Origin of the sequence: Leucobacter manosquensis (genome assembly GCF_018304845.1) — a bacterium.
Classification (GTDB): Bacteria; Actinomycetota; Actinomycetes; order Actinomycetales; family Microbacteriaceae; genus Leucobacter; species Leucobacter alluvii.
The window spans coordinates 1937866-2051424 of sequence record NZ_JAFEVO010000001.1 but is presented as its reverse complement, the minus strand read 5'-3'; the positions used below and the strand labels follow the sequence as shown (position 1 = coordinate 2051424).

At 62.0% G+C, this 113559-nt stretch carries 116 protein-coding genes (2 of these 116 cut by a window edge); 52 read left to right on the top strand and 64 right to left on the bottom strand.

The annotated features are described in order from the left end of the window. From JSQ98_RS09550 to nrdI, 5 genes are all read right to left on the bottom strand, one after another. On the bottom strand, positions 1–531 hold the 5' portion of the coding sequence (locus JSQ98_RS09550) for an ABC transporter ATP-binding protein (protein WP_211649460.1). 1110 nt of this gene lie to the left of the window's left edge; the window shows 531 of its 1641 coding nt (coding positions 1–531); the start codon lies at positions 529–531; the stop codon falls past the left edge of the window. 63 nt (positions 532–594) lie between these two features. Continuing rightward, a complete protein-coding gene (locus JSQ98_RS09545; RefSeq protein WP_211649459.1) occupies positions 595–2364 on the bottom strand; it encodes an ABC transporter substrate-binding protein in 1770 nt (589 codons plus the stop codon). 691 nt (positions 2365–3055) lie between these two features. Continuing rightward, the gene (gene nrdF, locus JSQ98_RS09540) at positions 3056–4081 is read right to left on the bottom strand and encodes a class 1b ribonucleoside-diphosphate reductase subunit beta (protein WP_211649458.1); all 1026 of its coding nucleotides are present in this window, start codon (positions 4079–4081) and stop codon (positions 3056–3058) included. Positions 4082–4115: 34 nt separating this feature from the next. Beyond that, a complete protein-coding gene (gene nrdE, locus JSQ98_RS09535) occupies positions 4116–6305 on the bottom strand; it encodes a class 1b ribonucleoside-diphosphate reductase subunit alpha (protein WP_211649457.1) in 2190 nt (729 codons plus the stop codon). Beyond that, positions 6302–6802 carry a class Ib ribonucleoside-diphosphate reductase assembly flavoprotein NrdI gene (nrdI, locus tag JSQ98_RS09530; RefSeq protein WP_211649456.1) on the bottom strand — a complete coding sequence of 167 codons (501 nt, stop codon included), beginning with the start codon at positions 6800–6802 and terminating at the stop codon, positions 6302–6304. Before nrdI ends, nrdE begins: the two co-directional genes overlap by 4 nt. A gap of 237 nt (positions 6803–7039) precedes the next feature. Here nrdI and JSQ98_RS09525 point away from each other — a divergent pair, with 237 nt between their 5' ends. Genes JSQ98_RS09525 through JSQ98_RS09500 form a run of 6 tightly spaced genes read left to right on the top strand, consistent with a single transcriptional unit; the run spans position 7040 to position 13339 of the window. After that, positions 7040–8938, top strand: a complete 1899-nt coding sequence (locus JSQ98_RS09525) for a phosphoenolpyruvate carboxykinase (GTP) (protein ID WP_211649455.1) — start codon at positions 7040–7042, stop codon at positions 8936–8938. Positions 8939–8957: 19 nt separating this feature from the next. After that, positions 8958–9917, top strand: coding sequence for a metal ABC transporter substrate-binding protein (locus JSQ98_RS09520; protein WP_211650569.1), 960 nt, complete (start codon positions 8958–8960; stop codon positions 9915–9917). Positions 9918–9929: 12 nt separating this feature from the next. After that, positions 9930–10727 (top strand): metal ABC transporter ATP-binding protein, encoded by a 798-nt coding sequence (locus JSQ98_RS09515; RefSeq protein ID WP_430413603.1) that lies wholly within the window; start codon positions 9930–9932, stop codon positions 10725–10727. Beyond that, entirely contained in the window at positions 10724–11659 is a 936-nt protein-coding gene (locus JSQ98_RS09510; protein WP_211649454.1) for a metal ABC transporter permease, read from the top strand. The genes JSQ98_RS09515 and JSQ98_RS09510 overlap by 4 nt, the downstream gene beginning before the upstream one ends. Further along, a complete protein-coding gene (locus JSQ98_RS09505) occupies positions 11656–12534 on the top strand; it encodes a metal ABC transporter permease (RefSeq protein WP_211649450.1) in 879 nt (292 codons plus the stop codon). The genes JSQ98_RS09510 and JSQ98_RS09505 overlap by 4 nt, the downstream gene beginning before the upstream one ends. Positions 12535–12550: 16 nt before the next feature. Continuing rightward, positions 12551–13339: a metal-dependent transcriptional regulator gene (locus JSQ98_RS09500; protein WP_211649449.1), complete on the top strand. Its 789-nt coding sequence runs from the start codon at positions 12551–12553 to the stop codon at positions 13337–13339. Here JSQ98_RS09500 and JSQ98_RS09495 read toward each other — a convergent pair. The 5 genes from JSQ98_RS09495 to JSQ98_RS09475 form a co-directional block, all read right to left on the bottom strand. After that, positions 13240–13917 carry a metal-dependent transcriptional regulator gene (locus JSQ98_RS09495; protein ID WP_211649448.1) on the bottom strand — a complete coding sequence of 226 codons (678 nt, stop codon included), beginning with the start codon at positions 13915–13917 and terminating at the stop codon, positions 13240–13242. The genes JSQ98_RS09500 and JSQ98_RS09495 overlap by 100 nt on opposite strands. 1095 nt (positions 13918–15012) lie before the next feature. Then, entirely contained in the window at positions 15013–15438 is a 426-nt protein-coding gene (locus JSQ98_RS15270) for a peptidase dimerization domain-containing protein (protein ID WP_211649447.1), read from the bottom strand. Then, positions 15387–15752, bottom strand: coding sequence for a M20/M25/M40 family metallo-hydrolase (locus JSQ98_RS15520; protein ID WP_430413602.1), 366 nt, complete (start codon positions 15750–15752; stop codon positions 15387–15389). The genes JSQ98_RS15270 and JSQ98_RS15520 overlap by 52 nt, the downstream gene beginning before the upstream one ends. Positions 15753–15933: 181 nt before the next feature. Beyond that, the gene (locus JSQ98_RS09480; protein WP_211649445.1) at positions 15934–16095 is read right to left on the bottom strand and encodes a hypothetical protein; all 162 of its coding nucleotides are present in this window, start codon (positions 16093–16095) and stop codon (positions 15934–15936) included. Positions 16096–16279: 184 nt separating this feature from the next. After that, positions 16280–17572, bottom strand: a complete 1293-nt coding sequence (locus JSQ98_RS09475; protein ID WP_211649444.1) for a type III PLP-dependent enzyme domain-containing protein — start codon at positions 17570–17572, stop codon at positions 16280–16282. Positions 17573–17860: 288 nt separating this feature from the next. Here JSQ98_RS09475 and JSQ98_RS09470 point away from each other — a divergent pair, with 288 nt between their 5' ends. From JSQ98_RS09470 to JSQ98_RS09460, 3 genes are read left to right on the top strand one after another with little or no spacing between them, the layout of a single operon-like run. Continuing rightward, positions 17861–19105: an aromatic amino acid transport family protein gene (locus tag JSQ98_RS09470; RefSeq protein WP_211649442.1), complete on the top strand. Its 1245-nt coding sequence runs from the start codon at positions 17861–17863 to the stop codon at positions 19103–19105. Further along, positions 18997–20007 (top strand): acetamidase/formamidase family protein, encoded by a 1011-nt coding sequence (locus JSQ98_RS09465; RefSeq protein ID WP_346728766.1) that lies wholly within the window; start codon positions 18997–18999, stop codon positions 20005–20007. Before JSQ98_RS09470 ends, JSQ98_RS09465 begins: the two co-directional genes overlap by 109 nt. Then, positions 20004–20615 carry a response regulator gene (locus JSQ98_RS09460; RefSeq protein WP_211649438.1) on the top strand — a complete coding sequence of 204 codons (612 nt, stop codon included), beginning with the start codon at positions 20004–20006 and terminating at the stop codon, positions 20613–20615. The genes JSQ98_RS09465 and JSQ98_RS09460 overlap by 4 nt, the downstream gene beginning before the upstream one ends. A gap of 145 nt (positions 20616–20760) precedes the next feature. Here the strand turns inward: JSQ98_RS09460 and JSQ98_RS09455 are convergent, their stop codons facing one another. The 4 genes from JSQ98_RS09455 to JSQ98_RS09440 all read right to left on the bottom strand — a co-directional run bounded on the left by JSQ98_RS09455 (position 20761) and on the right by JSQ98_RS09440 (position 22882). Beyond that, entirely contained in the window at positions 20761–21516 is a 756-nt protein-coding gene (locus JSQ98_RS09455) for a formylglycine-generating enzyme family protein (protein ID WP_211649437.1), read from the bottom strand. Positions 21517–21739: 223 nt separating this feature from the next. Next, on the bottom strand, positions 21740–22069 hold the full coding sequence (locus JSQ98_RS09450) for a DUF7882 family protein (RefSeq protein WP_211649436.1): 330 nt from the start codon (positions 22067–22069) through the stop codon (positions 21740–21742). Positions 22070–22166: 97 nt separating this feature from the next. Beyond that, positions 22167–22685, bottom strand: a complete 519-nt coding sequence (locus tag JSQ98_RS09445) for a TetR/AcrR family transcriptional regulator (protein WP_211649435.1) — start codon at positions 22683–22685, stop codon at positions 22167–22169. Next, positions 22685–22882, bottom strand: a complete 198-nt coding sequence (locus JSQ98_RS09440; RefSeq protein WP_211649434.1) for a DUF5708 family protein — start codon at positions 22880–22882, stop codon at positions 22685–22687. The genes JSQ98_RS09445 and JSQ98_RS09440 overlap by 1 nt, the downstream gene beginning before the upstream one ends. 433 nt (positions 22883–23315) lie before the next feature. Between JSQ98_RS09440 and JSQ98_RS09435 the strand changes: the two genes are divergently transcribed. From JSQ98_RS09435 to JSQ98_RS09415, 5 genes are all read left to right on the top strand, one after another. After that, positions 23316–25415 carry an MMPL family transporter gene (locus JSQ98_RS09435; protein ID WP_211649432.1) on the top strand — a complete coding sequence of 700 codons (2100 nt, stop codon included), beginning with the start codon at positions 23316–23318 and terminating at the stop codon, positions 25413–25415. Further along, entirely contained in the window at positions 25381–26673 is a 1293-nt protein-coding gene (locus JSQ98_RS09430) for a sensor histidine kinase (protein ID WP_211649430.1), read from the top strand. The genes JSQ98_RS09435 and JSQ98_RS09430 overlap by 35 nt, the downstream gene beginning before the upstream one ends. Then, the gene (locus tag JSQ98_RS09425; RefSeq protein ID WP_211649428.1) at positions 26670–27287 is read left to right on the top strand and encodes a response regulator; all 618 of its coding nucleotides are present in this window, start codon (positions 26670–26672) and stop codon (positions 27285–27287) included. The genes JSQ98_RS09430 and JSQ98_RS09425 overlap by 4 nt, the downstream gene beginning before the upstream one ends. 28 nt (positions 27288–27315) lie before the next feature. Further along, complete coding sequence (locus JSQ98_RS09420; RefSeq protein WP_211649427.1) at positions 27316–27477, top strand: DUF2871 family protein; 162 nt, start codon at positions 27316–27318, stop codon at positions 27475–27477. A 264-nt stretch (positions 27478–27741) separates the two neighbouring features. Next, a complete protein-coding gene (locus JSQ98_RS09415; RefSeq protein WP_211649426.1) occupies positions 27742–28689 on the top strand; it encodes a GGDEF domain-containing protein in 948 nt (315 codons plus the stop codon). A gap of 172 nt (positions 28690–28861) precedes the next feature. Here JSQ98_RS09415 and JSQ98_RS09410 read toward each other — a convergent pair whose 3' ends face one another. Further along, positions 28862–29464, bottom strand: a complete 603-nt coding sequence (locus tag JSQ98_RS09410) for a DUF488 domain-containing protein (RefSeq protein WP_346728765.1) — start codon at positions 29462–29464, stop codon at positions 28862–28864. A 239-nt stretch (positions 29465–29703) separates the two neighbouring features. Then, on the bottom strand, positions 29704–30138 hold the full coding sequence (locus JSQ98_RS09405; protein ID WP_211649425.1) for a hypothetical protein: 435 nt from the start codon (positions 30136–30138) through the stop codon (positions 29704–29706). A gap of 268 nt (positions 30139–30406) precedes the next feature. Between JSQ98_RS09405 and JSQ98_RS15560 the strand changes: the two genes are divergently transcribed. Together JSQ98_RS15560 and JSQ98_RS09400 are read left to right on the top strand one after the other, a co-directional pair. Next, entirely contained in the window at positions 30407–30760 is a 354-nt protein-coding gene (locus JSQ98_RS15560; RefSeq protein ID WP_488153838.1) for a DUF7882 family protein, read from the top strand. A gap of 444 nt (positions 30761–31204) precedes the next feature. After that, positions 31205–32281 carry a fatty acid desaturase family protein gene (locus JSQ98_RS09400; protein ID WP_211650490.1) on the top strand — a complete coding sequence of 359 codons (1077 nt, stop codon included), beginning with the start codon at positions 31205–31207 and terminating at the stop codon, positions 32279–32281. A 583-nt stretch (positions 32282–32864) separates the two neighbouring features. Here JSQ98_RS09400 and JSQ98_RS09395 read toward each other — a convergent pair. Next, positions 32865–33233, bottom strand: a complete 369-nt coding sequence (locus JSQ98_RS09395) for a VOC family protein (protein WP_211649424.1) — start codon at positions 33231–33233, stop codon at positions 32865–32867. A gap of 58 nt (positions 33234–33291) precedes the next feature. Here JSQ98_RS09395 and JSQ98_RS09390 point away from each other — a divergent pair, with 58 nt between their 5' ends. Then, the gene (locus JSQ98_RS09390; protein WP_211649423.1) at positions 33292–33771 is read left to right on the top strand and encodes a MarR family winged helix-turn-helix transcriptional regulator; all 480 of its coding nucleotides are present in this window, start codon (positions 33292–33294) and stop codon (positions 33769–33771) included. A 501-nt stretch (positions 33772–34272) separates the two neighbouring features. On the opposite strand, the gene JSQ98_RS09385 is transcribed toward JSQ98_RS09390, so the two are convergent. The 3 genes from JSQ98_RS09385 to JSQ98_RS09375 form a co-directional block, all read right to left on the bottom strand. Then, complete coding sequence (locus JSQ98_RS09385) at positions 34273–34731, bottom strand: prevent-host-death protein (protein ID WP_211649422.1); 459 nt, start codon at positions 34729–34731, stop codon at positions 34273–34275. Between the two features lie 78 nt (positions 34732–34809). Then, a complete protein-coding gene (locus tag JSQ98_RS09380) occupies positions 34810–35034 on the bottom strand; it encodes a DUF2188 domain-containing protein (RefSeq protein WP_211649421.1) in 225 nt (74 codons plus the stop codon). 745 nt (positions 35035–35779) lie between these two features. Continuing rightward, on the bottom strand, positions 35780–37486 hold the full coding sequence (locus JSQ98_RS09375) for an amidase (RefSeq protein ID WP_211649420.1): 1707 nt from the start codon (positions 37484–37486) through the stop codon (positions 35780–35782). Between the two features lie 182 nt (positions 37487–37668). Here JSQ98_RS09375 and JSQ98_RS09370 point away from each other — a divergent pair, with 182 nt between their 5' ends. Together JSQ98_RS09370 and JSQ98_RS09365 are read left to right on the top strand one after the other, a co-directional pair. Further along, the gene (locus tag JSQ98_RS09370; protein WP_211649419.1) at positions 37669–38835 is read left to right on the top strand and encodes a helix-turn-helix domain-containing protein; all 1167 of its coding nucleotides are present in this window, start codon (positions 37669–37671) and stop codon (positions 38833–38835) included. Positions 38836–39278: 443 nt separating this feature from the next. Then, positions 39279–39857 carry a recombinase family protein gene (locus JSQ98_RS09365; RefSeq protein WP_211649418.1) on the top strand — a complete coding sequence of 193 codons (579 nt, stop codon included), beginning with the start codon at positions 39279–39281 and terminating at the stop codon, positions 39855–39857. Between the two features lie 30 nt (positions 39858–39887). Here JSQ98_RS09365 and JSQ98_RS09360 read toward each other — a convergent pair whose 3' ends face one another. Then, entirely contained in the window at positions 39888–40598 is a 711-nt protein-coding gene (locus JSQ98_RS09360) for a hypothetical protein (RefSeq protein WP_211649417.1), read from the bottom strand. A 365-nt stretch (positions 40599–40963) separates the two neighbouring features. Here JSQ98_RS09360 and JSQ98_RS09355 point away from each other — a divergent pair, with 365 nt between their 5' ends. Then, positions 40964–41824, top strand: coding sequence for a hypothetical protein (locus JSQ98_RS09355; protein ID WP_211649416.1), 861 nt, complete (start codon positions 40964–40966; stop codon positions 41822–41824). A gap of 64 nt (positions 41825–41888) precedes the next feature. Here JSQ98_RS09355 and JSQ98_RS09350 read toward each other — a convergent pair whose 3' ends face one another. After that, positions 41889–42032, bottom strand: coding sequence for a hypothetical protein (locus JSQ98_RS09350; protein WP_211649414.1), 144 nt, complete (start codon positions 42030–42032; stop codon positions 41889–41891). A gap of 326 nt (positions 42033–42358) precedes the next feature. On the opposite strand from JSQ98_RS09350, the gene JSQ98_RS09345 reads away from it, so the two are divergent. Together JSQ98_RS09345 and JSQ98_RS09340 are read left to right on the top strand one after the other, a co-directional pair. Then, positions 42359–42592, top strand: coding sequence for a glutaredoxin family protein (locus JSQ98_RS09345; RefSeq protein ID WP_211649412.1), 234 nt, complete (start codon positions 42359–42361; stop codon positions 42590–42592). A 60-nt stretch (positions 42593–42652) separates the two neighbouring features. Next, entirely contained in the window at positions 42653–42844 is a 192-nt protein-coding gene (locus tag JSQ98_RS09340) for a hypothetical protein (RefSeq protein ID WP_211649411.1), read from the top strand. A gap of 135 nt (positions 42845–42979) precedes the next feature. Here JSQ98_RS09340 and JSQ98_RS09335 read toward each other — a convergent pair whose 3' ends face one another. Further along, entirely contained in the window at positions 42980–43651 is a 672-nt protein-coding gene (locus JSQ98_RS09335; RefSeq protein ID WP_211649409.1) for a hypothetical protein, read from the bottom strand. Between the two features lie 74 nt (positions 43652–43725). Here JSQ98_RS09335 and JSQ98_RS09330 point away from each other — a divergent pair, with 74 nt between their 5' ends. The 6 genes from JSQ98_RS09330 (at position 43726) to JSQ98_RS15410 (ending at position 46369) form a co-directional block, all read left to right on the top strand. Then, positions 43726–43920: a hypothetical protein gene (locus JSQ98_RS09330; protein ID WP_211649407.1), complete on the top strand. Its 195-nt coding sequence runs from the start codon at positions 43726–43728 to the stop codon at positions 43918–43920. A 15-nt stretch (positions 43921–43935) separates the two neighbouring features. Beyond that, entirely contained in the window at positions 43936–44484 is a 549-nt protein-coding gene (locus tag JSQ98_RS15415) for a thermonuclease family protein (protein ID WP_211649405.1), read from the top strand. A gap of 168 nt (positions 44485–44652) precedes the next feature. Continuing rightward, the gene (locus JSQ98_RS09320; protein WP_211649403.1) at positions 44653–45312 is read left to right on the top strand and encodes a hypothetical protein; all 660 of its coding nucleotides are present in this window, start codon (positions 44653–44655) and stop codon (positions 45310–45312) included. Between the two features lie 92 nt (positions 45313–45404). Then, positions 45405–45593, top strand: coding sequence for a hypothetical protein (locus tag JSQ98_RS09315; protein WP_211649401.1), 189 nt, complete (start codon positions 45405–45407; stop codon positions 45591–45593). 17 nt (positions 45594–45610) lie between these two features. Next, positions 45611–45817 carry a hypothetical protein gene (locus JSQ98_RS09310; protein ID WP_211649399.1) on the top strand — a complete coding sequence of 69 codons (207 nt, stop codon included), beginning with the start codon at positions 45611–45613 and terminating at the stop codon, positions 45815–45817. A 27-nt stretch (positions 45818–45844) separates the two neighbouring features. Continuing rightward, complete coding sequence (locus JSQ98_RS15410) at positions 45845–46369, top strand: putative immunity protein (RefSeq protein ID WP_346728764.1); 525 nt, start codon at positions 45845–45847, stop codon at positions 46367–46369. A 112-nt stretch (positions 46370–46481) separates the two neighbouring features. Here JSQ98_RS15410 and JSQ98_RS09305 read toward each other — a convergent pair whose 3' ends face one another. From JSQ98_RS09305 to JSQ98_RS09290, 4 genes are all read right to left on the bottom strand, one after another. Continuing rightward, positions 46482–47021, bottom strand: a complete 540-nt coding sequence (locus JSQ98_RS09305) for a ClbS/DfsB family four-helix bundle protein (protein ID WP_249291108.1) — start codon at positions 47019–47021, stop codon at positions 46482–46484. Between the two features lie 185 nt (positions 47022–47206). Continuing rightward, positions 47207–47719, bottom strand: coding sequence for a hypothetical protein (locus JSQ98_RS09300; protein ID WP_211649397.1), 513 nt, complete (start codon positions 47717–47719; stop codon positions 47207–47209). Between the two features lie 2 nt (positions 47720–47721). Further along, positions 47722–48420: an LPXTG cell wall anchor domain-containing protein gene (locus tag JSQ98_RS15405; protein WP_211649395.1), complete on the bottom strand. Its 699-nt coding sequence runs from the start codon at positions 48418–48420 to the stop codon at positions 47722–47724. Positions 48421–48507: 87 nt separating this feature from the next. Further along, positions 48508–49986: a hypothetical protein gene (locus JSQ98_RS09290; RefSeq protein ID WP_211649393.1), complete on the bottom strand. Its 1479-nt coding sequence runs from the start codon at positions 49984–49986 to the stop codon at positions 48508–48510. A 377-nt stretch (positions 49987–50363) separates the two neighbouring features. Here JSQ98_RS09290 and JSQ98_RS15515 point away from each other — a divergent pair, with 377 nt between their 5' ends. The 3 genes from JSQ98_RS15515 to JSQ98_RS09275 are packed head-to-tail and all read left to right on the top strand — an operon-like array spanning position 50364 to position 55212. Next, on the top strand, positions 50364–50840 hold the full coding sequence (locus JSQ98_RS15515) for a CGNR zinc finger domain-containing protein (protein ID WP_211649391.1): 477 nt from the start codon (positions 50364–50366) through the stop codon (positions 50838–50840). A gap of 6 nt (positions 50841–50846) precedes the next feature. Beyond that, a complete protein-coding gene (gene mobF / locus JSQ98_RS09280) occupies positions 50847–54806 on the top strand; it encodes a MobF family relaxase (protein WP_211649389.1) in 3960 nt (1319 codons plus the stop codon). A 1-nt stretch (position 54807) separates the two neighbouring features. Continuing rightward, positions 54808–55212 carry a hypothetical protein gene (locus JSQ98_RS09275; RefSeq protein WP_211649387.1) on the top strand — a complete coding sequence of 135 codons (405 nt, stop codon included), beginning with the start codon at positions 54808–54810 and terminating at the stop codon, positions 55210–55212. Positions 55213–55270: 58 nt separating this feature from the next. Here the strand turns inward: JSQ98_RS09275 and JSQ98_RS09270 are convergent, their stop codons facing one another. The 5 genes from JSQ98_RS09270 to JSQ98_RS09250 all read right to left on the bottom strand — a co-directional run bounded on the left by JSQ98_RS09270 (position 55271) and on the right by JSQ98_RS09250 (position 60336). Beyond that, positions 55271–56161: a hypothetical protein gene (locus tag JSQ98_RS09270; RefSeq protein ID WP_211649385.1), complete on the bottom strand. Its 891-nt coding sequence runs from the start codon at positions 56159–56161 to the stop codon at positions 55271–55273. Next, a complete protein-coding gene (locus JSQ98_RS09265) occupies positions 56155–56802 on the bottom strand; it encodes a hypothetical protein (RefSeq protein WP_211649383.1) in 648 nt (215 codons plus the stop codon). Before JSQ98_RS09265 ends, JSQ98_RS09270 begins: the two co-directional genes overlap by 7 nt. Before the next feature lie 151 nt (positions 56803–56953). After that, positions 56954–59188: a glycoside hydrolase domain-containing protein gene (locus JSQ98_RS09260; RefSeq protein ID WP_211649381.1), complete on the bottom strand. Its 2235-nt coding sequence runs from the start codon at positions 59186–59188 to the stop codon at positions 56954–56956. A 99-nt stretch (positions 59189–59287) separates the two neighbouring features. Next, positions 59288–59752 carry a hypothetical protein gene (locus tag JSQ98_RS09255; RefSeq protein ID WP_211649379.1) on the bottom strand — a complete coding sequence of 155 codons (465 nt, stop codon included), beginning with the start codon at positions 59750–59752 and terminating at the stop codon, positions 59288–59290. Next, a complete protein-coding gene (locus tag JSQ98_RS09250; protein WP_211649377.1) occupies positions 59749–60336 on the bottom strand; it encodes a hypothetical protein in 588 nt (195 codons plus the stop codon). The genes JSQ98_RS09255 and JSQ98_RS09250 overlap by 4 nt, the downstream gene beginning before the upstream one ends. A 154-nt stretch (positions 60337–60490) precedes the next feature. Here JSQ98_RS09250 and JSQ98_RS09245 point away from each other — a divergent pair, with 154 nt between their 5' ends. From JSQ98_RS09245 to JSQ98_RS09230, 4 genes are all read left to right on the top strand, one after another. Further along, a complete protein-coding gene (locus JSQ98_RS09245) occupies positions 60491–61360 on the top strand; it encodes a hypothetical protein (protein ID WP_211649375.1) in 870 nt (289 codons plus the stop codon). 59 nt (positions 61361–61419) lie between these two features. Beyond that, on the top strand, positions 61420–61863 hold the full coding sequence (locus JSQ98_RS15510) for an RNA polymerase sigma factor (RefSeq protein ID WP_211649373.1): 444 nt from the start codon (positions 61420–61422) through the stop codon (positions 61861–61863). A gap of 100 nt (positions 61864–61963) precedes the next feature. After that, complete coding sequence (locus JSQ98_RS09235; RefSeq protein WP_211649371.1) at positions 61964–62386, top strand: hypothetical protein; 423 nt, start codon at positions 61964–61966, stop codon at positions 62384–62386. A gap of 107 nt (positions 62387–62493) precedes the next feature. Continuing rightward, positions 62494–63777 carry a hypothetical protein gene (locus JSQ98_RS09230; RefSeq protein WP_211649369.1) on the top strand — a complete coding sequence of 428 codons (1284 nt, stop codon included), beginning with the start codon at positions 62494–62496 and terminating at the stop codon, positions 63775–63777. 583 nt (positions 63778–64360) lie between these two features. Here the strand turns inward: JSQ98_RS09230 and JSQ98_RS09225 are convergent. From JSQ98_RS09225 to JSQ98_RS09210, 4 genes are all read right to left on the bottom strand, one after another. Next, positions 64361–65143, bottom strand: a complete 783-nt coding sequence (locus JSQ98_RS09225) for a cysteine hydrolase family protein (protein ID WP_211649367.1) — start codon at positions 65141–65143, stop codon at positions 64361–64363. A 153-nt stretch (positions 65144–65296) separates the two neighbouring features. Continuing rightward, positions 65297–70099, bottom strand: a complete 4803-nt coding sequence (locus JSQ98_RS09220) for a helicase (protein ID WP_211649365.1) — start codon at positions 70097–70099, stop codon at positions 65297–65299. A gap of 47 nt (positions 70100–70146) precedes the next feature. Continuing rightward, positions 70147–70764, bottom strand: coding sequence for a hypothetical protein (locus JSQ98_RS09215; protein ID WP_211649363.1), 618 nt, complete (start codon positions 70762–70764; stop codon positions 70147–70149). Between the two features lie 214 nt (positions 70765–70978). Then, positions 70979–71356 (bottom strand): hypothetical protein, encoded by a 378-nt coding sequence (locus JSQ98_RS09210; RefSeq protein ID WP_211649361.1) that lies wholly within the window; start codon positions 71354–71356, stop codon positions 70979–70981. 148 nt (positions 71357–71504) lie between these two features. On the opposite strand from JSQ98_RS09210, the gene JSQ98_RS09205 reads away from it, so the two are divergent. Beyond that, a complete protein-coding gene (locus JSQ98_RS09205) occupies positions 71505–72128 on the top strand; it encodes a hypothetical protein (RefSeq protein WP_211649359.1) in 624 nt (207 codons plus the stop codon). Positions 72129–72194: 66 nt separating this feature from the next. On the opposite strand, the gene JSQ98_RS09200 is transcribed toward JSQ98_RS09205, so the two are convergent. Continuing rightward, positions 72195–72992 (bottom strand): hypothetical protein, encoded by a 798-nt coding sequence (locus tag JSQ98_RS09200; RefSeq protein ID WP_211649357.1) that lies wholly within the window; start codon positions 72990–72992, stop codon positions 72195–72197. Positions 72993–73326: 334 nt separating this feature from the next. Between JSQ98_RS09200 and JSQ98_RS09195 the strand changes: the two genes are divergently transcribed. Then, complete coding sequence (locus tag JSQ98_RS09195) at positions 73327–73695, top strand: hypothetical protein (protein WP_211649355.1); 369 nt, start codon at positions 73327–73329, stop codon at positions 73693–73695. A 481-nt stretch (positions 73696–74176) separates the two neighbouring features. Here JSQ98_RS09195 and JSQ98_RS09190 read toward each other — a convergent pair whose 3' ends face one another. The 10 genes from JSQ98_RS09190 to JSQ98_RS09145 form a co-directional block, all read right to left on the bottom strand. After that, a complete protein-coding gene (locus JSQ98_RS09190; protein WP_211649352.1) occupies positions 74177–76009 on the bottom strand; it encodes a TraM recognition domain-containing protein in 1833 nt (610 codons plus the stop codon). 27 nt (positions 76010–76036) lie between these two features. Further along, positions 76037–76525, bottom strand: coding sequence for a hypothetical protein (locus JSQ98_RS09185; protein ID WP_010155279.1), 489 nt, complete (start codon positions 76523–76525; stop codon positions 76037–76039). Further along, entirely contained in the window at positions 76522–78015 is a 1494-nt protein-coding gene (locus JSQ98_RS09180; RefSeq protein ID WP_249290791.1) for an ATP-binding protein, read from the bottom strand. The genes JSQ98_RS09185 and JSQ98_RS09180 overlap by 4 nt, the downstream gene beginning before the upstream one ends. Continuing rightward, positions 78015–79502, bottom strand: a complete 1488-nt coding sequence (locus JSQ98_RS09175; RefSeq protein ID WP_211649350.1) for a PrgI family protein — start codon at positions 79500–79502, stop codon at positions 78015–78017. The genes JSQ98_RS09180 and JSQ98_RS09175 overlap by 1 nt, the downstream gene beginning before the upstream one ends. A 6-nt stretch (positions 79503–79508) precedes the next feature. Further along, positions 79509–80840 carry a hypothetical protein gene (locus JSQ98_RS09170; protein WP_211649349.1) on the bottom strand — a complete coding sequence of 444 codons (1332 nt, stop codon included), beginning with the start codon at positions 80838–80840 and terminating at the stop codon, positions 79509–79511. Positions 80841–80854: 14 nt separating this feature from the next. Next, positions 80855–81169, bottom strand: a complete 315-nt coding sequence (locus JSQ98_RS09165; protein ID WP_211649347.1) for a hypothetical protein — start codon at positions 81167–81169, stop codon at positions 80855–80857. 117 nt (positions 81170–81286) lie between these two features. Next, complete coding sequence (locus tag JSQ98_RS09160) at positions 81287–82414, bottom strand: M23 family metallopeptidase (protein WP_211649346.1); 1128 nt, start codon at positions 82412–82414, stop codon at positions 81287–81289. After that, positions 82414–83286, bottom strand: coding sequence for a hypothetical protein (locus JSQ98_RS09155; protein ID WP_211649345.1), 873 nt, complete (start codon positions 83284–83286; stop codon positions 82414–82416). The genes JSQ98_RS09160 and JSQ98_RS09155 overlap by 1 nt, the downstream gene beginning before the upstream one ends. Continuing rightward, complete coding sequence (locus JSQ98_RS09150) at positions 83283–83732, bottom strand: hypothetical protein (protein WP_211649344.1); 450 nt, start codon at positions 83730–83732, stop codon at positions 83283–83285. The genes JSQ98_RS09155 and JSQ98_RS09150 overlap by 4 nt, the downstream gene beginning before the upstream one ends. Positions 83733–83814: 82 nt before the next feature. Next, the gene (locus JSQ98_RS09145) at positions 83815–84489 is read right to left on the bottom strand and encodes a hypothetical protein (protein WP_211649343.1); all 675 of its coding nucleotides are present in this window, start codon (positions 84487–84489) and stop codon (positions 83815–83817) included. 323 nt (positions 84490–84812) lie between these two features. On the opposite strand from JSQ98_RS09145, the gene JSQ98_RS09140 reads away from it, so the two are divergent. Further along, positions 84813–85463: a DUF6349 family protein gene (locus tag JSQ98_RS09140; protein WP_211649340.1), complete on the top strand. Its 651-nt coding sequence runs from the start codon at positions 84813–84815 to the stop codon at positions 85461–85463. 84 nt (positions 85464–85547) lie between these two features. Beyond that, the gene (locus JSQ98_RS09135; RefSeq protein ID WP_211649337.1) at positions 85548–85733 is read left to right on the top strand and encodes a hypothetical protein; all 186 of its coding nucleotides are present in this window, start codon (positions 85548–85550) and stop codon (positions 85731–85733) included. An 83-nt stretch (positions 85734–85816) separates the two neighbouring features. On the opposite strand, the gene JSQ98_RS09130 is transcribed toward JSQ98_RS09135, so the two are convergent. The 8 genes from JSQ98_RS09130 to JSQ98_RS09095 all read right to left on the bottom strand — a co-directional run bounded on the left by JSQ98_RS09130 (position 85817) and on the right by JSQ98_RS09095 (position 95526). Then, positions 85817–89152, bottom strand: coding sequence for a hypothetical protein (locus tag JSQ98_RS09130; protein WP_211649335.1), 3336 nt, complete (start codon positions 89150–89152; stop codon positions 85817–85819). Positions 89153–89281: 129 nt separating this feature from the next. Further along, on the bottom strand, positions 89282–90670 hold the full coding sequence (locus tag JSQ98_RS09125) for a hypothetical protein (RefSeq protein WP_211650566.1): 1389 nt from the start codon (positions 90668–90670) through the stop codon (positions 89282–89284). Between the two features lie 114 nt (positions 90671–90784). Further along, on the bottom strand, positions 90785–91600 hold the full coding sequence (locus JSQ98_RS09120; protein ID WP_211649334.1) for a hypothetical protein: 816 nt from the start codon (positions 91598–91600) through the stop codon (positions 90785–90787). Continuing rightward, on the bottom strand, positions 91600–91749 hold the full coding sequence (locus JSQ98_RS09115) for a hypothetical protein (RefSeq protein ID WP_211649333.1): 150 nt from the start codon (positions 91747–91749) through the stop codon (positions 91600–91602). Before JSQ98_RS09115 ends, JSQ98_RS09120 begins: the two co-directional genes overlap by 1 nt. A gap of 2 nt (positions 91750–91751) precedes the next feature. Next, the gene (locus JSQ98_RS09110) at positions 91752–92537 is read right to left on the bottom strand and encodes a hypothetical protein (RefSeq protein WP_211649332.1); all 786 of its coding nucleotides are present in this window, start codon (positions 92535–92537) and stop codon (positions 91752–91754) included. Beyond that, positions 92530–93570, bottom strand: a complete 1041-nt coding sequence (locus JSQ98_RS09105; protein ID WP_211649331.1) for a ParB N-terminal domain-containing protein — start codon at positions 93568–93570, stop codon at positions 92530–92532. The genes JSQ98_RS09110 and JSQ98_RS09105 overlap by 8 nt, the downstream gene beginning before the upstream one ends. 337 nt (positions 93571–93907) lie before the next feature. Continuing rightward, positions 93908–95065 carry a hypothetical protein gene (locus tag JSQ98_RS09100; protein WP_211649330.1) on the bottom strand — a complete coding sequence of 386 codons (1158 nt, stop codon included), beginning with the start codon at positions 95063–95065 and terminating at the stop codon, positions 93908–93910. Between the two features lie 191 nt (positions 95066–95256). Further along, complete coding sequence (locus tag JSQ98_RS09095) at positions 95257–95526, bottom strand: hypothetical protein (protein WP_211649329.1); 270 nt, start codon at positions 95524–95526, stop codon at positions 95257–95259. 84 nt (positions 95527–95610) lie between these two features. On the opposite strand from JSQ98_RS09095, the gene JSQ98_RS09090 reads away from it, so the two are divergent. Beyond that, positions 95611–96612, top strand: coding sequence for a hypothetical protein (locus JSQ98_RS09090; protein ID WP_211649328.1), 1002 nt, complete (start codon positions 95611–95613; stop codon positions 96610–96612). A 43-nt stretch (positions 96613–96655) separates the two neighbouring features. Next, on the top strand, positions 96656–97117 hold the full coding sequence (locus JSQ98_RS09085) for a zinc-binding metallopeptidase (RefSeq protein ID WP_211649326.1): 462 nt from the start codon (positions 96656–96658) through the stop codon (positions 97115–97117). Between the two features lie 31 nt (positions 97118–97148). On the opposite strand, the gene JSQ98_RS09080 is transcribed toward JSQ98_RS09085, so the two are convergent. After that, positions 97149–98171: a hypothetical protein gene (locus JSQ98_RS09080; RefSeq protein ID WP_211649325.1), complete on the bottom strand. Its 1023-nt coding sequence runs from the start codon at positions 98169–98171 to the stop codon at positions 97149–97151. An 821-nt stretch (positions 98172–98992) separates the two neighbouring features. On the opposite strand from JSQ98_RS09080, the gene JSQ98_RS09075 reads away from it, so the two are divergent. The 4 genes from JSQ98_RS09075 to JSQ98_RS09060 all read left to right on the top strand — a co-directional run bounded on the left by JSQ98_RS09075 (position 98993) and on the right by JSQ98_RS09060 (position 100878). After that, positions 98993–99337 carry a DUF7882 family protein gene (locus JSQ98_RS09075; RefSeq protein ID WP_211649324.1) on the top strand — a complete coding sequence of 115 codons (345 nt, stop codon included), beginning with the start codon at positions 98993–98995 and terminating at the stop codon, positions 99335–99337. Between the two features lie 96 nt (positions 99338–99433). Further along, the gene (locus JSQ98_RS09070; protein ID WP_211649323.1) at positions 99434–99763 is read left to right on the top strand and encodes a DUF7882 family protein; all 330 of its coding nucleotides are present in this window, start codon (positions 99434–99436) and stop codon (positions 99761–99763) included. A 44-nt stretch (positions 99764–99807) separates the two neighbouring features. Next, positions 99808–99987 carry a hypothetical protein gene (locus JSQ98_RS09065; protein ID WP_200332027.1) on the top strand — a complete coding sequence of 60 codons (180 nt, stop codon included), beginning with the start codon at positions 99808–99810 and terminating at the stop codon, positions 99985–99987. A gap of 192 nt (positions 99988–100179) precedes the next feature. Next, entirely contained in the window at positions 100180–100878 is a 699-nt protein-coding gene (locus JSQ98_RS09060; RefSeq protein ID WP_249290790.1) for a hypothetical protein, read from the top strand. A gap of 37 nt (positions 100879–100915) precedes the next feature. Here JSQ98_RS09060 and JSQ98_RS09055 read toward each other — a convergent pair whose 3' ends face one another. Continuing rightward, the gene (locus tag JSQ98_RS09055) at positions 100916–101623 is read right to left on the bottom strand and encodes an NADPH-dependent F420 reductase (RefSeq protein ID WP_211649322.1); all 708 of its coding nucleotides are present in this window, start codon (positions 101621–101623) and stop codon (positions 100916–100918) included. A gap of 207 nt (positions 101624–101830) precedes the next feature. On the opposite strand from JSQ98_RS09055, the gene JSQ98_RS09050 reads away from it, so the two are divergent. Then, positions 101831–102466, top strand: coding sequence for a hypothetical protein (locus JSQ98_RS09050; protein ID WP_249290789.1), 636 nt, complete (start codon positions 101831–101833; stop codon positions 102464–102466). Positions 102467–102511: 45 nt separating this feature from the next. Further along, positions 102512–103165 (top strand): DUF2382 domain-containing protein, encoded by a 654-nt coding sequence (locus JSQ98_RS09045; protein WP_211649321.1) that lies wholly within the window; start codon positions 102512–102514, stop codon positions 103163–103165. 24 nt (positions 103166–103189) lie between these two features. On the opposite strand, the gene JSQ98_RS09040 is transcribed toward JSQ98_RS09045, so the two are convergent. Next, positions 103190–103549, bottom strand: a complete 360-nt coding sequence (locus JSQ98_RS09040; protein ID WP_211649320.1) for a DUF7882 family protein — start codon at positions 103547–103549, stop codon at positions 103190–103192. Positions 103550–103815: 266 nt separating this feature from the next. On the opposite strand from JSQ98_RS09040, the gene JSQ98_RS09035 reads away from it, so the two are divergent. The 4 genes from JSQ98_RS09035 to JSQ98_RS09020 all read left to right on the top strand — a co-directional run bounded on the left by JSQ98_RS09035 (position 103816) and on the right by JSQ98_RS09020 (position 108213). Then, positions 103816–105786, top strand: a complete 1971-nt coding sequence (locus tag JSQ98_RS09035; RefSeq protein ID WP_211649318.1) for a serine hydrolase domain-containing protein — start codon at positions 103816–103818, stop codon at positions 105784–105786. Between the two features lie 129 nt (positions 105787–105915). Continuing rightward, complete coding sequence (locus JSQ98_RS09030) at positions 105916–106896, top strand: diacylglycerol/lipid kinase family protein (protein ID WP_211649316.1); 981 nt, start codon at positions 105916–105918, stop codon at positions 106894–106896. Continuing rightward, positions 106893–107657, top strand: coding sequence for an alpha/beta fold hydrolase (locus tag JSQ98_RS09025; protein ID WP_211649314.1), 765 nt, complete (start codon positions 106893–106895; stop codon positions 107655–107657). The genes JSQ98_RS09030 and JSQ98_RS09025 overlap by 4 nt, the downstream gene beginning before the upstream one ends. A 46-nt stretch (positions 107658–107703) precedes the next feature. Beyond that, positions 107704–108213, top strand: a complete 510-nt coding sequence (locus JSQ98_RS09020) for a DUF6328 family protein (RefSeq protein ID WP_090152760.1) — start codon at positions 107704–107706, stop codon at positions 108211–108213. On the opposite strand, the gene JSQ98_RS09015 is transcribed toward JSQ98_RS09020, so the two are convergent. Both JSQ98_RS09015 and JSQ98_RS09010 read right to left on the bottom strand, forming a co-directional pair. Further along, the gene (locus JSQ98_RS09015; protein ID WP_211649312.1) at positions 108214–108549 is read right to left on the bottom strand and encodes a hypothetical protein; all 336 of its coding nucleotides are present in this window, start codon (positions 108547–108549) and stop codon (positions 108214–108216) included. A gap of 138 nt (positions 108550–108687) precedes the next feature. Next, positions 108688–109926 (bottom strand): MFS transporter, encoded by a 1239-nt coding sequence (locus tag JSQ98_RS09010; protein WP_211649310.1) that lies wholly within the window; start codon positions 109924–109926, stop codon positions 108688–108690. Positions 109927–109983: 57 nt separating this feature from the next. Between JSQ98_RS09010 and JSQ98_RS09005 the strand changes: the two genes are divergently transcribed. Continuing rightward, positions 109984–110655 (top strand): GntR family transcriptional regulator, encoded by a 672-nt coding sequence (locus tag JSQ98_RS09005; RefSeq protein WP_200332066.1) that lies wholly within the window; start codon positions 109984–109986, stop codon positions 110653–110655. On the opposite strand, the gene JSQ98_RS09000 is transcribed toward JSQ98_RS09005, so the two are convergent. From JSQ98_RS09000 to JSQ98_RS08985, 4 genes are all read right to left on the bottom strand, one after another. Then, on the bottom strand, positions 110620–110970 hold the full coding sequence (locus JSQ98_RS09000) for a hypothetical protein (RefSeq protein WP_211649308.1): 351 nt from the start codon (positions 110968–110970) through the stop codon (positions 110620–110622). The two genes, JSQ98_RS09005 and JSQ98_RS09000, sit on opposite strands and share 36 nt — an antisense overlap. Positions 110971–111054: 84 nt before the next feature. Then, positions 111055–112248, bottom strand: a complete 1194-nt coding sequence (locus JSQ98_RS08995) for a carboxylate-amine ligase (protein ID WP_211649307.1) — start codon at positions 112246–112248, stop codon at positions 111055–111057. Positions 112249–112405: 157 nt separating this feature from the next. Then, positions 112406–113302, bottom strand: a complete 897-nt coding sequence (locus tag JSQ98_RS08990; RefSeq protein WP_211649306.1) for a prenyltransferase — start codon at positions 113300–113302, stop codon at positions 112406–112408. Continuing rightward, on the bottom strand, positions 113289–113559 hold the 3' portion of the coding sequence (locus JSQ98_RS08985) for a lycopene cyclase domain-containing protein (protein WP_211649305.1). The gene runs 74 nt beyond the window's last position; 271 of the gene's 345 nt are visible here — the last part of the coding sequence; its start codon lies beyond the right edge, outside the window — the gene reads right to left on this strand; its stop codon occupies positions 113289–113291. The genes JSQ98_RS08990 and JSQ98_RS08985 overlap by 14 nt, the downstream gene beginning before the upstream one ends.

The window sequence follows — 113559 nt, the reverse complement described above, 5'->3', positions numbered from 1 at the left end:
CTCGTCGGCGATGATCAACGCGGGGTCGAGTGAGAGGCTCATAGCGATCATCACGCGCTGGCGCATGCCTCCGGAGAACTGATGAGGGTAGGCGTCGAAGCGGGATTGGGCATCGGCGATGTGTACCTTCTCCAGCAGCTGGATCGCGCGGGCCTTCGCAGCCTGCTTCGAGACTTTGTCGTGCGCGCGGATTTGCTCGACGAGCTGCCAGCCGATTGTGTACTGCGGGTGCAGGCTCGACAGGGGATCCTGGAAGATCATGCTGATCTCCCTACCGCGTTTACGGCGCAGCTGTTCCGCGTTGAGCGAGAGCAGATCTTCGCCACGGAAGCGAACCTCGCCGGTGGTCCGGGCATTGGGGATCAGTCCCATGACTGACTGTACGAGAACAGATTTGCCCGATCCGGACTCTCCGACGATGCCAAAGAACTCGCCTTCGTTGACATCGAAGGACACATCCTTCACGGCGTGCACAGTACCGTTCTCGGTCGGGATATCAACGTGCAGCCGGGATACTTCGAGAATCGACATGCGATCCCTCCTCAAGTGATGCTGCTGTGGCGCCGGCGCCACAGCAGCATCGTCAGCAAGTGGTCACTTGTCTAGCCAGATATTGGCCCAGTCACCGTTCTGCGAGAGGGCGTAGATCGCGAAGTTCTGCACGCGGCCGGAGTGGTAGTTCGCCTTTTTCTTGGCGGCGATGCTGACAATGGGGGAGTCCTTCATCACCGTCTCATCTACCTGATGCCAGAGCTTGCCGGCTTCTTCCGGCGAGCTCGCCTCCAGCGCCCTAGCGGCGAGAGCGTTCGCCTCGTCATTGTTGTAGTCAACGTAGTTGTACGCCTGGGGAGTGCCAGTGAAGGTGAACTGCGGTTGGAAAACGCTGCGTGCCGCCCCGCCGACCCAGTCCGGCGACCAACCGACCAGCGCAATATCCCATTCGCCGCCGGCGGTGTTAGACGGGTTAGTCATGAAGTTCGCGTAGTAGTCGGTGGGTGGGACGGGGAACAGCTCGACTGTGACTCCGGCGGCCTCCAGGCTCGCCTGCACGGTTTGGGCGATATCGGGCTGCGAGCCCAGGTTGCGGTAGGGGAGCTTCAGGGTGAGATTCTCGGCGCCTGCCGCTGCAAGCAGCTCCTTTGCCTTCTCCGGGTCGGCTTTGCCGCTGCCGTCGCCGTAGTGGGAGTACTCCTCATAGCCGTTGATGCCGGGACCAAACAGACCGTTCGTCACCGTGGCGATCTCAGAGCCGCCCATGACCTGCACGACCGCGGTCTTATCGATCGCGTACTGCAGCGCCTGCCGCACCTCGGGCTTCTGCAGGGCGCTGCCGTTGTTATCGGTCTTGGTGTTGAACCACATGAACTGATCGATGCCGCCGTTCTCGAGCGTAGAGAACTTTTTGTCTCCGGTGCTCGTAAGCTGCTGAATGTTCGCGGGGCTGGGTTGAATGTCAAACAACATGTCCGCCGATCCCGCCTGCACCTGCTGCATCGCGGCATCCACCTCGATGCCCATCGTCATCTCGATGGTGTCGACATAGGCCTTGCGTAGTGGGTCGCTGTCGGCCATCCATGACGGGTTGCGCTCGAGTGTCATCTTCACGTCGGGCTTGTGCTCGGCGACGGTGTAAGGTCCGGAGGCGACGAAGTTGTTGCGGTACTCGGGGGAGTCGGGGAGATAATCCAACACCTCGACCGGAGCGGGATTCGCGGTGGCGAGGCTGAGCATACTGGTGAAGTCGGATGCTGGCTCCACCAAATGGAACACCACAGTCTTCTCATCCGGAGTCTCAACGCCCGAGATGTCGTTAGATTCAACGTACTCCTTCATTGCCGCAGCCTCCGGGGCGACCGAGGCGAAGCCGTCGCAGAATTGCGACATGCCGTCGATGAGTTCGATGAAGTAGCTCCCCAGCGCCGCGCCGACGTAAGGGTTGCAGATGCGCTTCAGGCCGCGCTCGACGTCAGCGGAGACCAAATCGCGAGCCCCGCCCGGAGCATTCCACGAGGAGCCGTCGCGCAGAGTGATGGTGTAGCTGAGTCCGTCGTCAGCTGCTGTCGGCACCTCGGTAGCGAGATCGCCCACGAGTTTCGAACGCTCATCTGGATCATTGGAGGATTCATAGCTGAGGATAGAACGGGAGATCGTACGTGTGACGCTATTCGAAGGAACGTACGCGATTAGCTGCGGGTCGAGGTGGTCGACATCCCCGTCGGCCAGCACCTTAAGAGTTCCGCCGGTTTGGCCCTCACCCTCACCTCCGGCGGAGCTCCCATTAGAGGAAGCACACCCGCTGAGCACCAGGGCCAGCGCGGACGCAGTCACTAGGGGAATGGACAGGGCTTTCGTCTTGCGAGTCATAGATTCGTCCTTGAGTCCTTGAGTCCTTGATTCGGGGGCTTGACACCTTCGATGGTGCGCAAGCCGAGGGGTACGACGCTGCGACATATAAAATAGCACATGTCAGATTTCACCCGTTCTCCATCCCGACAACCTCGTTTAGCGGGAGTGGCAGCAGAGGTACTGACCAACTAACGTGTGTTCTCGTCTTCGTGCCGTATTCACATCTGTCTGAAAACAAGAGTCGGGGATGCCCCGGTCGTCAGTTTGATCTTGTGCCCGAACTTCGTCCCACCGTTCCTGAGGTCTGACAAGGTGGCTAAAGTCAGGCAGGCATCGATTGCAATTCGTCGGACCGAACTGAGTTTCCGGCGCGTCTTGCCGTACCTAGCCGGTACGCTGGAGCGTATCCGCGCGGCTCTCGGGTGTGGAGGGGTCTCTTCGGCGCTGCTAGACAATCGGGTTTAGCACCAACCGCACCGCCCAGGGTTGTCAGCACGTGCGGTCGAACAAGGCTGGCACCGAAGTGTCCACCCCAAGGACAAGTGCGCCCTTACGCGAACGCGAGCGACCTTAAGAATTGGGAACATACGATCGTCTACGACCCCGAATTCAATATCTGGAATTGTTGTTCACATTTGAGTACCTCGTGCGCGCCTATTTGCACATACAGGTGTGGACACGAACTCGCCGAAGATGCAGGAAAAGATCTTTAGAAGTCCCAGTCCTCGTCTTCGGTCACAACGGCCTTGCCGATAACGTAGCTAGAGCCGGAACCGCTGAAGAAATCATGATTCTCATCACTACCGGGGGAGAGCGCAGCTAGAATCTCGGGGTTCACCTCGGTCTCCTGGGGAGCGAAGCGCGCGGGGTAGCCGAGGTTCATGAGCGCCTTGTTCGCGTTGTACCGTACGAAGACGGCGACGTCGTCCGTGAGTCCGAGTGGCTCGTACAGTTCACACGAATACTGGAGCTCCAGTTCGTACAGTTCATCGAGCAGGTCGTAGGTGAAGTCGCGCATTTTCTGCTGCTCGGCCTGCGAATGCGTTTCGAGGCCGCGCTGGTATTTGTAGCCGGAGTAGTAGCCGTGCACGGCCTTGTCGCGCAGGATCAACCGGATCATGTCGGCCGTGTTGGTGAGTGTGGCGTGCACCGAGAAATGCAGTGGCAGATAGAAGCCCGCATACAGCAGCAGTGAGGAGAGCAGCGTCGATGAGACCTTGCGCTTGAGCGGGTCTTGCCCGAAGTAGTGCTGCAGCACTTTCTTGCAGCGTTCCTGCAGCAGGTCGTTGCCTACGGCCCACCGGTATGCGTCATCGATCTCAGGGGTGCTGGTGAGGGTCGAGAACACCGACGAGTACGAGCGTGCGTGCACTGACTGCATGAAGGCGATGTTCGTGTAGACGGCCTCCTCGTGCTCGGTGCGGGCGTCCTGGATCTGGCAGATCTCGCCGACCGTCGCCTGCACGGTGTCGAGCATCGTGAGGCCGGTGAACACGCGCATCGTGAGCGTGCGCTCTTCCTGGCTCATCTTCTGCCAGGCGGGAATGTCGTTCGAGAGTGGCACTTTCTCGGGGAGCCAGAAGTTTGCGGTGAGCCTATTCCAGACCTCGAGGTCTTTGTCGTCGGTGACGCGGTTCCAGTTGATCGGACGCAGGCGCGCGGCAGGGTCGTGGCGGTAGGCGGGCGGAGTGACGGACAGTTCGGTGAGCGGGCGGTCGAACGCGATACTGGTCATGATGGAGTCTTTCTGGTCGGGGGGATTGGAGAGGCTAGAGGGCGCAGGATACGCAGCCCTCGATCTCGGTACCTTCGAGGGCGAGCTGCCGCAGACGGATGTAGTAGAGCGTCTTGATTCCCTTGCGCCATGCGTAGATCTGCGCCTTGTTGATATCGCGCGTCGTGGCGGTGTCCTTGAAGAACAGCGTCAGCGAGAGCCCCTGGTCGACGTGCTGGGTGGCGGCGGCGTAGGTGTCGATGATCTTCTCGGGACCGATCTCGTAGGCGTCCTCGAAGAACTCGCGGTTGTCGTCGGTCATGTGCGGGGCCGGGTAGTAGACGCGGCCGAGCTTGCCCTCTTTGCGGATCTCGATCTTCGCCGCGATCGGATGGATCGATGCCGTGGCGTGGTTGACGTAGCTAATCGACCCTGTCGGTGGCACCGCCTGCAGGTAGGCGTTGTAGGTGCCGTGCTCCCGGATCGAGTCTCGCAACTGCTCCCAGTCGGCCACGGTGGGGAGGTCGATGCCAGCCTCTGCGAACAGCTCTCGCACCCGGGCAGTAGCGGGATGCCACGCGGCCGCCGTGTATCGATCGAAGTAAGAGCCGTCGGCATAGGCCGACTGCTTGAACCCGGTAAAGGTCTCACCGCGTTCGATCGCGAGCCGGTTCGAGGCGCGCAGTGCATGGTAGGCGATGGTGCGGAAGTAGGCGTCCGTGAAGTCAATGCCTTCCTTGCTGCCGTAGTGGATGTGCTGGGAGGCGAGGTAGCCGTGCAGGTTCATCTGCCCGAGCCCGATCGCATGCGAACCCGCGTTCCCGGTCGCAACCGACGGAACGGCGTCGACATCGGTATGATCCGACACACTCGTGAGCGCCCGCACCGCCATCTCCACTGTCGCCCCGAAATCGGGCGACGCCATCGCCTGCGCGATGTTCAGCGAGCCGAGGTTGCAGGAGATATCCCGCCCGACCTGCTCGTACCCGATCGCGGGGTCGTAGGTGGAGGGGGTGTTGACCTGCAGGATCTCCGAGCACAGGTTCGACATGTTCACCCGCCCCTGGATGGCGTTCGCCCGGTTCACGGTGTCCTCGAACAGCACGTAGGGGTAGCCCGACTCGAACTGCAGTTCCGCGAGGGTCTTGAAGAACTCGCGGGCGCTGATCGTGGTCTTACGAATTCGCGGGTTCGCGACGAACTCCTCGTAGCGATTGGTTACCGACTGATCCGACAGCGGGATTCCGGTCTCGCGCAGCACATCGTACGGGCTGAAGAGATGCATCTCGCGATTCTGCTTCGCGAGTTCGAAGGTGATGTCTGGGATCACGACTCCGAGGGAGAGGGTCTTGATGCGGATCTTCTCGTCGGCATTCTCCCGCTTCGTATCGAGAAACCGCATGATGTCCGGATGGTGCGCATGCAGGTACGCAGCACCCGCACCCTGGCGGGCGCCGAGCTGGTTCGCATAGGAGAAGCTGTCCTCGAGGATCTTCATCACCGGGACGACGCCGGAGGCCTGGTTCTCGATCTGCTTGATCGGGGCGCCGGTTTCGCGCAGGTTGGTGAGCAGCAGGGCGACGCCGCCGCCGCGCTTGGAAAGCTGCAGGGCGGAGTTCACACTGCGGCCGATCGATTCGAGGTTATCCTCGAGGCGCAGCAGGAAGCAGGACACGAGCTCGCCGCGCTGCGCCTTGCCCGCATTCAAGAACGTCGGGGTCGCCGGCTGGAATCGACCCGACAACATTTCGTTGACGAAGCGCGTGGCGAGATCCCCATCGCCCTGCCCGAGGAACAGCGCGGTCGCGACGACGCGCTCCTCGAAGCCCTCAAGGTAGGTGGTGCCGTCGAAGGTCTTCAGTGCGTAGGAGGTGAAGAATTTGAACGCGCCGAGGAAGGTTTGGAAACGGTGCCCGACACCCACCGCCCGCTCGTGCAGCAGTTCCACGAAGTCCCGGTCGTAGGCGCGCAGGTATGACTCTTCGTAGTAGTCGTTCGCGATGAGCCATTCCAAGCGCTCCCACACGGATCCGAACTGCCGGGTGTTCGGTGCGACGTGCTGGGCGAGGTAGGCATCGGCGGCCTCGCGATCCTTGTCGAACTGGATCGACCCGTTCGGTGCGAAGAGGTTCAACTGTGCGTTCAGGGCGTGATAGTCCTTGCGCTCTCCAATCCCGCCACGCACCGGAGGAGCAACGGGTTCGGCGCCGGCAGTACGGGGGGTGGGTGGTGCGGTGATGGTCATGCGATTTCCTTCTCGTTCAGTGGGGAGGTCTGGCGTGCCCAGAACTCGGGGATCCCCTCGTTCACGCGAGCGATGTCGCGGCCGGTGCCGAGGAGCTCGAAGCGATACAACTCGGGAACCCGGCACTTGGCGGAGATGATGGGCCCGGCGAGGCAATAGTGCTCGCCGAAGTTTGTGTTCCCCGCGGTAATGACACCGCGGATCAAGGCCCGGTTGGCGGGGTCGTTCAAGAACTGGATCACCTGCTTCGGCACCGCTCCCGACCGCTCGCCCCCGCCGTACGTCGGGAGGACGAGCACGAACGGGCGGGTTACCCGGATCATGCCGTCGAGTCGGGGCCGTAGCGGGATCCGTGCTGCGTCACGATCAAGTCGCTCAACAAATCGCCTGGTGTTCTCCGACACGCTCGAGAAGAACAGCAGGTCGGGCGACTCCTGGCCTTCCAGCACCCGAACTTCCCGGTCGGCACGCCCCGGAAATCGGCGCTTCACACTCATACGCGAATCACTCTCCTCTCAGTCAAGAACCCAATATGTAGTAGGCGTTGGCCCGCATTTCACTAGATATAGTGTTAGCACGATCTTCGAGTGCGGGACTACGACACGCCCATGTTTGCAACTACGGGTAGCCGAACATTAGAGTTAGACGCGCTGATCATGGTGGAGTGCGGGCAGGGCGCCTCACCAGTCCACGCGGGCCGAGACCGGCCCATCGAGAATGAGTGAGGTTGTGCCATGAGCGATCCGACCAGGATCCAGATTCCTGCCGAGATTCAGAACGAGAGCATCCGTGCATTCGTGGAGGAGTGGGCCGGAGTTACCGAGCCCGACAGAATCGAGCTCGTCTCGGCTATCGATGACCCTCGGCTTCTCGGCGAAGCCCTCACCTCCGGTGAACTCCTGCCCGCAGGTGAGGGCCGCTACTACGCGAGATCCCACCCGAAGGACACCGCCCGCTCCGAGGAGCGCACGGTCGTCGCGACCTCGGATCCTGCCGATCGCGGCCGCTACAACAACTGGCGGCCAGCGAGCGAGGTGAAGCCGCTCATCGTCGAGCGGATGCGTGGCGCATCTCGCGGGAAGACGATGTACGTCGTCCCCTACCTGATGGCACCGCCCGGCACCCCGCTCTCAGCTTACGCAGCTGGCGTGGAGCTGACCGACGACCGCACGGTCGTGCTGCAGATGATCCGCATGGCCCGCGTCGGCCTCGAGCACTTCGACGGGCTCACCGACGCGGACTTCTTCGTCCGCGGCGTACAGGTCACCGGCGATCCCGATACGCTCGGGCACGGCACGCCTGAGGATGCGCGCTTGTTTGCGACCATCGCCGACGAGCGCACGATCCTCCACTACGGCTCCGCTTACGGTGGGAACGCACTGTTAGGGAAGATCGCCCACGGCCTGCGCCAGGCCTCCTACGACGGCTACACCTCCGGGAAGTTTCTCGCGGAGCAGTTCCTGCTGCTTGGCATCCGCGATCGGAAGACCGGGGAGACGACCCATGTATGTGGCGGGTTCCCGAGCGCGTCGGGCAAGACCAATCTCGCGATGTCCCTGCCACCGGACGCGCTCGGCGACCGGTACCGCGTCGATTTCTTCGGTGACGATATCGCCTGGATGTGGATCGACGACGAGGGTCGCTTGCGGGCGATCAACCCCGAGAACGGCGCATTCGGAGTCGCGAAAGACACGAACGAGCACACAAACCCGACCGCGATGGCCGCGATCGCGGAGGGCTCCGGCACGATCTTCACCAACACCGCCTACAACCACCTCACCGGCGACGTGTGGTGGGAAGGCCTCACCCTGCAACCGCCCGCGGAACTCGACGGCTGGCTCGACTGGACCGGCGCCCCGATCGCCGACCGCGGCCCCGACCAGCAGGATGCTCCGTGGGCGCACCCGAACAGCCGGTTCACGATCCCGCTCGCACAGATCCCGAATCTCGCCGCCGATGCAGCAGACCCCGCAGGTGTTGTGGTCGACGCGATCATCTTCGGGGGACGCACCCGCGACCGCGAACCCCTGATCCGCGCCATCGATGACCCCGCAGTCGGCGTCTACGATGGCCTCACCCTGGGAGCGGAGGCGACGTTCGCTGCGGAAGGTATCGACGGACAGCTCAGATACGACCCGATGTCGATGCGGCCGTTCTTCTCCTACTCCGAGGGACGCTACGCCCAGCACTGGTTGAGTCTTCTCCGGCAGGTGAGGGAACTGCCGGTGTTCGCGCACGTCAACTGGTTCCAACGGGACCCCGAGGACGGCCATTACCTCTGGCCCGGCTACCGCGAGAACCTCCGCGCCCTGAACTGGCTCATGCGCTACCGAGCAGGGGACGCCCACGGGCGGCCCACGCCGGTAGGTGTCATTCCTACGGCGGAGGAGCTCGATCTCACCGGCCTCGATATTCCCGCTGAGGATCTCGACCGGCTGCTGCGAATCGACACGAAGCGCTGGATGGAGGAAGTGCAGCATCGGCAGGGGCACCTCGCGAGCCTGCCCGATGTTCCACGTGAGATCTTGGACGTCCACGAGGCCCTCAGTACGGCACTCACCAGGCAGGCCGCCTCGGCAGGTCACGAGCACCCCAGATCCCGCCCTGGTTGCACTCACCCCGACATTCACTGATACTGGAAGGCTGCCTCTCTTGAAGATCACCAGGAAGTTCCGCGCCGGAGTCGCGATCATTGCGATTGCCGCACTCAGTCTCACTGCCTGTGCGAACACCGGAAATACTGAGCCCGGCGGGGATGGTCATCCGCTCAAGGTCTACGCGACCACCGGATACCTCGCCGACGCGGTGGCGAACATCGCGCCCGATGCGGAGGTCACAACCATGGTCGGCCCCGGTGGGGACCCGCACACCTACCAGCCGTCGACGAAGGACATCGAGACAATCCAGAACTCGGATCTGGTGTTTTGGAACGGTTTGCATCTTGAAGCGCAGATGACGGACATGCTCACCAGTCTCGGCGACCGGCAGCTCGCCGTCGGTGACCAGCTCCCGGAGAACCTCCTCCTTGACTGGCCCGAAACCGACGACCAGGGAAACCCGCTCCATGATCCGCACGTCTGGAACAGCCCCGAGGCATGGTCACTCGTGGTGGAGTACGTCGCCGACAAATTCGGGGAGATCGACCCCGAGAACGCGGACAAGTACCAAGCAAACGCTAACGCCTACCTCGACGAGATCGATGCGGCCGTCACTGAAGCGCACGAACTGCTTGGCGACGGGAAGATCGAGCCGCGCATCCTCATCACCGGGCATGACGCATTCAACTACTTCGGGCAGACCTTCGACCTCGAGGTGTATGCCACCGACTTCGTCTCGACCGAGGCGAAGCTCAGCGCGGGTGAGCTGTCGGAGCTTGCGCAGCTCATTGCCGACAACGCGGTGCCGGTGATTTTCCAGGACAACCAGGCCAATCCCCAGGCCATCACGAGCCTGAAAGAGGCCGTCCGGTCACTCGGGTGGCAGGTCGAGGTGTCCAGTGAGGAACTGTTTGCGGACTCTCTGGGTGCGGAGGCTTCTGTGAACACCTATGTCGGTGCGTTCTTGCACAACGCGCACGCTGTTGCGGAAGCGCTGAAAGCATCTGGAGAGTAGAAAGTGACACGCCTGAACAGCACACACGAACCCCACTCCGGAACGGATTCGCTCCGAGAACACACGACTCTTCTTGCCTGCCGTACCCGTTACCTCTCCGTCGCTTATCATGCGGAGCCGGTACTGCGCAGCGTGGACTTCACGGTGCCCCAGGGGGTGGTGATGGGGATCGTCGGGCCGAACGGGGCAGGGAAGTCGACGCTCATCAAGGCCATGCTCGGTCTCGTGAAGCCGCTGACCGGCACTTCCGAGTTCTTCGGGCAGCCCCTCGCACGCACGCGGAAACGGGTCGGCTACATGCCGCAATCGACCAGCGTCGACTGGGACTTCCCGACTACCGTGCTCGATGTGGTCACGATGGGCACCTACGGCTCCCTCGGCTGGATCCGTCGCCCCGGGAAGCGCGAGCGTGAGCGTGCGGTCGCGGCTCTTGAGCAGACCGGGATCCCGGATCTCGCGTCCCGGCAGATCGGGGAGCTCTCCGGCGGGCAGCGGCAGCGCGTGTTCCTCGCCCGTACGCTGGTGCAGGCCCCGGATCTGTACTTCATGGACGAGCCGTTCCAAGGCATCGACGCGAAGAGTCAGCAGGCCATCGTCTCCGTGCTGCACACGCTCAGGGAGCAGGGCAAGACGGTGGTGATCGTGCACCATGACCTCGCCACCGTGCGTGACTACTGCGACCATGTCACCCTGCTGAACCGCCGCGTCGTGGCCTCGGGTCCGGCCGAGGAATCGTTCACGCGGGAGAACATCCGCACCGCGTACGAGGTCACGGCAGGAGACGACGCGTTCCTGGAGTTCGCGTCGTGAGCCTGATCGAATTCCTCAGCAACCACACCTACCGGATGGTGCTCTTCGGCACCATGACCATCGGGCTCGTCGCCGGCGCGCTCGGGTCCTTTGCCTATCTGCGCAAGCAGTCGCTCATCAGCGATGTGATCTCCCATGCGGCGCTGCCCGGCACGCTGCTCGCGTTCCTCACCGCGGTCGTCGTACTGGGCGCGGACGGCCGCAACATGATCGCACTGATCATCGGCGCGGTCATCGTCGGAACGCTCGCGGTGCTCTTCGCCAACGGCGTGACCCGGGTCTCGAAGATCCGCATCGACACCGCGATGGCCGTGTCCCTCACGGTCTTCTTCGGCGGCGGCATGCTGCTCATGCGGATCATCGCGAACGGAGCCTTCCCGGGCAAGGGCGGCATCCAGGACTACCTCTTCGGCAACGCCTCCGTGATCACGATCGCCGACCTGACCACGAGCATCACCGTGGGCGCCCTCGCCCTCGCCCTGATGCTGGTGTTCTGGAAGGAATTCGCGCTGCGCACCTTCGACCCGGATCACTCCACGGTGCTCGGGTTCAGGGCGCGCACGATCGACACGCTCATGTTCACGACGATCGTCATCGCGACCGTAATCGGCGTGAAGGCCGTCGGCCTCGTGCTCATGGTCGCGTTCGTTGTCACCCCGCCCGCTGCAGCCAGGCAATGGACGCGCACCCTGCAGGGCATGGTCGCCTTGTCCGCCGCGTTCGGCGCGGTCGGCAGCGGCGCCGGAGCCTACCTGTCGATCGTGCTCGGCAAGGTGCCGACCGGCCCGCTCATCGTGATCACGCTGTTCGCGATCTTCCTCCTCTCGCTGCTGTTCTCCCCCCGGCGCAGCATCATCACCCGCGCCGTCTCACGCGCGCGTGCACGCACAACCCTGAAACGCGAACTCCTCATGGAAGGAGGACACCCATGAGCTTCGTTCTCGGAACTATGCTCCTCGCGGTGATCACCGCCTTGGCTTGCGCGCTCCCCGGCGTATTCGTGGTGCTCCGACGCAACTCGATGCTGGTCGACGCGATCAGCCATTCAATCCTGCCGGGGATCATCTTCGGCTACTTCTTCACCCACAACTTCAACTCTCCCTTCATGATCACCGCCGCCGCCCTCGCCGGCCTTGCCGTCGTGCTCGGCAGCGAATGGCTCACCCGCACAGGCTTGCTCACCGGCGACGCCCCGCAAGGCCTCATCTTCCCCGCCCTGTTCAGCGCCGGAGTGATCCTCGTCACACTCGAGTTCGCGAACATTCACCTCGACACGCACATGGTGCTCGCCGGAGATCTCAATATCGCGGCCTGGGAACCGCTCATCATCGCAGGAACACGAGTCGGGCCCGCCTACCTGTATGTGATGTTCGGCGTACTTCTCATCAACGCCATATTCCTCGCACTGTTCTACTCGAAGCTGAAAGTCACCACCTTCGACCCTCAGTTCGCGACCAGCCTCGGCATCCAATCCGGACTAATGAACACAGCATTCATGTTCCTCGTCTCCGTCACCGTCACCGCCGCATTCAACGCCGCAGGCGCGATCCTCGTGATCGCACTCGTCGTCGTACCGGCAGCGACCGCGTACCTGCTCGCCACCCGCCTTCCGGTGATGATCGCACTCACCGCGCTCATCGCCGTCGCCGGAGCGCTCGCCGGGTTCTGGGTCGCCTACGTTTTGAACGCCGCTACAAGTGCAGGCATGTCAGTGTTCTATGGTCTCGTATTTGCCGCGGTACTCATCGTCACGAAATCGCGCCAAGGTCGGATCCAGCGCCGGCACCAACCTGCCGTGTTGTCGTGAGCGCGCAGGCACGTGCATGTCGACTCCGAGAAATGCCACGATCATCCCGTACCTCAAAACGATTTGGATCCTGCAGAATGAAGAAATGGCCCGCGTCGGCGTCACGATCCTCAGCGAACGGCTCTCGAAAGCTACTGCCACCGTGTCTCAGACCGTTCGCACGCTCGCAGACGCGCGGCTCATCCACCACGAACCGTACGGGCCGATCGAGCTCACCCTCAAGGGTGAGCAACTCGCTCTCAAAGTAATACGCAACGACCGGGTCGCCCGCGCCTTCCTCTATCGGGTCCTCGACTACCCGTGGCCGGACGTCGCGAGAGAAGCCAACACACTCATGCTCGTGCTCCACGATGACCTCGCAAATCGCCTACATCAGGTGTCAGGCTCGCCGCTCACCGATCCCTACGGCAACCCCATCCCTGGAACCAAAGGAGAACCGAACGCGCGGAAAGGTCGTCCGTTGGGTGATCAGCCCAGAGGCGTCGAGCTCGAGATCCTGCGTGTCTCCGATACGGATCAAGCGCTACTCGACCGCTTTGATGTCCTCGGCCTCACTCCAGGCCAACTTGTTCGCATCGAGCATATGGATCACACGACCGGGGTGATCTATGGAACCTGCAACAACACGGCGCTCACGATCGGAGTCCAGGCTGCCTCCCGGGTCCTTACCGCAAGGTCGGATGGGAAGGAGCACCCGAAGCCGACTCAGTCCAGTAGCTCCACCCAGACCGCATCGGTGGCCGCGCGCCCCAGCGTGAGCCGTCCGGACCGACCATCGACGAGAACCTCAGTCACGTCCGAATAGGGCGCACTCGGATACGCCTCGAGGGCCGTGCCGAAGCGAATGCCGTTCTCCGCGAAGAACTGCAGCAGCTGCGGATCATCGTCAGAGATGCGCTCCACCCGCGCCCGCTGCCCAGGCGCCAGCGCAGTCAGTAAGATGGCGTCGGGGCGGCCCACGGTCCCGTCCGCAGACGGGATCGGATCACCGTGCGGGTCTCGATCAGGATGCCCGAGGAGCTCGGCAAGACGCTCGATCAGGAAATCGGATACCGCGTGCTCGAGTACCTCGGCCTCGTCATGCACCTGATCCCACCGATACCCGAGCGTCTCCACGAGGAACGTCTCGATCAGACGATGCCGACGCACCATCGTCACCGCAGGCTCCTGCCCCTCCGGCGTCAGAGTCACTGCACCATACGGGGCGTGCTCGAGAAGCCCCTGCTCAGTGAGCTTCCGAACCGCGTCTGAGACGGAGGAGAGCTTTAACCCCATCCGATCCGATATCAGCTTCGGCGTCACCGGGCTCTCCGACCACTCCGCTAACGTCCACACCGCCTTCAGATAATCTTGACTACTCGCAGACAAATTAGAGACGGACACCACGACAGGATAACGCGCCAGGATCAGACGATGGTGCATCGTAGTCAGAACCTTGGATTCGTGGATTGAGAGACACTAGAGGCGCACGATCGCGACGGGGTGGAAGTAGGTATCGATTCGTGTGGCTACCTGGATCTGTCATTCGCCAGCGACCGACATCGTCAGCAGTGCTTCCTCCTCACCGGTATCTGGATGGATCCGTGGGGCCACAGTGAAGGGGCCGTGTTGCTGTTCCGGGAGTAGCGCCTCGAGGGTAACCTCTTCGACCATGACGGGTTCGTCGTGGTCTTCGAATCGGAATGAGAGCGTGTTCTCGCCTCTGACCACGGGAGCGATAGCGCCGTCGACGGTGAGCCCTAGAGACCTTGTATAGAGGGGTGCCCCCTCGACCGTAACCGCGGGGATTCGCCGGCGTCGTGGTGTTCGTCTGGGGTGTTCGGGCTGATGCTGCTGAGAAACTCGGTGACCGCGATGAGGAGCAGGGCTTTGGCGGTAAGAGTATGGCGCAGGCTCCCCATTGCCGGCGTTCGCTGAACTGCCTAGTGATGCAGAGCGACAGGTGAAGTCGGTACCGTGCGGCGAGCAGGATCACGGCTACGACGACGCCGAGCTTGATGCGCAAAATACGTCCTTAGTCGCTGCCGAAGAGCGTATCCAAGGCACTGCCGACGAAGATGGCGATGAAGGTGCCGCTGATCGCGAGCATACAGATTTAGTTTAGCGTGGATCAGGAGGGCCTTTTTGGGTGTGAAGCGGTTTTCTAGACAGCTCCACTTCACAACAGAAAGCCATCTCGCCCTGAACTCACCCGTGGTTCACGAAACAACGTCCCCAAAACATCACGCCTAGCCCACCATCCTGCTAAAACTTCGTTGCTTACGCGATATATCCGAGATAAACCGCGCGGGTAGCGAAGTTTCAGCAGGACGGGCTCAGCGTGCAGCGAGGCAGGTCTGGACCATGACGGTGGCGGCGGGGCCGAGCCGGGACACGTCGTAGCGCATCGCTGAGTCATGCAGGCCGGGTGTCACGTCCGCGCCAACCGCCAGCATCGCGGCCTGCAACTCCGGCCGCCGCAGCGTATAACAGTGGAAGTCATCCGAGCCGGAGGTCACGGCACGGGGGGGAACCGTCGGCAGTGCGCTCGATCGAGGCGGCGAGCAGGGCCTCAGTCTCCTCACCACCGAATGCGGCTGGTACGAAGTTCTCCGCCTCCAGCACGATCTCACTGCCGTATAGCTCAGCGTGGCAGCTCCCGATCCGGCGCACGCCCTTGCGCAACTGGGCCATCGCATCGTTCGTCTGCGCTCGTAAGTCGATCCCGAACGACACCGATCTGGGGATCCCATTGAGATTACCACTGCCTGAGGGTAGCTTCGTGAACTTCGCGGAGTGCGAAACCTGCGGGTCAGCGCGCGATTCGGCGACCTGCGACGCGAAGGTGGCCGCCACCTCGATCGCGTTGACCCCTAGATTGGGGCGCGCGCCATAGTGGTCGCTCCCGAGGATCTTTCCGCGCACGAAACAGCACGAGCCATGCGAGATCGAAGGCGCGAAGAGGGGGCTGGAAGCTCGTTTCCCGGCCGCAGATGCACCCCGAAGAGGTAGCTCAGCTCGTCGGTCACCCCGAGCTCGGCGACTGAAGCCGCACCGTTCCCCTGTTCCTCAGCGGGCTGAAACACCGCGCGCACGGCGTGCGACAACTCATTCGACCGCTCCGCCAGCCGTAGCATCGTCTCCGCGACGATCGCGAGGTTCGCGTCGTGACCGCACGAGTGCGCGATCATGGTTCCCTCGGGGGTCTCGTGCGCAAGCGCGTCGAGGTCCCCACGCATTCCCACGAGAGGCGTCCCGGGTCCGACATCTAGGATGAAGTCGGGAAAGTCCCCGAAATGCTGGGGCTTGAGCCCTGCGTCGTTCAGCAATCGGGCAAGGTAGTCGGAGGTGCAGGTCTCCCGCCAGATCGTCTCCGCATGCGCGGCCAGGTGAGACCGGATCCCGACGACACGTGAGTCGTCAGTTGTCACCGGGATCGCGTCGCCAACCATCAGGCTGGCACTCCCAGATGGCGCCAACGACGAGGACGAGTGCCGCGATCACGAGCCACGCCGCGATGAGCTTCCAGACGAACTTGACCCACAGCTCGTAGGGGATCCGAGCGACGGCGAGATACCCCATGAGCGCGCCGGGGGTTGGAATGATGGAGTGAACGAGGAGCTCGCGGAGCATCTCGGGCACCTGATCCGCATCAAGTTCCGGTTGGCGTCGACCGGTGGTGCGCTGCGCGGGGATGGCGGGCGTCCCGATTCCGTCGCCACGTGAGAACGCATCGCGGTCCTCGTTGACGAACCCTTCTCAGTGACTATTCGGCGGTGGCCTCGAGATAGGGTTCGAGCTGCGCCTCGCGCATCACCGAGAATTCAGGAGCGGCGTTGGCGGTCATCGATACGCCGTACACCCCAGGCACGGGCAGCGAGTTGTACGCGAACGGGTTGCTGGCGTAATAAGCACCGGTGTCGAGGAGTGCCACGATGTCTCCCGGGACCAGTGCAGGCAACTCGCGACCGCGCGCGACGAGGTCACCCGCAAAGCAGCACGGGCCGGCGACGTCTTGGACAACGGTGTGCTCCAAGCTCTTCGCATCACCGCTCTGCGAGAAAGCCTCGATACGCAGAGGCCACGCCACAGGCATGAAGATCGTGCGCGTGGCGATCTGCGCGCCGGCGTGGGTGATTGCAATATCGCGCCCGCCGACCTGCTTCGTGTACTCGACGTATGCGGCGATGAAGCCTTGCTTCGCCAGAATACTCCGGCCGAATTCGGTCACGATGGCGTAGTCGCCGGAGAACAGGCGGGGAGCGCCCTCGCCGAGCACGGCAACGTACTCGTCGAACGCCGAGAGGGGAGCATCGGTCTTGAAATCGACGGGAAGTCCGCCGCCGATATCGAGGGTTTGGATCTGCGCGAACCCGGCCCGCGTGTTCACCTCGTCGGCGAACCGCACGAGCTCGTTCACGCCCTGCCCGATGAGCGGCAAGGGGCAGCCTTGCGAACCGACATGCGTATGTGCCCTGCGCAACCATGGATGCGCGAGATACGCCTCGATGAGTCGCTCGCGCATGCCCGGGTCCTCGAGCGGTATGCCGAATTTCGAGTGCACGCCCGCGGTGCTCATTGCGGCGATGTCACCGGTACCCACCTGAGGGTTCAGCCGGATCCCGATCTCCGAGGTAGAGGGCCTCTCCTTCACGATCTGTCGCACTCGCTCCAGCTCTTGGAAGTTGTCGATATTCAACGAGACGCCAAGCTCGAGCGCGCGGCGAAGCTCCTGCCACGACTTCGCTGGCGAATCGAACACGATGCGTTCGGGGGTGAACCCCGCCTGCAGCGCCGCCGTCAGTTCGCCGTCGCTCGCGACTTCAGCACCCATTCCGAGCTCCCGCAGCCGTGCGAGTACAGGCACCAACGAGTTGGCTTTCACCGCGAATGCATGCAACGTCGAAAGGTCAGCAGGAAACGCGTGCATGAGGTGCTCGACATTCAACGTCACCCGCTCCCAATCCACGAAAGCGGCGAGCGGCGCGCGCTCGGGGTGCAAGATCCCCCTGTCGGTAGCTGCTTGCAGAATGCGTGACCGTCTCCCGGTATCGCTCATGTTCGTCACTCGTGCACTTCCGTCTCCGCTTGAGGGCGTGGCGTCGCCATTGCCCGGCTCTGCTGCAAGACTAGGATTCTTTGGAGTTCGGCGGATCAGTCCACCGGGATGACTTCTGACCTCGAATTCATACCGACAGGATGAGATTCGGCCACGCACGAGACCATATGGTGAATCGTGTCCTCGCGGAGCGGCATCGGACAGGTCCCCTCAAGTGCTGCGACAGGACGACGGCAACAGTGAGCAGCTCCGTGTGCGGGTTCGATCAATGATGAAGAAAGATATGACATGACAAACGCTTCCGTTCCGGGCACCGCCGCACAGACAGCGAAAACAAGGCCGCACGGCACCACCATCACCTTCTTGCAGGGCGTGGCAATCATCTTCGGCGCGAACATCGGCGCCGGCATTCTCGCGCTGCCCTACGGTGCGAGGACGGGCGGAATCCCCGCCCTACTAATCGCACTTGCCATCGCCGGCGTGCTCACTACGGCGTCCATGCTGTACATCGCCGAGGTCGCGCTGCGCACGAAAGAGCCGCTGCAACTGGCCGGATTGGCGAAGAAGTACCTCGGAAACACCGGATCATGGCTCGTTTTCGCCGGCGTCGTCGTGAACGGGCTCGGAGCGCTCATCGCGTATGCGTCGGGCAGCGGGGGTATTCTCTCGGCGATGCTCGGAATCCCCGAGGCGCTCGGAAGCCTCCTATTCTTCATCCCAGGAGTGGTCGTGGTCTGGTTCGGACTCAAAGCGACTGGTCGCTCTGAGCAGGCAATCACGACCGCGATGCTCGTGCTCATCCTCGTGCTTTGCGCCTGGACGTTCGTTGGACCCGGCATACAGCTCAGCAACATTTCATACGTGCAACCGTACTTCATCATCCCGATCGTGAACCTCGCGGTGTTCGCGTTCATCGCGCAGTACACAGTCCCCGAATTGGCGCGCGGTCTCGCCGAACACAACCCGAGAGCGCTCCCCCGTGCCATCGTGGTCGGCATGTGCGCGACAGGCTTCCTACTCGCACTCGTCCCGCTCGCGGCGCTCGGCATGATGGGCCCGGATGGCATTACCGAAGTGGTCACCGTCGCATGGGGCCGTGAACTCGGCGAGCTCGCGTACTACCTGGCGAACATCTTCGCAGTGCTCGCGATGATGACCTCGTTCTGGGCGATCGCACTCACCCTTATGACGAACGTGTTCGACCGCTTCAACTGGCCGTCAGAGAACGCGCCCGGGTACCGGGTTGCCGCGATTCTGCTCGTCACGGTCCCGCCGCTGCTGATCGGCGTGTTCAAGCTCGCCGGATTCGTATCCGCGCTCGGGTACGCGGGCGGCTTCGCCGGCGCGATCATGTCGGTGATCCCGGTGCTCATGCTGCACAAGGCGCGCAAGTTCGGCGATCAAGAGCCCGCATGGAAAGCGGGATGGATCTCGCATCCGATCATCCAAGCGGTCCTCATCATCGTCTTCGGCCTCGCCTTCATCTATTCGCTCGTCTCCGCGTTCGGGCTCGTGCCCGACGGCTGGGCGTGATGATCTGCGTCCCGGCAACCTCCGCGATCACCGCGTTCTCGATCGAGAATGTTCCGGTCGCGGAAGTCGCACTCGGCGAGGTGTTCGAGTGCGAGACCGCGGACTGCTACGGCGGACAAATGGGTTCAGAAACAGTGCTTCGCCCGGAGATTGACATGGCGCAGTTCAACCGCGCGACGGGTCCGGTGCGTATCGCGGGGGTGGAAGTCGGAGACGCGATCCGCATCGACGTGCATGCGATCGATATCGCCGACCACGGTGTTATGGCGCTTTCCCCGGGACTCGGCGTGCTGGGCGACCGCGTTCACCAGGCGGACACGCGCATCGTGCCGTTCACTGACGGAAACGCCTGGATCACGCCGGACACCCCGGTGCGCATCGCTCCCATGATCGGTGTTCTGGGCGTGGCGCCCGCGGGCGAGGCGATCGGGTCTTCGTGGCCCGGCGCGCACGGGGGCAACCTTGACACGCGCGTGCTGCAAGCCGGCTCGTCGCTGCTGCTTCGCGCCGCCCACCCCGGTGCACTGCTCGCGGTGGGCGACCTGCACGCGGTGCAGGGCGATGGCGAGCTCGGCGGAACCGGCGTCGAGGTTGCCGGGCGTGTTCGCTTGAGCGTCGAGCGGGTGGCGTATGCGGGTCGGTTGCCCGCCGTTCGGCACGCAGAGGGGCTGAGCATCCTCGCGAGCGCAGGGACGCTTGACGAAGCTGTTCGGCTCGGGTTCTCCGAGGTCGTGTCGCTCATCGAAGCCTGGCGCGGCCTGAGCTGGGCTGACGCCTACCGCACGTCGAGTGTGATCGTGCGTGCCGAAGTGAGCCAGATGGTGAACCCGCTCGCGACGGTCCGTGTAACCATCCCGCGCGAATGGTGCCCCGAAGACCTCTACGCGGCGTCACTGCTGTGAGCGACACGCACACCATTCTGCTGGTCGAGGATCATCCCATCGTGCGCCTCGGGCTCGCGACAGTGCTCGGCGCCCAAGACGACCTCGAGATCGTCGCAGACGCGGCGTCAGCCGCGGAGGCGTTGACGGCCACCGCCCGGTACCACCCCGACCTCGTCATTCTGCCGCTCCGACTCGGGGGCGTTCGGGACGGTCTCGAACTGTGCCGCGAGATTAAGTCGATGGAAGACGGGTTGAAAGTGATGATGTACACGTCTTACACGGGCAAGACGGACGCATCGCTCGCGTTCCTCTCGGGCGCCGACAGTTTTCTCACCAAAGATCATCCCGAGGGGCGCCTCCTGGAAACCGTTCGGGCCACGGCGCAGGGGCACCGTGTGTGGGATCTCAGCGCCGATACGGGAGAAAGCGCTCGGAAACTCGAAGCGCGCGTGCAGGAGTCGTCACTCACGCTGCGCGAGCAGGAGGTGCTCGGATTCATGCTGCAGCGATACTCGAACTCCGAGATCGCGCGAGAGCTGTTCGTGAGCATTCCGACCGTGAAGACCCATGTCTCGAATGTGATCCAAAAGCTCGGCATTGAGAGCCGGAAGGACCTTTTCGAGTAAGCGCGGGTGGCAGACCTCCCGGTCATCGTTCCTCTTTAGCAGGGCGTCCCTCGATGAAGGCGGAAGCGCCCGCGCTAGATCTCTAAAGGGTCGTTTCCCGCCCGCCCTTGCTGCTCAGTGGGTCGACCCTTACTGCTGAGTTTGATCAATCACTTTTCAACGGCGTCCATCCCAGCGAAAGAAGGCGAGCGACGTCGGCGCGATTCCGATCTGAGGCTTCAGACCACCCCTGCCCACCATTGATGTCTGCCCCCTGGGCCACGCGTCCCCGGGCCACGCGAAAGCCGACATCCTCCACAATGGCGTCAGGAGCATTGCCGCGTCGCACGCCGACCCGGCAACTCCATTCGGGATCGGCCCAGCCTCCGCCTTGGAGTAGCCGATAGTCGGCATACCGTGCCGGGTCGACGCGGTCCCAGCACCATTCCCAAACGTTTCCGATGGTGTCGAACAATCCGAACCCGTTTGCAGTCTTATCGCCCACTGGCTGAGGACCATCCACGCCATCGAGCGCAGTCCATCCGATGTGAATGAGCTCACCGTATCGTGGCCTCGTCTGGCCTCCCATGCTGGCGTAAACCCATTCGGCTTCTGTGGGCAACCGGTATCCGTCCGCCGTGGCATTCCGGCGAACAGCACCCTCGTTGGTCGTATAGGCCATCTCAAGTCCTTCCGCATTGGAAGCCGAGTTGCACCAGGCAATGGCGTCCAGCCAGCGAACACCGGATGCAGGGGAATCGGGCCCAGCCGATCGCGAGGTGTCAGGCGAATCCGGGTCGAACTCTCTCGCTCGCACTGGGACCGCACTGATCATGAATGGCAGAAGCGCGACGGAGCGTTCGGTCGATCGGCGAGCGTCCTTCAAAGTCACCGTTCCGCCGGGAATCGAGACCACGTCCATGTATGAATCTTAAGCGCCATGCTGAAGATGCATGATTGCCGGATGTAGGTGTCGATGAACCGCCGTTTGCGAGACGCATTCAGACTTCCCAAGGTCTCGGCGCGTTCCAATATTTGTTCCAGAACTCTGGTGTCGTCCCGGTCCACCGTGTACCCCATACATAAGCCTGGGAACGACGAAGCCGCCCCTCCCAGAGCTTCGGGAGGGGCGGCTTTCTTGCCGTTCAAATCAGGTCGGGGTTATTCTTTGCGAACCGCTCCGCCTCCTCCTCGCTGATCGCGATCAGTCCGCGCGGAGTGTGCGCCAGGGCGTTGAGCGCGCGGACCCACACTTTGCTGAGCTCAGGCTCCTTACTCCCAGAGAAATGGAACGCCGTCGTCGTGTACGGCGAGATCCAGATCGACATGCGGCCTTCGCCTTGATCGTGGGGCTTTTGCCAGCTCAGAAAGAAGCACTCTTGCTTCTTGAGTTTTTGTCCAATGACCATCTGTAGGTGAGCCAGTAGTCGATCCTCGAACTCGTAGTCACGCCCAGCATGCTTTATGTACCCCATGACCGCCATTCTCACATCTTCTATGTCGCGATGTGAGTTGTAGTTGTAGTTGTAGTTGTAGTTGTGTAGACCTTCCCGCTCCGGCGCGTTGGAAGCGTTAAGAGTTCGCCTCAAGACCCAATATGAAGGGTATTAGTGTGCGCTCGACGAGCGGCCGGCGTTCTGATTGGGGCAGCATGAGGCACTGTACCGTGACTCCGTCGATCATTGCGAAGAGCTGCGATGCCGCGTGGTCTGAGAGTTTTCGGCCGATGAACCATCGCCGAAGTTCTTCATCGAGTTCAGCCGAGGCGGCGGCGAGCTCCGGGTCGGCAGCTGAGATCGCGGCGTAGGCGAGCCAGACTCGAGCGCGGCGCTCGCGTCGATCGTCCAGGGGGAGCCACTGCTGTACGAAGTCCATGAGTGTGACGGGCTGCGCGGCGACCACGTCCGCGAGAAACTGCTCTCCCGCGTAATCGAAACCGGCCCGCACCAGTTCGCTTTTCGTTCGGTAGTAATACTGTACTTGTGCTGGGGATACACCCGCCGCCGCGGCAACCGTACGGACGCTGAGGGCTCCGACGCCTTGTTCGGCGAGGACAGTCAGCACGCCGTCGAGTAAGTGGGGGACTGTCATCAGTCTCGTGTTCGTCGGGACCCGACCATCGACCACGTGGTCGCCACGATCTCGATCACGCCGAGCACTGCGAGTACCAGGCCGACTTGTCGCAAGCCGACGACAGGGGTTTCGACGTCAAGGAAAGCGAAGAATATCACCAGCCCCCCGACGATCATGACTACACCGACAACGAGTGCCCACGCGTGCTTGCTCATAGTTTCCCTCTCTCAATACGAATGTACAGTACGACCGTATAGGCCGGTGTGAGGCGTTGTCAACGTGGGGTCAATGGGCATCTAGCAGAACCGAGCGTGAGCGATGCATGACGCCGACGTTCTGTTACTGGACAGAGAGCCTGCAGATAGGTCGTTGATCGCTGAGGAGCACCGGCTTATGTACAACCACCTAAACAGGTCGAGCCGGTATCGGCGAGGCTCAAGGAGGAAGAGGCCGCAAGGCACATCAAAAACAATCCTGACCTGATGCAAGCACACCGCCCGTCCTCGCTCGCAGGACGGGCGGTTACATTTTCTCCGAGAACATGCCCCAGCTTTGTTGGCATGACTGCTGTCATCGTCCAAAAGGTTGAGATTCGATTCAACCTTGTCCACGATGTTCACTAACGCGATGCCTGATGAAGTTGATGACATGGCAACTTCTCGTGTTCGCACACCAATTTCCGTCCGATTGACTTCCCGGACTGGTGCCTGGGTCTCGCTCGGCCTCGTCCTCTTCATCATGGTTGCGCTCTTTGGTGCCTTCGGGTCCGCTCAAGCGCCAGCGAGCAACGATCAGGCACCGAAGAATTCTGAATCCGCACGCACGAGCGAACTCATGGCGAAGTTCCCGAATGCAGACCGCCAGTCGGTGCTCGTCGTCGCGACCCGCGATGACGGTGCGAAACTCTCTTCCGAAGAGACCGCAACTCTCGAAGGACTTCTTCGCGTACTTGATACCCGTACTGACGCGGAATCAACCGGTCCGACGGTGAGCGAAGACGGTGAGGCAGCGGTCCTCATCGCGCCGATCACAGTCGGTGAAACTAGTACGGACACAGCAGCAGTGATCAAAGCACTGCGTGCCGATATCGCTGACCACGCGCCGACGGGCATGACCTTGCAGGTGACCGGTGGTCCGGCGTTCGGCGCGGATGTAGCGGCATCGTTCGAGGGCGCAGACTTCACCCTGCTACTAGTGACGGTCCTGATTGTCGCGATCTTGCTCATTGTGACCTATCGGTCACCCGTGCTGTGGTTGATACCGCTTGTCGCCGTCGGCCTCGCGGATGGGCTCGCGGGTCGCGTGACAGCCGCGGCAGGCGCTGCATGGGATCTGCAGTTCGATGCGGGCATCATCAGCGTGCTCGTCTTCGGCGCGGGCACGAACTATGCACTCCTGCTGATATCCCGATATCGAGAGGAGCTGCACAGCACTGAGGATCATCGACAGGCGCTGAGTGCGGCATGGCGGAAGACGGTCCCTGCGATTCTCGCGTCGAACGTTACCGTTGTGCTCGCGTTGCTGACGCTCGTGCTCGCCGTGATCCCCGGCACCCACGGACTTGGGATTTCCTCCGCGATCGGGTTGCTGATCGCCCTCGCCGGAGTGCTGTTCCTGCTCCCACCACTGTTGGCCGTATGCGGAAGAAAAGTATTCTGGCCGTTCGTGCCCCGCCCCGGTGAGACGCCGAGGCAGGGCCGTGCATGGCGGAGCATCGCATCAGGCGTAGTACGACGCCCGATCGCGAGCCTCCTGGCTGGTACAGCGCTACTCGCGGTAATGATGACCGGCCTTTTCGGCACTTCGGTTGGGCTCGACCAGGTCGAGAAATTCCGAGTGCAGTCTGAGTCTGCGACCGGTCTCGAAATTCTCTCCGACCATTTCCCGGCCGGTGAGGCGCAGCCGATCTTCATCGTGTCCAATACAACGGAGGCTGATGAAGTGCTCGATGCTGTGGGAGGTGTTGCAGGCGTCGTCCGTGCGCATCCGATCGGAACCACAGATGACGAGTCGCTCACGAAGATCATGGTGACCAGCGAGTACGCGCCGAGCACTGATCAAAGCTTGGACCAGATCACGCAACTGCGAGACGTGGTGCATGAGGTGCCCGGGTCGGACGCGGTCGTGGGTGGTGCGGTCGCCACCGACCTCGACTCTCGCATCGGGAATCTGCAAGATTTCTGGTTGGTCGCGCCGCTCGTGCTCGCAGTGAGCTTCCTCGTGCTCCTAGTTCTGCTGCGTTCAGTCCTCGCACCAGTGCTGCTGCTGACGGTGAACCTCGCGAGCGCGGTCGCCGCGATCGGTGCCGGTGCCTGGCTGAGCCGAGTCCTGTTCGGTCAACACGCACTCGACCTGCAAGTACCACTGCTCGCGTTCCTCTTCCTTGTCGCACTCGGTATTGACTACACGATTTTCCTCGTGCACCGCGCCCGCGCAGAAGCTCATCTGCGTGGCACCCGGGAAGGCATGGTCGAGGCGGTCGCCCACACCGGTGGCGTTATCACGAGCGCTGGCATCGTCCTCGCGGCAGTATTCGCTGCGCTCGGCGTATTGCCGCTGGTCACGCTCGGTCAGCTCGGCTTGATCGTAGGCGTAGGAGTGCTCGTCGACACCCTGGTGGTTCGCACGGTGATCGTGCCCGCGATCTTCAGTCTCCTGGGTGATCGCATCTGGTGGCCGGGGAAGTTCGTTGCGCGGCAGGGAGAATTGACGCATGAACCTCGTGAACGCGCCGTTGATACGCACTGAGACCGTGGAGCCAGCTCCGGCTGGCCCCACGGTGCGGGCGATGGAGATCGGGCAACACGGCATCGCCGCACTCTTATCTCTGATTGGCACCATTCGTGCTATAGGTGATGGCACCTCGGTGTCAGCGGCCATCATCGCAGGCATCGCGATTCTCGCTTGGCATACCGCCGGTACGATCCTGCCTTCCCGAACTCACTCGCGCCGGGCCGTAGTGTGGTGGCTGGTCGGATTTGCTGGGATCTGGATTGCCGTGGTCACGGTTTCAGCAGAATTCGTGTGGGTCGCGTTCCTGCTCTGGCTGCTCGCCGGTCACCTGCTCCCGATCCGCTGGGGCCTATTGTTCTCGACACTGGTCCTAGCCGTGGTGATCATCGCACCAATCCTCCACCACGGTCTCACCAACTACGCGATCGTATTTGGGCCGCTCATCGGCGGTATTTTCGCATTCGGGATCTCACGCGGCTATCTTCAGCTCCTCCGTGACGCGGCTGAGCGTGAACGCCTCGTCGACTCGCTCAGGCGCGCTCAGCAGGAGATGGCCGGTCTGCAGGACGAACTCGCTCTCGCGCAGCGACAATCGGGTGCGATCGCGGAACGCACCCGAATCTCCCGCGACATACACGACACCATCGCACAGGCACTTTCATCTATCCGTCTCCTCGCCCACGCCAGTGCTGCACGCGCCACGGACGCAGAGGTCGCACGCACGCTCGAACAGGTGGAGGGGCTTGCAGGCGACAGTCTCGCCGATGTGCGACGGATCGTCTCCGCGCTCGCACCCGCCGAACTCGAGGACAACGCCCTCGCTGCAGCACTCCAACGCATGCTTGACCGATTCCAAGATGAGACGGGGCTCCACGGTGAGTTGCACGTCGATACCGGGCTGCCGACGCTTCCTATCGAGGTGGAAGTGGCGCTATTGCGCTCTGCCCAGTCGGCCCTCGCAAACGTCCGCCTCCACGCCGGTGCGACTCGCGTTGCCGTGAGCCTGATCGACGCAGACCGAACGGTCCGACTCGACATCGCTGACAACGGAGCAGGGTTCAACGTCCCCGTCTGGGAGCAGAGCGCGCAACCTGGAAGTGTGTCCACCAGCTACGGGCTCCGCTTCATGCGAGCACGGTTACGAGAACTCGGCGGTGGCATCGATATCGAAAGCACTTCGGGGGAGGGCACCGCGATCTCCATTCATCTCCCGATCTTTCACAACACCGGCCCAGCGGCGAACATCGAGCCAACACCCGAGGAGATGGCATGACCACCACCGTATTGCTCGTTGATGACCATCCCGTCGTCCGCAGCGGACTTCGCGCCGTACTCAACACCGATACCGTGCACGTTGTCGGTGAGGTTGCAACTGGTGAGGAAGCCATCCTCCTCGCGGACCACCTGCACCCGGATGTCGTGCTCTGCGACCTCCGTCTCGGAGACGGGATGAACGGCATCCAGACCACTGCTGCTCTGCGCGCACTCGACCCCGCCCCGGCTGTACTCATTCTCACTACTTTCAATCGCGACGCCGAGATCCTCGGCGCCATCGAGGCCGGCGCCACCGGGTACCTCCTCAAAGACGTCGCACCGGAAGTCATTGTCGAAGGCCTTCAACGCGCAGCGCGCGGGGACATGTTCCTCGCCCCTGACCTCGCACACCGCGTGCTCAAAGGCATGCGAAACCCGCCTCCACGCCTCACCGTTCGGGAAATCGAGGTGCTGCGCCTCATGTCGACGGGAGCCTCGAACAAAGACATCGCCAGCGCCCTATTCGTAACGGAGGCGACAGTGAAGAGTCATATCGCGCACATCTTCACCAAACTCAACGTCGACAGCCGCTCTCGTGCCATACACCTGGCCCAAGAATCCGGCCTCATTTAGTACCTGACGTTCGATAGGAATCCCTGCTGTGAAGACGCTGCTCAACGCCGCATTCATCTACATGCTCGCCGGAGTCGCCTCCGGACTCTTCTACCGTGAGTTCACGAAGGTCAACGGCTTCCCTGAAGGGAAGTTCACGCGGCTCGGGTTGGCACAGACGCACCTCCTCACACCGACATACCTACTGTGACAGTCAGCGGCGGGTATGGCTCTTCGGTGCAGACGGCACTTCCGTCCGACGTCCACGGCCTTAGCCGCGATGGATACGCAGCCGTCAGACCTGTCGATGTTGTAGACCAGCTCTGTGTCGGCGAGTACGGTTGCGGGTCTAACTCGGGCTGATATGAGCGTTCTCCATGTAGACAGTGTTTTGCAGGCGTGGTGGCGTTGCCGTAATGCGATCGAATATCCTGGCGCGAGTGGAGTCTGGCTTCTTGGAAAGGTGGGCGTCTTCATGGAGTCCCACCTTCCAATTAAAGGTGCAGAGGAATTCACTCGGTCGGCACGAGAAGTCGTTGAGTATCTGGCAGCTAACACGCCGCTCACGGATTGGTCTCTCTCGCGTGTTACCAATGGTGAGCAGGTGCATGTCCATGTGCATCATCAGCAACTTATCGCTGCGGGCGACCGTATTGAGTGGAATAAGACGTTCTGCAGCCGGATGGCGAGAGGGGCAGCTCATGTTGTGCGTGACGCGCGTACCGATCCTGACTACGCAGATCTGCAGGCAGCTCAAAAGGTGGGTGCGTACGTGGGCTATGTCATCGAAGACGACACAGATGAGTTGTTTGGTGTTCTCTGCGGAGTCCGTCGCGCTCCACTAGTGGCTGATGAATACGTAGACGAAGAGCTCGTACGACTTGTCAGCGAAATGCTGTCAACTCAACTCAAGCTTTCACGAGTGGTGGACCGCGAACGACGCAAAGTGGCAGTTGCTGAAGCGTTAGCGCAGTCTGACGAGCTGACTGGGGCGCTGAATCGGCGCGGATGGAATCGTGTCATAGCGGATGCGCAGGAACGCCTGACAGCATTCGGAGATCCCATAGCGGTCGCTCTATTCGATCTCGATAATTTGAAAAGCGTCAATGATCAACATGGGCATGACGCCGGCGATCGGCTCCTTCAACAAGCTGCTGCGGCACTCAAGCGTGCGAGTGCCCCTTCGGACAGGATTGCCCGGATCGGAGGCGATGAATTTGCGATCCTGTCCAACGGTGTCTCGCCGCAATCGATGGAACGGCATTTCGGTCCCTTCCGCCATGCTCTTGCTTCTGCCGGACTTTCTGCTGCGAGCGGGTATGCCGCTGCTACACCGGCCGACGTGACGATCGAGCAAGCGTTGAAATCGGCAGATACTGCGATGTACGCCGACAAACGAAACGGTAGAAGCCTCCGAGGATGAAACTCCGGAAGGCCACGGAGGATGCTAGTAGCCCCCCATAACACGGTGCGTAGAAGGCCGGCGCTGGGAGAAGATGACGGCGAGATCAGGTCTTTCCTTTCTCCCGTCACATCAGTTTTCCTTCGAAGTTCGGAGCGAAGGATTCTCACTGTGAAACCGTGATCCGACCGCTTTAACTGGGTTTGCGAGCTGGATATGTGACAGCACCGTCGGAGACTCTGGCACCAGGGCTCAGCTCAGCAGGCTTCACTTGATTCTTACCAAGAATGTGCCAAACTCTTTTCCCTTGAGCCAAAAGATGGTCTGCGATGATCCGTCGATGGCATCGCCACCACACGGCCTCTGCACACATCAGGACCGAACGATGAGAGGTGCGTTGTTCGTACAGCTCCATGAACGCTTCTTCGAATTCCTTCGACAGTGCGTGGTCTGCATAATTGTGGAAACTTCGGTTTTCCCACCATGAATTCACCTCGAACGGGACCACTTTGCTGACCGGTCGCCGACCAGTAAGACCTTCAAACCGAACCAACTGAATTCCCTGCGCAGCAAGAGAGTCGCGAAGAGCTCCTTCGTTGAACTGAGGGTACTTCGTCGAACCCGGTAACTTGCGAACGTCAACGACTCGATGGATTTTGTTGTCTGTAAGGAGGTCAAGGAACTCATCAAGGGAGAGGTTGGAGTGCCCGATCGTCAGAAACGACCGCCGTAGATCACTGCTCACCTTGAGCTGATTCCTTTTCATTGAGATAATGCGGGCCTTGTTCACGATCACACAGCAATTTGTCACATTGAGATTCTCCCGAAATGCCTCGTTCGTGATATTCACGACTAGTCACGTGAGCTTGGGGGAACCATAAAGTTCAAGTTTAGGTTGAATTAACTTGATGCAAAACAGCGACATCTTGAATGTCGATGAACCGAAAGGGCAGCGGTGCGGGAGTGGACTTCTCGGAAAACACCTTCATGCGCTCCCTAGACACGATGTTTCTCAATTGCTTGAGACTGCTGATGCTAATTTGACGCGCGTCCCGTGTCGATAATCCATTCGAGGCATCGCCTTGTATAGGGGGCGTATCCGTTCGCTTCCGACACTTGCTGCTTGACGGTCGGGTGATCGAAGTACAGGCGAGCCTCTTCGTATCCGGGGGTCTGCAATCGTCGGAAAAAATCGACAAAGGCGTCCATATCCGCGATTTTTGGTTGCTCTGCCGTGTTCAAGAACGGGCCGTGGGAAAGCAGCGCGAGAAGGCGCTCTAACCCGTCTTCACCAAGGAACTCAGTGAGCTCAAGAGAGAGCTCGTTTGCGTCGATGTCGCACGGCCCTTGGTGTGTGATCGCGAAACCAGACGCCTTGTGAGCGTCCGTTATTCGCCATGTGACTAGTGCATCGAGCAAGTCATAGATTTCTTCATGACACGCGTCGCAGTACCAGACGGTGGTCTTCAACTTCTCTCCTTTTGTCTCTCCTATCGATCATGGCGTGAGCATGAGGGGAAAGCCATTCGTGCGCCGCACAGACGCAATACGGCGAGGAGAGAATCGTGATCCACTTCATTTGGAGCAGCGCTATTGCGCCGAGAACGCCGCGAACGCTCTCAAAGTCGCCCAATGTCAAGTACTACCGCCGATGTAGGAGTCGCGGTTCGATTTGGGTACTTGGCAGCGTTCTGCGGGGAGCCTCCTTACAGCTACCTGCGTATGAACAGGAGCTCTCTTGGGATCAATCCGATATGACGGTCTAACCACACACTTTGACGACAGAGTCCTCTCTCATCTGCAGATCATCATCGTGCAAAAACTCATGCGAGAAGAAGCCATCTTAATGTCCTGGAAGGACAGCGCAAGCGCACGAGACGGCCGTACCGCAATCTGGGTTTCCCCACAGACCACCATCACATTTAAGTTCCTCGGAAGCCGTGTCCCAGAGATCAACAAGGACTGGTTGCTGCGACTTGGTGAATCGGCCAACTCGACCGCAGGGCTCATCGTCACGAAAGAGGATGGAACGTTGGCTGAAGCGGAAGCGACGGGCAACAGGTACCCGGGCAGCATGCGAACCGACAAGTAAACCGGTCAACGAAGTTCTCAATGCCGTAATGAACTTTCTGAGTAGTTGTGGCGATCTACGTCTTGTTTTCGCTCCGTGTGCGCAGCGGAATGTAGGGCCGAGATGCCTCCAGTAGCGACTGTTTACTGTTCTTCTGGGCTAGCTTCCACCACGAATCAAGGGGGTGTCCTTGCCTGACGAAGGACACGATACTTAGAACTGTCGCACTTCCGGAAGCGCACGTCTGCGAAATGCGACGAATCGGCTGATGGTCGTCTCGTTACCCATGGCGAGGCGGCCATTCGCCTTTCCAAACACTTCCGAAACTCTGCACGTCGTCCATGAGCCATTCCGCGCGACTCAGTGCGAAGTGATTTCTTACAGGTTAGGGCAGAGCCAATATGGTGCAGCGAACAAGTGGAAACGGTGCCAGTAATGACTGAACAGAACCCCACCCTCGAAGGAATGGGTCGACTGCAGCCGACGCGGGCTCGCGCGACCGACTTCCCTCCGATCGCCAAGGCGTATACGCGGGTATCGCAGGTCGTACGCGAATCAGGGCTGCTGCGCCGCGCGCACTGGTTCTACGCCTCCGTGGCGCTGGCCATCACCGTGGCCCTCGGCGGGGCCGTCACCGGGTTCATCCTGCTGGGCGACAGCTGGTTCCAGCTGCTCATCGCGGGCGCTCTCGGCATCATCTTCACGCAGATCGCCTTCCTCGCGCACGAAGCGGCGCACCGCCAGATCCTGGCGTCGGGCCCGGCGAACGATCGGCTCGCACGCTGGCTCGCCGGAGCAATCGGCATGAGCTACTCCTGGTGGGACTCGAAGCACAGCAGGCATCACGCGAACCCGAACAAGGTCGGCAAGGATCCAGACATCGAGGTCGACACGATCTCGTTCATCGAGGAGGATGCCGTGCAGGCGCGCGGGTTCGTCCGGGCGATCACCAAGCGTCAGGGCTGGTTCTTCTTCCCACTGCTGACGCTCGAAGGCTTGAACCTGCACTTCCACAGCTTCAAGTACCTGTTCAGCAAGGAGCCGGTCAACGGGCGCTGGACGGAGCTCGCAATCATCTTCGCGCGCTTCGCCATCGTGCTCGTGCCCGTCTTCCTGATGCTCCCCATCGGTATGGCGTTCGCCTTCCTCGGCGTGCAGCTCGCCGTCTTCGGCGTGTACATGGGAGCCTCGTTCGCGCCCAACCACAAGGGCATGCCGGTCATCGCGCACGATGCGAAGCTCGATTTCTTCTCGAAGCAGGTGCGCACGTCGCGCAACATTCGCGGCGGATGGTGGGCGACCTGGCTCATGGGCGGATTGAACTACCAGGTGGAGCATCACCTCTTCCCGAGCATGGCGCGCCCGCACCTGTCGAAAGCGCGGGCGATCGTGCGCGAGCACTGCCGCACCCTCGACGTGCCGTACACGGAGACGTCGCTGTGGCGCTCGTACGCGATCGTCGTGGACTACCTGAACCGGGTCGGCCTGGCGGCACGCGATCCGTTCGACTGCCCGATCACCGCGCAATACCGCAAAGCGTAATTCTCAATCGATCCTCTGAGGGCCTGTTGCTCGAGAAGCGATCCGAGTACCGTACGGGCATGCACATCCTCCTCATTCTTCTGTTTCTCGTGGCAGTTGTGATGATCGCGTGTGGTTTCTCATCGATGGCCTCCTCTGGGTAGCGGTCGTCGGAATCGTAGTGCTGGTCGTTACATTGCTAATCTCTCTCTTCCACCAAAACACCCCGAACTCGTAGCCAAACCCGTTGACACCGGTCGGTCCTTTGACCGTGTTCACGAATGGTGAATCCGAGCCGTGAGAATGGAGTTCTTTCTGGAGCTGCTCACGATCGCCGTTAGGAGCTCCAACAGGGCGTTTATCTCTGAGATTCAGACTTCGACGGCTGTGGAGTCACACGCGATCTAATCCGGCGGGAAGCAGGGAGAAAACAGGCTTGTGTCAGTGACGACGAGCTCAGCAGTGTTCACACCACTGTTGTGTACTCCTGAAACGTAATGACACCGTCCACGACTGTCCATACGTACCGGCAGTGTGGGGAGATCATCCGGCGCGGTTGTAACGGGGTCGCCGCCGAACACCGCGAGATCGCCGACTGAAGCGATCAGGCACGGTCGTGGAGGGTGATGTGATACCCGTCAAGGTCTGCAAATGTGAAAGTGCGACCGAATGGTCCGTCGAGTGGAGCAGCCACGATCTTGTGACCGTCGGCGACAAGAGCATCGTGGATCGCCTGGGCGTCAGCGGCATGGAACCAAATGGCCGCACCAACGCCCGGACATGGTGCGGTGTCGAGGTCGACACCGGAGGCGCGATCGCGGAGCGCAAACGCGATCGGCTTCGTTTCGAAGACTACTGCGTGGGGAGGTCCTGTCTGTGAGCGGACGAGGCCGAGGTACTGCTCGTAAAACGCCTGTGACGCGTCACGATCGCGAACTTGCAGGGAGATGAAGTCGGGCCCAGTAGCGGCCATAATGTCCTCTTTCGTTGTAAGAATACTGACATGTACCAATGTATGTCAGAATACTTACATGAGTCAAAGTGGGAACGCAGTGAACTTAGAGACTTCCATGGGCTACCTCATTAAGGAGGTGTCGGTCGCCCTGCGGATCGCGATGGAGGAAGTGCTTCGACCGCTCGGAATGAGTGTCACCCACTACTCGTGTCTCGAACTACTCGCACAGCGACCAGGACTATCGAATTCTGACCTCGCGCGCGGAACGTTTGTCACGCGGCAATCCATGAACGTGCTACTGCAAGCGCTTGAACGCGACGGGTTTGTGACGCGTCCGGCGGGAGCTCGCGTGGGACGGATTCTCCCAGCTCAGCTGACCGCGGATGGCCGAGCACAACTGGAAAAAGCGACGGTTGCGGTGCATTCGGTCGAGCTGCGGATGCTCAACGACCTCACCGATGTCGAGCGGGAAACTGCCTTCCGGGTGCTGCGGCAAATGGTCTGGTCTCTGCAAAGCTGCGCCGATGTCGACGGGCCTGTTGCGGAACCTATATAGACACCGCCGCACAGGCTCCACGACGAGACCGTGTCGCGTATCAGTGCTGCAATCCCGTTTTGCGTTTTTCCGGACGGCTCTTCTCGCTCTGCCTGAGGTGTCCAGCCCCAGCAGTAGACTGCTGCACCTCAAGCGGGATTGCGGCCCCTTGAAAGAGCATCGCTTACTTGGTCGCGTTGGGGTGGCTTGTGTGCACTTGCTCGAGGTACACGTTTTGCCCGTCAACGTAGAACCAAATTCGTGCCGTGCCACCTGCCGTGGGCTTATGCTGCCAGCGATCGTAGGTTGCCTGGTTTCGTGTCACCTCACTGAGAGCGCCTTTGAGTGGGTAATTCGTCGGAGTGACTTGAAGCGGCGTTCGAGTAAGAAAGTCCCAAGCCTCGGTCACAGCGTTTCTGTGGGTGGCGAGGAGGTCTCGCCACCCAGCCTCTGCTGAGCGAGTGGCACAAATGATCGCGTACTCCGACTTCTTGACGGGCCGTGGAACATGATGCTTCCTACTCATGCACTGGGAAGCCCGACGGGGATATCTTCATCAAACCATTCCATCGGCTGTACACCGAGACCTGCTGCGACTGCTTCGGCGGTTTCCTTCCAGGAAGTGAGTGCAGCCGCGACGAGATGAGGCTGTTCCGTCGCGAATGAAGCCCGTGCCGCAGCAACAAGCTCGGCGGCACATGCAGCTTGATCCACCTGAGAAAGGGCAAGCATCCACGGGAATCGATCGGACATTCGCTCAGCGAGAGTTCCACGATCATCGGTAGTGACTGCAATCAACGTAGCCGCGAACTCAAAGAGCGTCCGATGCGCCCGAGAGTCACGTTCGCTCATCAGAACAAGAGGCTCTGCATTACGGCGAGTCACTGTAACGGCATGCGATTCAGCGGCCGCAAACACCTCGGCTGAATTACGGCTGAGCTCTGAAGATTGGAACTCCGTGCGTGTAGTAGTGACGGTCATGGAGCCATCATACTTCAGAATGTATTCAGAACTCTCTCGGTTTGCAGCGCTGACAGCGGAGGCTTAAGAGTGAGGTTCCTACGGTCCCGAATCACGACGTTGATGGGTGGCCGGATCGGTATTCACTTCGGTCGCTTCCGGCTCTTCAATTTGATGACGAGTGTGGTGTGTAACAGCAAATTGTCGCGCAGCTTCGACCGCATCTTCTTTATCAAGAAAGTTTCTCGAGAGGTGCGGGGCTCCTTCGACCTCATTGACCCACTGGCCATTTTGGGGCCTTGTAGTCACATCGAAGGCACTCATTTCGCTCCTTTCCTACTTCGGCAGTGTTGGTCCCGATGAAGTCTCAAGGTGTTTCCATCCGAGGAAAGCATCAGTACTTTTCGAGCCCGTTCACACTCAGCCGCGGCCGCGAGCATCTCGAGCACGTCGGGATGCGGTGAAACCATATTGTTCGCCACATGCATGGGTTCGTCAACCAGGTGGCCCGTAGTGAAGCGGGAAGCTACCTTCGAAGCATGATGGCACCGAACCCCCGCAGCTTAGGCGACAACTTTCCCGACGATCCGCGCTTCTTTGAGGAGGATGCCGGAGTAGGTAGTAAAAACGTAGACGATGACGCCTCCCAGGGTGTCGAGCCCCCTCGGAAGACTGAGAGTGGGCAGGATTTTCAGAACCCAATAACGGAGGAAGACGTCGCATCGGGAGGCCCCGCAGATCCGTCGCGCGACTAAGCCCAGCCCATGACTGACCGAGCATCCGCCAGACCATGCCGAGCTACATCACTGTCGACAGGACTTGACACTCTAAAAGACCAGAGGCGATGACGTTGAGGATCGCCCCACCAGCGTCGGAGCCGAGGGTAGCGGCGAAGGCACTGGTGAGGTGAAGAGGCCCGAAAAAATTCGTCCCCAAGTCGCCGTGTATCGCAGAGGTCTTATCACCAACCCGCTTCGTCACCGCATGAGACGGAGCGGGGAACCGTGCGCGGCCTATTCTTCGTGCCGCATTCTCTAGGTGCTGAGCTGGTCGTCGAAGTCCGAGCCGCTTACGAGGAAGTGTTCCTTTGAGTTGACCATGGGAGCTCTGGGGTGGATGCTGGCGCACAACGCATCGTCCCGGCACCGGCCGTTTCGAAAGCCGTTCCATATGCGAGCAGCGCTAGATCCGTGTATGCGGCTCCCACGAATGTGAGTCCCACAGGCATGCCAATGTCAGCCATGATTCCCATGGATACGGTCACCGTGGGGAGTCCGACATGGCGAAGGGCGTAATTCCCATGAGAGAAGAGGGTTCCATTTGCCCACGCCGCATTTGCTGCGGTTGCGTCCACGTCAGCGTTCCACGGCCCGACATCTGCATTTGCGGGGAACACCACCGCGTCGAAATTGTGGTCACGGAGCCAGTCTTCAAAAAGGTTTTTGCGCAGATCGACGAGTGCTCGCAGACCTTGCGCGAATTTGGGATGTTGTCGAGGGTCCGTGATCCCCAGACGGGCGTGCTCGACGATGTCTTTGAACCGGTCATCATGGTTTCCGACTCGTTCGTAGCGATCGGGGAGTGCTCCCGGCGGCGTTGGATAGATCTGGGTTGAGTCGACGACACCGAGCGACGGGAGCGTCGGATCCCCGTTCGCGCGCAAGAAGTCGTCCCACCCGAAGGCGAGGAAATGCTTGAATTCGATCTCCGACCAATCTGCCGGAAGGTCGCCCAGATCTCCGAGATACTTCTGACCAGGACGGTCGCCTTCGTAGGTTGATATGAGAGGGAAGTCCGTGGTGATCACCTCTGCGCCGAGGAGTTCGAGACGGGCCTTTGCCCGGTGCCACCGTTCGAGGGTCGACGCTCTTGCGTGAACTGGGTAAGAGGGGTCTTGACCGAGATACATCGCCGGGACCGCCAACCGCTTGCCTTTGAGTGCACTCGGATCTCTCAGATCAAGGTATGACAACGGTCGGTATTCACTCGGCTTGGGAAGCTCAATCACGTTTTGGTGACGCCAAAAGTCGCCCCGAGTGTCCTCATCGTCCTGTACGAGCACGTCGAGCAAATGGAGCATGTCGTGCATCGAGCGCGTATGCGGTACCACTACGTCTCGCGCAGGGAATAGAGGCCAGTTTCCACGAATGGAAAGGATTCCCCAAGATGGCGTATACGCACAGAGGGCATTGTTGGAAGCCGGGCTTCGACCTGATGACACTGTTTCCTCACCCATGCCAAACATGGCGAGGTTGGCGGCCGTAGACACAGCAGAACCGTTTGACGAACCGGACCCGTACGCTGCCGCCAGGTACGAACGGTTGTAAGGACTCTCTGCTCGACCGTAAAGTCCACGCTGCATGCCACCATCTGCCATCGGAGGCATATTCGTCTTTCCGATGAGTACAGCTCCGGCTTCTTTCAATTTGGCTACCGTGAAGGCGTCCCACTTTGCGATGAGGTTCTGGAATGCCGGAGAGCCAGCGGCGACGGTCAAGCCTGCGGCCATGTAGGAGTCTTTTACGGTGAATGGCACGCCTTCGAGAGGTCGGGCGCACCCGGATTGCCAGCGTCGATCTGATTCGGCAGCCGCCGCTCGCGCCTGCGGGTTGAGTACGACGACGGAGTGCAGGCCGTCGGGGCCGAGGTCATAGGCCTCAATCCGGGCAAGGTACTGATTGAGTAGCCAGGTCGACGTGATTTTACCGTCGCGTAGAGCAGCGAGAACACCTTCGATGTCTGCCTCAACTAGGTGGAATGGTCTTGTAGAAGCCATGAGTAGTTCCTCATTCAGTTCTCGTGCGGATGCGTAATTCGCGCCTCCTGTCGTAGACGATGCATAGTTCCGGGAGGTGATTCGCTCTGCAACCAGTGTTTCAGGTCTAGTGCATACTCTTTGCGGTCCAAACATGCCAATTCAGCTCGTCTTCGTGTGCTTAAGCAGGCTATTCTGAGTTGATGGTAGACAACTCGGTTCCTACTTTTCTGCGATCCCTCACTAGGGGCGACCATCAGGGGTGGCAGAGGCTCATCGAGGAGCTCGAACCGGAAGCCCTGACAAATTCGCTTCTCGCACTGTTGGAGCAGGTTGACGGATACCAGTCGACCCCAATTCCGCTATCGGAGATCCGTCGAACGACTCTTCTCTCCTTTACTGCCATCATTGAGGGCCTTCGAACCGGAAATCTGGATGTCACCATTGCTCATGAGATCGGAACTTCAAGAGCACGAGCGGGTATACCCCTGAGCTCCCTTTTGACTGCAATCCGCTATGACTTTTCGGTCCTCTGGGACGCGCTCGTTCGTATCGCAGATGAACGGGATGCGAGTCTCATCGTGCGGAACACTCGAACAGTTCTTCACGCCGTCGACGAGTACGTGGGACAGGCTCAACGAGCGTACCTTTCCCAGGTCCAGCTCATACGGGAAGAATCTGCGTCGATACGGCGCGAACATATTGAGTCCCTCTTCCAGTATCGGCACCTCACCCATGAGCATCTCGAGATGGTCGCAAGAGAGCTCCAAATCCCTGTCAACGCTCCGCTATTGGTCGCAGCAGCCGTCCGGGGTGATCGTTTGGCACTGCAGTCCTGCGTATCTGAACTCCACAACCTTGGTGTGCCATTCCATGCCCTTCACTTTGAGGGGGCCACCCTCGTCTTCACCGAGAAAACACATCGCCCGAGAATGCTGATCGAAGATCTCGAAGAGCGGCTCAAAGCGCTCCGGGTGGGGCTCATGATTGCTGGTGGAGGTCTCTCTGATCTTCGCCGCGCCGGAATGCTTGCTCGTGATATGGCTCTTATGCTCTCACCAGATGAAGTTGGAGCCATGACTTGGGAGCGGGGGTGGGCTCGTCAAGCGGCACGCAGTCTCCAGGCGGCTGAGTATCCAGTGCTTGCCGACGTAAATGCGGCACTGTCGCACTGCAGGGAAACGAAGCGAGAACGGATTCTCGAAGCCGTACATAGCTATCTCGAGACAGGAAATGTCGGGGAATCAGCGCGAGAACTGTATTGTCACCGCAATACGATCTCGAAGCATCTGCGGCAGTTCCAGGACATCACCGGGATCGACGTCACAGTGCCGAAGCAGGCTGCCCGTCTTGTTGTTGGGTGGGCGTAAGGACTTCTCTATGGGTATTCAATTGATCAACTTCGTAAGCCTGGCACTTGCTCATGTGCGGCTCGTGTAGGGCGGACCCTCCCAGCGCAGCTCACCGGACATGGTCGAGGACAGCGGGGAAAAGCGACGGTCTTGGTGCATGCAGTCGAGTTTCGGATGCCTTCCGACGTCAAGGACGCCCAGCGAGAGACCACCTTCCGGCAGCTGGGAAAGATAAACGGCCACCGAGAAGCGATGCCGGAATTGATCAATCTGTTGCGGGTCCCCCGCAAAGCGGCAGGATCAACCCGTTTCAGCCTCCAAGACTCGCGCTGGTCAGAGCCTTCGAAAACGGTCGTTTATGTGACAGTCTTCGAGGGCCTCCGTTTTAAGCCTGAATGACGTCGCATAAGTCGTGTATGAAATCTATGTGTCACAACCAGCGTTTGCAATACAGTTGCACCATGGCACTCATCGGTTATGTACGCGTCTCCACTCGGGACCAAAACCCCGACGCCCAAACGGACATGCTCAGCGCGGCCGGATGCGAGGAACTGTTCGTCGACCATGCCTCCGGCAAACTCGCAAAGCGACCTGCGCTCACCGAGGCTCTCCGGTATCTGCGCAACGGCGACACTCTCGTGGTGACGAAGCTTGATCGCCTGGGCCGTTCAGTGAAGAACTTGAAGGAGATCTCCGACGGACTGCAGAACCGGGGGATCGGGCTGAAAGCTCTCTCCCAAGGCATCGACACCACTACACCGGGAGGCAGGCTCTTCTTCCATATGCTCGCCGCGATCGCAGAGTTCGAGCACGATCTCATCGTTGAACGCACCCAGGACGGACTCGCCGCTGCGCGGGCTCGTGGTCGCAAGGGAGGTCGGCGGCCGAAAATGACGGACAACCGGATTAAGCAAGCGCGTGCGATGTACGACGCTGGCGATCACACCGTCCAAGAAGTCGCAGACACATTCGGTGTCAGCCGCGCCACGATCTACCGTCACCTGGAACGGACGGAAACCAAAGGAAATCCCGAGTACTGATCTCGTGGTTCCTCCAGCTGATTTAGAGACCTACTGCGTGGAAGGAACCTGTTCCGTCCGCTTCTTTCCATTTACATCGACGTAGGTGATGGTGAAATCGAATCCGAGCGTAGCTCCAAGATCGCTAACACGGCCGTAAAAATCCAACTTCCCTGCACCGATCAGATCACCGAGTTCCTTCTTCTTCGTGAACGTGAAGAACTCCGGATCTGCACTAACCGTGATACCTCTCCCGACGAAACCCGGCGCGCCATTTACAAGAACAAAGGCGTCTCTGGCTGAATCAGGTCGCTTGCCGAACTGCCAAGTGGGCTGAATGATGGGGTGAGACGGCTGGAAAAATACTTCCCCCGGAAGGTGAGAACCTGAGCTTTCGGGTTGTGGATCCCCATTCTGATCGACCCAGCTCACGGAAAAAGTCACGCCCTCCTTTAGACCCAGTTCTGTGGCGCGTCCGAAAAATTGGCGACCCTGTCCGGCGCCGGGGGTGTTGTCACCGAACCTGCCGTCGAAATACGCCTCTCGGGTGAATACGAAATAGGCGGGATCTGCTTTGAGAAGAACATCGCGTACTGAGTATCCAGTGTTGTGGAGGAAATGAACGTCTTCAGCGTCTCCCCACTCCGGTTTTTCAGTCACCATCCAGGATGGGCGAGGTGACCGCTCCCGTTGCTGCTTGACCTCAGCATCTCGTTTTGAGTAGCCCTCTTTAACCAGCGCCGCGCGACTCTCGGGAGTCATTACACGGAGGCCCCGTAACCTTCTGGCTTGATCTCGAAGCCATCGGAGCAACGCTGGGAATACACGTCGCAACTTCACAATGATCGTTATAAGTAGGGCAGCGATGAGGGTAGCGACGATAGCGGAGATGGTGGCAGAGCTATCGACTTGCTCCAATAGATCCGATAGAAAACGGGGGGAGCGGCTCATGGCCATTAAGCATACTTAGGCGACGCATACGTTCAGGAGGTGTACCCAAGTGCCGGCCAAGGCCGGGACCCGCACGGGGCTTCGTTTCCCCCCAAGTCTGATGCGAAGGCGACGCTTGCTTGATCCCTCCAACACGACTGAAGTTCGGGGAGGTACTGTCCACTATCCTCTCGAGAGTGGTAGGAGAACATGATCGGCAGGAGAGCGAAGCGCAGACGCGTCTTGCAACACAAGCTATTCAATTCGCGCGCAGCTTGTTTAACAAGCTGCCAAGTGACCTGCCTACCCCCGAAATTGGCTCGATGCTCCATTTGGAGCGTGAGTATACGAAACGCGGGTCAACGGACACCCTTGTGATGACGCATAGGGCGCGGGCTCATGAGAATCTCTCTCGTATTTTCGACACCATGATCGATGAAGAAGGAGGACGACTTCTTGCTTACCCTTTTTCGATCTACTCGCTCATTCGGCCGTCTATCGAAGCTGCTGCTGTTGCAATGTGGCTAGTGAAGTCTTCGAAAAAGGCTGATCGAGTGCTTCGGGCTCTCCAGATGGCATATCGCGACTCGAGCGAGACACTGAAATTTGTCGAGATAATCAAAGGCAAAAATGGGGCGAAATCGGCGCGAGACGCGAAGGAGAAGACTCTTGAGCGACTCAAAGAACTGCAGAATACCGTGGGTCCGCTGCGTCAGGTGGAGCTCGGAAATCCTCCAACCTACACACAGATCCTTACTTCAGTGTCACCGAAACCTCGTGGGTCGGCGACAGGCTATGGGATTTCGTCACCACTAGTCATTTGGAAGGCTTCGAGCGCATTTCTTCACGGCAGCGATGAGACGGTGCGTGCGTTGAGCGATATTCGGCAGATCGACGACTTCGAGGAGGGAGTTGCGTCTTTTGAGATCACCCCAAATATGCAGATGCTCGCCGTTTCGATCCGTGCTGTCGTGGATCTGCTCTCCGAACTAGATGAACGGTATCTATTTCTCGCGACGCACGACCACAGACATCGCCCTGTCGGCGGCAGTAAGTGATGCTAGCGAGATATCGTCGACCGAGCACGACCGATTAAGGCCGCTCGATGGAACCGATGAGAGTTTAATCGAGCCAGGACACTTCCTCGACGCAGAACTTCTCGGGGAGATGGCACGTCGTATCCGCGTGAATCACGAGAGCAACGTAGGCGGCCGCCGCGACCATGCCGATCGCGATCAGCACGCTGAACAACCTCTTCACGTTCACCTATTCATTGATCGGAGCGCACGTCATGCGCCTGGAGGAGCCGGCACGGAGGCCGGCTCTTTTCTTCTCGGGCTACGCCCGTTTTTTGCAGTGAAGCCTTCGGCAGCATACGGCCACTTCTCGTTCCACCCAACCGGCCGCACCCCCGCTTCGCGGCGTTGCTTGACGGTACACCCTCGCGTGTCTGCGCCACGCAGGGGTGCCCCTCCGGTCAGGCTCCACGCTGCGCGCCGCCGCAGGCACATACGTGCCTTCACGGCAAAAAACGTGAGGGAGGAAATCACGAACAGCGCGGGGTACCGCATCTAGGTCACAGGAGGCACCATATGAAAACCATCACCGTTTACACAAGTCCCAGTTGCGGCCAGTGCATGATGACGCACAAGGAGCTCGGCAAACGAGGGATCGAGTATGTCACCGTCGGTCTATCGGAAGATTGGGCTGCGGGTCCGATGCTGCGAGAGAAGTACGGTTACACCCAGGCGCCTGTTGTCGTAGTGGATGACGGACGCCACTGGACCGGGTTTCGACCCGATAAGATCGCCGGACTCGTCGGCTGATTGAATCATTACGTGCGCCCCGCAGCGGGGTAGCTCACCTGAAGAACAAAGGACAGCGATATGGAACAGCAGACAACCAAGCCAGGCGTGTGGATTCTGCAGTCGACCGAGGAGGGGGATCACAGTCTCTTGGGCGTTTTCGCCTCGTGGGATGAAGCGCAGAAGTTCGCCGAAGAAATCGCCGCATCCTTCTCGCCTTCTGAGCCCGTGTTCTTCCCGATTGGATATCGCGCTGGACAATCGGGGCAGTGAGAGTGCGGGGATAGCTTTGGGCGATCTGTGACCTTCAGAACGTCGCGCTCATCAGTGAGCGGTCCCAGGGTCGTAGAGGAAGTAAGTAGTGGTGCCCGTCACTTTCGGTCGGGCACCACTACTCAGTGGGGGACTTTAGCTGCAGGAGAGACCGAGCTTGTCGGTTTCAGAGTAAGAACCACCTGCAATGGGCTTGAGGCCGTAGTAGGTAACAGAACCATTGGCGACCAACCGAAATTGATTCTTCTTGGAGTTCGACTTGCAGATGTACTCGACATTCGTGGGCTGGAGTGACGCCATGCCGGAATTGAAGCTCTTGAACGGACCGGCTACCTTCACCCACGCACCGATCGAGTTCTTCTTGTAAATCGTCGAAGTGAGCGAGAGTGCGGCTACTGGTTTCCCGCCACACTTAATCGAGGGCTTTCCACCGATCGAACCAAACTCGTACTTCTTCTTGCCCGACGTTCGTTCCCAAATGACCCCTGTGTTTTGGGTGCAGACGGGAGCTGCGGCTTTTGCTGACAGGCTCGCGCCCGAATCCGGGGTCGCGCCGGCTTCCGGGACGAACTCCATCGGTCCGTCGTCGAGGTTCTGCATATCTGCGGTGAGAGCTTCCATCTCTTCGTCCGTGAGGACATCGGGAAGTTCCGGGGCAGCAGCATCGACAGTGCCTGGTTCTGCGACACTGGAACTCACGTCCGGTTCCGCAAAAGCCGCGGATCCACCAGAGGCAACAAGCGCGCCACTGAATAGCAGCGCCGCTGCCGCTGCCGCGAACCCCTTGGAAATCATGGTTTTCTTCACTGAGTACCTTTCTCGTTCGAGGCGTTTGCCCCAAAATTTAGTTTACGACCCAATTTCAGATTAAGGACAACGATATGAACCAGCAGGCAGACAAGCCAGGCGTCTGGATCGCGCAGGCGAGCGACGAATTCGAGGGCCGAATTTTGGGAGTTTTCGCCTCAGATGACGAAGCACGTGAGTTCGTTGACGAGCTTGGCGACCTCGACCTCTTCCCAGATACTGGGATCGCGTTCGTCCCGATTGGATATCGCGCCGGCTACCGCAACTAGAGCACAGGAAGAACCGTGAACAAGCGCACGGTCACCCGCATCACGAAGCTCGCCGTCACACTCGTGGCCGTAACGATCGCTGCCGTCATCGCCGCACAGAACATCGACGTCGACGCCCCGGGCTCGAACCTCGGCACGGCGACGGACTCATCGACGCAGCAGGTGGTTGCCGTGATCGACGGAGACACGATCAAGACCGTTGACGCCGAGGGCACCGTCAACCGCGTCCGCATCATCGGCATCGATACCCCCGAGCTCGGCAAAGGCGGCGCAGACGAATGCTGGGCGCAGGAAGCGCGCACCGCACTCGTCGCGCTACTCGACGGCCGGGACGTCGACCTCATCAGTGACCCGTCCCAGGGCGACGTTGACCGGTATGGGCGTCTCCTGCGCCACCTCCACACCGACGCCGGCAACGTGGCCGAGCAGCTCCTCGAGCAGGGCGCGGGGTACGAGTACACGTATTCCAAGCCGTACATCGGGCAGGCCGAGCTCCGCAGTGCAGAGAGCAGCGCACGCAATGCTGGAGCGGGACTTTGGGGAGCCTGCACGCCCACGAACTGAGCAGGCAGAGCGGCTGCTCGACTGGCATGTGAACGTTGCGAGCTGTGCTGAATAGCTCGAGGCGGATCGTGATGGGGAAGTGCGCTGAGTGCTGCGTCTAGGTGGTGAGCCCCGAGATCCCATGCAGCGGATCGACAGCGGGGGAGTACCACCAGCAAGGAGACGCAGATGCCAGAAAACGTGAACGCTTATGACTCCGGTTACCGGCTCGAACCCAAGCCCTGGTCGACCGGCGCCGGCGCCGCCTCGGACGACTTCGGCAAAGTCGATTTCACCAACGAATCCGGTGAGACGGTCTTCACCGGTTGGATGCAGAAAACCGAGGCCGGCTACATCCTCCGCGTCGACGAGCACCAGGACGTCGAACTCGCCGTGGAAACCAGCAGCCAACGGCAAACGCGCGAGGCCGCGATGATGCTGCTCACTCAAGAGCTCCAGGGCATCACCGCCCAGCACGAGAAAGCCGTCTCAATGTACGAAGATGATCCCGACACATTCGGCGCCGGCCACTACGTCATCGAGAATACCGCGGGGGATCAGTGCCTTGCCGTGACTGAGCAGTACCTCGGTACTGATTCCTCAGACCCTGATCGCGTACCGAATTCGTGGGAAGTCGATCACTACACCCGGCCTCACACTGATGCCCGGTGGGAACTGCGTGGGAAGCGCACCTATGGTGCGGACGACGTCGAAGCGCTCATCGAATTCACGGCCGACTGGGTGAACCACCGCGCCCGCGAACAGTCCACCCACGATGCACTCCACGCCCCCACCGCACAGGCATCACAGCACCAGCAGCAGACGCAGTCAGCGGGTCCGACGTACTGAGTTCAGCGCTCGTCAACCTCGCAGTGCACCCCGGCACGGTTCGCACCGTGCTGGGGTGCTCTGGTCTATAGGCGTGCATCTATCCTGAGCGTATGCGTGCTGCAGCCCTCATCTACCCGAACGCCGCCACCATTGCTGAAGACCAACGGCACCTCCGAAAGGCTGACGACTTCGCGAGCGAGCTCATCGAGGGAGCTGAAGCATCCACGTGGGAGGCCGCAAAGATCGCGTGCCTGATCCCTGCAGGCGCGATGCTCCTGAGCTGGCAGCGCATCGACTGACTTTGAAAGGAAGAACGATGACCTCGTCCCAATCGTCTGAGAACGACGTATGGATACTGACGCTCGAAGGAGAGCTCGATCACCCCGTCATCGGAGTGTTCGATAACAGGAAAGCGGCGGACGAGGGCGCCGACCTCTACTCGAGCACGTGCCAGGGCACGCAAGTGAACTACACGGCCTACACGATGAATGCGCTCGTAGGTAACTGGCCCAACGACGAGTAACCCGCAAACACGCGGGACAATGGAGACATGGGATCCGGAGACTTTGATCTGACAACGAGCGAGCTGCGAGCTGTCGTCAGGTTCGCCTCCGACTGCGCTCAGGAGCTACTTCCCTGCTTTGAAGCCGTCGCCCCTGAAGACTCACGGCCCCGCGAGGCGCTCGACGCGGCACGCATATTTGCCGACGGTGCTCCACGCTCGAACCTGCAACGCACGGCCGCCTTCGCGTCACACCGCGCCGCCAAGGGTGTCTCCGATGAGACCGCCCAGCTCGCGGCACTCGCTTGCGGCGACGCCGCGGCAGCAGCCTACCTACACCCATTCGCGAAAGCATCACAGGTCGGCCACATACTCCGCGCCGCCGCCTGCGCCGCGCGGGTGACCGAGCTGAGAACAGGAACTACGGACGGCGACACTGTTGGCGTTCTGGCCGATCGGGCGGCTCCGCCATTGCCCGAGATACTTCGTCGATATCCGGCAGCGTCGCCCGGTGGTTCGCGAGTCTCACAGCTCATGAGCGCACTCGACTCAGCGATACGGAACCCGAACTAAGGACCGAAGTCGCTTCTCCCGAAACGTGGTTTCACCCCAGTGAACCTTCTCATGACAGAGCGCCCTGCCCCGGTTATCACCGCGGCAGGGCGCTCTGTCATATGGAGAGCACTCAGTTTTTGTCCCTCAGCCATGCTCGAAGGCGTCCGCGAGCGTTCGCGTAGGGCGAGGACGTATTGAGAGAGATCATTCGGCCCTTTGTCCATTTTCCGTACCAGGAGGTGCCGTATAGCTCCCGATCACTGTGGCTCTTGACGAGATCGATGATGCATTCCTTGGATGAGACAAGCTGGCTTCGCAGAGAAGCCCACGAATCGGTGTCGTGTTCGGCGTAATAGCGTTCAGCTAGAAGCCCAAGTTCGTTCCATTTGATCCCCGCAGCGGGGAACTCATCCGAAAGACCTGCTTCACGTCTTTGGTGCCAAGCCATTACTTGATTGCCCCAGCCGACGAGGTAGGCGAGGAGATCAGCAGGGCTCATGATGGTGCCCTTGTTGTGTCCGGGGAGAACCTGGTTGCGTGCTGCCTCGACCGGAACGCGATCGAACTCTTTCTGGAGCTTGCAGAAGCTAGATTCTATGGCTTCGAGGAGCTCGACTTTCGACGACGGTACACCCATACCTTCCAGACTACGTGCGAGCAGGAGCGCCATATTGCTCAAGAGACTCAGGTTCTCGTTGTGTCGGGGCGGGCCTCTCCAGTCTGTTGCACTCACCCGCCGTGAACATCGTCGTGGCCAGCAACACTAACAGTGACTGGCGCGAATGACAGAGCGCCCTGCCACGGTGATCACCGCGGCAGGGCGCTCTTGTCAGTTACGAGAGTGCCCCAGTCCTTCTAGAACGGGTTCTCCGTGCCGATGTTCTGATCACCTGGGTCAGCGAGATCCAGGAGGAAATCGTCGACGGACGATTCCTTGTGCTCGATCCAGAACTTCGCCCGATTGATCCTGCGAGCGAGCGTCGTGACTTTCTCGTCGTACTCGTCCTCAGTCATCCGTTCTGACTGCACGAGCTCCTCGTACAAGAGCCGCAGTGCGTCGTAGCGAAGCTCGGTGCCATAAGGGATCTGTTTCTCAGAGCCCTGCAGCGGCGGCATGTCCATTCGCTGCGCATCATCGAGGGCGGTTTGCAGACGAGCCGCGCGCGCGGCCTTCACTTCCGCGGAGACGGGCTTTGCCCGCTGCCGAGCGGCGAACATCTCGGCGTTACACGGCCTGCATTCCTGGGTCGCCCACCATTTCGCCTTATCCGAACGCATCGATGCCGCCGTGTCGGAAAAGTCACGCGCATGAGCGTGACCGCACGCGTGCGTGACGATGATGTTAGTCGTTGCAGTCGCCGTGGCCATCGCTACACTCCTGCCTCAGCGCCACGCTTGCGGCGGCCAAACGCGAACAGGCCAGCCCCTGCAGCCAGCGTCGCTGCCGCAGCGGCTCCGAGCCAGCTCGCCGGCTCCCCGCCCGTTGTCGCCAACGCGTCAGGGTACGCGATCTGCTGCATGTTCTGGTTCGGCGTCTCCGTCCAGTCCACCGGAGCGACAGGCTCACCGGGCACCACGCCCGGATCAACGGGTGCCACCGGTTCGACCGGATCCGCCGGCACCACTGGGGGCACGGGGTCTACCGGCGCGACGGGGGCTACGGGATCCACCGGTTCGACAGGATCGACCGGATCGACGGGGTCGATCGGGTCGATGTGCCCATCGCCCGGGAGCGAGGGGATCGTCGGGGTCCCGCAGTCGACCGGATCGGCCGGGACCTCAGGCGGCAGATCACCGGGGATTACCTCAACGTTCTCGACCACCGCAGCATTCTCGGCGGACAAGTCGTCGGTGACTGGTGCGGGCACTTCAGCCACTACAGCGCTGTTGGCTACCGGTGCGGGCGGTGCCGGAGTTGCTTCGCAGTCCTGCGCGTTCGCGAAGACTTCGGCCTCCTGGAACTCAGTGGTCATGGGCGTTTCTGTGATGGTGTCGTCTGCCATCGCCGCGGTCGGGGCGAGGACGATGCCGGCAGCGACTGCTGCGGTGATGAAGGGTCTGATTTTCACTGGGTTCTTCTCCATAAATGTGGGGGTGGTGGTCGATGGCCGGCCTCGTGGGAGGTCCACGCATTCGGGCCGGCTTCATGAGACAGATCACGGGGTCCGCGCACCTGCGTCGGTGGATGCCGGGGTGAGGGAGGCGATCGTGTCGCCGGTACTCACGACGAGATCTCCATCTGGCGACATCGCGACCAGGGTCACGCGGTCGCCTGCGAGGGGCGTCGCCTCTCCGGCCGGGTTCATGAGAGTGAGCGGGCCTGTCGTCACGAACTGCTCGCCGACGGTCCCGTCGATGTCGTGGCTTGTTTCGGTGATGGCACCTGTCGTCGCGTCGATCAGCACACCGGCGTACGCGACATGCGCCCCGTCCCGGGTCGATGTCGCTGCGGCTTCTCGGTCAGCAGTGAGGGGGAGGGACGAAACGGCATCACCGCTCTCGAGCGAGTGGACGGCAACCGTGTGAGTGTCGCCGTCGCTCCACACGACATAGACATGCTTCGTGTCGCCGCTGATCCAACGAGACACAGACGCAGCGTCTATGGGCGCGGCGAGGACGGTGTCGCGACTGTCGCTTCCGTCCCGGGCGGTGACGTAGGCGACACCCTTGTTGGTGCCCCAGGTGATCGTGTCGCCGGATGCTGCAACAGGGACAGCGCCCTCTGTGGGGACGGCCACGGCGTCACGTGTCGCGTCAGCGTGGACAAGTTCGTACTTGGCCCCGACCTCCGCGACAGCGAAGACCGCGTCGCCGCGAAGCGACACCGTCGCGTCGCCCAGCTTCGTCGTCGCCCACCCCGCCTGGTCGCTTTCGGTGTCGCCCGATTCATCCGCGTCAGTACTGTTCTCTGCTGACCAGAGGTGCAGGGTGTCGCCGTCGACGACGAGGGCAGTGTCGCCTGCCCAGTAGGCGCGCGCCGACGTGTCGCCGCCGAGCTCCTGCGTCGCGAGCAGATCTCCGGTCGTCGTGTCCACGATCGACGCGTCATCCGGGGTCGTGACGAGCAGTGTCGCACCGTCAGCGCTTTCGGCGGTCTCCTCCGCTGCCGCGTCGAGCGTCCAGGCGGGTGTCGCGTTCCAGCCTTCGAGGGTGATCGGTGTCGCCTGCTTCGGTGCTGCGTCAGCCGATGCGACACTCGGAGGTGCCGAGAGCAGCACCCATGTCGTGATGATCGCGCCCACGATGAGGATCGCGAACGCGCCAGTGATGACCCACGGATGTATCGGCGACCTTCGCGTCGGCGTCGGTTTCGCTGTCGCCTCGGCTGTCGCTGTCGCTGTCGTCTCGATGGGTGGTGCATCGACGACGGAAGCAGCCTTGTCGGGCGACGTCTCATCAGCGAAGAGCGTCGCGATCGCCTGAGCCCCGTTGGCGGTGTCGTCCGGCCCCTGCGAGAAGACGGTGCCACCGGTTTCGGGCGGTGTCGGGGCGGTGCTTGAGGCGCCCAGGCGGGAGAGGTCGAGGCCGCAGTTCTTGCAGAGCGCCTCGGGATCGTCGGCGTTGATGATGTTGGGGCAGAGGCAGAACGTGCACTGCACGATCGCGGGCACTGTGGGGGTGGTGTGATCGCTCATGCCTGTAGATGGGTCGACGCGCGCACCCAGGGGGAGTGCGTCACCCCGCGCCGGCTCCCGCCGGCCACGCCACTATTCGCCCGTCAGCACACTCGCACTCCGTCGTTCGTTTCACTGCGCGCACGAACCTCATCTGTACCCGCAGCCCTGCGGTCTGCCTGTGCCCGCAGCGCCTCGCGCTGCTCTGTCCGGCTGCATTGCATTTCGCCGGACTTTTACCCATACACCACTGGCATTCGAGGGAAACCGCGTCCCGCGTTCCGTGACACAAGGTGCGCGCGTCACGGCATCTACAGATCGAGTACGCACGCCACCCACCACAACTTGGAGACCAATATGCACTTCAGACAGACCCTCGTCGCTGATCGGGAGCTGCCGTGAAGACCCGGCAACAACGTGAGTTCGAGTCGCGTATCCGGCAATCACGGGGACTCGCTCACCCTGCTGCTCCTCGAGCAGACGGAACTGGTTGGGAGACCCGGTGTGAGCGGCAAGGGTGCGAGCGCACGTTCCTGACCCCCACGAAGCAGCGGCGATATTGCAGTAACACCTGCCAGAACCTTGCCGAGAAAGCCCGCGCGCGTCGCGTCGACGTCCTCACCGGCCTTCTGCTGTACTCATGCGCCGCCCCGCACTGCTCTAACGTCTTCCTCCCGGATCCACGCAATCCGCGTCACATGTACTGCTCCCCAAAGTGCCGCAAGCGTGGGTACCGAGCAGAGATCGATCTTTCCCCGGTCCGCTGCGCGTTCTGCATGGCTCCGTTCCCCACTGGAAAGAGCCGGCGCCGGCGCTACTGCGACGCCACATGCCGCAAACGCGCTCAACGAGCCGCCCAGAGAAACGAGAACTGAACCGTGATGACCGTCACCCTCATAGGTGCGTCGCGCGACGCCTGGGGCTACCTCATGAACACCGTCGCCGACGAGCACACCATCGACCGCGCCGAAGGGAAAGCCGCGTACTACATGGCGAACGGCACCCCACCAGGCGCGTGGGCTGGAAGCGGGGCCACTGCCCTCGGCCTCGACGTCGGCGCGCCAGTTGAAGAACGCGAACTCGTCGCACTCTTCGGAGATGGCGTGCACCCCATCACCGGGCAACAGCTCGGCCGCAAATACAACACCGTCCTCCCGCTCGAGAAACGCATCGAGCAGAAGATTCAGGCGGCAGCCGCCGACCCCAAGAACCGTGACCTTAGCGAGGCCGAATTCGAAGCGCTCGAAGACCAGATCCGGCAAGAGGTCACCGAGAAGCCCGAGAGACAGTCCGTGGCCGGGTTCGAGTTCGTGTTCTCCCCGCCCAAGAGCGTGAGCTCGTGGTGGGCGCTCGCAGATCCGGCACTGAAAGACGAGATCCGGCAAGCTCACCACGCCGCGATCCAAGCGACGATCGAGAAACTCGAAACCGACATCATTCGCACCCGTACCGGTGCCGATGGTGTCGCCCAGGCGCACGTGCGCGGGATCGCCGCCGCACTGTTTGATCACTGGGATTCCCGCGAGGGTGACCCGCAGCTCCACACGCACATGCTCGTCTCCAACCGTGTCCAAGGAGAAGACGGCCGCTGGCGAACGATCGATTCCCGCTGGTCATTGATGCCGGCCGTGGCCACGGCCGGCGCGTACTACGACGGCGTCCTCATGGACGAACTCTCCTCCCGCTTCGGCATCGAGTGGACCGTCGAAGACGTACTGCAGCGCCCCGAGCAATACCGGGAATGGTTGGTTGAATCGCAACGACCCGATACGCCGGCATCACGGCAGCAGTTCTCGATTGACGCCGGCACCAATCCCGGCTCGGTGAAGTGGCAGATCGACGGCGTACCGAAGTCACTCGTCGACGAGTACTCGTCGCGATCGAAACAGCTCAATCAGCACGTCGACCGCGAGATCGCGAAGTATGTTGCGAAGCACGGCCACCGCCCAACCGACCGCACCATCATCAAGCTCCGGCAGCATGCGACCTTCGCAACACGCACAGCAAAAGCCGTGCGCTCACTTCGCGACCTCACGCAGAACTGGCGGGAGCGAGCACGGCCGCACGTCGGAGACTCGTTCCTGTTCGCCGACCGCATCTTGGACACAGCCGCAGCCCGAAAAGACGACCTCCCGCTGTGGTCATTTCGGCACGACGACGTCGACGACGAAGCTGCCCGAGACGCAGCCGAATTCGTGCTGCACTCCCTCGCAGGCGCACGGTCAACGTGGGGAAGACGCAATGCTGAGACGGCGGCACTGCGCGCGATCGCCGGCTGGCGCTTTCGCTCTCCCGCAGACCGCGACCAGACCGTGCAACGAGTCGTTGATCTTGTCCTCTCCCAAGCCATCCCCCTGACGCCGAAAAACCACCTCCACACCCCGCACCGGTTCCGCACCGCGGACGGGCAAGACATGTTCCACCCCGAAGCACGCGACCTCTTCACGACTCGCGAAGTATGGGATGCAGAAGACCGGCTGCTCGAAGCGGGACGATTTCTTGGCGGCCCGAGCATCGAGCAAGCGATCGTCGATGCACGCATCTCCCTGCCAACAGGGACGGAGGGGCGCATTCTCTCCAGCGACCAGGCCGCCGCCGTAGAGAACATCGTCACCAGTGGCAGACAGGTCGACGTCCTCGTCGGCCCTGCCGGCGCAGGCAAAACCACGAGCCTTGAAAAGCTCCGCGAGCTCTGGGAACTCACGCACGGCGCGAACACAGTGCGCGGCCTTGCCCCGACCGCGCGGGCGGCCGAAGTGCTCGCGGAATCACTCGGTATCCAGACCGAGAACACCGCGAAGTGGCTCCACGAAACCGCGCGCGGCACCGACACGAAAGACGGTCTCGACTACCGACTTCAGCCAGGCGAGCTGATGATCGTTGACGAAGCGTCCATCGGAGGTACGCTCGCGCTCGACGCGATCCGGGCGCAGGTCCAAGCGGCCGGCGCGAAGCTGCTGCTCGTGGGGGACTGGGCGCAGCTCGCCGCCGTCGACGCAGGCGGCGCGTTCGGGCTACTCGCCTCCGACCGGCAGGACGTCGCTGAGCTCGTGAACCTGCACCGCTTCACCGCCGACTGGGAAGCGGACGCCTCCAAACTCCTCCGGCTCGGGAAAACCGCCGGCCTCGACGCCTACATCGAACACGACCGCGTCTCCGCTGGGCTCGATGAAACGATCATCGACCAGGCCGTCGACGCTTGGCGGACGGATGAGGCGACCGTGAACGATGCCGGCGACCGGCTCGTATCGCTCCTGATCGCCCCCACCAACGAGATGGTGGAACGCCTCAACACCATCGCCCGCACCTGGCGCATCGAGCAAGGCGACGTCGACGCGACACAGGAAACGGCGATCGCCTCCGGTGTCGCATCCCCGGGCGATCGCATCGTGACGCGTCAGAACGCGAGAACCCTCCGCACCGATCACGACCGGTGGGTGAAAAACAACGACGAATGGGTCGTCGCTGGCATCAACCCGGACACGGGCGACATCGTCGCCGTCACCGGAGAAGAATACGTCACCCTCCCCGCCGACTACTGCCGTGAACACGTGCAGCTCGCCTACGCGACGACCGCGCACCGCTCCCAGGGCCGCACCGTCGACACCGCCCACACCATCGTTGATTCCAGCGCCTCCCGCGAGACGTTCTACGTCGCCATGACGCGCGGGAAGCGCTCGAACAAGGCGTATGTCGTGGTCGACGAGAACGGCGACATGGGCGACCCCGGGGCGCTCGGGATGACGCGCACCTGGCGGGAAACCCTCGAACACGTCGTCACGAAACAGGGCGGCGACATCGCCGCCCACGACACGCTCCGAGAAGAAGCGGAACGCATCGGTTCGATCCGGCAACTCGCGGCCGAGTGCCAGACTCTCACCGCCGACCAGCTCGAACGCGAATACCTCCCCGTGCTCGCAGACCTGAACCTGGTCGACCCGGAATCGCCAGACTCCCCGTATCTCGGGCCGGTACTGGCGAACCTCCGTCGCCTGGAAACGCGCGGCCACGACGTGCCAGGCACGATCACGGAACTGCTCGCCACCCGAGAACTCGATGGCGCACGCGACGCGCTCGCGGTGCTGCACTACCGCCTCAATACGCATCTGGAAGATCTGCGCGAACACGACGCCTACGCCCGGTTCGCACCCCTCCTGACCCCCTTCGGCATTGACTCGGACGAGACCCGTTCGGACCTCCGTCTCGGGCGGATGCTCACTGCGTTGGAGGGCGCGGCCGACACCACCCTCGAAGACGCAGTGCGTGGGTCATTGGAGCGCATGGATCGGGGGAGTACTCGAGATGTCGCCGCACGGCTCGCTCACCTGCTCCGCACGGAGTACCGCATCGACCCCGACGCGCTCGACGCCCCAGATCATCTCCGCAGCGCCGACACGGCGCACCATATCGCCGGCCTCATCGAACCAGCCCCCGACTTCGGAGATCCCGACTTCGGGCAGGCCCTGAAAGATCGTGAGCTCGCGATGCAGCTCCGTGCCGAACTCGTCGTCGACCGCGCGATCGCAGACAAAGAACCGTGGCTCGAAGCACTCGGCGAGCAGCTCCCTGGCGCCGAAACAGAATGGCGCAGGCGCGCCATCACCGTCGCCTGCTTCCGCGACCTGTACGGGGTGGACACGGACGAACCGCTCGGCCGCGAGCACGCCCACGCACGCAACCGGGAACGTGATCGCCAGATCGCCGCAGCGGCGCTCAGAGTCGATCCTGCAGCCCAGCCTGCGGATCGTGCGGGCTCGCCCTTTGATCCCCCAATGCGGTCCTCCATCGGGCTTCCTATTGGAGGAGATGCCCCTGCGAGCCAGTTCCGTTACGGTCATTGATATGACTCTTTCGCGGGCTTTGAAAGCAGGGGTCCTTCTGCTCTTCAGCGCTTCACTCTTTGGGTGTGCACCGAAAGGTGTTGATGTCCCCGAAAGATTTCAAGACCTTCCCCGCTGCTCGTTGGTGAAGATCAAGATCGAGGATCTTGCCGCTAGCGGAGCACCAGGTTGCGACCTGGAGGGCTCAGAGGTGATTGCGCCCGATGGTTTGGTGCTTGGAATCGGTCCCGTTGGCGACGTGACCGAGTTGTCGTTCTCGTCCTCAGACAACAGCGCTGAACGGACCTTCATGATCGTCAACTGGGGAGTCCCAGGAGTAGCAGTTTCGGCTACGCATGAAGAATCTCAAATATGGGCTTCCACGCCTGAAGCTGAAAAGCTTCAGAAACGGCAACTGATGCTCTAATCAGTGCCGGAGATTGTCCTTGAAAGTCACACCGGGTATGACGGTGTCCCGAGAATCATCAGTAACTCATCCGCGGCTCGTGACCGGGGCCGTCAGGGCCCCGGTACTGGTCCGGGTGCACCATTACCTGCTGCACGGGAGCTCCGTCCGGGCGCCGCGACAACTTATCCATCAAGCGCCGCTCCTGGGATCGCTCCGCGTGCCCGCGGTGCAGATTGAGGGTGCGCTCGATACGAGATTCCAGATCGCGCGGAAACCACGTCCGTAGCTCGGCGGCATACTTCTCTTTCGAACTCTGTCCGATAGCGTTCGCAACGCGCTGCTGTTCCAGCTTCGTATACGGTTTCTCGTTGCGTAGCTCACTCGCTCTCACGAGCGGCCCGACCGTGAGGATGTCAGCCAGGTGCCGGACGCGGTACGGATCGTGAATGATCTCCTGAAAACCGGCAGCCTTCGCCACGATGATTCCCAAGGCGGTCGGAGTGCGTACCTCAGTGGCCTTCCCGCCAAGGCGTATCTCAACCATCTCGGTACGTGAAAGCAGATGCTGCGCGCCCGGTGCCCCGATCGTCTCCAGCCCCTGCTTGTTCAAACGATTCTCGATGCGATCACCGAGATGCCGCGGTTGCAGAACGTCGATCTGCGCGTCCCCACGAACCCATCGATGCATGCGGCCGTTACCGTCGCGTCGCGTCGCGTCGAACCCGATCTCGCGAAGCGCGTTGGTCAGTTTTCGTGATGCGCCGGGATCTGCTCGGAGATCGATCACGAGATCAGCATCCGTACTGGGTCGATCCGGCACGCTCCCGCGTAGCGCCGTCTGCACGAACACTGCTTGACCGCCCGCCAATGACCAGCCATCTGCGCATACGGCAGCAAGATCAAGAACTCCTGCCCATGCGGCTTCCGATTCATGGGTGAGGCCGGTGAGGTCGAGTTGTTTCAACATTTCTCCTGGAGTAGCTCGTGAATGATCCGATTGGCCTCCCGCATTTCGCGTGCGCGGCCCCAGTCGGCGAGATCAGCAGCGATCGCTGCTTTCCCTGGCTCTCGAACCTCAGCGACGCGCAGTCGCACGTTCCCGTCAGCCTGTTCGTGAAGCAGAAAGTCGCGCTTTACCTTCTCGATCACAGACGGTGCGACATAGCCCTCAACCACATCGCCTGCCATCATCCCCGAGCCTGGAGCTCCGACTCCCGAAAGCGCGATCCGTTCGTCGTCGCGCATTTCTGCGGCGTCCTCTGGGTGAGCGAAAAACACGTGCAACTGGGCGCGGGCAGACACCTTCTGCGCAAGTACATGAGCTGGGTTTTCCGCTTCACGTACCCCTTTCACGTGGCCTTTGAGTCTGGATCTTTCAGCGTCCCGAACCCCGGCAGGAATCTCACCGTCGAGCATTCCGAGCAGTAGCCACGCCATGCGGGGCGACAACGGACGTGCGTGTCGCGGCTGCCACGCCATCGCAGCGTCTTCGAGGATGATGCTGCCATCGTTCAACTCGCGCACGGGAAGCACCCCGGACCGAGCCAGCCGGTATGCCCGTCCACGACTGATCCCTTTAGCTTTAGCAAACTCGCTCACCCGTTGCATAACACTAGGGTACACAGTTGTTACCTAAAGTGTTAGTGATGGCCGGTCGTCAAGAATGTTGGCCCTCCTTCGTCGCGGCGAGAGCGGGAAGGAGGGCCAAAGGGACCAATGCGCGGTTAGGGCTAATCTGCGGTTTCGGCCCTGATTCGGGTTAGCGGAACGACTCGTGCCATTTCCGAATGAGGTAAAACAACTGCGCCTTCTCTCGCCCGTAGACCATCCCTTCAACCGAAGGGTTGGACATATCAGCGTTGTACGCCATACATGTTTGGGCGACTTCGCTTGGGGTAAGCCCTCGCTGGTTCACTGGCGCGACACCGCTGAATGTCTCGGCGTTGTACATCATGTAGAACATCGCCGACTGGATCGCAAACTCTTCGTTTGCCTTGAGCTGTTTCCAAACGGCCCACATATCCTGCCAGTCGTTGACGTCATAGGGACCATCTGAAATGTACCCTTTCGCCTTCGCCCAGTTCCTGGTCGTGATGCATGTCGACGCGAACATCTGACACGGGCCAGTGGAGGAATCCGATGTTGTACCGGGAGGGGCGGGAAGACCCGCCTCAAGCGCCTCGTAGTAGGCGACGACTCGCGCGTCCGCTAGGTCATCTCCTGCATTTATGACCATTGCTTCCCAGATAAGCGGGGTCAGTGCCATCGCTTTGTATACCCCAAGGTTGGCCGCTTGGGTCGTAATAAAGGCGTCATGGGTGCTTACCAGACTTTTCACCCGGGCCCGATTGGCCACCATGACGTCGGCGATAACCGCCTGCGGATGATTCCTGCACCACCAGTACCAGGCATCTTCGAAGCTATCGAGCTGACCAGACGGGATCAGTGGGTCATTTCGGACACCAATCTCGGGTGCCAGCGATCCGAAGCCTGTGTCGGCGCCAGACACAACGTTCCGGTCGATACGGATCTGGCCAGCTCCACTGCCGACATCAAGCTCGTAGATTTGATCAAATGCCCAGTTGCTCGGCAGCAAGTATCCCTTGTTGCCGCTGAACGCTTCGGACATGTCGGAGACGAAGGAGGAGACCGAGAATCCAGCGTCCGCAACCCGCTGGCACACCAACCGTGGGGCATAGATTCCCACTCGGTATGAAGACTGCCCCCAGGTGCCGATGAAGTTGGTCACTGCATCGAAGTACGGCAAGATCAACTCGTTGATCTGCGAGTCGAGGACATCAAAATCGACAGCGAAGTAGATGATTGAGTTCGCTGGAATGCGATACGCCCACGCCGCATTTGCGGCTTCCTCCGACACCTCGTAACCCCGTCGGTAGGTGAAGTGGCTCGGATCTGCGCCACCTGTCTGGAAAATGGGCCAGACGCGTCCTCCATACGTGTGGATCACGCCAAGTTCGTTTCGCTTGATGCACTTATCGAGATCAGTCGGACCCATCGTGTTGACCAAGCACCGACCGAAGTAGTTGTACCCCTGACCCTGCAACGTGGCGAGGCGCGAAACGGTGATCTCCATCGACGCGTCCGCACCTGTTGCTGGTCGGTTCGGATCGCCACTACTGACGAGCAATGACGCCCACGTGGAGAACGTCGCACCAGACGTATTCGCCAACTTGATGAAGTTCTGGAACGCCTGCATCTGCGTTTGCGTTGCGGTATCGAAAGTGCCAGTGAATGGAGTGGCCGGGTAGCCGTTGAAGCGGAGAGCGGCCTGGAACAGATGACACCAGTAGCCGCTGCTGTCGCTGAAGCCAGGCCCGAACACACCATTACTCTGAATTGCTGCCTGCGTAGCGGGGCCGAAGTTGCCGTTTGGTGCGGCAATTCCAGCTTCGTACTGGATCGCGATCATCAGCTTTTCCTGCATCTGACGGCCATACAAGCCATCAGTTGGGCACAAGAAATACTCCGGCTTGCCGATATACCGGTTGTTGAGTGCCTGCTGAGCTTGGCGTGCCGCTGCGGTTCCACCCGCCACCAAGGACCAGGCATCCATCGTAAGGAGCCCTTTGAACATCTTCGGTGTCACGGTCGCGGGCGTGGACGGAAGTCCGAGGCTGGTGCGCATGGAAGCAACCGCTGTCTGCATCTGGGCGTCAAAGACGCCGTTGATCGCACCGTTACTCGCATTGAAACCCTTGCAGTACGAGCCACCCTGAATGATCTTCACGACGCCCGACCCGTGGTGCTGACCAATTCCGATGTTCCCGTACTGGGATGTCAGCATCGCGAGAGTGGTTGGACCAAAGTTCGGGGACAAGCTCGTGATACCGAGCTCGATTTGGAGGGCCCGGGTGAGACCCTCCATCGTTGGCCACCCAGTCAGCCCATCTTCTTCAACCCACACCCACTGGGCATGAGTGCCATACGTCTGATTGAGCCATTGTTGCGTTCCAAGAACCCACGGATCCGCCATAGTTTTCTCCTTTCGCTTGTAACACGCAGCGCCACTCTTCAATGAGTGGGCGAGGAACTGCGAACCGGTTCCAAAACCCGGTCAGATCGGATGCCGGGCTCAGGGCCCCTGCCAATGCAGCTCGCCGTAGAAGGTGCGCAGTGCTGGCGCCCCACCAGCTGCCTTATCCCACCGCGTGTTTAGGTAGAACGGCTTTTTGCCGGTGATGCCGTAGCCGTTGTGGATGGTGTAGTTCGCTCCGTAATTCCAGGTGGGAGCCGTGATGTCTTTGCGCGCAAATTGATTGCCGGATGTATCGCGAAGGCCGATTGAGAATGCGTAGATGCCAGTGGCGTTGTCCCAACCGTTATGCCTGTAGGACACAGCAGGCGTGCTCGATCCCATCGTGCGCATATAACCCCACTGCTGTACGTAGTAGCGGGGAGACTGCACGGCAAGTTGATCAATATAGAGCGTCGCTTCGGAGGACGTTGCGGTGCTGGGTGCCGCATTCACTACGGCACCGGCCAACAATGCGGCGGCAAGTGAATACAGTACGGTCGCTTTACTGAATCTGCGTTTCACTGTGCAGCTCCTTCCGTCCCGAAGGCACCACATACCTCAGAGACTTCAATGTCGACTGGCATCTCGTTGGCGTCTCGCGCGAGCTGCTCAATGTTTGATTGCATCTCCTCGACGTTGCTGAGTTCGGCGATAGCCGGCTCGCTCGCGTAGGTTTCAAACTGCTCATCAGCCAGAGCTTGCGCACTTTCATCAGTCACGGCTGGGTCCGTGGTCCACCCGGAAAGCTGAATGCAGCGCGAAGCTGTGGCGGCGACGGATTCGACGTATCCGACTTCATACTCGATCGGAATGCCTTCCTCATCGACGGCAGGGAACATCGCTTGAGCTCCGGACGTCGCGACACTGGTGTCGAAACCTGTGAGGGCCGGGTCGGAATTGACGATGGAAAGAAAGAGCTCGGACCCTTTCTCGGCAGAGTAAAAGACTGGCTCCGGGCCGACGTGCATGGCCACGCTTTCGGCTTTCGCCTGTTCGATGGATTCGGCAGGTGTTTCTTCCGCAGATGCCGCTGATACAGCGCTCACTGCAAAGAACCCACCGGCCAGCGCCACCGCTATGACGGGCGCGAGAAACTGCTTCTTCATGGAACTCCTTCTTCGTTGTAGGCGGTTCGTGAGACAGCCTACTCATAATTTGGAGCGCGTAATAAAATAATTCTTGGGGATTCATCGTCTTGTTTTGTCACGTTTCTCAGTGTTGTGAACAGGTAGTCACTAGACGGCAAGTAAGGAAGAAACCATGCAAATGACACCGACCGATCGAGAACTTGATCTCCGGCTCAGGGCCCAGGCCCACCCCGACCCGATCCTCAGCGAAGGGGCTTGCCGCGCTGTTGTGGCTCAGGCCGAAGGTGCGGCAAAGTCCAAGAGTCGCCGCTTCCGTGTATCGGTTATTGCCTCGGCGGCGGCGCTCGTGGCGGTCGCCGTACCGTCGGCCGCCATAGCGAATACTCTCTTCTCGGCGCAAACGGGGATCTTCAACGCGACTGAGAAGCAGATGGCTGAGGGAAACACTGCTGAAGAAGCAAGTGAATCGGGCGAAGACACCGTCTGGCCGGGGAGCGAAGGGTCGCCTGGGGCTGAGTGGATAGATATGAGTTCCAGCGACCTCGACGGGTTTATTGCCTCGCGAGCGCCTCGAGACATTCCTCTACCTGCAGGCGTGAGTTGGGATGATGCGCTCGATCGGTTCTTTGAACGTTTCGACCAGGAAGAATACGTCGCCTATAACGACCTTGGCGGAGGGGGCCAGATCATGGCGGAAAGCCTGGTCATTGACACCATGCTGGAGAACACCGCGAAGCGGGAATGGCTGACGGCGTGGTTCGCCGCGCATGAATCCGGTGATGTTGAGGCGATGAATGAGGCTGGAGGCGCATTGGAACGATCTGTCGATTGGCCAGCGGAACGGGCAAGCACTCGTGGTGCTTATGCTGAGCAGATGCGGGAATGGGCGCGCCTCATTGCGGGAGGAGACTATGACGCGGCTCAGGCGTATGCCCAGTACTACGAATGGACCGATCTGCACGATGGAGTCGACCGAAATGTTGTGAGTGACGAGATCTTCTCGGGGGCGCGTACAGCTCAGGCTGCCGAGGGTTCTCAGTGAGTCAAGGAACAGTCCCGATCGCAGCTCACGTCGACCAGGTGAAGACGAGTCTGGCAACCATGCTTCCCGAGCTCGTTGGTTATTTCGCTCGAAGACTCGGCAATTGGGATGACGCGGCGGACGCTGCGAGCGACACTTTGGTGGAACTTCTCAAGCGCCCTGATCGAGTCCCCGCGGAAGAAACTCGTTGCCGGCAGTACGTGTACGGCACCGCTCGTCATGTGCTGGCCAGAAGCCGAAAGCGGCGAATCCGGTATGCGGAGCTTGCTGATCGCCTCAAAGCAGAGCTTCGCACTCAAGAACATACGACGGCGATACCCGCGGACCCGGACGTAGCCGACGCAATTGGTGAATTGCGTACTCGGGATCAGGAGCTGCTCTTGCTCGTGGCGTGGGAGGGTTTCTCCGTAATCGAAGCTGGTGCAGTTCTCGGACTCAAACCAGAGGCGGCGAGAAAGCGATACTCCCGACTCCGAGTAGCTCTCAGAGCCAAGCTCTCGTAACCGTCGAGGAGAATCGGAACGTCATCCGCATGCTGCTAAGAGATCAAGTGAGGAAACCATGAACCGAAGTTGGTTTCGTGAGAACCCCGTGCGTTGGAGCATGCTGGCCATCGTGTTGCTTCTCGCGCTCTCGATGATCGGCACATATGTCGCGGTGCACAACGTGAACAACGCCTCAGCACAACAGCTTGAAGCACGGTTGCAGGAGATTCCGCTTCCTCCCAACACTAAGCTGGTCGACTCGGGATGGGCCGCGCAGCGGCTTGCCGGCGCCGGAAATGGGATGCAATATGCCGGAGCGCTTCTCATTCGCAGTGAGCTCGGCCCCGCAGATCTTGAAGAGTTCTACGATGAGCACGGAAGTGATGGGTACGTCATCGCGACGAACGATGAACTTCTCGGCCGTGTCTCCCTGATTTTCGACGCAGATCACGACCTGGATCGGCCCGGCCTCTTCATGATCGTTTCCTCCGACGAACCCAAGGGCGGGTCGATCCGGCAGCTCGATCTCCGAGGCCATTGAGCTTCTCGAAATTCAAAGAAAAATAAGCGAGAGGCGCCCTAGCACTAGGCACGACGCCATCTGCTTCGGCATAGGCTGCAGTTGTGAGCGTTCGTAGACCACCGAAGATGTCGATACTCGAGGTAATCGATACCTTCTTCCATCGAGACCCCGCGAAAAATGTACTCCGGCTTTCCGATGCAGAGATCGAAGCACTTGGTGACGCCGTGCACGCGTTTTATGCTTCGGCCAAGCTAGAAGCCCATCCGGGTGCTGTCTACTTAGGGGGATGGCATAGCGGGTACCACTCGTTATTCGACCCCCACGCAGGCGAAACGCTGAGCTCACTTCTGTACTACGACGCGGTTGTCATTCATGACCCGCTTGCCGAGTACTTCAAAGTAGGACCACCACGCCTCCCGGAACTGAAGCCGCTGCGCGAACGCAGGCGGCGCTTCACCATCTCGCCTCTTATCGCAGCCTCGTCAGGAACGCGGACCTGGGAGCTGGATCGCTCATCGCCCGAACTCGCGCGAGAGACTCTTGCGAACATTCTTGAACGCCTTGAAAGCGTGCGCCCTGCAATCGAAGCAGGGTTCGTCTTGCCTCGAGCAGTCTGGCCAGCGGTTGAATCCCGCATTCATGAGCTCGCGTCATCCATCCGTAACGACGTGAGAGATGACCGCATTCAACGTGAATACTCGTCTCTAATACGAGAGAATGATCCGCCGCTCTCTTGGGACCATGTGCGCGGTCTTGTCGTAACCCCAGAAGGCGGGGTGCTGCCTGCAGATGAACCATTCATCGCGCAGACCGCTCTGCTGTACATGGCGAAATCAATTGCGATAGCCGACGCCACCAACTCTCGTTATGCACCATATACTTCACCGGATTTCCGACTCTTTGCAGCAAAAACCGAATCGACGATTGCCCGAAATGAGAGCCGTGTTGCTGGTGAAGTCATCCGTTCTATCGGAGGGCTCTTGCTACCTGACCTGAACCTTCCGGTGCCCGAACTGGTGAAAATTCGCGAGAACGAAGCTGCGTTCAATGCTTGGCGGTCCGAACTGGGGACCCTGAGTAGAGATTACGGCGGTCTACCGTCCGAACAGCTCCACCTTGCTATTGCAGACCGGATGGCGCCGCAGATTCACGAAGTCGATACCGCTCTCGAGAACAGTTCTGTTCTTCGAAGAAGTAAAGACGGCGCAACAGAGATCGCAGTGACCGCCCTCGCGGCGGGGGGTCTAGGTGCAGCGATCGGCGTAGACGGACCTGTTGAAACGGCCGTTATGACGGGTGGTCCAGCGATTGCAACGTGGATCCTCAAAATGCTCAGCCGCCCGATGCCAGCACCAGGGAAAGAAATCCTGTGGTCACTGAGAAAGAGCGTCCGCCGCAAACTGGGGTGAAACCGATAGTGAATACGGCTTCGAACGAGTTGCAGGCTTGGTCAAGCGGGAAGCGTCATGGACGCCGAGATCAATCCTAGGGTTACGTTTCTAAGATCGGACGCGAGAAACCGGCCCGGGGACGAATGGTCAACTGTGCCGATGGCTTGCTTCCCGTCATCGGCTGTGAATGTGACGGCATGGATGACAGCATTTCTTCGATGTACTGCGGGTCGGCCGTGCTCGTTGACCCAGCTCACTTGATCTGGACGCTCGCCCTTTCTGGCCAAATTTTCAAGCTGAGCGATTGCTTGCCCCAACGTCACTCCAAATGGCTTGTCAGACGGGGCGTCATGGTGGCGATTGATTGCATCTCGCACGCCGAAGTGTAGGCGAGCTGCGGCCCAAGAAACTCACCCCAATTCAATGAGAAGGTCTGCGTCCGCGGGCATTGAGTCGACATAGCTGTCAGGAAGAGAGTTCACGTTCTGATGGTGCCACTATCAAAGCAAAGGTCCAGCAGATAGTACTCGGACCCGATAAAACGCTACGCACAAAAGTTGCATGGTGGGGCGTGTCATGCAACTTTACGAGTTCAGGCGGGTTACCTGCCGTGCCGGCCAGAAAGCCAGCCGCGCTTCTTCTTCGTCAGCTTCGCCGCAATCTGGTCGAGGCGGGGGAGGATCTCTTCAGTGCTCTCCGAATTCGCGTACAGCTTCCGAATGCTCTGCAGCGCGTTCTGATGCCGCTCGGGACTCATCGCCCCCATCGCGTCGTCGACCAGGGTGAGCCGGTAGCCGAGATCCGTGAGATCTCGAACCGATGCGCTCACGCACTGGTCCGTGTAGAAGCCCGTCATGATGACGTTTTGTGCTCCGAGATTTCGGAGCACCTGGTCGATGTGCGTTCCCACGTGGATGCCGGAGCACGTCTTCGTCAGCACGATCTCCCCTTCGAGCGGAGCAGCTTCCGGAAGGAACTGGGAATCGTAGGAGCCGGGTGCGTACAACATGCCGGCAGCTTTGTGCAGCATCCCGGCGTCGGCCGAGTCCGGCAGATACGACTGAATGCCCACGTGGATGGGGCGAATGCCGACCTCGCGGCACTTCGCGAGCACCAGGCTGATGTTCGTGAGCGCCGCCTGCAGGTCAGCCTCAATCGCGGTCAGCACCGGTTCGGCGCTCTCGTTGTACACACCGACCTGCTTCAGCGAGGCACGGATCGAACGCGTTGACAGGTGCTGCTGAATGTCCACGAGCACCAAGGCGGTATCGGCGGGATGCAACGGCAACGGCTCGGCGTACCCGACAGATCCGAGCGTCCCGTAGTAGTTCTCGACGAGCGCGTTGACCTCGGCGGCCGTGGCCCGTGGCTCGGAACTACTCATGACTGGCGGTCCTCTCGACGGGTGCAACGACAACAGCTATGTTCCCAGCATTTGATGACGAATCTGGGACGTCCACTCACTTGACCGCACACGAAAGCGGCGACCTTGCATCATCGAAATGACGCAAGGTCGCCGCTTTTGGCCTTCCTACGGCTACATCGTGTGTCCACTGCTCATTGTTTGCTCCACGGTGTGTTGCGCCGTCGCCGTCGCATCTTTCGGTCCCGCGGCTTCTATTTCGAGCTCACGAATGATGCCGGCGAGCCGCAACTGCTTCTCAACCAGCTCATCCTTCCGGGGCCACTTCTCCGCACTCATCACCTGCAGCTCCCGCACCTCGCCTCGGGTCGACAGCAGCACATCCTCATGGCGATCGATCTCATCGGGGATGGTCCGAGCGTGGGATTCGAACCCCTGAGAGATCATGCCGACTTCGCCGTCCATCGCCCGCGACCACAGCATCTTGTACTGCAGCGCGTGGATCGTGCGGCCCGCGTGGAACTCCACGATGGGATCGTTGCTCGCCTTCGGGTTCCACCGGAGCCGTGCTTCCCAGTCCAGACCACCCACCGACACTGTGAACTTCAGTGGTGCCGGGTAGCCGGCGTTGTTCGTCCCGAAGTACGGCACTGCCGCTCGAGCGCGCTCGAGTGTGGTGCGAAACGCTGCCCCGAACTCCTTCCGGTCCCGATATGTCGGTGCTTCCGCCCAACTCGACGGCTTCACCCGCCCCGAGAACGCATCACCGCGCGTCTCGACCACCTTCGGAGCCAAAGACCGCAGCACCTGCAAGTCGTGCTCGAATACGCCGACCTGCTGCTCCAGCATCTTCTGCCGAACCTCGATCGAACCGATCTTGCGCTGGTGGCCACGCTGCTGCCTGGCGAGCTTCTGCGTCTCGTTTCGGAGGTTCGCGACCTCCAGAATGCGCATGTCGCCCGCGGTGATCGCCTGCATCTCCGCGAACTGCAACGCCATCTCGGTCGAGTTGTCGACCTCGCGTACGTCGAGTCTGCCGGTGAGCACCTGCTCGATGAAGGCCGCCTTTCTTGCAAGCGTGCCCCACATGTACGAATCGAACGAGCCCTCCGTCGCATACCGGAGCAGATGCACCTCCGGGTTCTGGTTGCCCTGACGAATCTCCCTACCTTCGCGCTGGGTGACGTCGGCTGGCCGCCACGGCGCGTCGACGTGATGCAGCGCGATCGCGCGCGCTTGCACGTTCGTGCCGACGCCCATCTTCTCCGTCGACCCGACCAGCACCTGCACGCGGCCGTCGCGGGCCTGCTGGAACAGTTCGGCCTTCGCCTGGTCGTTGCTCGCCTCATGGATGAAGCGCACCTGCGCTCTCGGAACCCCACGCGAGACGAGTTGATCTCTCAGCTCGTTGTACGCATCCCAGCGGCCGTCAGTTGCTGGCGTACCGAGGTCCGCGAACACGATCTGCAACGCACCGGGAGTGGGGGACACCTCGCCCCATTCATCGAGGTACTCGCGATCCTTGTTCTCGTCCCAGATCTCGAACACTTTGTCGGCCACGACGTCGATCTTGGTGGTCTCGTGGTCTTCCGGACCCGGCTCGTCCATGAGGCGAGCATCGAGGGCGAGCGCGCGCCCGTTTGACGTGATCTTGAGCATGTTGTCGTCGGTCGGATCGACGGTGCCGTTTCGCACCGCTTCGCCCCGGTCAATCAGATCCAACATTCCGGCCTCCTGCGCCGCAGTAGCGGGTACGACCACCATTTCTGGTGCCCGATTCCCGTCACTGTTCTCCACGAGCTTGGGCACGGGCAACGCCAGATCCGCTTGCGTCTTCACGTCTCCGGGTACGTGCCACATGCGCAACAGCTCGGGCACATTGCGGAACTTCGTCGTGCGGGTCTTCACCTGGAAGCCGCCCCCGTTGGGTTTCGCCTCAACGGCGGTCACCTGCTCCGTGAATTGCCTCGCCCAATCATCGGCTGAATACACTTGCGCTTCACGCAACAAGTCAGGCCGCATGTACCGCATCATCACGTACATCTCGATCATCGAATTCGGCAACGGTGTGGCCGTCGCGAGCGTCGTCACCCGCGACTGCCCCAGATGCTCACGGTGGTACCAGAGCTTCATATCGAGATCCGTTGCACGGTTCGAACCGCCGCCCTTGTTCAGATCCTCGACCTTCGTCATTACCGTCAGATTCTTGAACTTGTGCGCCTCGTCGATGCAGAGGTAGTCGATCCCCGTCTCTTCCCACGACACTCCTTCGTCCTGTGGGAGGTCGATCTGAGCCTTGAGCTTTTCCTCGGCTTTCGCGACATCGGCCTCCAACCGCTTCACCGAACGCTCCGAGAGCGATGAGTTGAGCTTCGCTTCTAGAACCTGCTTCAGTTCGCCCAGGCGCTCCTGCGCGTACACGGTTTTCGCCTCACCCAGCCCGATCCGCTCGAACGCAGAGTGGGTGAGAATCACCGCGTCCCAGTCACCGGTCCGGGCGCGCGCGACGAACAGTTTCCTCCCGTTCTTCGTGCCCGACGTCTGAATGTCGTCGCTGCCGGCAGCGAGGACTTTCGCCCGCGGGTAGATCTGCTTGTACTCGCGGGTGAACTGCTCCAGCATCTGATTCGGGACGATGATCGCGGGCTTGTTCACCATGCCGAGCCGCTTGAGTTCCTTCACGCCGAGCACCATTTCAGCGGTCATTCCAGCTCCCACCTCATGGAACAGGCCCGTCGCCGGTTCAGCGAGCATCCGTGCGACTGCCGCGTGCTGGTGGGGGCGCGGCTCGAACGTGGCGGCTTTCCCGGGGAACGTCAGCTCGACACCGTCGTAGGAGCGCAGCACGATCCCGTTGTAGAGATCGTTGTAGCGCTCCTGCAGGCGCTCCACACGCTCCCCGTCCTGCCAGAGCCAGTCCTGGAATGCCTCGTGGAGCTCCGCAGCGCGTTCTTGCAGTGTTTCCGTGGCCACCTGGTCTACGACGTACTTGCTGTCGGGGTCGGGCTTGTACGTCACTTGCAGCGACCTCCCATTGATGATGCGATCAAAGACGGTTGACGCGCTGAGTTTCACCTGGTCGCCGCTGACGCCCCACTTGCCTTCTGCCGTCTGCGCGGGCTTTCCGACGGTGCTGAATTTCCACTCACCGTCGATCCGCTCGATCGCTTTGACTTCCTTCTTCAGCTCGTGCTCCAGGAACATCGACACGTCGTCGACGGGCACCCAGCCGGCCCCGAACTTCACGTCAATCTCCGCGGGTCCAACTTCCTCGGGAATGACCTGCTCCAACGCGTCGAGATGCCGTTGGAACATCGCATCGGCGGCCGCGAGCTCACGCATCTCCTTGCGCTTCTGCCGCACGTTTCCGGACAGGAACTCGCCTGCGGGGATATACGTTTTCCGGTCATCGGGGTTCAAGAACACCAGCTCGCCCAGACGCTCCGGCACGGACGCCTCGTCGACGTCGAGCAGCTCCGCAACGAGCGGCACGTCGACGTGCCCGACCCGGTCGAGGGAGACACGGATCGCATCTTCAGGTGAGTCGACGCGGTGCACCTCGGTCACGGCACCGACCACGCGTTCCGTGAACACCGTCGCCTTCCGCGCTTCCCCGGTGTCTTCGTTGTATCGCTCGAGCGCGACGACCGTCGCGAAGTGCGGATCTTGCCGCAGTGCCCGCACCGCAGCCGGGTACCGGCGAATGATGCTCGGGTCCTTCCCTGCCCGCTCTTTCACCGTGACTGAGACGCGGTTCACCGGCCCAAACTTCTCCACGTACCGGTCGTAGATGCCGTTCAGTGCCTCTCGATGTCGACCGATCTCCGGGGTGTCGTCTCTGGTCGACGCCTCTGCCTCCAGCAGCCTTACTGCCGCGTCGCGCAGACGCACCAGGTGCTGCAGTTCCGCCACTGCATTCTTCGGCACGGTCACCGGCTCTGGCCCGTCGAGCCCCACCTGAGTGAGGAGGCCCGTTTCCTCGTCGACGCCGATATGCCCGATCACCTGATCGGGATCCTGCACGATACGCGCGACCGGCCGATCCGCCACCACCTGGCCGGCTGCCTGCCACGCCTGACCATTCGCGATCGCGTCATCCACGATGCGTTCGAGTGAGTGCCGAAGTGCTGGAGCCACCGCCGTAGCGGATACGTCGGCCGCGGTGACTGTGAGCTCCGGCCCGAACTGTCCGAGCCGGGTCCCGAGTTCACCCAGCACCCTCTCGGGGTGATCCTCGAAGTAGGAGTTGATCGCCGCGGTCCCGGCTGCCCCGTCGACGTCGACCGTGCGCAACCAAGCAGGCTCACTCTCAGGCGCTTCACCCAGGTGGCGCCGGAACACGAGAACGTCGATCGTTGCGTCAGTGCCGGCGATCTCGCCGTGAGCTCCGCGCGGCATGCGGACCGCGCCGAGCAGCTCCCCGTACTTCGCGATCTCGCGCCGCGATCGCGCCGTCTTCCCATCCATCGTCCACCGTGACGACATCACCATGACGATGCCGCCCGGCTTCGTCTGCCGCAGCGATTTCACGATGAAGTGATTGTGGAGACTGAGCTTCGCCTCGTTGTACGCCGGATCGTAGAGCTTCGTCTGCCCAAACGGCACGTTCCCGATCGCCAGATCGTAGCCGTCATGATCGAGGAACGTGTCACCGAACGACTCGTTCCGCACCGTCGCTCCCGGGTGCAACAGGCGCGCGACCCCGGCTGTCGTTGGGTCAAGCTCCACGCCCGTCACTCGCTGGCCCGGGCGCGATTGGCCGATGAAGTTGCCGGTGCCGCAGCCGGGCTCCAGCACGCGCGCGTCTGCCGGCACTCCGAGCCGGTCAGCAGCGTCCCACATCACTCTGACGTAGTCGGCGTGCGTGTAGTGCGCGTTCAGGACCGTGCGCCGTGCGGCACCCCACTCCGTGTCGCCCCACATCTCCTGCAGCGCTTCACGATCGGCGGCGTACTTGGTCGAGTTCGGGTCGAACAATTCCGGTGTCGCACCCCAACCGGGGAAGCGACGCAACTCATCGAGTTCTACTTCGTTGGGTTCGCGGCCTTCTCGAAGAAGTCGCTGGAGAGTGCGGACCGCAGACACTCCTCCGCCCACCCGGGAGACTGCTCCGGCTCCTGTTCCAGGAACAGGCATACGTTGAACAGGATCGACCCCTGTGCGAGGGTCAGCGCCGGCCCTTGATAGTCGTGACGGGTCGCCGTCTGATCCGCCCACGCGAGGAACTTCTGCTGCAGCTCCGGCAGTGCCCACAACTGCTGCTCGTCCGAGTCCGGCAGGTTGAACGGGCCCTCGTCCAGCACGTCCCAGCTCAGACCCGAGCTCTCCCCGTTGAGTCTGATCTGCTCCTGATCGAATTCCTCCCGAATCTCCCGATACGAGTCGACCTGACTCGCGCTCGCGATCTCCATCCCGTCCCGGTGGAGGAACCACAGCACCGTCACCGGGTTCGGCTGCTTCGTCAGATCCTCCACGCCCACCGCCAGATGATCCAGCCACGTTAGGGACGCCTCGTACTCGTCCCGCTGCGAGATCTCCCTCAGCACTGCCAGATCGTTGTTGACCTGACCAACCCGCCGCAAATAGTCCGTCGTCTCCGGCCACGACTGCTGCAGTTTGTCGAGGCTCTCCTGATCGTGCATGTGCTGTTCCTTCCGTCGCTGCTGCTGTCTCAAATTCGCCCCACAGGTCGAACGCCATCTGGGTATCCGGTACCTGCTGCTTCCTACGTGCCATTCTGGCCCCCACCTTCGACGTCTCTCGGCTTCATGCCCCTTGAAGCCCAGACACGCGCAGTCCCACAACGGACAGAGGGGGTCGCGCTTAGAAGCGCGACCCCCTCTCATCACCGCAAGGTCAGGAGATGACGCGAGTCACCTCCACCTGACGATCGCGCTCCCGCTGCTGCACCACAGCATTGCCTTGGTACTGATCCGCGCCGAAGGCCCGCACGTGCGCTGAGGACTCCGCCCAGGACTCCGGACGACGCCCTTCCGGTGTATCCATCGCTGACGTCAGGTACCGCTGTTCGGTGGCGTCCATCAATCGAGGTCCGCCATAGAGAAGTCGCGCCTTGAAATCCTGAATACTGCTCGAATCCTCGGCCATCTTCTGCAACTGCAGTTCAGTATGCGGGCCGATACGCCCCGCCGCTCGCAGCTCATCGACGCGTTGCCAGAACTCGAGGTGTTCGAGTTCCGCCACAACGCTTCGCTCAGTCGTCTCGGTATCCATGCTCTGTCCTCTCGATCAGGTATTGGTACCTCAAGAAGGGGCGGGCAGCGCATACACGAAAGCGGGGTTGGCACGATCCGTGCCGACTGTGCTCGTGCGAGGATGCCAGTAGCAGTCCGAGTCAATGACGATGGGGGAGGGCTTACTCATGATCGACACCACAGTCACGAGACCGGAAAAGCAGGCGATGGATCAGCGGCTTCTCGCCGCGGGCGCGTTGATCTTGGCGGGGGCCGTGTGTAACTTGGCCGCCCCTTGGATGACCGTCTGGGGTGAGATTTCTTCTCTTACTCTGATCAGCGCTGGATATACCGTGTTGGCGCTTACTGGCCTGGCATCACGGGGCCCGCTCGGCCGTCGCCGGTTTGCGGCATATTGCGCACTCTTCTACGCGGGCTGGTCTTTTGTCTGGGGGATGCTCGCGCTTTCAACGGTTTTCGGTGGCGAGGGCAGCGCTCCGCTGTGGCTCATTGCAGCGTCACCCTTTGCGATCGTCATCGGCATTTCAGTCGCTCTGATCAGCGCAGTTACCGCGGCGCGATCGCTGCAGAGCTTCGGTAAGTGGAAGTGGGTTCCCGCGATCATGTTTGCCGCCCAGATCGTCATCGTGCTTCTCAATAACTTGCTCGCCCTGTTCGTGCCGATTCAGGGCGAGATGAGCGAGATTTGGGCGGTGTTCTTCCCGGTTTCGGCGGCCGTGACGATACTGACTCCCATCGCCATCGGCGTGCTCACTCTGGTCTTCACTGCAGTCACCCGAGACCGCGAGTAGGCGCTCGGGCGCACGAAAAGAGGGGCCGGCGCTTTGGCGCCGGCCCCTCTCGTTATGTGGATGTCGTTACATTCCGGGTGTCTGGGAGGCGCTTGCGGCTACGTCACGTCGCGCCTGATTCACCATCGCCCAAGTATCGTTCGCGGGCGGAGCGGGGATCGCGGCCGCTGCAGCTTCGTTCCAGCTCATCGCGTGCCCGCCACCCGCATATTCGTCAGCGACGCTCGATACGTAGGCCACGACTGCCTCGTTCGCACCTCCGGCACGCAGCGCGCTCACTGTTGCCTGCCCGAGCTCTGGCACCGGCAGCGCCGGATCATCCCAGGCAGCAACGACCTGGTCGGCGACAGCACCGTCGATGTACCGCTTGCCCACGACGTCGTGCAGTCGGCTGACCACCGTCGCCCGCGCGGCGGCTCGCGCCCGCTGGTCTGCCTCCGCGTCGACGGCCTGAGTGGCGGCCTGCGACGCCTGCTGCGATTGCTGCTGCTGACGCGCGGAACGGTCGATCGAAACCTTCCGCAAGCGCGGATTGACCGACACGGCATCAACGAACAGTTCCTTCGACGCGAAACTCTTCCCGTCCACTTCTCGCGTGCTGTCGCGGATGTTGCCCCACAACAGCACCGGGTCGCCGTTTTGCAGGGTGTCCCGCACCCAATCGGCGTCTGCGCCTTTGAAGCGGGCCTGGTACCAGACCTTGTCGCCGTCTTCCCAGTCGCCAGCCTCGTTCTGCACTCGCTGCTGCTCAACGACTCCGACATACAGCGCGCGGGGCTTATCGTCGGTCGCTTCGAAGTATCGCGCTTCGCTCAGGTCTCCCAGGTTCGCCTTGACCAGGATCATGATTGGACTCCATTCCATGATGGGCGAGCGTCGGATCGGCCGCCTCACCCCGTAGATAGCGCCGCCAGCGCAGCCTAAGTCAGGCGTTGCAGATGCGCCAAGTGCAACTTCATCCCCTCTCGCTCGCGAGCAAGAAAGGGCAACGTAGAAACGCGGACTCCACGTTCAAATCGCGCCTCCGCCAGAATTGCGGGTACGAGCTGTACAAATCGAGGCCCGTGGGGACAGCGTGTTTCGGGGCGGCTTCCGTGTACTACGGGGTTGTCAGTGGGAAGACCAATGATTGGAACGGCAGTTGAAACGACCGGTATCTCTCCAGGTAGGCCGCTTACTGTTGTGCGTTGCTGCCGTCATGTTCGGAATCTCCGGATGGGCCTTCATCAGCAGTCTGAACTTAGGTCTGCCCGCTCCAATATGGGGAGGGATTCTTGTGCTGATCGCAACGATCACAGGAGTCTCAGGTACCTGGTTCGTCAGCTACGAGAAGAACGCTGCTGCCTGGCTTTCAGCTGTTTTCCTCTTGATTGGAGTTTCCCTGCTGGCTGGTCTGATCATCATCAAGACCGGGTGGGGCGGAGAAACCAATATCGGCGCTGGCGGAATCTTCTTCATTGGGATGCACCTGCTGCCCGTGGCTGCAGTGATCGCGCTCCTGACCGTCATCGTGACATGGGTGCGGGACTCCCGCGCTCGAACACGGCACGCTCATATGTCTGAGTAGATGCGTCTGGTTTGCATGGCCTGCGCCTGAGGACCAACAAATAGTGCGGGGCTGCGGCGATATGCAGCCCCGCACACTTCATAGGTAGGCCCTCAATGATCTGGGAGACGGTGGCTCATACGTGCCGGCCAGGATCGCGAGCGCCTGCCGGTTCGCTTGCCGCTTAGGCAGCTTCCGCCACGAACGAGACGAATCGAGCAGCTGGTGTAACTCCGTGTGACAGCTTCGGCACATCGGCCACAGATCCTCGTGCGCCTCGTCTCCGAGACGGTCGTAATCGCAGTGATGCAGGTCATCCCGGTCCAGGTTCCACCCGTTCCCGCACCCGCCCCGGCACAGGATAAGTGCCGGTGCAATCCGAGCACTTTCCTCCAGAGCCCATCGCGCACGCCGGCTAAACCATTTCGCGGACCTGATGTAGTCGGCGTAGAACGCGCGGTGCGCGTTGCGCCCCTGCGACTGTCGCGCCCACGGATTCAGATCACGCATGAGCGTTCGCGTGCTCTGCGATCTGTTCGGTGTACCTCGAGGTTTCCCGAAACGATGCGTCAACCTGCTCGGCATCCTTCATGCATTCAGCGAATCGGGGGTGCTCCGTGAACGGCTTGGTGCGGATGACGACGGGGGAGAGGTTGCGGTAGAACACAAACGCGTAATCGAGATCCATTTCGCGGATCTCTTTCTTCGAGAACGCGGCACGCTGCTCCGTGCTGTACTGCGCGGACGGGTCACCGCTTCCCAGCGTCTGCGACTGCCGCTCCACCCACACATCACCGATCAGGTTCGAGATTTCTTCGAGCGCTTTCGTGTCGCCGCCGCCAGGGAGGATGATCTTCGTCGGCGCCGCATCCCAGAGCGTCGCCCCGACCTGGTTGTCGCCGAACTGCTCGAGCTGGTTCTTCGACTGGAACGTGGCCACGACCACGCGCCCGTACCCTCCACCCGCGGTGATGATCTCGTACATGCCCTGGTACTCGATGTTGCCGGCCTCATCGAGCACATACGACACCGGAGGATCAAGGCGGGAGCCGGGGGACGCGGCCGCGATCCCCTTCGTGATGTAGTCGAACTCTGCGAGCAGACCGTCATTCATGCGCGTGTACTCGGGGGCTGCCATCTTGTCGCCCACGATAAAAACCGAGCCGCGGCGCAGGATGAAATCGACCAGGTCGACCGTCTCCTCTTCGTCGGGTTTCATCCACCAGCGCGCCGCACGCGAGCCCATGAACGCGAGCACCGTAGGGAGCACTCCCCAGCTCGTGGCGCGCTGCTCGGCAGGCATGCCCAGCACGTATTCGAGATGGTCGGCATGCTCGGGCATCCCCTCGGGATGCTCTCGGATCATGCGTGCCGCCTCTTGAGCCATCGTGGGTGACATCACCCACCCCCAGATCTCGTCGACGCCGACACCGCCGCACGCGGCCGCGTGGAACAGGTGCCCCGCGAGCTGCTTGCCGAGAGCATCCCAGTGGCCACCGTTCGACGTCGACCCGCCGAACGCCCCAGCAGGGATCAGCGCATTCATGCGACGCACCAGCGTTTCCTCTTCGACGCAGCCGGCCACGGGATCCCATTTCAATGTGCGGCCGGTCTCCTTGCCGCCTTCCACGCCCGGCGCCCAGATCAGGGTGGGGGAGCCGGCGCGCTCACGCGCGCGCATCGTGATCTTCGCGTTGTCCAGACGCACGCTCGTGGTGATGACCGCGCCTGGTGCATCCAGGATCATGCGCAGCAAGAACCGAAACCCTTTACCCGAACGCGACGGGCCAATGAGGATGATCGCATCCTCCACACGCGACCACACATCCATTCCCCGGAACTGTCCGAGCCAGTACCCCACCCACTCGGGTTTGATGAGCTTCCCCGCAAGCGACGGCCGCAGCTTCGGGCCACGCTGCTCCACCAACTGCTTCGTACCCAGCTCCCGCTGCACATCTTTCTCGGAGGCGAGGCCCGCACGCAATTGCGGGTTCTTGCGGCGCTTCATGCTCCACCACACGATCGCGCCTGCTGCAGTACCGAATACGCCCAGCAGCAGTACGGCGATCGCCCAATGCAGCACCACTGAGCCGGCCATTCCGTACGCCTCAGCCGGGTTTGCGCGTCCCCACTGGGCGACGTACTGCAGCACACCGAGCACCTGGAAGTTGCGATTGCCGTTGATCGCGAGCACGATCGCCTGCGTGATCGCCTGCACGACACCGAGCAGCATCGCGGGAAGCATGATGAACACGACGACGCGCTGCCACACTCCCATCATGCGAACGACGCGGCCGAACTCGGATGCGGGAGCGACGCGATCTGGAGAACTCATCAGGAGATACCTTTCAGGAACGGGGGTTCAGAGGGCAGGAACAGCGCGCGTGAGACTGTCCCGGTAGACGCTTCCCGCACGCACGGCGAGATCCAGCACGTCCAGTGCGGGACGAGCGGGACGGCCCGCGGTGCGGGTGAGGTATGACGCGTAGCCGGCGATGATGTGCGGCATCGCGAGCAGCAACTGGCACACCTCGTCACGGTGCGGGGAGTGCTCCACGAACCGGCCGGCCGCTTTCAGTGGTCGCAGCGCGATCGCGGGGACCTGGAACGGTGCCTCGCGGGCGACCTGCGACACGCGTTCGAGCTGTCCGAGGTACAGCGCCACTTCGTCGGCGGCGCTGATGAGTCCGCCGAATCGGTGCTCCATGAGCCTGGCACCGGCCATCTGCACGAGATCCACGAGCAACGCCCACGCCTCCTCCAGGTAGGGGTCCGTGATGCCCGGGTCGCATTCCGCGAACAAGGTGAGGGATTCGTCGACGAGCGAGTCCACTCCGTTGTCGGTGTTCATGCTGCGACCCCCAGGGTTTCGTGCTGCGCCTCGCGGGCGCGCATCGCCCGGTCGGTGTCGAACAAGTTGCGCTCCCACGCCGTCGACGTCGAGCGGCCGTCGATCACGAATGACCGCTCGTCGGCCTGCAACAGGCACATACCCTGCTGCCCCGAAAAGCTCGCCAGCATCGCAGCCTCGCCTGGGGTGAGATTCCCGGACTCGACCGCGCGCCTGCGCGTGCGATCGCCCTGATGGAACGTGAACGAGACGGCGTACTGACGCAGCAGTTTCTGCGCGAGCTCCCGCTCTTTCGAGCCCTGCGTACCGACCGAATCGAAATCGCCATCCTCGTGAACGGCCATCATCAGAGAGATGCCGTACTCCCGGGAGAGCTTCAACTGCAGCTCGTGCGCTTCGAGGCCCTGCAGCGTCTTCATATCGCGCCACCCCTCCTCGCGGATGACCTGAATCATCCGTCCGGCCGACTTGTTGGAGACGACGTTCATCACCCAGGAGTTCGTGATCGTCTGGGTGAGGGCGAGCGCGAGATTTCCGCGTTTTTGCATCGCGTACGTGTCGAACACGGTGTACGGCGAATCCGGGTTGAATCTGACCGTCCCTTCGTCCTCGAACATGCCGGCGAGATTGCCGGTGAGCATTGGATCGAACAGGAATCTGAGCCGCCGTTCCTCACCGCGTTCAAAGCGGCCGCCGCGCGCGTTGCTGAGCGCGTCGGCATCGTCGATCTTTTGCACGACCTTCCTGATCGTGGGATGGTCGTTGGTTTCCCGAACGACTTCTTCAAGCGCCCACGCCAGGATCGACTTCTCAATCGCGGTGAGGGGTTCCTCGTCCTCGAGGAGGAGTCCCGCGAGCTGCTGGGCGACCAACTGCCGGGAGGCGTGGATGCGCTGATTGTGCTCGATCTCGGTCTCTTTGAAGTGCCGCTCGCCCTTCTCAAACGGGTTCACGCGCACGTCCGTGCCGAACGCCCCGACGCGGTACCACTGGCCACCGAGCGCTTCAGCTACGACCCCGTGCTCGCCTTTCACGTCGCTGGTGTTGATCGAGATCACGCCGAACAGCACCCCGAGCGCGACCATGCGTTTCATGAAGTAGCTCTTGCCTCGCCCGATGCCGCCCTTGAACAGGACGTTGGGGGAGGTGATGATGTCCTCGTTGTACATGTGCCATGCGTGAAACGAGAACGGTTGCCCGCCAGAGGTGCGCTCAAGCCCGATCACCGGTCCCGCAACGACCGGCACGTCGGAGAACGGGAACGGGTTCAGTGCCGCCCACTCCCACCCGGTCCCGGTGTGCTGGGGGAGCTTCAGGTCTTTGGTGTGGCCGAGCATGATGCGCCCTACGCGAGACAGATAGGGTGCTTCTTCCACGTCGACGGCCGCAGCGGCCTCGTCGCCACCAACGGTGTGCATTTCTTGGAGGATGCGGCGTTCTTTCCTCGACAGCTTCTGAGGGAGGAACGCCAATTGCTGGTGCTGATTCATTACATGCCCGTTCCGGCTGGGTACGCCACTGTCATGAGCGCAGCGGCCTGCTGATAGGTGAGTGGAACAAGTTCGATCGAGGCAGTGCTGCCCGCGAGCTCCATCGACGTGCAGCTGCGGAGGAGCGCTTCATGGCTCAGCGCCGACACGACCACGAACCCGGTCCAGGCCAGCTCGCCCTGCCCGTTGATGAGGTCTTGCTCGCGCGCATCAAGGTTCTGCCAGTCGGAGTTGTCCGCGATCGTCATATCGTTGCCGCGCCGCGCCTTCAGCGCCGCGTTCTGCTTCCACGACTCTCGCTGCTTGCGGATGCCCTTGAGTGCCTGTTCGATCGGGACGGGTGTTCCCACGATCTGCAACGTGTGCCGCACCGGGATACCCGCGGAAGTCTCTGCGCTTGCCACCTCGCCCATGAACCCCGGCAGGGTCTCCAGCCGCGGATATTCCGCGATCCAGTACACGCGATGGAACGCTGAGTCGGTCTCGACATGGTTTTTCTCGTCGATGCACGACATCGGGCCTGCAAGCTCCGGGGCGATGCCCTCGAAAGCGGTCCCCAGGCGGATGTCGATCTTGCCTTCCGCGACTGGGTCGACAATGCCGCGCCCCCACGCGCCCCACTCGCGAGGAGAGGTCCACACCACCTTCGTGAAACCTGCGACCCGCAGCGACTCAGTCGTTGCTGCGATCTCCTGCTCGACCATGCCGAGGATCCCGGCCTTTCCGCCGCCGAGGTCTTTCGCGGCCGCACGCCCCGCACCACCGCCGGCGTCGATGGTGAGCGTGATCGACTGCGGGTGCAGAACGCTCTCTTCGGCCACACGCGTGAGCGCTTCCTGATACGACTCAGCGAGATCTCCGGTCGCACCGAGCGCGTCGAACGTGCGCTGCTCGCGGACGATCGTTCCCGGCCGGGTCCGCTCCTGCATCGAGACGCGCATGATCTGCCGGCGCCGCGTCCACGAGCCCGCAACGCTCATCAGAGCAGCAGTGAGGTGCTCCCGGTCGTGCGCGGTCATCACCTGTGTGCGGTGCCTGGCCATACCGGGAGAAGTCACCATGCAGGTAATCGACGCCGTCTGCCGTGCTTTGTCCCAGACGACGGCGATCCCCGAGGGGGACTCCCAGATCTGGAACCGATCTTCGAGCCCTGGAAGCTGCAGCTCGCCGCGAATGATCGGCTCTGCCCGCTTCACGCGACGCTTGAACATTGTTCGTCCCATCATCTTTCTCAATCGAAAACGTGTCGCCCAGACGAGCCACAGCGTGAGTGCGATCCCGTGCCGTTTAATCAGTCCCGTGATCGCGAGCGGTGACATCAGAATTGCCACGAACACCGCATTGAACGGCCCTTGGGTGACGACGGTTGCCAGCACCGGGGCGATCGCGATCCCCAGCGACCAGATGCCGGGTTTGTCGATACCCAGGACCACGCCCTGGGAGGCGCGGCGGGAGAAACGAACTGTCGCCAGTTCTTCGTGAGCCATCAGTTATCACCACTTCGGAGTTGTAGGCGTTCCCGGCTTCGGTTGCGGCACGCTGCCGCCACCGGGCGCGGGAGGTGCAGGGGCGGACGGAACCTGAGGAGACCGGCCGCTGCTGACGCCGCTGCCCGCGCTCACTGGGGCCCCGCCAGCCGGCGCTGGTGCTCCACCTCTGCTGCCACCTGCGCCGCCGGGTGCTCCGCCAGCCGGAGTCGCACCGCCACCCGTCACAGCGCCGTTCTTGGCTGCGGCCGAAGCATCGCTCTTGCCGGAAGAATCGCCCTGCTGCCCCTTCGAGCTGGTGGGGGAGCTTGACGCCTGTGAGCTCGTCGACGTCGCGCTCTTGGCCGCACCCGCAGCGCCTGAAGCGCCTGCAGCGCCCGCAGCGCCGGCCCCGATCTTGCCCGTGGCTGCCCCCGCTGCGCGCTGCACCGGGGCAGCCGCTTTCTGACCGGCCTGGCCGGCCATGCCTTGGCCGGCCATGTTCTCGTTGCCTGAACCGAGGAACGCGAAGAACGAGTACGACATCATCGGCATGAATGACACCACGAACAGGCCCGTCATCACCGTCAACGTTTGTGGCGAGAACAGCGCCATCCCATCCGACGTTTTCAACAGCATTGCCAGGATCCCGAACATGAGGGGCTTGGCGAGCAGCAACGCGATACCCGCCATCGCCCACTTCTTCGCGATACCCCAACCACCAGGCATCGGCACAGCCATGAACGCGAGCGGGGAGAACGCGATGAGCACCATCAATCCCAGATTGCGGAACGCGAGCGCGAACGACATCAGCAACAGCCCGAGGAGGATGCCGATCAGCATCAGAATCATCGGAATGGCTGAGCTCAGACCCGTGAGGGTAAGCGCTGCCCCGCCCACGTCCGACCCGGTGCCGCCTTGCACGACGGTGCGGAACAGGTTCTCGAACCCGTCCTCACCACCGATGCGTTTGAGCGCGAGCTCACTGAGCTGATTACTGATCGCGAGCAGCTCGCCACCGAGGGCGAGCGAGAGGAACGTGGAAGGTATCGCTGCGGCAATACTCAGCACGGACACCCACAAGCGGCGGCCTTTCATCGACAACATGCCAGTCGACACCCCCACGATGCCCGTGATGAGCATCACGACGATCGCGATCGCGAACCAGTTCGAGGCTTCACCGATCGCGTTATCCCACAGCGTCGTCCCGGGGGCGAACTCCTGCGAACCCAGTACGGTCTGTGCGAGCCACCCGATGAAGGAGCCCATGCCGCGTGCAGTCGATTCTGCGCTGACGCAGATGGGGTAATCGAGACCCGGCGTGCAGCCGAGCTCGATCTGGTCTTCCAACAAAAACACGATGATCCCTGTGCTTAAAACAGTGGGATGTTGCCGAAGAACCTCATCATCGCGACGATCGACCCCAGCACCGCGGCTCCGATACCGGCGACAGCAAGCGCCACCCACGCGCGGGTCTTGTTGCGACTGTCCAGGCCGGCAAACATGAGCAGGCACCCAGCCGCGATGAACGCGACGATGCCGACGACCGTTCCCACGGCGAGGATCTGGTTCACGAGCGTCATTCCGGCCCGTGCGGGACCGGTGCTGAAGTCCGCGTTGATATCGGGCACTTCGAGCACCTTACGAACAGTCGTTTCGGCGATCGCCGAGAAGGAGGGGAGAGACATGAAATGTGTCCTTTCGAGGTTGGTGGATCGCCTCATAGAAGACGGGGACCGCGCACCCCGCGCACAAGAAGAAGGGGGTGCCCCGTTCCCGGAACACCCCCTCTTCGCCCTTTCCTCTCACATCGGGTACAGGTCGCACCCTCCGGTGCAGGGACCCATCGTGACTCCTTGCTCGCGCATGAACTTGTATGCAGGCGTAAACGTCCCCCAGCTCGTGGGGTTCGGTCCTATCCGGACCTCGAAGTGCAGGTGGGCGCCGTTGACGCACGATCCCGAGGCGCCGGAGTATCCGATGAGCTGACCGGCTTTGACGTGCTCTCCTGCTGCCACGGCGAATGAGGACATGTGCGCGAACGCGGTCGTGTACTGCACGTCGTGCTGGATGCCGATGACCATCCCCCCGCACCCTTCGGAGAGGTCGAAGACCTTCCCCGCAGCGGGCGCGTACACGGGGGTGCCCGTACCGACGTGCACGTCCATCGCGCCACCAGCGTGGTTGGGGTACGTCGCCCACGTCTGCATCCCCACGGGGTTCGCCCAGCCACCCACGACCTGTGGGGGAGTGCCGCCGTCGCCACCCTCGCAGATGGCCGTGGTGTCACCCAGCGCTGCAAGCACTGCGTCGGCGTCCGCCGAGCGTTCCTGATACCGGTCAGGAAACGCACTGACCTGCACCATTTGCGCGGCCTCACCCAACCCCATCGACTCCCAGCCGGGAATGTCGAGCAACCCGCGCGGGCTCCCACCGTTCGGGCCACTCGGACCACCGAAGAACGCACGAGCGGCGAACTCAGGTTTCATCAACTCGGCCGGCGTGCCCCACCCGGAGGACGGACGCTGCTGCATGATGCCGACCGAGTCATGGTCAGACCCCATGCCCTGGTTCGGGAGCAACAGCGACTCGGGGACGCCCGTATTCGCCAGGTTCAGAAGATCCGACTCCACGAGCGACACCATGATCGCGATCTTCACACCCGAATCGGGGACCTCCATCTCCGCTGCGGCTGCACGGATCGCTGCCGCGTTCCCGAGTTGCTCACTCGAGAACCCTCCGGCAGCCTCACCAGTGGTGCACGTCCCGGACTCCCCGGTTCCGACAGCGATCGCCATCGCGGCGCCACCGATGAGGATCGCCGGCAGCATCACGATCAGCAGAATCAGGGCGAGTACGCCCGCAATGATGCGCCGCCCAGTCTTTGACTGAGCAACTTGGACCGCAACTTTCGCGGCGATGGGTGCAGCCATTAGTAGCTCGTCTTCCAGCCATCCGGGTACCGCGTCATCAGCGAGGTCACACCGCACACCCCACCGTCAGCGGGCGGATCGCAGTACACCGCGAGGGCCACTGGGTAGCGCTGCGTGGTTGCCCCTTCACCGGCATCAGTCGCGGTCTCTACCCGCACCCAGTACAGCTCGAATGACGCTTCGGGATCGATGTCGACGGTGATCTGATCAGACGGTTTCGTCCAGTACGACCCACCGGAATACTCCTCCATCTCTTCCTGGTCGTACACCTCGATCGCACGCGACGTGAGGCTCGCGCCGTAGGATGCGAACCCGCCGAAACTCTGCGTATCGCCGAGCAGCCACCACCACCCGTCAGGGGAGTACTTCTCCGTCGCGAGCATCTCCGGGGCGCGGTCGATCAGCTCGTCACCGTAATAGGTGTCACCGCCGAACGCCTTGACCTGCAGCCCGTCACCCGGGCCGACGTAATCGGAGCTTGGGCGCATGACCCGTGAGAGGGATTCTTTGCGGAAATCCTCGACCCACTCGATCTTCTTCGTATCCGCCGACATCAGCACCTGTGCCGCAGACGCCGCGGCGACACGCGGATCTGTGGTGACCTCCATCGACGCGAACCCGTCATCTCCTAGCGTCGGAGCTGCCGCAAGCTCCTGAACCGCTTCTTCCGCCTCTTGCTCGGGGGCTGGCTTGTCACTGTCGGTCGACTGCGAACTGTCACGCGACGGCCGCGTTTCGTTGGTAGCCGCGGTGTCGCCCGGGCCGATGATGATGCCGATCATCACCACTACGACCGCGGCCGCGAAACCGCCGGCGCCGGCCGCGACCAGTCGGGGCTTCCACTTCTTCCAGTTGGCCTGCAAATTGCTCATGACTCTTCTCCGTTTTCGAGGGCAGATGATTCAGACACGTCAGGTTCAGCGAACGCCACCAGCTCGCGAGCGAACTCGTCCAGATCCACCGACCACATCGCAAAGTCAGTGGTCGACGAATCTGCCCATGACGGGCGGTGCTGTGCCAGGTGCTTCGAAGCTGTGCAGCCGGCGTCGCCTGTGAGAGATCGCATTCGCTGCCGCCAGAGACTGAACTGGTACTGGAAGTCGATCGCGGCAGATACGGGCGGGCCGAGCTCCATGTTGAACTGCTGCTGCTGCCGATACTGGAACAGCGCCAACAGCTCGTGAATCATGGCCGAATGCCGATACCAGCACCGCGGCACCACCTGCTCACTGAGGGCGAACTCGCATACGATCTTCGGCACCCACTCACCGAGCACGCTCCGGAGTGTTTCGCTCTGCGCAACCGCATCGAGCGCCATCCAATCGATCGGAAGCTCAGGCACCCCCCGCACGGGTTCTGCGGGCGGGGGAGCCGCAGGACTCTCGGGACGTTGACCGCGCTCACGCACCACGAAGCACCCACTTCAGCAACTGATCCCAAGTAGATGGCAAGTCCGTGACGGTCGCACCTGGCTGCCTAAGCAACTTCCGATAGATGTACGAACGCACTTGCGGCCGCGGATCATGAACAGACCATTCCGTGAGCCGAGGGAGCGTTGAATCTCCGGGAGCGAATATGGCACGCACGCTCTGACGCCGGACAGAGGCCACATATGCAATCAAGCAAATGCCGACCGTGAGAAGGAGAAATCCGGCCCAAGCCAACTCCCACACCGCGAACGCAAAGACACTCGCGACAACAGAGCCGACGCCAAACGTCCATCCCCAGGAAAGGCGCGGAGTCTTCTCCACCGCGAGGCCGGTCTGCGTCATCGTTACCTTGACCCCTTTAAGACGCGAGAGCTTCTTCTGGACGATGAGGAACACACGCTGCTCTTGAGCGTGGCCGATGACCGCCTGCTCCGCGGTAGCGCGCTGGGCGACGGCTTCTTCTCTTCGGACTTGGACGCGGTCAACACGGGATCGGGAAAGCGCGTAACGGTTCATACTCCACAGAACCCGCCAGCTGCGCAGCAGCCGCTGCGCGGGAAGGACCACACCTCCGGGGTGCTCCTGGTGGACGCCGACACGGAGGCCGGCGTCATTCCTTTTCGGGCTACGCCCGTTTTTTGCCATGAAGCCTTCGGCAGCATACGGCCGTTCCGCTCTCCAGGGGCACGGTCGCACACCCGCTACGCGGCCGAGCTTGCCGCATCGCTCTCGCATGTCTACGCCATGCGGGATCGACGCTGCGTACCCCCTCCGAGCTCCACGCCTCCGCAGGCACATACGTGCCTTCACGGCAAAAAACGTGAGGGAGGGATCAAGAACAAGGAGCAGACAATGAGCGACTACACGATGCAACTCGCGGCCCTCGGAGCACGCGTCATGGGGCTGTGGGGTATCGCCGGGTACCGCTTCTGGATTCTCCCCGCACTCGCCAAGAAAGGCACCCACCAATGAGCACCGCACAACTCAGCTTCGACATCGACGCCCTCATCCATCAGGCCGCCGTCGAAACCGCACCCACCTGGGACGGGGCACCGCTCGGCTATCACGAGCAGTACCGGACCCCTGCCGAACTCGACGCAGCATGGAAGCGCTGGCAGTTCGAGAACGGAAGCTTCGGGTGCGTGCCCTACAGCCACATGTGGCACAGCGACAAGTACCGCAGAGGCGAAGAGATCAGCATCGGAGCCCACCAGAACGCATCGTTCCAGGCCGACGCCCGGTGCGACGGTGGCCGCTTCGGCGGACCAGAGCACGACCACGCAGACGGGGAACTCCCGGGCGACCTCATGTACCAGATCATCTGCGGCCCGTGCCGCTGGCACACAATCAGCACCAGTGAGAACGCAGCCGTCGAAGCGTGGCACGACCACGTACTTCCCGGCTGGCGAGATCTCCCCGTCGTCCCGAAGAAGCTCGCAGAACACGGAGGCGAACGCAAGAAGCTCGCACGGCTCCAGACCTGGCTCGAGGAACACTACCCAGCCGCGTGGCAAGCACCCGGCTTCCCGATCATCAGCGAACGGAGCACGTACGGCACCCGTCACGTCCCTGGCCGCTCACCCTGGGGCGGCTACGACCTCTCCGACTCAGCACTCTGAGGCCACCGTGTGGGGCCGATCGGCCCCACACTTCCAGGTAAGCACCACTTGCGCTGACCCACTTATCAACCTTTGGAGTCACTCATGCGTCAACTCATCATCCCTCGCACCATGTTTGGCCTCGGCGTCCGCATCGCAATGCTCTACGCCGTCCTCGCTGGTTTCGCCTATCTCGCCCACTTAGCGAGCATCGGAGCAATCACTCTCGTCATGATGCAGCTGCAGCAGTTCACCCGAATGATCCACGCGGTCGAGTGGTTCCTCTCATAGAGAACCGCCACAGCACATAGAGAGGCCCTGGCCAGGATGATCCTGACCAGGGCCTCTCTATCCCCGTTTACCCCCATGAAGTGTTAGCTGTTGAGCGTCACATCACCTGCCTCGACCGATGCCATCTTGCGGCGACGGAGCTGCAGCAGTGCGAGCGCTGCGCCAGCTGCGAGCAGGAACGCTGCTGCGACACCAGCGCCGAGCATTCCGCTGCCACCCGTGAGAGCCAGCGCAGGCTTCGGGGTGATCTCGAAGTTCTCGGACTTCTCGCCGCACTTACCGACGTGCACGACGGTCTCCTTGCCGTCCTCGATACGCACGAGCGTCTCGACGTAACCGCCCAGGCCGACGTGCTCCTCTCGGGTGACAACCTTCTTCGACTCGTACGAACCGGGTTCAGTAACCTTCACGCCGGTCGCGTCCTCGAAATCGGAAAGCTCGCGCTCGGTGGAGCACACCATCTGCTCACCCTCGGTGCGCTCATACGCCTTGAAGGTGACCTTGTACTCGACCTCGGGACGATCCGACAGCGGGCCCTCGACGATCGCGGTGTCAAACATCTCGTCACCGACGTTCACGGTGCCCGCGGACTCCGTGCGTACGGTCGGCTCCTCGACCACAGTGGTCTCGTTCGGCAGGCCGCACTCGCCACGGTGCAGGCTCGTGGGCGGCTCCTCGCCGTCGATCACCTTGAGATCTTCCACCCAGTAGGTGGTGCCCTCGGAGTTCGTCACGACATCAGGCGACTTCACCTTGCCCGGTCCATCGACCTTGACCGGCTTGGTCTGAGCGACAGGCTGCGCGATGCAGACAGCGTCCGGGTTCTTCACCTCGTCCTCGGTCCACAGCACGGCGTTGCCGTCCTTGTCGACGATCGGCTTCCAGTTTTCGTCGTGCTTCGGCTGTCCTGCCTCGGGCTTGAGGTACAGCGTGAAGTCAACCTCGTAGCTGACCTCGGGGCGCTCAGAGAGCGGACCCTCGACGTCTGCGACGTCGTGGATGTTGCCGCGGACGGCGCCCTTCTCGATTGCCTTCGTGGTGACCTTGGGGTTCTCGACCTCAGTGGTCTCGTTCGGCAGGCCGCACTCGCCACGGTGCATGACGATCTCGTCGCCACCTTCCTTGGGAGTCGCGGTGAGCTCTTCCACCCAGTACACGGTTCCGGCTGTTTCAGCCTTCACACTCGGGGACTTGACCTCGCCCAGCTTCGTCACGGCCACGTCCTCGGTGTGCGCGACGGGCTGTGCGGCGCAGACTGCGGCGGGGTCTGCGACCTCTGCCTCGGTCCACAGCACCTGGTTACCGGCGTCATCGAGGACGGGGTTCCAGTTCTCGTCGTACTTCGGCTGCCCTGCTTCAGGCTTCAGGTACGCGGTGAAATCGACGGCGAGATCGTACTTCTGCGTGCTCGGGAGCCCGCCTTCGATCTTGGCGACATCGTTGATGTCACCCTTGACCGCGCCGGTTTCCTGCGCCTGAGTGGTGACCTCGGGACGAATGACCTTCGCCGTCTCGGCGGGAACACCGTAGTCGTCGCAGGTCTCCTCGAACTTGCCCTTGCTTGCTGCGGGCTGGTCCTCGTCGATAACACACCACTGAACCGTGATGTAGTTCGCCTTCGTGTCGATCGGGAGCGAGAGAATGTCTGACGTCTTCTTCTGGCCCGGAGTGTCGATCGTCATCGTGGTCGTCTGCAGCACCTCGGCACCCTTGGGGGCGTTCTGCTGCTGCTTCGGCTTCGAATCAGATGCGTAGACGGTGCCACGAACCGTAGCTGGCGTGCGCTTGCCATCGGTCTGGAGCCAACCGCCGCCACCTGCGAGCTTCACCTCGAGGTCGTCCGTGTAGTCGTTGCCGACCGTGATCTCGGACGCTGACAGATCGCTCTTGAACTCGAGCTCGGTCGGGGTCCACTGCGTTTCGGTCTTCACGCCGTAACCATCGGTGAAGTGGTACTTCTCCGGCAGCGATGCCGCCTGGCGGACACCGTTAGGCTTCGGCTTCACGACGCTATCGAGCTGATCCTCGAAGTCAATCTCCCAGACCCAGGTGATGTACCCGGTCTCCTTGGAAACCTCCTTCGACTGCACCTCGTACGTTACGTTCGGACCATCTGCCGTCGACGTCGTGATCTCAGCAGTCGCTGCGATGGGAGCGTTCTTCGGCGGTTTGCCGGACGGGTTCTCGGCCGGGTCCTGCAGGAACGGGCCGTATGCGGTGCCCTTGGCCTTGATGGGCGCGAACATCCACTTCTGTGCAGATTCGTTCCAGGCTTTCCGCCAGATTCCGGAGCCCACGTTGGGGTCCGCGGCGAAGGTGAGAGTGTCGGAGTATTTCTGCCCCTTCTTCACCTGCTTCGTGACGGTGTCTGAAGTCAGCGTCGGTGCCCAGATCGTGTCGGGGTCGACGTACTGTGCTTCGAATTCACCGGTGCGGCTCTCAGACGTCGACGGACGCCCGATACCGATCTTCTGGTTCAGACCACCCAGGTCCGACACCACGAGCTCGCCCGCGGTCGTGACGGTGTACGAGAACCCGCCCGTGAAGCTCACCCGGTAGTAGCGACCGAATTCGTAACCCTGTGGGGGTACGCCTTCCCACTGAATCTGATGCGCGGCACCATCAGTGATCGTCGCCGTCTTACCATCGGCAGAGACATCGACGCCAGCCTGAGCGGTGAACTTGCCGTTCTCGATGCTCATTGTCGTGGTGCCCGCTTCAACTGACACGTAGCCGGCATATGCGCCGGTCGGTGTGATGACGGGGGCGTTGGGCTGAATAGCTGGACCGCTGCCACCGGCAGGGTTCGCAGCGTAGGCGCGTCCCTCTGCGATCATCGCGGCGGCGAAATCGACTGCGTTCTGGTAGCCCTTGTCCGCAAGACTCTGCTTCACCTGAGCGATGGTGCTTGCATAGCCAGCGTCACCCTGCGCAGTTCGCAAATCCCAGACGGCCAGCTGTACTGCAGCAGCTTGGACGCTGTCTGAGGTGGTGCCGAAGTTGCCGAGAATGTATGTCAACGCAGCTGTATCGGCCGGGGTGAGATCCCCAGCTGTACCGGATGCGCCGTTGATGCCGAGGAAGCCGTTGACCCAGCCCTGGAAGCTGTAGCCTTCCACGCCGGAAACGGGAACCAGGGGTGCGTCAGTGCCCTCGGGTACGATGTGACCCATTTCGAGACAGTAGACGATCGTGCCATCACTGTGCACGAGCGCGCCGATGCCGGAGCCGGCACCATCGTAGAAACCTGCTCCGGGGGTTGCTGCCTGAGCCATCTGCGCGGGAACGAGCACGGTGCCCACTCCTACGCCGCTTGCAGCGAGCAAGCCGGAGAGCATAAGCACTCCAGCGCGACGAGTGAAGACTCGACGCTTTCGGCGTTCACGACGTGTGAACGCTCCCTCTTCTGTCAATGACATGAAAGGCCTTTCCTGTCCTATGGGGGTGCAAACGGTTTGCCGTCTACGAACACAAGATGTGGACGGGCGCGCAGTTGACACACCGAAGGGGTGCAACGCAATCGCGCTGCACCCCTTCGGTGTCTCGATTTAGTTCCAGCCCCCGGTGTCCGTGCCCCCGGAGCCGGCCCTTTCACAGTGGATGCCATTGATGTTGTCCCATGAGCCGGTCGGGATCGTGCCCGGAGGGCAGGTAGTGGCAGGAGGCGTCCCGCCGCCACCAGCACCGCCGCCACCGCCGCCACTAGTGCCGCCAGCGCCTGTGCCGCCGCCGCCGCCACCAGCGCCGCCGCCAGCCCCTGTATCGACTGGAGGCTGCCGGGCCGGTTCCCCGCCGCCGCCACTGTTCCCTGAGTCGGTCGGGGGCGTCCACCCGCCGCCGCCACCGTTCACAGGCCAGTCGCCGCCTGTTCCCCCCGTGCCTGGATCGTACGTGTACCCCTCATCCGCCGGCGCCGGCCCCTCACCCGCGGCCGCGGCTGCCGCGGCTTCCTCAGCAGCGACCTGGTCGGCGTGTGACTTCTGAGCCGCACGGGCCGACTCGACATAGGCGGCGAGCTTGTCAGCGACGCGCTTCGCCGTCACGGATTTCTCGCCGGCAGTCTCCTTCGCGGTCTCGGCAGCGCTCGTCACGCTCTTACCCGCATCGGCAGCTTTTGTCGCAGCGGCGACGATGCCCTTCGCCTGAGTCGGGGTCGCCTCCGAGACCTTCACGAGCGCCGGGAGCGTCTTAGACACTGCATCGGTGTAGCTCGAGGAAAGTTCCAGCTCGGCGTCGACGGCGCTCTGCACGTCGTGCAGCTGGGACTGGGCCGCCTTCAGCTCGCCTCGGGCAACCTCGACCTTGTCGCCCTCTTCTGCGGTACGTCCGTCAGGCTCGACATGGCTGGCAGAGGTGTCCTCACCGATCATGCCTCGAACGTCGTCGACGGATACGGCAAGAAACGAGCCTGGAGCGGTCGCTTCGGGGGCGTCCTTCTTGGCTTTCTTTGCCTTCGCCGCGGCGTCCTTATCCGCCGCTTCCAACTCGATGGCTTTTGATTCAACCAGCTTCACGGCCACCGTCCGCTCGTCGGACTTTTCGGGGCCCTTACCGATCGACTTCGACACCGATGCGGCTGCATCTGTGAGGCTCTTGGCCTGAGCTTCCGTGATGATCGGATCAGCGGTCTTTCCGAGAGCGGTGAGCTCCTTCGCGAATGCGGCGGCCTCGGTGTACTGCAGGCTACTCAGCGCGAGTGCCGCTTCAAGATCGGCACTCATCTCATCGGTCTGCCCGTAGGTGTAACCGATTTCTGCGGTGAGTTCCGCGTGCTCGCGATCGCGGATGCTTTGCACGATCAGGGGCGTCGCGATCGCGCCGCCCAGGACCAGCGCTCCAGCAACACCGCCAGCGATCCACAGATTTCGCTTCTTCTTCGAGCCACGAGGTGCGGGAACTTCCTGCACCGATTCAGTGGGACCGCCTACGGGTTCCATGTGTTCTTCCTTTCGGCCGTGCCCCCACCCGTTTCCAACGGTAGCGGGGGCCACTGACAATCGTTGATTCAGATCTACGGCGACAAGCCAGAGCGGCTGTCACGGGTGTTCACCTCAGTGAGCGTTGACTTCCAAGCGCTCCACGTCGGGCGTGAAAGCGCCGTCTTCTTCCATCTTCTTGAGGAAGCGCTGCCCGGTCTTTTGGGTCTTACCGCCCAACCATTCCCCGACGAGCTTCCCGGTCGGGCGCTTCTGCTCGGTGAGGAAGAAATCAAGCACCTGGGCGCGTACCTCCTCCTCGGGAACATCGCGAGGGGCGACGTCGATCAAGCGCAGCGGCAATGTCGCCTCCGGCTCCTGCGTCATAGCCGGCTGCGGTTCAGCTGGCCTCTGTGCAGGCTGTGCGGCTTTCGGGCGTTCGATCTGTGTCCGCACCGGTTCGCTCGCACGCTGCGCGTCCACCCGTTTGGCAGGCATCGCCTCAGCGCGCTCGCGGATTGCTTGGAGCTTGGCACGTTCTTTCTCGTCCGGGATGAGCATCATCACCAAGTGCGTGATTGCCAAGAGCGCGGTCGGCGGAGTGGAGGCCAGGATTGCGGCGGCCCACGGGCTAGTGAGGGTCAGATCTGCCGCACGCCACGCATGCGTGGCGTTTGCCACGATAGAAACGCCAGACAGCAGGACGAAGGTGGTGTACGCGAGCCAACGGCCGGGAACTCCGCGCATACGAAACTGTGCAGCAGCGATCATGGTGGCCACGGTGCCGACGTCGACCACGACCGGGAACAGTTCAGGAAGCGGGAGCCCGTTCACGCGGGCGACGTCGATCAGGGTGGCGTATGAGATCGCCATAGCTGAGACGCCCACGATTGCGAGCGGGATGCCCAGCGACATCACCATCGCCCAGGTACGGTTCGGTTTCTTCGCCATCAGTCGTTCCCCGCCTTGCGTGCGTCACGCTTCACCTGCAGCGACGTGAGGCCAGCTACGAGCGGGATCGCCGCACCGAGTACCGCGACGCTCAGCAATGAGATCGTGAGCATCCACATCAGCATGGGATATTCCATGTAATCGTTCATGTTCACACCCAATCCGTGAGCATCCGGGAGCCGGTTTCGCCGGCACGGAACGCGTTCTTGAAAGACGTGAGCGCCCGGTAGTGGGAACCCGATTCTGAGACGCGGAACGAATCGTTCAGCAAGAACTGCCCCATGAGGCTGGTCGCTGCCGTATTCGGCCGCGAGCCGCGAGCGATCTTGATCACCGCAATAACCTGCTCGATCGACAAGGACGGGCAGAGCCGGTGTGCGGCAACACGGTCGTCGATGTCGTAGGAGAGCCGCTGCGGCGGGTTTGCAGCAATCCAGTACAGCAATTCCCGTACTGCTACGTGGTGGCGTGAATCGATGACCTGAGCGACGATCCCGAAGGTGAGATCCACGACGTCCTCAAGCGGTGTGAGGCCGTGTTCGTCACCCTGGTTGGTGCAGAGGTTCGTGTATTCGGCGTAGCCGACGTTCTCGAGCGGTGCCCCGCGGATACCCCACTCGTTCTGCAACCATCCGATGGCGGTCGTGTGGAAGTACGCCCAGGGCTCTGCGACGGCCGCGATGTAGCGTGCCGGGCAGCGGTCAGGATTCTTCCGAGTGGACAGCAGGTTCGCGATGATGACCTGCACCGTCTCCTCAGAGGAGATGGAGTAGCCCCAGTCCCGCGCGGCCTCTCGCAACTGAGCGACTTGGTAGGCGTGCAACTGCTCGATGAAGGCCGCCCCTTCGGCGGTTTCGAACACGTCGACGCCGGAATCTGCGATCTCAGTGAAGATCGCTCGCGTGCGCCAGTTGGAGAACTTGCCGACCTTAGCCACGACGATCCTCCAACCCGAGTTGACGGAACGACTGCGATGACAGCAGGTTCGTCACTTCGCCACCGATCCGCTGCAAGCTCTGCGAAACATCCCCGTCGACCGTGCACTCGACCACCACGATCGTGGAGAGCGCGTTCACGAGCGCCACACGGATTGCCCGGAGCGATTCACGCGCCATCTGGTCCTTCTGTGCGGCGAGAGTGAGTACGTCCCGGAAATCGCTGTTTTCGAGCTTCTCCTGCAGCAGCGTTGATTCGGACACCGTGTCATCGAGGCGCTTCTCTGCGGCACGGAGCTTTGCAACCTCGGGATCTTCCGAGCGACGTTCGATCGCCTCACTGGTCTTCATGACCTCTTTGAGTACCGGCTCGATCTTCGCCCCCACGCGATGCAGCTTCTCAAAGCCCATCTTCGCCACCTCGCGAACCTCCGGAGGAGCTGTCTCGCTCTCTGCGAGATCGCGGATTGTAGCAATCTTCTGAATGGCTTCGTAGTTGTAGCCGGTCGACTCTTTCGCTGCCTGCCGGATCGAAAGGGGCACCGCGTCCGATTGCTTACCCCTATTAGGGGTAAGCAATGAATCGTCTCCGGTCCAGCGCTCTGACAACATCGCCGAGGCAGCGTCAGACTGCTTCTTGCGAGCTTTCTCTTCGAACAGCGGAAGATCGAACGTTTCCCATGCCTGAAGGATCTCAGCGGGCGTGAGGTTCTTGCGCTCACGGTTCGTGCGAAGCTCCAGCAACCCTTCGAGGTCTTCGGTGAGGTTTGTGTAGATCTCTGCGCGGATCGTGTCTCTGTCGTCCTTCTTAGCAGCTTCGAGACGGTGAGCGCCGTCGATCAAAACCAGCGCTCCACTGGCCTGTTCGGAAAGCGCGATAGGGACGATCTGCTTGCCCGTCTCGCGGACGGACTGTCGCAGGATCTCGACGTGCTTCGGGTCGATTTCGCGTTGCCGCTTTCGGATGACGATTTGGGTAGTGGGAACATTCGCGTGGCGAATTTCGACGGTGTCGGGGAGCAGTGCTTTCGTCATTGGGTGACCTCCAGGAAGAGCGAGACGATGTTGGGAGTTTGAGCGGCGTCCCACACCACGGCTGCGGCGGAGTCGCTGTGCGCCGTGCAGAGATGCCGGCGAGTGGGGTGAGTTCTGCAGGTGCACTGCCGAACCCTTTCCGCGTGAAGCGGGCAGTAAGAGCGAAGTTGCGAGGTGAGCGCGAACGACCAGCCGGCTTCCACGAGACCGTGGAGCTGAGGCGCTTGGTCATGCCAGGTGGCTCCGAACGGGATACGTGGTGAGGCAGGAACCTGCACGGCACAGGCCCGCACATCGCAGCGGATCGCGATGACTTCTTGGAGAATGACTCGTCCCATCAGCGGTTGCCTCCGACCGAGGACATTTCTCGTTCGAGTTCCGCAAATGTGGGATCGACGTTGCGTCGCGGTTCTCCGCAGTCTGGGCAGTGCGAACGGTCGATTTCTGGGAGATGATCGGAGCCCCACCAGTGCTCACCGCGAAGACATGCGGCTACAGGCGATTCGGTAGAGAACGTGCTGGCTGCCGGTGCGGGATCGAATGGTGCTGTCCCGTCGCCGCCGACCGGCCACTTCTCGGGATAGCGGACGATGACAGACGCGATGTAGCTCGCAGGCTTATTCACGCGGCCGCTGGCTCGCAGCAGAGTGTCTCGTGTGGCCTGAACGACGTCCACACTCGCAAGGTCCACTCGGCCCTGAATCTCGCGCTCCACCGCTGCGAGCGTGAGGCCGCAACCGGGAGCGAGCGCTCCGAGCTCAGCGTCAATTTCCGCGTCGCGCGTGGTCTGGTTGGTTGGTCGAATTGAAGATTGAGAACCAACCAACCAACCTTGGTTTTCTTCTTCCTTTATAGGGGTGGTGCGAATTTCGTCGACCGGTGCACCGCTATGCGAATTTCGAGAGGCGGTGCTGACCTGGTGTTCTTCACCGGGGTGCGAAATTCGGGGGGCGGTGCCGTCACCGCTATGCGAATTTCGTGGGGCGGTGAAAGTGGTCTCAACCGGCCTCTGCTCACCGGTCCTCGAAAGCAGCTCATTCTGCTTTTCGAGCCACAGCTCGTACGGTTCGTCGACTTCGATCACGCCGCCGTCTGGTCCAAGGTCGACGTTCTCGTCAGGGTCTTGTGTGAAGACACGTACCCGAAGGTTGCCGGTCAAGTCCGTGTATCGAGGCTGCCCTTTTCGGTCGAGTATCGGGGACCCATCACGCATCATCGGAGCAACTGAGCCGGCCGGCCACCGGTCACGCACCTCGAGGAAGAACCCGTAACGACGGAGGGTGTTCTTCGCGATCTTCCACGCGTAGTCGGTGAGGCCCAGATCGCGCTTCGCTATGGCTGGTGTGACCTCGAAGTTCTCCGCATGCGACTGCATGTACAGGAACAGAGCGATCGGCAACCCGGTAACGCGAGGATCTCGCACCCACCAGTTGCGGTGCGTCCCGTACTGGTCTTCGAAACGCATCCTTTGCCGGACGATCGGGGTGTTGCTCATCGCGTCTTCCCCTTAAGCAGAGCCAGAGCCGCGCTGGAAAGCTGGCTATTCTCGCGTGCAGTGAATTCGCTTCCAGACGTGACCGCAGCGCGCGGGAATGTGTCAAAGTCCTGAGACATGAATCGGAGTTCCTTCCAAGGAATTCGCTGGCCCCTGGTGTTCCCCCACCAGGGGTCAGATTCGTTTCTGGGTTACGCGATGTTGCACGAGCAAGGCGACCGAAACGCATCTGGCAGAAACGAAGCCGGAGGTAGGCCTATGAGCGCTGCGATCCGCAGCAATTGAGTCATCGTGATCTCGTACTTCTCGTCCCCCTGCAGCTTGCGATGAAAAGACGAGGCCGCGAGGTTCGTCGCATCGGCTGCGCCGCGCTGCGAATACCCCGCGTCTTCAAGGGCTGCGACAACGAGAGCTGCGATCTCGCCAGCGACTGGGGTCGGCTTTGTCTCCAGGGTGATCACTTATTCCTCCAACTCTTGTTCCACTTGGAACACCAATTGGAAGAGTACATATATACATCGAATGACGTCAAGTATTCTTCCGATGTGAATACTGACGAGCCTGGTGCGAGCTTTGCCCAAGCTCTTGCAGCTGAGCAGAAATGGCAGCTGCGAGGGCTGAGCATTTCTGGGTCGGCTCTCGCCGGCATGCTCCAGATCGGAACTCGAACGCTCACCCAGTGGCTCAACGGGCGTAACAAAATCCCGTTTGCGTTCGTGTACTCGGCCTGTCTCGTGACGGGCATAAGGCCCAGCAGCCTGTTCAAGCTCGCAGAACGACGGCTCAAAAAAACAGATCCTTCTTTGATTTCCGGAAGCCTTGAGCGCACTGAGCCCTCCACCCTTTCTCCTGACGAGCTCCAAGCGCGCGGAGTGCGGTTCATTCAATGCGTTTCGGCCGAGCTGCGGACCCAACTCGCCGCGCGCGACATCTCTGTGCGACAGATCGCCCTTCGACTCCGCAAGGCCCCTGCCGTCGCCGGGGAATGGCTGAGCGGGAAGAAAACCATCCCGGTCCATTTCGCCTACAACGTCTGTAGGGCGATCGACTTCTCAATAGCCGAACTCGTCGACCGTGCTGAAGCTCGAATCGATCTGTATCCCGAGGACGAAGACGAAGTCGCCAAGACCGAAATTTCCAGCCGTGGCGAGACCACCCGGACCGCACTCTCACCTGACGAGATCAGTCGCCGCCTGCGCGCCCTCCTTGAGCTCAAGGGGATGGATGAGACGTCAGGATACGAAGCCGTTCGCGATACAGCCGTACATAGGCATGTTGCGATCGAACGCGTGGAATGGGACATATTCCTGAAGGGAACGATGGCACCGGATCGCAAAGTAATTGCCGCGATCGCGGATGCGCTTGATGCCCCCTTGGACTACCTCACTGTCGACAATGAAGAAGTCACTGCGCGCGTAGAAGCGGAAGCGGCACTGGCGCGAGTCGCTGCCAACGCGGGCGTCAAAAACATCGCGGCAAGAGGCACCAGCCTCTCCCCCGAAACGCTTCGGGAAATCGCGAACCTCATAGGTCGCCTACCCAAGTAACGTCGTTACGTCCGCACTCAGCAATCAGGAGGTGAATGGCGGCATGAACGCTCAGCAGAAGGCAGAACGGCTCGTAGAGAGCCTGGAATGCCCACCCGGAGCAGGAATCGCTGACATTCGAGAACGTGTCTCGCAGGCCCACCAGAAGGACGTCGTTCTTCATCCCACCAGTGACTCAGAACTTCGCGATATCACAGGGCTTTGGGTTGAAATGGAACACGCAAGCCACGTCTTCTACCGAGCTGACGATCCCGAGATCTATCAAGCCCACTCGATATTCCATGAGTTTGGTCACATCATCGCTGACCACACCACATGCGGCGTCCTCGAATTCATCGACAACAGCGCCATCAGCTCCGCTTCACTCGGCGGCCAGATCCAGCGAGCCAGAGCCCGAGGGTTCCGTTATAACGACGACGAGGACTTGGCCGAGGAAATCGCCTACGCCCTTTCCCGCGTCGTCATTGCTGGCACCAAAAGCAACGTGCGCGCCGTCTTCGAGTAACGCCCGAACATGACGCGCCCAACTTAGGTATTCAGTTCGACTTCGACCCTTTGGCCGCCCACTCGATGATATTCAGCTCCCAACGCGGGAGACGCGCGCGGGCCTTCCGGGGCTTTGTGAACATCTTGCGGGAAACCAGGTGAGAGGCGCGCTCAACGCGCTTCTTCTCGTCATTGTTCAATGATGACCCGTCGGCCTGCACGTGGTCATTCACGGCGATCACGCTCCTATAGAGATGGTTTAGTGCGGTTTCACCATTCAACCAGGTTGTCGTCATCGCCGGGCGCGCAGGAACCTCGAGATCTTTCCGGCGCAAGATGGATTCGACTGACTTGATCGAGTGCTTTACCCGGCTCGTGCTTCGCAGCCGTAATAGCGCCAGCCCAGCCATATTGCCGGCCATCAGAACGACGCCGCCGCTGAAGCTGGTCAGCGCGAACGTGTAGACGGGCCGGCTAACTCCTTCTGGCAGCCAGTTGAAGCAGATAGAGGCGAGCGCAAGGATCTGGAGCACGCACCCGACTGATACGAAGGCCCCACCGAGATGCATTGTGGCAAAGCTCTGCGCGCCGCTTCGCCAGATCTTTGCGATGAGGTATACGCAGATTCCCGCAATGAGCGCGAGGTACAAGCACGAGTAGAGAAATCCCGCGAGCTGATCCGAACGTTCGAGCATGAAATCTTGTGTCGTAGCACCACGTTCAATCAAAAAGAACGGGATGACGAAGGAGAAAACTCCGACGTACAGCGGCCAGCGGAAGAGCTTATGGAGTGGGTAGTGACCCTGAGTCACTACGGCTTGGGCTACGAGCCAGAAAGCAACCGCAGCGGCAACGTTCTGTAGCAAGCTTAGGAAGTTCGTTCCACCAAGCCATCCATCGAGTACTGGAATGGAGATCAGCGTTCCACAACAGAGTAGCGCGACGGCGCCGACTCCAGAAGCGAGCCAGGTGTGGCGTGCTGTGGGCACACGAATCGCATTCCGTATGCGCACTACAAAGGCGATCGCCAGGGCGAAGAATGCCAGATTCGACGGATGCATCATTTGTTCCATATGGAATTCCCCTTGTCTTAAAAAGATTCCTCAATCATCTTAAAGGCGATGGCGTCCGGAAGGGTTGCTCGTTCTGTTCGCAACGGCCGAGCAAGGCGCCTAAAGGCAGAGTGGAACGACACTGCATAAAGTTAGGATTTCGGAGTGCGCGCGATCATACTTCTTGCTCAGAAAAACACCAGCGAAGAGAAGCGCGCACATCGCTTCATGGTGTGGTTCGCTCAACGATCGTGCGCGTTTTCACCTCGGACTTAGGCGTCGGTGTGCTTTCCTCGTGCCTCCTCCAGGCGGAGGATCTAGCAACAGAATGGCAACAATCGTGCCACATTGATCTATCACGTACATTGCTCAAGAAACTATAAATCGTTGAGAGAACAACGGTTTCACACCTGCGCAAGGGGGAGTAAGAGCCGTCGTCAGGTTTCAAATCCCCCCGTCTCCGCCAATTGAACAACACGAAAGCCCCTGAGATTCCTTGGAAACATGCGGATCTCAGGGGTCTTTTGTTTGTTGGCGCGTTCCCGCTCGTGTGACGGGCGTCGATGCCCGCAACGAGATCAGAATGAAACGCGTCGAGAGCCGGTTGCGTTTCTGCGCCACCTGAGTTTCGAGAGCGGGGATGTTGAGCCATTGGGAACCATCCGAGTGCCTCCTCGCTCCTGAGGTGCCGTTCGGGATGCCGCAGGGGCGTTTTCGTCGTTTCGGGCCGCTTCCTCCAAGTGTCAAGGTCTTGTGCCTACGAGCGGCGGGCGTGCTTTCCTGGAGGTCTGGCTTACTCGCACCCGAGTGGTCGAACAAACGTCAACGGAAGGACGACCACCATGGGCTCTATTCGCTACGACGGAATCACCACGCATTTCAACGACGAGTTGCTGACACACATGCAGATCGTCATCGTGCAGAAGCTGATGCGCGAAGAGAGCTTCTTGATGTCCTGGAAGGCTGGCCAGAGCAGTGGCGATGGACGCACATCCATCTGGCTCTCACCTCAGATACCACTCACCTTCACGTTCATGGAGCATGTCATGCCCGAGGTCAACAAGGAATGGCTGGAACGTTTGGGTGAATCGGCGAACTCGAGTACCGGCCTAGTAGTCACCGAAGAGGACGGCTCGCTGGCGATCGCCGAAGCACCGAACACGACCCATTACCCGGGCGACATGTGATCCAAAGACGCAGCCACAGCTGATTTTCGAGGCTGCACACTCTGCGGTGGAAAGCAACCTCTACCGCCGTTTGTTTTGACTGACAGACTGCCGAATATGGGGAACTTCATATACGGCGGACAGCAGTACGAATTCGAAGACAGATTGTTAGCGCACCTGAAGTTCGTCATCGGGCAGAAGCTCAAGAAGCAGGAGAGCTTCTTTCTCAGCTGGCACAAGCCGCATGATCAAGGAGACGGACGAGTCTCTCTCTGGATGTCTCCCTACGGCACTGTGGCGTTCCACTTCTCGGGGAGCAAGGAGGCAGAGCTCAGCAAGGTGTGGATACGGGCGCTCAACGCGCTCGCGTACACCCCGCGCGGCCTGATCGCGATCTCCGAGGAAGAAGCAGAGCGCTTCGCCAAGCAGAACCCCGACGTGATCTGACGTCGAAGAAAGCCGCCCCTCCCGTGGTTCTGAGAGGGGCGGCTGTGTCGATCCCAGTCACAGGTATGGGGTACACGGAGATCCGGGACGACAGCAACATTCTCAAACGGTGGACGCAGTCCACGATGGGGCTTGACCTCTCCCGAATCACTCAGCAGCTTGCGCGCGGAACGTTTCGCATCTCAGCGCCAGGAATGACCGATTCGATCACCGTCGTCTCGTGATCCACGCGACCCGTGATTCCGGCCGCGATAGAGTGCAGGCAATAACCCGGAGCAATGTCCGAGGTTCTCCATGCCACGGATCGCCGAAGAGTGAGGAACGTCGCAGTGTCGAATTCACGATCACAGCGGACATGGTCAGCGCTGGCTGCCAGTGCAGCGATTGCTGGATCCTTGGTGCTTAGCGGATGCGGATTGCTCCCGAGTTTCACGACCGACGACAGTGCTCCGGGCGCTGCCGCTGAGTCCAGCGCCTCGGACAAGCGTGGTGATGCTGCAGCTCAGCAGCAGTTCTTCGACAATGTCATGCTGATGGCCCCGATGGTCGCAAGCCTCGATCCCTCGTCCTCCTGGGCTTCCGTCGAACCGACGGCGTGGGACGATGCCGACCCGACGATGCGAGAGACCGTGGTGGGCATGGGGCTCGACGCCTGCAAGCGGGCGGACGACGCGGCTGCCGCATCGGAACTCGAGGATCCGGCCATCACTTGGCTCGCCGCACGGTTCCTCTGCGAAGAGCACCGCGAGGTCGCGGACGAGTTCCTCTCCAACGACGCGAGCATCTCACCCACGCACACGATGGCCGATCTCTTCGAGTTGGCGCTCGTGCACGAGGACGCGACGGTCAACGAACTCCTCGATGCCAATACCGTCTGCATCGGCGCGCTTGCAATCGCGTGGGACGTTCATGAGGGCTTCACGCCGGACGCAACGTGTTGGCTCATCCGCGTGCAGTCGGTCGAGGAGACCGGGGGCGACGCGGAGTACCTTTCGCTCTTCACGGACGCGGGCGACGCAGCGAACACGGCCTCTGATGCGCGCTTCGGCGAACTCGCCGAGGCTTCCGGCGCGACGCCGAACAACCTCTCCGAATTGCTCGAAGGTATGGAATAGCGTCGTTCTCGGGCGACGCGTCGAGCACGATCGGTCACTAGAACTGCCGGGCGATGACGTCCGGACGGCGCGAGGCGCTGAGCAACTGGCGCAGGCGTTCCGCCGATAGGGGCGTTCCCGCGTCGGCGAGGTAGTCCTCGCGGAAGCCGTCTGAGCTGGCGGCGTAGATGGCCGTGTAGGCGCCGGATTCTGGTTCGAAACGCCACGACTCCGCGAGTGCGCCGGCATCGACCGGGTCGAAGCCGAAAGAAGCGATGACGCCGGAGACTCGTGCCTTGTCTTCATCCCTATCGCCGGCAATAGGCAGCGCCGTACGGGGGTGGGAGCCGGCGAGAAGGGGGATGTGGTGGGCGACGATGTTGTTGAAGGCTTTGACGATTCTGGAGCCGGGAAGCAAGCTCTGCTCGTACTCTGCGGTGGTCTTCTCGAGCGCGTCCAACGTCTCGATGCGGCCATCCCGGTGCGGGTAGTAATTGCCTGACGAGAGAATCGTCTTATCCGCGAAGTCGCCCGTGGGGAGGCTCGAGTACGCAGTGAGCGGCACGGCCAGAATGGGGATGTCGCCGAATGCGGCGGCCTCGCGAACGTTGCCGGCGCGGGCCTGGGGGCCGAGGTCTTTGAGTAGGTTCCTCAAGGATTCGGGACCGCGAGAATTTGCGATCATGACCTCATACTCGGCTGCGATTGCCAGACGGGCGAGGGCTGTCCCGATCGCTCCGCTCCCGATGATCCCGATGCGTTGCATGTTCTTGTCCTTCCTGGCTGCGTAACCGGCCGACATCACGCAGCACCGCGATCGTGCGTTGCGAGGAGCGGGGCCGAGGGCTATTTTCTCACCGCATTGCCAGAGGTCAACCCCCGCGCGCGGAGAGGAAAGTCAGGGGAGCCTGGTGCCAGGCCCCCACATGGAGAGGCTCGATCCCGCACTGACGACGAGGGCAGGAGCACGGAAATGAACACTGAGCACAATTCTGAATCTTCGGGAGACCACGCTGCTGTTGCGGCGGAGCGAGGCCCGACCCGCCGAGAAGAGGTTCTCGATCGGGAGAAGCAGCAGTTCGGGGGAATCAAGTGGGGTTCCGCCTTCTTCGGCTGGCTCACGGCGATGGGAACAGCAGTTCTGCTGACCGCGATTCTCAGCGCTGTCGGCGCAGGAGTCGGGCTCGGGGCTGCGGACGGGGATGCGCAGGCGGCTGCCGAGGATCTCACCTCGAACGCTGACACGGTCGGGATCATCGGAGCGATTGTGCTCGCCGTGATCCTCTTCGTGGCCTACTTCTGCGGCGGGTACGTCGCCGGACGCATGGCCCGATTCTCCGGCGCGAAACAGGGCGTCGCCGTGTGGGTGTGGGCCATCGTCATCGCGATCCTCGTCGCAATACTCACGGCGATCGCCGGTTCCCAGTTCAACGTCCTCGGAAATCTCAACGGGTTTCCCCGCATTCCGATCGATGAGGGCACTCTGACGGCCACCGGCATCATCACCGCGGTTGTGCTCGTCGTCGTCAGTCTGGGCGGAGCAATCCTCGGCGGCGTCTCGGGGATGCGATACCACCGGAAGGTCGACCATATCGGTCTCGGACGATGAGGTCAGCACGTCACCGATGCACCACTGACTGAGAGGAATGCACCCATGATCGATTCCACCTCCATCAACGGCATGTTCGACGCGAACGTCTTCGACGCCGACGGAGACAAGATCGGCACCGTGAAGCAGGTGTTCGTCGACCAAGACGATCAGCAGCCACTGTTCGTGAGCGTCGCGACCGGCCTCTTCGGAACATCCGAGTCTTTCGTCCCTCTGCGCGACGCGAGTTTCGACGGAGACTCCCTGCGCGTGGCGTATGACAAGGCCACGGTGAAGGACGCGCCCAGGATCGACGCGGACGGCGCGCTCTCCGACGGCGAGCACGATCGACTGTGGGACTACTACCGCGGGAAGACGGGGAACGAGCACGATCACACTGCAGCAGACGACGCCCAGGCTCCCGGTGGGAGTCAGGCGCCGGGGAGTGACGAGGATCCGGGGGCCCAGCAGGAAGCGCGCCGGAACCGGTCTGAGAATGACGTTTCCAGGAGCCGCGTTCGGTTGCGCAAATACGTGATCACCGAGCAGCAGACCATCACTGTTCCCGTGCGTCACGAGGAGATCCGAGTGGAGCGCGTGCCCGCGGCGGACTCGCTCGGATCGGAAACCGGATCAGAGCGCCCGGACGTCTCCGAGACGAGTGCGCACGAGGAGACCGGGACGGACGACCGAGACGAGGCACCCGGCAGGAATCGCTAGCTCTGGCGTGCGCAACGGCGGAGATCAGCGTTCGCGGTACTTCCGGAACGTCCCGGGGTGCTGATCGTCGGTCGCATCTGCGATGGCGAGGGCGCCGTCTTCCGTTGTCACGATCAGGCCCGTCGTCGCGCTCGCAGACTCTGCCAGGCGCTGCAACCACTCCCTGTTGACTTCCGGCACGCGGCTTTCCGAGAACTTGAAGGTGAGAGTGGTCCGGGGAGAGATCCAAATCGCAGTTCGTCCGCTGCCCGCGCTCGTGCCGTCCTTCCATGACATCAAGAACGACTCCTCCCGCATGAGCTTCTGCACGATGACGATCTGCAAGTGCGTGAGCAGACGATCCTCGAACTGCGTGATCAGGCCGTCGTACTGAATCGATCCCACCTGGCGATGGTCCTTTCCCGTGAACGTGAGACTGCGCGCAACAGCCGAGCAGTGCTTTCAGTCAACAGGCAGCGGGGCTTCCCGGTCCAGGCTGTGACACCGAGTGCAGGTTTTCTGCCGATTGTGTACTCGTTGCGTCGTGGTCGGCCAGTGCGCCGGACGAACGTTCCGCGTTCCTTCCCGGCGTCAGCGCGCCGCACCGTCGCAGTCCCGGTACAGTCGTGTTGCAAGGCACCACTGTGGCACGCCGAATCCGAGGACGTTTGATGCACTTAGTTGTTCGGCGTCTCGTACGCACCGGCGCGCTCGCGATGGCCGTCGGACTTCTCCTCTCACTCGGTGCCGCGGGTGCCCACGCGGCACCGCGAGCGGTGGAAGCTCCCGAGCTCACACGTGAAGACGTGAATGCGTGGTTGGACGGCATGCTGCCGTCGCTGTTGGAGCGAGAAGCGATTGTGGGAGCAACCGTGGCGGTGGTCGGCGACGGAGGCGTGGTCACTGAGCGCGGGTACGGAGCGGTCGAAGATGCGTCCGACGGGGCGCAGGCGCCGGTGGTGCCCGAAGAGAGCCTGTTCCGCATCGGCTCCATCTCCAAGCTCGTCACGGCGACTGCGGTCATGCAGCTCGTCGAACGCGACCTCGTCGACCTGGACGCGCCCGTCGGCGAGTACCTCGACTTCAGCCTTGAGACCCGTTTCGCCACTCCGGTCACGCTGCGCCACCTCCTGACGCACACGGCGGGCTTCGAGGACAAGGTCGCCGGTGTCATCGGCGACCCGACTGCTGCGGCGCCCTCCCTGCGAGAAGCGGTGACCGTGGATCCGCCGGAGCAGATCTTCGAGCCAGGCACGACTCCGGCCTACTCCAATTACTCAAACGGGCTCGCCGCGTATGTCGTCGAGCAGGTCGTGGGAGAACCGTATGCGAAGTATGTGCAGCGGGAGATATTCGACCCGGCGGGCATGTCGAATGCGACGCTCGACCAGCCGGTAGCCGCTTCGCAGCAGGAGAACATGTCGCACGGGTACGCGTACGCGGGCGGTGACGAGATCCCATTCGAAATGAACTCGCCGGCGCCCGCAGGGGCGATCTCCGCTACGGCGTCGGATATGAGCGCTTTCATGCTCGCACTCCTGCCGGGGAGCACCGCTCTGCTGCAGCCTGCGTCCCTCGATGAGATGCAGGCGCCAGCGCTTTCGGAGGAGCAGCTCGGCGGGCTCGCGGCCGGCCCCCGGATGGCCGTGGGGTTCTTCGGCGGCGACCGCAACGGCCATCGCATTCTGAGCCACGGGGGCGACCTCACGGCGTTCCACGCCCAGCTCGACCTCTATCCCGACGACCGGGCCGGTATCTATATCTCGCTCAACAGCACGGGTATCAGGGGGGACGGAACGACGGCGATTCGCGACATGCTCTCGAGGGCGTTCTCCGATCGGTACTTCCCCGACGAGCGGGATGACGCGAGCGCAGCAACCGAGACCGCCGGTGAGCACGCCGACGCCATCGCGGGCGCCTACCAGGTCGCTCGCCGCAGCGAGTCGACATTCATGCGATTGTTCTTCGCGCTCTCCGCGGTGGATGTCGTGCGCGGCGGCGGAAGCACGGTGTCGATCTCTGCACTGACGGATGCGAGCGGTGCGCCTGTGGACCTGATCGAGGTCGAACCCTGGGTGTGGGAGGAAGTCGAGGGTCAGCGTCGGGTCGCGGTCGACTACGAGAACGGGGAGGTCCGCGCCATCGGGCTGAACCCGGCGTTCGCGCTCCAGCCCATGCCGGCGACCTCTGCAGTGCTTCCCATGCTCGCGGGCGTTTCAGGAGCGATTCTGCTCCTCACCCTGCTGTCGGCCCCGCTCATGTGGCTCTTGCGCCGCTGGTATCAGCAGCCTTCGCAGGCAACTCGTTCCGAATCGGTGCTGAGCTGGACGAGGTGCGCGTGTCTGCTCGCCTTGGCATGCGCTGGGGTGCTGTGGGGCGTCATCGCCTCGGCGTTGCTCTCCGATGCGCCTCCGGTATCAGAAGCTCTGATTCGCGGCGCCCAGGTGTTGACGCTCGTCGCCGTCCTCGGAGTGGTCCCGGCAGTGCTCCTGGCTGTGATCCGCGGCCGACGGGCATGGAACGAGCCCAGTCGGAGGGGGTGGCTGCGCTGCATCGCTGCACTGATCGTTGTCGCCGGTTTCTTCGGGCTGGGGTACGTGGCGGTGATCGGCGGGCTCCTCGCGCCCAGTATCAGCTACTGATGTCTTGAGTGCGGCTCACACTCGCGTCGTCGAGCGAGACACCGTCTGCGGGCGGCAGCGGCGTCGATCGGCCTGTCAACCCCACGATGAGGTTGGCGCATCAGCGCCCCGAGATCGTACGATGAGCAAATGGTCGATACCCATCTGAAGACTGCTGCCGTCATCTACAACCCGATCAAGGTCGACCTCGACGTGCTTCGGGGTGAAGTGCAGCGAGCGGCTGCAGATGCCGGCTGGAACGAGCCGGTCTGGTTGGAGACCACGGCGGACGATGCCGGCCAGGGCATGGTCGAAGAAGCGAGGCGAGCTGATGTCGACCTCGTGATCGCCGCCGGTGGCGATGGGACGGTGCGCGCGGTCGCGGAGGGCCTTCGCGGATCGGCGATCCCGCTCGCCCTGCTCCCCTCCGGCACGGGCAACCTGCTCGCGCGCAACCTCAAGCTGACGCTCAACGACATGCCGGGATCCGTCACCTCGGCGTTCACCGGGAGGGATCGGCCCATCGATCTGGGCGTGATCGACATCGAGCGGCCGGATGCGTCGAGAGACCAGCACGTCTTCGTCGTGATGGCAGGTATGGGCATCGACGCGAAGATGATCAAGAACACGGATGGCGACCTCAAGGCGAAGGCCGGCTGGCTGGCGTATCTCGGTGCGATCGTCAAATCGCTCAGGGACCCGAACGAGCTGCACTTCCGCTTCCGTCTCGATGACGGGCGGACGAAACGGGCCGTCGCGCATACGGTGATCATCGGAAACTGCGGGTCTCTGCCGGCGAATATCCTTCTCCTGCCGGACGCGGTCGTGGACGACGGTCAGTTCGATATCCTGCTCATTCGCCCCGGCGGGCTGCTCGGTTGGATCAGGGTATGGGCGAAAGTGGCGTGGGTGAACGGCGTCATCCGCCGCACTCGTTCGGGCAGAGCGCTCACCGGGAAGCAGAAGGACGACGGCGACCTCAGCTACCGCACGGGCAAGCGCTTCGTCGCTCGCCTCTCCCGCCCGGAGGAGATCGAGCTCGATGGCGACGGCTTCGGCAAAGCCGCAGCGTTCAACGCGTGGATCGAACCCGGGGCTCTGCAGATCCGAGTTCCTGCCGATGCCCAGTGAATGCGTCGCGAGGGAGCTGCATTCGCGTTGGCGGCCTGAGCTTCGGCGTGTTCGCGACGCGAGCACCTCACGCTTCCGCCGCTTCCGCCGCTTCCCCCGATTCCCGGTACGTTCTCGTACATGGCATCGGCACCTCGCATCACTACCTCTCGCGGTTGCATCGCGAACTCGCGCGAAGCGCTGACGTGTGGTCGATCGACCTCCCGGGGTTCGGCAGCGCTCCGAAGCCTGCGTCGGCGCCCGACGTCGGTGAGATGGCGAATGCGCTCGGCCGGGTTCTGGAGGGAGTGGGCGGGCCGCCGTTCGTGATGATCGGACACTCCATGGGCGCCCAGTGGGTCACGGAGCTCGCGCGGCTGCGACCCGATCTGGTGCGCGCGGTGGTGCTCATCGGGCCGGTGGTGGATCGGGAGCATCGATCGGTGCTGGCGCAATGCCGGGCCTTGGTGGTGGACGCCCTGAGGGAGACACCGTCGGTGAACGGGCTCGTCCTCATGGCGTACCTCCGTTGCGGGCCCCGCTACTTCTTGCGACAGGCGCGGTACATGGTGCGGTACCGCCTCGAGGAACGGATTGCTGAAGTGAGTGTCCCGGCACTCGTCGTCCGAGGCGGCCGCGACGTCGTGGCGGGTGCGCGATGGTCCCGGCTGCTCCGCGACCGTGCGACCCGATCGGGTCTCGTGACCTTCGCCCGTCATCGTCACGCGGTGCAGCACACCGCTCCTCGTGAGGTGGCTGCCGCGATCCGGGAATTCGCCTGAGCCGGAGGGCTGGCTGCCGAGCCCCGCGAGGCCGTACAGTCGGCGTATGACCGATCTGAACGGCGACGGCCGCTCCGAGTCGACGAACGAGCGCGCCGACCGAAACTGGAACGAGATACTCCAGGAGTTGCGCGTCGCGCAGACGGGCACGCAGATCCTCGGCGGCTTTCTGCTGGCGCTCGCGTTCCAGCCGAGGTTTCAGGATCTCGATCGGTTTCAGCTCACCCTGTACCTGGTGCTCGTGGCGCTCGCCGGCATCGCCGCCGTGCTGGGTCTCGCTCCGGTCACGTTGCACCGCACGTTCTTCGGGAAAGGGCGCAAGCCAGACATCGTGCGGCTCGGCGGGCGTCTGCTCTCAGCCGACCTCGTCGTACTCGCACTGCTCGCAGCGGGCGTCACGGCGCTGGTGTTCGACTTCGCCGTCGGGCGCTCCGCGGGGCTCATCACGCTGGCGATCGGCGGTGTCGTCGTCGTCGGCGTGTGGGCCGTGCTGCCGCGCATCGCGTTCCGGCGCGGCAGCACGCCCGACCCTCGCGGGCCGGGCGATGATGAGTGATCAGTCGGGGGTGTCGACCGTGATGTGATCCAGGTCGTCTCGCTCGCCGCCCTCGTCTCGGTTGTTGCGATCCGCTTCTTGCTGGGTCTCGAAGGCATCGGCGCCCTCGTCGTCGTCGAGTTCCTCATCGGACGCCGGCTTCGAGGTCTTGCCGTCGAGCTGCGCGTCGCTGTTGGGCTTGCCGTTCGTGCTGTCGAGTGGATCGTCTGCGCCGGCGCGCGGTGGGTCTGCAGCGTCGGGGCCGGTCTGGCCGACCCGGTCCATGGCCTCCGGCACCGATTCCTCGACGGAGTCGGGCGATGCTGCGGTCGGGTGTGATGCGTCTTTCGATGTCATGATGACCTCCTTGGTTCTCGACGCTACGGGAGGCCGCCGCTTCGCGGAGCGGGGTTGTTGTCGGCAGATGTGACTGGTAACGCGCGAGGATCGCGGCGGCGCCGCGCCGAAGCTGCGCGCGGTGCGCGGCGGATCGCCTTACCCGTGCCGATCCTCTTGCGGGATCAGCGGGATGGCGATCAGCGGGGCGAGCGCGATGATGCCGAACACGAGCGGGTAGCCGAGCAATGCGATCGCCGCTCCGATACCTGGACCCACGGCCGATGCGGCGATGAACTGACCCGTGTTCTGCACACCCAGGGCGCGTCCGGCCCAAGCGCTGCCCGCCGCCTCGGCGACGGAGGTGTACGCCAGGCCGTTGTCGGCCACGCTCACCACGGTGGCGAGCACGAGCACGATGCCGCCGATGGCGAACCCTCCCGGGATCGCTTCGTGGGTGAAGCCGATGAGGGCGAGGAGCACCATGACGATCACGCCGCCGATGGCGACCCAGCGCAGTACGCGCACGCGATCGCCGACGCGGTCGCTCAGGCCGCCGATCACGATGCGGCCGAGGGCGCCGATGAACTGAGCGCCGCCCATGAGGAGACCTGCAGCAGTGGCGTTCCATCCGAGCCCCGAGATCAGCCACACCATGCCGAAGGTCGCGAGGGCGAACTGAGGCACGACGAGCAGTACGGAGACTCCATGGATTCGCGCGAGGAACCCGCTCGCTCGGTACGGATTCGAATGGCGGACCGGCTCACTCCTGGCGGCGCCGATGAGGCTCGGTCTCGGCGGGTTGCGGATGCCGATGGCGCACGCGACGGTGATGACGGCGAGCAGTGCGCTGAGCACGAGGAAGACGCCTGCGGTCTGCAGCGCCGACGCGATGGGAGGCACGGCGACCGCGGCAGCTGCGACACCGAGGGGCTGAGACATCTGTCGCACCCCCATGGCGAGTCCGCGCCGGTGACGCGGAAACCAACCGACGACGACTCTGCCGCTTGCCGCGTTGGTGCTCGCGGCGGCCGCGCCTCCGCAGAAGAGCGCGATGCCGAGCGGGATGAGGTCGCTGGTCAGCGCGGCAGTCACGGCGGCAGCGCCCGCCGCGGCCGCCGTGAGTCCGAGCCCGCCTGCGATCACCCAGCGCTCGCCGAAGCGATCCGCCGCTGCGCCCCAGAGCACGAGGGTGAGCACCATGCCGAGCGTCGGAGCAGCGGTGAGCATCCCGACGGCGGCGAGAGGCAACCCCAACTCGAGGTGCAGCAGCGGGATGAGGTAGACGGGTGCGCTGACCAGCATGGTGCCGGCAGCCTGCGCGAGGAGACCGAGCACGAGCACGGCCCAGGCCCGCGCGGGTACTGCGTCGCTCGATCTCGCCGACTCGTGACTCATCCTGCCCCCTCTGGTGTACCCGAATGGTATACCAATTCGGTATGTCATACTGACGGCATGGTGACGAGCTCTGAATCCGGAGCGTACGAAGCTCTGCGAACGGCGATCCTCGAATTCGACGTCATGCCCGGCGAACGGCTCTCGGAGCGGGGGCTCGAGCAGGCTCTCGGCGCATCGCGCACCCCGATTCGCGCCGCATTGATCCGGCTGGAAGCGGAAGGGCTCACCGGGCGCGAGGGTCGTGGCTGGCGCGTCGCCCCGATCGACGTGACCGAGGTGCGCGCGGTCATGGAGTACCGGGAGCTCCTCGAGGTCGGCGTCGTGCGCCTGGTGGTGGAGCGTGCGAGCGACGCCGAACTGCGCGCACTGGAGGAGTCGCTCATCGCGCCGGGAGAACTCGACGACCAGGCGACGAGCCTGCGTGAGGGGAGCGGATTCCACCAATCGCTCGCCCAGCTGAGCGGCAACCCCTTCTTGCTCGACGCCGTCACGTCGACGCTCACGCGGCTTGCTCGCCCGCGATGGCTCGTCGTGCGCACCGCGGCGTCTCGAGCCCAGGTGCGCGACGGCCATCGTGAGATTCTGGGCGCCGTGCAGGCACGAGACGCCGACCGGGCGGCGACGCTCATCGCCGCTCACACGCAGGCCACACGAGTCCGGCTCGTGGACTATCTCGCCGAGGAGCGCTCCCGGCTACGCGGCCGCGGTTTCGCTATCGTCGAGAGCTGAACTCCCGCCGAGGCGGTCGCGGGGGATCGAGCGGTCCGCGGTTGCCCCGGCACTCTTCGACGCCCACCGCAGGTAGGCGATGTACGGGTCATCATCGGGGAGTGCCGAATTCGCGGGAACCGACCGGCGGCGGCTCAGACCGAAGAGCGCGGCGAGACTCGCGAGCCGCAGCGGGTGCTGCTGCTGCTGCTCCGCGTCCGCGTGCACCGGAATCACGGGTTGCGAACGAGCCGTCGACGACAGTGAAACCGCCGTGGCTGCTGCGACGGGTCCCGCCGAGGGCTGGGTCGACCGAGCGCGATGCGGCTCTATCACGATGAGCTCCTTTGGAGATGGATGCGGTGCGAGATGCGGTCGGACGGATCGATGCCGGTGCACGCAGCGACGTCGTCGATCGGCTCAGATGGGCAGTGGATCGAGCACCGATGATGAGGGGCCGATCGAGCGATGCGTCTGCTCGATCGCCTCCTCCACGAGCGCCCGGGCGCTGCGACGGGCGTGCAGTGCGCGAAGCTGCCGCTCCGCACCGGTCCCGTTCGTGAAGACGTCGGCGACCATGCGCGACACGCGATCGAGATCTCCGGACGCCGAGAGGGCCGGAGCGATGTGCGCGAGGAGCGCGTCGATCGCGACGTCGGGGGCGCTCGGCTTGCCGAGGATCGGGTTCAGGAGCGGACCCGTGACACCGTGCCGGCTCGCCGACCACATTGCGAGGCGCAGCACGGGGGTCGGCAACGGGTCGGGCGAGAAGCCCGAGCGCCACTCGTGCGCGGCGGTCGTGACGAGGGCGCGGATGATCCCGGCGATCGCAACGGAATGCGTGGCCTCCAGGCAGACATCGGCGACGCGGATCTCGACGGTCGGGTAGCGCGGGCTGAGGCGCGCGTCGAAGTAGATCATTCCCTCGTCGACGAGCACGTCGGTGGCGAGCAGCTCGTCGACCGTGCGGTGGTAGTCCGCGGGAGACCCGAAGGTGTCGTACGGCCCCGCCGTCGGCCATCGGCTCCACACCTGGTACCGCTGGCTCGCGTAGCCGCTGTCCGCGCCGTTCCACATGGGGGAGTTCGCGCTCAGCGCGAGGACGAGCGGCAGCCAGGGCCGAATGCGATCGAGCACGGCGACGCCCTCGGAGTCGTCGCTCACTCCGACATGCACGTGCAGGCCGCAGGTCAGCTGCTCGCGCATCATGCCCTGGAATCGCTCTTCCATCGCGCTGTAGCGACCGGAGACGGTGAGCTGCGTCGGCCCCGCCGTCGCGCTGGTCGCCATCGCCGCCGCGCGCAAGCCGAGCTGCTGAGCGGCCGCGTCGGCGAGCGTGCGCCCCGCCATGACGCTCCGTGCGAGGTCGGAGAGCGAGGTATGCGGCACCGAGATGACTTCGATCTGCTCGCGCTTGCTCTCGCGCTCGAGATGCGTGACGCCCGCCGCCTCGGGAACGAGGGCGGCGACGTCGTCAGAAGCGGCGGCGGCGAGAACGAGTTCGATCGCCGGGGCCGGCCGGCCGGTGCGCGGGTCGACGAGCAGCAACTCCTCCTCGACGCCGACGGTGCGGAGGGCTTCCGGTTCGCGGCTGTGATCCGATGGGAAGCGCATGCCAAACTCCTTCTGAACTGCCGCGGCAGGGGACCCCGCAGTGCGGCTCCTGCATGCATCAGCGTACGAGTGCGCGCCGTTTCCCGATAAGCCCTTGACGTAACGAGGTTCTTAGGGCACGAAATGTTGCGAACGGGAGCAGCGGCGAGACCGAGTCCTACGCGGTGCGCAACCACCAGACGATGAGAATCATTGTGACGAGCGCCCCCGAGGCGTAGTTCAGCCAGATGAAGCGGCGCCAGGCCCCATTGGTGCGCCCGGAGTCGGCGTCGCTGATGCGGGCGTACGGCGCGCAGTTCGCGAGATACGGAATCGCGACGATTGCGGCGAGCGGTCCGGGGAACGGCGTGAAGAGCATCAGCACTCCCGCGAGCGCCCACAGTGCGAGCGCGACTCGCACGGTCGCTGCCGCGCCGAGCACGGTCGCGATCGACCCGATATCGGCCTCCCGGTCGGGCACGACGTCTTGCACGGCGCCGAAGGCGTGCGCGGCCATGCCCCAGCAGAAGAAGGCGAGCAGGATCAGCCAGAGCTCCGGGGTGAAGTGCGCGCCGGCCGCCGTGAGCCCGACGATCGCGGGGCTCACGAAGTGGGTGCTCGATGTCGCGGAGTCGATGAACGGTCGTTCTTTGAATCGCAGCACCGGCGCGGAGTAGGCGAGGACCGCGAATGTGCTCACCGCGAGGGCGAGCCATGATCCGGGCCCGCCGGCGATGGCGAGCACCACGAGGAACGGGATATTCGTCAGCGCGGCGAGCCACAGCATCGGCCGGTGGTACTTCGGAGCGAGCAGAGCGCCCTCGATCCCGCCCTTTCTGGGGTTGTTGATGTCGGAGGCGTAATCGAAGACGTCATTGATGCCGTACATGGCGAGGTTGTACGGAATGAGGTAGTAGATCGCTCCGACGATGAGCACCCAGTCGACCTCGCGGGTGGTGAGCAGCATCGCGGCCGCGAAGGGGTACGCCGTGTTGATCCAGCTCACAGGTCGAGATGCGACGAATGCCTGCCTCAGCAGCTGTGCGTTCCAGCCGGAGTGCTCACGCGCGTGCATCGGTCGGGTCCTCTCCTGCGACGCGTTTCCGCGTGGTGAGCCGGGTCCAGAGCGCCGGGGCGAGCAGCGCCACGGTCACCGGGTAGCTGAAGTCTTCCACGGGGACGAGGCCGACGGTCGGGCCGAGCGTGCGCCCGTGGCCGTACGAGAAGAGATCGGCGGCGATCATGAGTGAGTCGAAGACGGCGGTGAGGATCGCGAGCACGACGATCGCGATGCCGGTCGCCGCCCATTGGCGTCGCGCGACGGCCGGTTCG

Coding starts and splice junctions, on each gene's coding strand:
- JSQ98_RS09360 (WP_211649417.1), bottom strand. CDS start 40,598: ATGACTCCCGAGAGTCGCGCGGCGCTGGTTAAAGAGGGCTACTCAAAA.
- JSQ98_RS09330 (WP_211649407.1), top strand. CDS start 43,726: ATGAACCAGCAGGCAGACAAGCCAGGCGTCTGGATCGCGCAGGCGAGC.
- JSQ98_RS09005 (WP_200332066.1), top strand. CDS start 109,984: ATGGTGACGAGCTCTGAATCCGGAGCGTACGAAGCTCTGCGAACGGCG.
- JSQ98_RS09265 (WP_211649383.1), bottom strand. CDS start 56,802: ATGCAACGGGTGAGCGAGTTTGCTAAAGCTAAAGGGATCAGTCGTGGA.
- JSQ98_RS08990 (WP_211649306.1), bottom strand. CDS start 113,302: ATGCACGCGCGTGAGCACTCCGGCTGGAACGCACAGCTGCTGAGGCAG.
- JSQ98_RS09470 (WP_211649442.1), top strand. CDS start 17,861: ATGACAAACGCTTCCGTTCCGGGCACCGCCGCACAGACAGCGAAAACA.
- JSQ98_RS09080 (WP_211649325.1), bottom strand. CDS start 98,171: ATGGAACAAATGATGCATCCGTCGAATCTGGCATTCTTCGCCCTGGCG.
- JSQ98_RS09115 (WP_211649333.1), bottom strand. CDS start 91,749: ATGAACGATTACATGGAATATCCCATGCTGATGTGGATGCTCACGATC.
- JSQ98_RS09435 (WP_211649432.1), top strand. CDS start 23,316: ATGGCAACTTCTCGTGTTCGCACACCAATTTCCGTCCGATTGACTTCC.
- JSQ98_RS09200 (WP_211649357.1), bottom strand. CDS start 72,992: ATGGAATGGAGTCCAATCATGATCCTGGTCAAGGCGAACCTGGGAGAC.
- JSQ98_RS09050 (WP_249290789.1), top strand. CDS start 101,831: ATGAACACTGAGCACAATTCTGAATCTTCGGGAGACCACGCTGCTGTT.
- JSQ98_RS09370 (WP_211649419.1), top strand. CDS start 37,669: ATGGTAGACAACTCGGTTCCTACTTTTCTGCGATCCCTCACTAGGGGC.
- JSQ98_RS09035 (WP_211649318.1), top strand. CDS start 103,816: ATGCACTTAGTTGTTCGGCGTCTCGTACGCACCGGCGCGCTCGCGATG.
- nrdI (WP_211649456.1), bottom strand. CDS start 6,802: ATGAGTGTGAAGCGCCGATTTCCGGGGCGTGCCGACCGGGAAGTTCGG.
- JSQ98_RS09235 (WP_211649371.1), top strand. CDS start 61,964: ATGCTGGCCATCGTGTTGCTTCTCGCGCTCTCGATGATCGGCACATAT.
- JSQ98_RS09205 (WP_211649359.1), top strand. CDS start 71,505: ATGATCGACACCACAGTCACGAGACCGGAAAAGCAGGCGATGGATCAG.
- JSQ98_RS09175 (WP_211649350.1), bottom strand. CDS start 79,502: ATGGCTCACGAAGAACTGGCGACAGTTCGTTTCTCCCGCCGCGCCTCC.
- JSQ98_RS09380 (WP_211649421.1), bottom strand. CDS start 35,034: ATGAGTGCCTTCGATGTGACTACAAGGCCCCAAAATGGCCAGTGGGTC.
- JSQ98_RS09425 (WP_211649428.1), top strand. CDS start 26,670: ATGACCACCACCGTATTGCTCGTTGATGACCATCCCGTCGTCCGCAGC.
- JSQ98_RS09315 (WP_211649401.1), top strand. CDS start 45,405: ATGCGTGCTGCAGCCCTCATCTACCCGAACGCCGCCACCATTGCTGAA.
- JSQ98_RS09125 (WP_211650566.1), bottom strand. CDS start 90,670: ATGGAACCCGTAGGCGGTCCCACTGAATCGGTGCAGGAAGTTCCCGCA.
- JSQ98_RS09450 (WP_211649436.1), bottom strand. CDS start 22,069: ATGGGGTACATAAAGCATGCTGGGCGTGACTACGAGTTCGAGGATCGA.
- JSQ98_RS09365 (WP_211649418.1), top strand. CDS start 39,279: ATGGCACTCATCGGTTATGTACGCGTCTCCACTCGGGACCAAAACCCC.
- JSQ98_RS09345 (WP_211649412.1), top strand. CDS start 42,359: ATGAAAACCATCACCGTTTACACAAGTCCCAGTTGCGGCCAGTGCATG.
- JSQ98_RS15520 (WP_430413602.1), bottom strand. CDS start 15,752: ATGCGTGGGGACCTCGACGCGCTTGCGCACGAGACCCCCGAGGGAACC.
- JSQ98_RS09045 (WP_211649321.1), top strand. CDS start 102,512: ATGATCGATTCCACCTCCATCAACGGCATGTTCGACGCGAACGTCTTC.
- JSQ98_RS09055 (WP_211649322.1), bottom strand. CDS start 101,623: ATGCAACGCATCGGGATCATCGGGAGCGGAGCGATCGGGACAGCCCTC.
- JSQ98_RS09475 (WP_211649444.1), bottom strand. CDS start 17,572: ATGAGCGATACCGGGAGACGGTCACGCATTCTGCAAGCAGCTACCGAC.
- JSQ98_RS09305 (WP_249291108.1), bottom strand. CDS start 47,021: ATGGCGCTCCTGCTCGCACGTAGTCTGGAAGGTATGGGTGTACCGTCG.
- mobF (WP_211649389.1), top strand. CDS start 50,847: ATGACCGTCACCCTCATAGGTGCGTCGCGCGACGCCTGGGGCTACCTC.
- JSQ98_RS09010 (WP_211649310.1), bottom strand. CDS start 109,926: ATGAGTCACGAGTCGGCGAGATCGAGCGACGCAGTACCCGCGCGGGCC.
- JSQ98_RS09375 (WP_211649420.1), bottom strand. CDS start 37,486: ATGGCTTCTACAAGACCATTCCACCTAGTTGAGGCAGACATCGAAGGT.
- JSQ98_RS09340 (WP_211649411.1), top strand. CDS start 42,653: ATGGAACAGCAGACAACCAAGCCAGGCGTGTGGATTCTGCAGTCGACC.
- nrdF (WP_211649458.1), bottom strand. CDS start 4,081: ATGACCAGTATCGCGTTCGACCGCCCGCTCACCGAACTGTCCGTCACT.
- JSQ98_RS09225 (WP_211649367.1), bottom strand. CDS start 65,143: ATGAGTAGTTCCGAGCCACGGGCCACGGCCGCCGAGGTCAACGCGCTC.
- JSQ98_RS09030 (WP_211649316.1), top strand. CDS start 105,916: ATGGTCGATACCCATCTGAAGACTGCTGCCGTCATCTACAACCCGATC.
- JSQ98_RS09385 (WP_211649422.1), bottom strand. CDS start 34,731: ATGACCGTCACTACTACACGCACGGAGTTCCAATCTTCAGAGCTCAGC.
- JSQ98_RS09130 (WP_211649335.1), bottom strand. CDS start 89,152: ATGTCATTGACAGAAGAGGGAGCGTTCACACGTCGTGAACGCCGAAAG.
- JSQ98_RS09250 (WP_211649377.1), bottom strand. CDS start 60,336: ATGAAGAAGCAGTTTCTCGCGCCCGTCATAGCGGTGGCGCTGGCCGGT.
- JSQ98_RS09210 (WP_211649361.1), bottom strand. CDS start 71,356: ATGGATACCGAGACGACTGAGCGAAGCGTTGTGGCGGAACTCGAACAC.
- JSQ98_RS09480 (WP_211649445.1), bottom strand. CDS start 16,095: ATGGGGTATCTCGCCGTCGCTCGGATCCCCTACGAGCTGTGGGTCAAG.
- JSQ98_RS09320 (WP_211649403.1), top strand. CDS start 44,653: ATGCCAGAAAACGTGAACGCTTATGACTCCGGTTACCGGCTCGAACCC.
- JSQ98_RS09020 (WP_090152760.1), top strand. CDS start 107,704: ATGACCGATCTGAACGGCGACGGCCGCTCCGAGTCGACGAACGAGCGC.
- JSQ98_RS09120 (WP_211649334.1), bottom strand. CDS start 91,600: ATGGCGAAGAAACCGAACCGTACCTGGGCGATGGTGATGTCGCTGGGC.
- JSQ98_RS09230 (WP_211649369.1), top strand. CDS start 62,494: ATGTCGATACTCGAGGTAATCGATACCTTCTTCCATCGAGACCCCGCG.
- JSQ98_RS09290 (WP_211649393.1), bottom strand. CDS start 49,986: ATGAGCGATCACACCACCCCCACAGTGCCCGCGATCGTGCAGTGCACG.
- JSQ98_RS09465 (WP_346728766.1), top strand. CDS start 18,997: ATGGATCTCGCATCCGATCATCCAAGCGGTCCTCATCATCGTCTTCGG.
- JSQ98_RS09270 (WP_211649385.1), bottom strand. CDS start 56,161: ATGTTGAAACAACTCGACCTCACCGGCCTCACCCATGAATCGGAAGCC.
- JSQ98_RS09145 (WP_211649343.1), bottom strand. CDS start 84,489: ATGGCAAAAAACGGGCGTAGCCCGAAAAGGAATGACGCCGGCCTCCGT.
- JSQ98_RS15410 (WP_346728764.1), top strand. CDS start 45,845: ATGGGATCCGGAGACTTTGATCTGACAACGAGCGAGCTGCGAGCTGTC.
- JSQ98_RS09165 (WP_211649347.1), bottom strand. CDS start 81,169: ATGTCTCTCCCCTCCTTCTCGGCGATCGCCGAAACGACTGTTCGTAAG.
- JSQ98_RS09075 (WP_211649324.1), top strand. CDS start 98,993: ATGGGCTCTATTCGCTACGACGGAATCACCACGCATTTCAACGACGAG.
- JSQ98_RS09015 (WP_211649312.1), bottom strand. CDS start 108,549: ATGACATCGAAAGACGCATCACACCCGACCGCAGCATCGCCCGACTCC.
- JSQ98_RS09395 (WP_211649424.1), bottom strand. CDS start 33,233: ATGGCCGCTACTGGGCCCGACTTCATCTCCCTGCAAGTTCGCGATCGT.
- JSQ98_RS09275 (WP_211649387.1), top strand. CDS start 54,808: ATGACTCTTTCGCGGGCTTTGAAAGCAGGGGTCCTTCTGCTCTTCAGC.
- JSQ98_RS09180 (WP_249290791.1), bottom strand. CDS start 78,015: ATGAATCAGCACCAGCAATTGGCGTTCCTCCCTCAGAAGCTGTCGAGG.
- JSQ98_RS08995 (WP_211649307.1), bottom strand. CDS start 112,248: ATGCGCTTCCCATCGGATCACAGCCGCGAACCGGAAGCCCTCCGCACC.
- JSQ98_RS09260 (WP_211649381.1), bottom strand. CDS start 59,188: ATGGCGGATCCGTGGGTTCTTGGAACGCAACAATGGCTCAATCAGACG.
- JSQ98_RS09445 (WP_211649435.1), bottom strand. CDS start 22,685: ATGACAGTCCCCCACTTACTCGACGGCGTGCTGACTGTCCTCGCCGAA.
- JSQ98_RS09525 (WP_211649455.1), top strand. CDS start 7,040: ATGAGCGATCCGACCAGGATCCAGATTCCTGCCGAGATTCAGAACGAG.
- JSQ98_RS09140 (WP_211649340.1), top strand. CDS start 84,813: ATGAGCACCGCACAACTCAGCTTCGACATCGACGCCCTCATCCATCAG.
- JSQ98_RS09430 (WP_211649430.1), top strand. CDS start 25,381: ATGAACCTCGTGAACGCGCCGTTGATACGCACTGAGACCGTGGAGCCA.
- JSQ98_RS09135 (WP_211649337.1), top strand. CDS start 85,548: ATGCGTCAACTCATCATCCCTCGCACCATGTTTGGCCTCGGCGTCCGC.
- JSQ98_RS09195 (WP_211649355.1), top strand. CDS start 73,327: ATGTTCGGAATCTCCGGATGGGCCTTCATCAGCAGTCTGAACTTAGGT.
- JSQ98_RS09185 (WP_010155279.1), bottom strand. CDS start 76,525: ATGAACACCGACAACGGAGTGGACTCGCTCGTCGACGAATCCCTCACC.
- JSQ98_RS09085 (WP_211649326.1), top strand. CDS start 96,656: ATGAACGCTCAGCAGAAGGCAGAACGGCTCGTAGAGAGCCTGGAATGC.
- JSQ98_RS09215 (WP_211649363.1), bottom strand. CDS start 70,764: ATGCACGATCAGGAGAGCCTCGACAAACTGCAGCAGTCGTGGCCGGAG.
- JSQ98_RS09505 (WP_211649450.1), top strand. CDS start 11,656: ATGAGCTTCGTTCTCGGAACTATGCTCCTCGCGGTGATCACCGCCTTG.
- JSQ98_RS15510 (WP_211649373.1), top strand. CDS start 61,420: ATGCTTCCCGAGCTCGTTGGTTATTTCGCTCGAAGACTCGGCAATTGG.
- JSQ98_RS09390 (WP_211649423.1), top strand. CDS start 33,292: ATGAGTCAAAGTGGGAACGCAGTGAACTTAGAGACTTCCATGGGCTAC.
- JSQ98_RS09415 (WP_211649426.1), top strand. CDS start 27,742: ATGGAGTCCCACCTTCCAATTAAAGGTGCAGAGGAATTCACTCGGTCG.
- JSQ98_RS09455 (WP_211649437.1), bottom strand. CDS start 21,516: ATGGACGTGGTCTCGATTCCCGGCGGAACGGTGACTTTGAAGGACGCT.
- JSQ98_RS09100 (WP_211649330.1), bottom strand. CDS start 95,065: ATGAGCAACACCCCGATCGTCCGGCAAAGGATGCGTTTCGAAGACCAG.
- JSQ98_RS09310 (WP_211649399.1), top strand. CDS start 45,611: ATGACCTCGTCCCAATCGTCTGAGAACGACGTATGGATACTGACGCTC.
- JSQ98_RS09190 (WP_211649352.1), bottom strand. CDS start 76,009: ATGAGTTCTCCAGATCGCGTCGCTCCCGCATCCGAGTTCGGCCGCGTC.
- JSQ98_RS09440 (WP_211649434.1), bottom strand. CDS start 22,882: ATGAGCAAGCACGCGTGGGCACTCGTTGTCGGTGTAGTCATGATCGTC.
- JSQ98_RS09545 (WP_211649459.1), bottom strand. CDS start 2,364: ATGACTCGCAAGACGAAAGCCCTGTCCATTCCCCTAGTGACTGCGTCC.
- JSQ98_RS09300 (WP_211649397.1), bottom strand. CDS start 47,719: ATGGCCACGGCGACTGCAACGACTAACATCATCGTCACGCACGCGTGC.
- JSQ98_RS09400 (WP_211650490.1), top strand. CDS start 31,205: ATGGGTCGACTGCAGCCGACGCGGGCTCGCGCGACCGACTTCCCTCCG.
- JSQ98_RS09105 (WP_211649331.1), bottom strand. CDS start 93,570: ATGACGAAAGCACTGCTCCCCGACACCGTCGAAATTCGCCACGCGAAT.
- JSQ98_RS09155 (WP_211649345.1), bottom strand. CDS start 83,286: ATGAGCAATTTGCAGGCCAACTGGAAGAAGTGGAAGCCCCGACTGGTC.
- JSQ98_RS09070 (WP_211649323.1), top strand. CDS start 99,434: ATGGGGAACTTCATATACGGCGGACAGCAGTACGAATTCGAAGACAGA.
- nrdE (WP_211649457.1), bottom strand. CDS start 6,305: ATGACCATCACCGCACCACCCACCCCCCGTACTGCCGGCGCCGAACCC.
- JSQ98_RS09160 (WP_211649346.1), bottom strand. CDS start 82,414: ATGGCTGCACCCATCGCCGCGAAAGTTGCGGTCCAAGTTGCTCAGTCA.
- JSQ98_RS09245 (WP_211649375.1), top strand. CDS start 60,491: ATGCAAATGACACCGACCGATCGAGAACTTGATCTCCGGCTCAGGGCC.
- JSQ98_RS09500 (WP_211649449.1), top strand. CDS start 12,551: ATGTCGACTCCGAGAAATGCCACGATCATCCCGTACCTCAAAACGATT.
- JSQ98_RS09150 (WP_211649344.1), bottom strand. CDS start 83,732: ATGGCGCTCGATGCGGTTGCGCAGAGCGAAACACTCCGGAGCGTGCTC.